Below are 87,980 nucleotides of genomic sequence, written 5' to 3' on the forward strand. Positions count from 1 at the left end.
GATAATTGCCGAATATCTGCAATCATTTATTCAGCAACTACACTTGCTCGGAGCTGCAAGATAACAACTTTGCCCAGGCATGCAACGCGGCGTAAACAATACTGTCAACATGCCCTAGCGGCGGTAGCAGCAGAAGCATAGTATGAGCCGCAATCTCATCAGCCAGGAGGTAAACCATGTCGGCCAAGAAGAAGCCAGTAAGTACGCCGTTACACCTGCTCCAGCAACTTTCGGGCAGCCTGCTCGAACACTTGGAAGATGCCTGCTCGCAAGCGCTGGCTGATGCGGAGAAACTGCTGGCCAAGTTGGAAAAGCAGCGTGTCAAAGCCCAGGAAAAACTGCACAGCGGTCGCCAGAAACTGCAAGACGCGGCCAAGGCAGGTAAAGCCAAGGCACAGACCAAGGCGCATAAAGCCATTGGTGAACTTGAAGAACTGCTCGATTCGCTGAAGGAACGTCAAACCCAAACCCGTTCTTATATCCAGCAACTCAAGCGCGATGCACAGGACAGCCTCAAGCTGGCTCAAGGTGTAGGCAAGGTTCGCGAGGCCGCAGCCAAGGCCCTCGACCAGCGCGCTGCTGCCAAGCCAGCGGCCAAGGCCACCGTCGCCAAACCCGCAGCCAAGCCAGCAGCCAAAACTGCTGCTGCCAAACCAGCGGCCAAGCCAGCAGCCAAGACCACTGCTGCTGCCAAACCAGCGGCCAAGCCAGCAGCCAAGACCACTGCTGCTGCCAAACCGGCAGCCAAGCCAGCTGCCAAAGCCGCTGCTGCGGCCAAACCGGCAGCCAAGCCCGCCGCCAAAGCCGCTGCTGCTGCCAAACCGGCAGCCAAGCCAGCCGCCAAAGCCGCAGCTGCGGTCAAACCGGCAGCCAAGGCAGCCGCCAAAGCCACTGCTGCGGCCAAACCGGCAGCCAAGCCAGCAGCCAAAACCACTGCTGCGGCCAAACCGGCAGCCAAGCCAGCCGCCAAAGCCACTGCTGCGGCCAAACCGGCAGCCAAGGCAGCCGCCAAAGCCACTGCTGCGGCCAAACCGGCAGCCAAGCCAGCGGCCAAAACCGCTGCTGCGGCCAAACCGGCAGCCAAGCCAGCGGCCAAAACCACTGCAGCCAAACCAGCGCCCAAGACCACCGCCGCTGCCAAGCCAGCACCAGCCAAAGCCACCACTACCAAGCCCGCCGCGAAACCCGCTGCTGCAAAAGCACCAGCCCGTGCCGCGGCCAAACCAGCAGCGGCCGAACCTGCCGCAAGCAAGCCAGCCGAAACCAAGCCGGCCACGCCTGCCGCCAGCAGCCCGGTCGGTGCGACCAACTCGGCTACTCCTGCCGCGTCGGTAGCAACTTCGGCACCCGCCAGTACCTCGGCTCAGGCGCCGTCTTCGGCATCCTGAAGCGCGGTCGCCGCGACGCGCAGCTGGTCCAGCGCGTCGTGGCGGCGGGCCAGGTCCGGTGCCAGCCGGGCCAGCCAGTCGTCCGCGGGCTTATCGGCGTCCGCGGGCCACTGTTGCGCACACGCTTGCAAGCGTTCCAGCAAGGCCTTCTCGGCCTGCAACTCCAGCTGCTTCACCTGAACCCGCAACGCCGCCAACTGGGCATCACCCTGCGCTGCTGCACGCCACTGTTGCCGCAGGTTGCGTAACGGCGCGACCACGTCGCGCTGCCAAGGCTCGGCAACCTCGCGCAGCCGCTGCGCGCGTTCGTCCAGCACAGCCACGCCATGCGCTTGCAGCCAGGCTGCGCAGAGCAGCAGGCAGACATCGCCACCCTGCGCCTGCAAGGCGAGACAGGCCGCTTCCACGCCAGGCCTGGCGTACAGCGCCAGGGCGTAATTCCACAGGTCGGTGTGCATGGTTCCACTCGCGCTATGGGCCGAGGAAGCTGGTAGACTCCGCGACCATCATGATCAGACTATCCAACCTCACTTTACAGCGTGGTCCGCAGCGCTTGCTAGAAGGCGCCGAGATGACCCTGCACGCCGGTCACAAGGCCGGCCTGATCGGCGCCAACGGCGCCGGAAAATCCAGCCTGTTCGCCTTGCTGCGCGGTGAGCTGTCGCCCGATGCCGGCGATTGCCAACTGCCCGGCGATTGGCGCATCGCCCACATGCGTCAGGAGGTCGACACGCTCGACCGCCTGGCTGTGGACTATGTGCTTGACGGTGATGCGCGCCTGCGCAAGGTGCAGGCCGAGCTGGCTGCGGCAGAGCAGGCCCATGATGGCACCGCCCTGGCACGCCTGCACAGTGAGCTGGAAAGCGCCGACGGCTATACCGCCGATGCACGTGCCCGCAAGTTGCTGGCCGGCCTGGGCTTCACCAACGAGCAGATGGACCGCCGCGTCGGCGACTTCTCCGGGGGCTGGCGGATGCGCCTGAACCTGGCCCAGGCACTGATGTGCCCGTCCGACCTGCTGCTGCTCGACGAGCCCACCAACCACCTCGACCTGGACGCGATCCTGTGGCTCGAGGACTGGCTCAAGGGCTACCCCGGCACGCTGTTGCTGATTTCTCACGACCGTGACTTCCTCGATGCCGTGGTCGACCATGTGCTGCACGTCGAGCAGCGCAAGCTGAACCTGTACAAGGGTGGCTACACCGCCTTCGAGCGCACTCGTGCCGAGCGTCTGGCGCAGCAGCAACAGGCCTACGAGAAGCAACAGGCGCAGCGCGCGCACATGGAAAAGTACATCGCCCGCTTCAAGGCCCAGGCCACCAAGGCCCGCCAGGCCCAGAGCCGGATCAAGGCCCTGGAGCGCATGGAAGAGCTGTCGGCGGCGCACGTCGATTCGCCGTTCGACTTTGTCTTCCGCGAGTCGCAAAAAATTTCCAGCCCGCTGCTGAGCCTGTCCGAAGGCCGCCTGGGCTACGGTGACAAGGCCATTCTCGACAAGGTCAAGCTGCAGCTCACTCCAGGGGCACGCATTGGCCTGCTCGGCCCCAACGGTGCCGGCAAGTCGACCTTGATCAAGAACCTCGCAGGCGAGCTCGAGCCGTTGTCCGGCCGCCTGGTACGGGGCGAAAACCTTGCTGTAGGTTACTTCGCCCAGCATCAGCTGGACTCGCTGGACGACAAGGCCAGCCCGCTGCTGCACCTGCAGCGCATCGCCCCTGCCGAACGCGAACAGACCCTGCGCGATTTCCTTGGCGGTTTCGACTTCCATGGCGACCGTGTCGACGAGCCGGTGGTGAATTTCTCCGGTGGCGAAAAGGCCCGCCTGGCGCTGGCGCTGATCGCCTGGGAGCGGCCAAACCTGCTGCTGCTTGACGAACCGACCAACCACCTCGACCTGGAAATGCGCCTGGCGCTGACCATGGCCCTGCAGGAGTTCGCCGGTGCTGTGGTGGTGGTGTCCCACGACCGTCACCTGCTCAAGAGCACCACCGACGACTTCCTGCTGGTGGCCGACGGCAAGGTTGAAACCTTCGACGGCGACCTCGACGACTACAGCCGCTGGCTGGTCGAATTCCGCCAGCGCAGCGCGCCGGCCAGCAATGCCCCGGCCAACCCGGACAAGACCGACAAGAAAGCCCAGCGTCAGGCCGCCGCCGCACTGCGTCAGCAACTGGCCCCGCACAAAAAGGCCGCCGACAAGCTCGAGACCGAGCTCAACCAGGTGCACGCGCAACTGGCCGAGATCGAAACCGCGCTGGGTGATGGTGGCCTCTACGACGCCGCGCGCAAGGATGAGCTGCGCGACCTGCTGGCGCGCCAGACCAGGCTCAAGCAGCGCGAAGGCGAACTGGAAGAGGCCTGGATGGAAGCGCTGGAAACCCTTGAAAGCATGCAGGCCGAGCTCGAGGCACTGTCCTGATGGAAGAACTGCGTTCGCTGCTGCCAGGGCAATGGATGGACACCTTCTGGCTGGGCCTGCAGATTCTGTTGATCCTGGTGGCGGCGTTCGTCCTGCAACGCATCATCGCTCGTGGGCTGAGCCGCCTGGGCCAGCGTTATCCATTGCCGCCGGAGTTGCTGGTGCCGGTGCGCGGCGGCCTGCGCTGGCTGATCATGGGCAGCGCGCTGCTGTTCGTGCTGGAGCGGTTGGGCGTATCGGCGACCGTGCTGTGGACGGCATTGTCCGGCTTCGTCGCGGTGGCGGCGGTGGCCTTCTTCGCCATCTGGAGCGTACTGTCCAACCTGCTGTGCGCGGTGCTGATCTTCACGGTCGGGCCGTTTCGCATCGGCGACGTGGTCGAACTGGTCGACACCCTGGACAAACCGGGGGTAAAGGGCCGGGTTATTGCCATCAACCTGCTGTTCACCACCCTGCTGGAAATGCCCGAGGCGGGTGGGGCGCTGGTGCAGGTACCGAACAGCCAGTTTTTCCAGAAGTCGGTGCGGCGCTGGCGCGGGACTGAGGTGCAGTCGACGCCTCAAGGGGCGTCGGCCGAGGCTGACTGAACCTGTACCGGCCGCTTTGCAGGTGAACCCGCGACGACGCCGGTACAGGCAAATCGTGCAAAATCTGCTGGTTATTTTTTCATCAACACCTTAGCTTAACGTTTTGCAACATATGTTCGTGCGAGGTGTGTGATGTCGATGGAAGTGTGGTTGGGCTTCTTTGCCGCCTGTTGGGTGATCAGCCTTTCGCCCGGCGCCGGGGCGATTGCCTCGATGTCCAGCGGCCTGCAGTACGGTTTCTGGCGTGGTTACTGGAACGCCCTGGGCCTGCAGCTGGGCCTGATTGTGCAAATCGCCATCATTGCCGCCGGCGTCGGTGCCATCCTGGCCGCTTCGGCCACGGCCTTCCACATCATCAAATGGTTCGGGGTCGGCTACCTGGTGTACCTGGCCTACAAGCAGTGGCGCGCCCTGCCGATGGACATGAGCGATGAGTCCGGCGTGCGCCCGATCGGCAAGCCACTGAGCCTGGTGTTCCGCGGTTTCCTGGTCAACGTCAGCAACCCCAAGGCGCTGGTGTTCATGCTGGCGGTGCTGCCACAGTTCATCAACCCGCATGCCCCGCTGCTGCCGCAGTATGTGGCAATCACTGTGACCATGGTCGCCGTCGACATGCTGGTAATGGCCGGCTACACCGGCCTGGCTGCGCGGGTGCTGCGCCTGCTGCGTACGCCCAGGCAGCAGAAGCGCCTGAACCGTACCTTTGCCGGGTTGTTCCTGGGTGCGGCAACCTTCCTGGCGACCCTGCGCCGCGCACCAGTCTGATCGAACCAGGGGGCTCCGGCAGGCGTTGAACGTGCCTTGCAGGAGCTGCCTTGCGTCGCGAAAGCGGCGCAACGCGCCCCCAGCTATTGCTGCTTGTCCACCAGCCCCTTGAGCAGATCCACCGGCAGCGGAAAGACGATGGTCGAGCTCTTGTCCCCGGCGATCGCCCCCAACGTCTGCATATAGCGCAACTGCATCGCGCCTGGCTCCTTGCTCAGCATCTGCGCCGCCTGCATCAGCTTCTCCGATGCCTGCAACTCGCCTTCTGCATGGATCACCTTGGCCCGCCGTTCGCGCTCGGCCTCGGCTTGACGGGCAATGGCGCGCACCATCGATTCGTTGAGGTCGACGTGCTTGATCTCGACGTTGGCCACCTTGATGCCCCAGGCGTCGGTCTGGGCGTCCAGCACCTGGCGGATGTCCGCGTTCAGCTGTTCACGTTCGGCCAGCAACTCGTCCAGTTCGTGCTTGCCCAGTACGGCGCGCAACGTGGTCTGGGCCAGCTGGCTGGTTGCCACGAGGAAATCCTCGACCTGGATGATCGCCTTCTGCGGGTCGAGCACGCGGAAGTAGACCACGGCGTTGACCTTGACCGAGACGTTGTCGCGGGTGATCACGTCCTGCGGCGGCACATCCAGCACCACCGTGCGCAGGTCGACCCGTACCATCTGCTGCACCACCGGAATCAACAGGATCAGCCCCGGCCCCTTCACCTGCCAGAAGCGGCCCAGCTGGAACACCACCGCGCGCTCGTATTCGCGCAGGATGCGGAACGCCGACAGTAACAGCATCAGCAGTACGACCAGTACCGCGCCGAAACCCAGTTGCATGAACATGGTCACTCTCCTTGCGCCGCAGGTGCGGCGGCGCTCACTTCCAGCATGACGCCTTGGCGGGCTGTCACCCGCACGCGCTGGCCTGGTTGCAATGGCGTTGCACATTGCACCTGCCATTGCTCGCCCTGGGCCAGGACGAAACCGCAGTGCGGGTTGCCGGCCATTACCCCGGTGACCGTGGCCAGGCTGCCGACCAGGCCGGCATCGCCGCTGACCAGCGCTCGTCGACGGGCCTTGAGGGCCATGCCCATCACACCGCCGATCAGCAATGCCGAGAGCATTGCCAGGGTGCCGATCAGGGCTAATGGAATGCCGAAGCCGGGGGCGTCGGTGTCGATCAGGATCAGCGCGCCGACCACGAAAGCGACGATGCCGCCAAAGCCGACCACGCCGAAACTGGGCAGGAAGGCCTCGCCGACCATGAAGGCGAGGCCGAGCAATATCAGGGCCACGCCGGCGAAGCTCACCGGTAGCAGCTGCAGCGCATACAGCGCCAGCAGCAAGCAGATGCCGCCAACCACGCCACCGACTGTCGAGCCAGGGTTCATGAACTCGAACAGCAGGCCGTACACCCCGACCATGATCAGGATCAGCGCCACGCTCGGGTTGGTGATTACCGCCAGGATCCGTGTACGCCAGTCCGGCAAGTGCTCGACCAGGCTGGCGCCGCTGGTCTGCAGCTGACGCGGCTGGCCCGCGACAGTGAGGGTTTGGCCATCGAGCTTGCGCAGCAGCCCGGGCAGGTCATCGGCCAGCTGGTCGATCACGTTCAGCCGCAAGGCCTCGCTGGCGGACAGGCTTACCGCCTGGCGCACGGCTTTCTCCGCCCAGTCGGCATTGCGCCCGCGCAGCTGCGCCAGGCCACGTATGTAGGCCGCGGCATCATTGACCTGCTTGCGGGTGAGGGTTTCGTCAGCGCTGCCTTTGGCCTTGTCCGCTTTGGCAGCACCGGGCGGGCCACCGATCTGTACCGGTGTGGCGGCACCGAGGTTGGTCCCGGGCGCCATGGCTGCGATGTGGCTGGCGTAGAGGATATAGGTGCCAGCGCTGGCGGCGCGAGCCCCGCTTGGGGCTACGAAGGTGGCGACCGGTACCGGGCTGGCGAGAATCGCCTTGATCATCTGGCGCATGGCGCTGTCCAGCCCACCCGGGGTATCCAGACGGATGACTACCAGTTGCGCGCCCTGCGCCTGGGCCTGGTCGAGGCTGCGCACCAGGTAGTCGGCGCTGGCCGGGCCGATGGCATCATCGATGCCCAGTACCCACACCGCACCGGGCGCGGCCTGGCCGCCCGGCGCGATGCCAAGCAGCAACAGCAGCAACAGCCAGCGCCAGCAGCGGGCAATCACCTGTCGTCACCTCGAGTGTTCTATTGCACAAGTTTAGCCCTGCCGCTCGGTAGCCGACCTAGAATTGGACAGTGGGGGACGAAACCGGAGGTGCATCATGCGTATGGCAAAGACCCTGCAGGATCGCCTGAACAAGGCCAACTGCGACTACGACATCATTCCCCATCCCCATTCGGCCACCAGCCTGGAATCGGCGCGCACGGCCGGCGTACCCGCCGAGCGGGTCGCCAAGTCGGTGGTCCTTGATGACCGTCATGGCAACTACATCATGGCCGTGTTGCCGGCCAATCGGCACCTGGACATGACCAAGGTGCGCATGTCCGGGGCCTGGCAACTGACCCGCGAGAGCGGCCTGCCGAGCCTGTTCGGCGACTGCGAGCGCGGTGCCGTGCCGGCGCTTGGCGATGCCTACCAGATAAAGATGCTGCTTGATTCGAGTCTTACCCGCCAGGGCGATGTCTATCTGGAGGCGGGTGACCACGATCACCTGATCCACATGAGCATGGAGCAATATCTCAAGCTGGTGCCACGTGCCGAAGTGCGCGAGCTCAGCTGATGCTCTCAACCCATGCCGGGCCGGCATCGTCGACGACCGGCCCGGCGCCGAGGAGGAACCATGGACAAGCCGATTCATCCGTTGTCTGAGATTTTCAAACAGCTGGGGCTGTCTGACGACCCGGTCGACATCGACCGTTTCATCACCACCCATTCGCCGCTGGATGACGATGTAAAGCTGGTTGACGCCCCTTTCTGGAGCGACTCACAGCGTGCTTTCCTGAAAGAGAAGTACATCGCCGATGACGACTGGATCCCGATGATCGACCAGTTGAACGAGGCGCTGCACCCGCGCAAGAAATAAAGCGCCGAGTGGTGCCTGACGAGTGATTGGCCGTTGCTATGCTCAGGAAAACAACAAGGGGATAGCGCGATGAAAGATCCCTACGCACCGGGTTTCTGGTGCTCCGTGACGATCCTGGGCACGCTGACGGCCAGTTACTTCTATGGCATCAGGCAGACGCAACAGATGAACCAGGCTGTGCATTTCCTGTATGCCGCTGCTGCGGTCACCGTGGCGGTGGCGCTGGTGGCGCTGACCTGGATCGCCTGGCAGCAACTGCACCTGAACAAGCGCGAAGTGGTGCAGGGGCGAACGTTGCTGACCATCTGGAACACCAAAGTCGCACTGCGCCGCGTCGAAACGGTGTTCGATCGCTATTTCTGGGGCAGCTACTGGCACTCCGGGCGCACCTTCGAAGAAGTCATGGGCGAGTTGAAAGGCACACCGCTGGAGCAGAGCCTGGATGCGCTGAAAAACCAATGTCGGGTGCTGGACCGCGAAGTTCATGACCATCATCACCACTGGCTGGCCAATGCCCGCGACCTGTCCAGCGTTGCCCAGGCGATGGCCCGTGAGCGCTACCAGCTGGACCTGGGCGAGCCTACCCACAGCGGCCATGGCAACACCGCCGTGCTCAATCGTGACCTGGAAGTGCTGGTGTACACCTGGTCGGCACGCCTGCGCAGCTTCGACCATCAACTGGACGAGCTGGAGCGTGCCTACCATTGAGGGCGTTCATTCGCCGCGGATGTACTGTTCCAGCTGCAGGATCAGGCGGGCCTGTTCGGCGATGGTTTCCTTGACCAGATCCCCGATCGACAGCAGGCCGAGCAGTTCGCCATTGCTGACCACCGGCAGGTGGCGCAGGTGGCGGTTGGTCATCAGGTTCATGCAGTACTCGAGGTTCTGCTTCGGCTCTACGGTCACCACCGGCGCGCTCATGATCTCGCGCACTGGCGTGGCGGCGGAAGAGCGGCCCTTGAGCACCAGTTTGCGCGCATAGTCGCGTTCACTGACGATACCCACCACCTGGTTGCCCTCGACCACGGGCAGCGCACCGACGTTTTTCTCCGCCAGCAGTTTCAGGGCGTCGAGTACCGAGTCATCCGGGCCGATGGTGTAAACGGTCTGGTGCTGGGACTTGGTCTTGAGGATTTGTTCGACGGTCTTCATACGAGCCTCTGCGGGTGGAAAAGCCATGTCTCGGAGTAAATAAAGCATCCGGTACGGCGCTCTGCACGGCAATGCAGGAAACGGCATGGAGTCGATTGAAAAACGTCATGAATGTGGCCGGCCAGTACCGGCCCTCTTCGCGGGCGTGCCTGCGAGGAGGGCCGCAACTGGTGATCAGAGCTTCGGCATCTGCCCGATCCGCGCAACCATCTCGCTCACCACCTGCAGGTCCAGCATGAACTGTTCCACGGTCTTGAACTCGTTGTCGTTGTGCCCGGTGTATTTCACGTCCGGCATGGCCAGGCCGAACTGCACGCCGTTGGGCAGGTCGTGCACCGAGGTCGCCCCTGCCGAGGTACCGAACTCGTGCTTCATGCCCAGGTTCTCGGTGGCGACATCAAGCAGGGCCTTGACCCATTCGCCCTCGGGGTTGCGGTACATCGGCTCGTCCAGGCTGTAGTCGAAGGCCACCGAGGTGTGGCTTTGCCGGGTCCACTTGCCCAGTTTGTCGGCCAGTTCGTCCTTGATCGTGGCGATCGGCTTGCCTTTGGGGATGCGCAGGTTCACGGCCAGTTTCAGGCCCTTGTCATCAACCCCGACAAAGGTCAGCGATGCCGTCAACGGGCCCATGAACGAGTCCTTGAAGGCCACGCCAAGCTTGTTGCCCAGGTAGTCCAGGCCCCAGTTGTCGGCGGCGTAGCGGGCGGCATCGGTGAAGTGGTTGTGCTTGATCGGCACCTGCGGACCGAGGCCATTGATGAAATCAAGCATGCGCGCCACCGGGTTCACCCCAGATTCCGGCTCAGAAGAGTGGGCGGAAACGCCGGTCACCGTCAGCAGCACGTTGTTGCCATCGGGCTTGGCGTCGATGCTGAAATCGCCGCCATGCTGCTTCACGTACTTGGCGCCGGCTTGCTGCAGATGCTTGGCAAGCTGTGCCGGGTTATCGGAGACCAGTGTCGCCACGGAGGTAGTCGGAATCTGGTTGGTGGCCAGGCCGCCGGTCAGGTTGACGATCTCCGCACCCTTGCCAGTGGCCGGGCGCTTGCTGAAGCTGGCCATGATCGTGCCGTAGCCTTTCTCGGCGATGACCACCGGGTAGCCGCCGTCGAGCGCCAGGTTGTAGTCCGGCGTGGGGTTGCGTTCGAAATAGTACGGGATGGCATCGCCGCTGGTTTCTTCGGTGGTATCGATCAGCAGCTTGAACTGCCGGGCCAGTGGCAGGTTCTCGTCCTTGGCCACTTTCAGTGCGTACATCGCCACGACGATGCCGTTCTTGTCGTCTTCGGTGCCGCGCCCATACATGCGGTCGCCAACCAAGGTCACCTTGAACGGGTCCAGGCGCGTGCCATCGGCCAGCTTCCAGTTGTCCGGGTTGACTGGCACCACGTCTGCGTGGGCGTGGATGCCGACCACTTCCTTGCCGCTGCCCAGGGAAATCTCGTACACCCGGTTGTCGATGTTGCGGAAGGCCAGGCCGAAGCTTTCGGCAAGGGCCTTGATCTTGTCGGCGATCTTGAGGAACTCGGGGTTTTCATGCTGCGGCGTGCCTTCGACGTTGAAGGTCGGGATCGCCACCAGTTCACGCAGGGTTTCGCTGGCGGCCTTGCCGTACTTGATGCGGGTGTACAGGCCGAGCAGGCGGTTGATCTCGTTCTGTTGCTCGGCTGCCAGTGGCTTGCCAGCCAGGTAGGCATCGAGCGTTGCCTCGAGGTTGTCAGCCTTGGCCAGGTCGTTGCCCTTGAGCTTGCCGAGGAACTGCTTGAAGTCGCTTGGGTCGCTGCCGTCGAAGGCTTTGACGATGGCAGCCGACTGCTGCTGGGTAAGGTTGGCCTGCGCCGGGAGGGTGAACAGACCGATGCTGGCCAGCAGCAGGGTGGTGGCGGTAAGTTTTTTCAGGTGCATGGTTGTGCGCATTCCTTCGCCAATCATTGTGTGGGTTACCCGTCGGGAACGGGAAGACGCCCACGCTAACACCAATCACCGGTGGCACGGGAGTGCCAGAAACGCGACATGTCGCACAAACGAAAAAGCCCGCGCTAAGGCGGGCTTTTCCAGGAGATGGCGCACTCGGCGGGATTCGAACCCACGACCCCTGCCTTCGGAGGGCAGTACTCTATCCAGCTGAGCTACGAGTGCAACGCGCACGCATGATACCCATCTGTGCCGATGGCGTCCATCGCCTTGATCTGTAGCTGTTTTTCCTTCTTGGGGCTGGAGGTGTCGAACAGGGTCGGCACAAGCCACAGCAAATCCGTCTAACCATATGCGATATCAGTATTTGGCTGTCGAGGCTTATACCCTCTAGGCTCTGGTCACAACTTGTTATAACAAGTCACTGACCAGCGAAGAGACCCATGGCCGAACTGCTTCCCCTGTCCCCGGTACCGCTCTATACCCAGCTAAAGGAACTGCTGCGCGAGCGCATCCTTGATGGCACCTATCCCTCGCACAGCCGCATGCCCTCCGAAAGCGAACTGGGCAAGGCCTTCAATGTCAGCCGCATAACCGTGCGCCAGGCGCTCGGCGACCTGCAGAAAGAAGGGCTGATCTTCAAGATCCACGGTAAAGGTACCTTCGTCGCCAAGCCCAAGGCGTTCCAGAACGTCAGCACCCTGCAGGGCCTGGGCGAGTCATTGACGCAGATGGGTTACGAAGTGATCAACCGCCTGCGCAGCTTCCGTCATGTGCCCGCCAGTGCCCTGGTGGCGGCGCGCCTGCAGGTCGAGGAGGGCAGCCTGGTCACCGAGATCCACCGCGTGCGGCTGATCAACCGCGAGCCGGTGTCCCTGGAACTGACCTGGTTGCCCAAGGCCATTGGCGAAAAACTGGAAAAGGCCGACCTGGTCACCCGTGACATCTTCCTGCTGCTGGAAAACGACTGCGGCATCGCGCTCGGCCACGCCGACCTGGCGATCGATGCGGTGCTGGCCGACAGCGACCTGACCCAGGCGCTGGAGGTGGAGGAGGGTTCGCCAATCATGCGTATCGAGCGTCTGACCCACGCCGCCGATGGCACACCCCTGGACTTCGAACACCTGTATTATCGTGGCGATGCCTTCCAGTACCGCCTGCGTATCGACCGTCAGAAGGGGAGCAAGGCATGAGTATCCAGACCCAGGACTACGACATCATCGTCATCGGCGGTGGCACTGCCGGGCCGATGGCGGCGATCAAGGCCAAGGAGCACGACAAGCACTTGCGCGTGCTGCTGCTGGACAAAGCCAACGTCAAGCGCAGCGGTGCCATCAGCATGGGGATGGATGGCCTGAACAACGCCATCATTCCCGGCCACGCCACCCCCGAGCAATACACCAAGGAAATCACCGTGGCCAATGACGGCATCGTCAACCAGGCCACGGTCCATGCCTACGCGACCCACAGTTTCCAGACCATCGAGCAGCTCGACCGCTGGGGCGTGAAGTTCGAGAAGGACGAAACCGGTGACTACGCGGTGAAGAAGGTTCACCACATGGGCGCCTACGTGCTGCCGATGCCCGAGGGGCACGATATCAAGAAGGTGCTGTACCGCCAGCTCAAGCGCGCCCGGGTGGAGATCAGCAACCGCATGGTCTGCACCCGTGTGTTGCTCGATGGGGAAGGGGCGGCGGCGGGTGTCCTCGGCTTCGACTGCCGCAGCGGCGAGTTCCGCGTGTTGCGGGCCAAGGCGGTGATTCTCGCCTGCGGCGCCGCCGGGCGCCTGGGGTTGCCGTCGTCCGGCTACCTGATGGGGACCTACGAGAACCCGACCAACGCGGGTGACGGTTACGCCATGGCCTACCATGCTGGCGCCGAGCTGGCCAACCTCGAGTGCTTCCAGATCAACCCGTTGATCAAGGACTACAACGGCCCGGCCTGTGCCTATGTCACCGGCCCGCTGGGTGGCTATACCGCCAACAGCAAGGGCGAGCGCTTCATCGAGTGCGATTACTGGAGCGGGCAGATGATGTGGGAGTTCCACCAGGAGCTCGAAGGTGGCAACGGCCCGGTGTTCCTCAAGCTCGACCACCTGGCCGAGGAGACCATCCAGACCATCGAAGACATCCTGCACAGCAACGAGCGCCCCAGCCGTGGACAGTTCCATGCCGGGCGTGGCACTGACTACCGCCAGCACATGGTCGAAATGCACATTTCCGAGATCGGTTTCTGTTCCGGGCATTCGGCTTCGGGCGTGTGGGTCAACGAAAAGGCCGAGACCAGCGTCAAGGGCCTGTATGCCGCCGGCGACATGGCCGCAGTGCCGCATAACTACATGCTCGGTGCTTTCACCTATGGCTGGTTTGCCGGGGTGAATGCCGCGCGATACGTGGCCGGTCGGGAGCTGGCCGAGGTCGATGCCGGGCAGGTCGAGCGCGAACGCGCGCGGGTGTTCGCCCCGCTGCAGCGTGAGCATGGTCTGCCGCCGGCGCAGGTGGAGTACAAGTTGCGACGCATGGTCAACGATTACCTGCAGCCGCCGAAGGTGACCAGGAAAATGGAAATTGGCCTGGCGCGCTTTGCCGAAATCGAGCGTGACCTTGAGCAGATGAAGGCCAGCAACCCGCATGAGCTGATGCGCGCCATGGAAGTCTCGGTAATCCGCGACTGTGCCGAGATGGCGGCGCGCGCTTCGTTGTTCCGCGAGGAAAGCCGCTGGGGCCTGTACCACCACCGGGTGGACTTCCCCGAACGCAACGATGCCGAGTGGTTCTGCCATTGCCACCTGAAAAAAGGCGAAAACGGTGAAATGACCAGTTTCAGGAAAGCAGTCGAGCCGTACCTGATCGCATTGGATGCCGAAGAGCAGACTGCCTATGACCGCTTGAGGGTCAGAACCGATGCCGCCTGAGCGACACCTCACCTTGCGGGAGCGGATTTATCGAGGCGTCGGCCCCGTCTCCACAGGTGAACCTGCAAGCCTCTAGATGAAACAGGTGCCCATGAAGGCCCCAAGGACCCCGTGAAATGGCCTACCAGCCCCAGGAAATCTTCTTTCGCAGCAGCGCCCCGGTGACCATCGACGAAGACAAATGCATCGCCGAAAAAGGCTGCACCGTCTGTGTCGAGGTCTGCCCAATGGACCTGCTGGCGATCAACCCGGCCACGCAAAAGGCTTACATGGCCTTCGACGAGTGCTGGTACTGCATGCCCTGCGAGAAAGACTGCCCCACTGGCGCGGTCAAGGTCGATATCCCGTACCTGTTGCGCTGATTCATTCCCGCCATCCGGCGAACCACCGGACGCGCCTCCTGTAATGCCCCCTCGTTTCCCACCACCCAAGCCCGGTGGCGGAGACGATTACACAACTCAAAACGATTCGAGGGGAAACACCATGCGCCTTGTAGCAACCGTGGCCGGCTTCGCGCTGGCGCTCGCCGGCCTGAATGCCAGCGCCGAAACCATCCGCATCGCCATCGGCACCCAGGACACCACCATCAACTGCGCTACCGGCGGCTTGCTGATTCGCGAACTGGGCCTGCTCGACAAGTACCTGCCGCACGATGGCAAGTACAAGGATGCCCAGTACCAGATCGAATGGAAGAACTTCACCAGCGGTGCGCCGCTGACCAACGAGATGGTCGCCGGCAAGCTCGACTTCGGCGCCATGGCCGATTTCCCCGGCTCGTTCAACGGCGTCGCGCACCTGGATGCCGGCAAGCGCAGCCTGTTCATCAGCGTGCTGTCGGGCAGTGTGCATGGCAGCGGCAACGGTATTGTCGTACCGGCAGCGTCGAAGGTGCAGTCGCTGGCTGAGCTCAAGGGCAAGACCATCTCCGTGCCGTTCGGCTCCACCGCCCACGGTATGCTGCTGCGCGCCGTCGCGGCCCAGGGCTGGGACCCGCAGAAAGACGTGCGAATCATCGCCCAGGCGCCGGAGATCGCCGGTTCCGCCCTGCGCAGCAACCGCATCGAAGCTCACGCCGATTTCGTGCCGTTCGCCGAGCTGTTCCCCAACCGCGGCTTTGCCCGCAAGGTCTACGACGGTGCCCAGGCCAACGCGCCGACATTCCATGGCGCGCTGGTGGACGCCGACTATGCGAAGAAATACCCGGAAGTGGTTACCGCCTACCTGCGCGCCAGCCTGGAAGCCGACCGCCTGATCGCTGCAGAACCGGAAAAATACAGCGAACTGATCGAGCAGGTCACCGGCATCGAGGCCGAGGTCAATTACCTGTTCCACGGCCCGCTCGGTCTGCAGACCCGCGACCTGACCTGGAAGCCTGAATACCGCCAGGCGGTAACGACCTCCATCGACACGCTCAAGCTGCTGAAGAAGACCGACCGCGGCCTCGACACCGGCCAGTTCATCGACGACCAGTACATCCGTGCGGCCTTCAAGCAGGCCGGCCTGGATTACGACGAGGCGCTGAAGCACTACGACCCGCTGCCGCTCAAGGCCAACGATGCGCTCACGGGCAAGCCGATCACCGACTTCAGCCGCCTGGCGCAGATCTGGGTGCGCGGTGAAGACAAGGTGCGCCACTATGCCTCGCCGGAAGCTGCCCTTGGCGCGCTGGCCCAGCTGGAACAGCAAGGCAAGGACATCCGCGCGATCTACGCCCAGGCTGCCGACAGCGGCATCAAGCTGCTGGCCAACCAGGCCTGGTTCGTGCGCAATGCCCACGGCGAGCTGACCGCCTTCCTGCTCAAGGACCAGGCCGAACAGTACGCCAAGGCGCATGGTGGCGAAGCGCTGGACTTCGTCAGTGCCAACCAGAAGCTGGTCGCCCAGCGCTGACCGGGAGGCACCGAGATGACCCGCGACCTCAAGCGATGGCCCGTGCGCCTGGCTTCGCTGCTGGCCTGCCTGTTGTTCTGGCAGGTGGCCGCCAGCGTCAAGCTGGACCTCGGCCTGCTGACCTTCACCTACGTCCCAACGCCGCAAGCGGTGCTGGAGGCGGCCTGGCAGTTGCTGACCTCCAGCGCGCTGCTGGCGCACCTTGGCAGCAGCCTGTCGCGGGTGTTTGCCGGATATGCCGCTGCGGCATTGCTGGGGGTGGCCATCGGCCTGCTGATCGGCCGCTCGAAATGGGCCGAGGACACCTTGCTGCCGCCACTTGAAGTTCTGCGGCCGATACCGGCTGTGGCGTGGATCCCGCTGGCGATCCTGATGTTCCCGTCGTCGGAGCTGTCGATGGTGTTCATTACCTTCACCGGTGCGCTGTTCCCGATCCTGCTCAACACCGTGCATGGCGCGGAAGCCGTCGACCCACGCCTGGTGGCCTCGGCGCGCAGCCTCGGCGCCGGGCGCTGGGCGATCCTGCGCGAAGTGGTACTGCCTGGCGCGTTGCCGAGCATCGTCACGGGCCTTGCCATCGGCATGGGCACCTCGTGGTTCTGCCTGGTCACTGCCGAGATGATCGCCGGGCAGTTCGGCATCGGTTACTACACTTGGGAGTCGTACACCTTGCAGAACTACCCAAACATCATCGTCGGCATGCTGTTGATTGGCGTGCTCGGCATGGGCAGCAGCGCCTTGGTCAAGCGCCTGGGGGCACTGGCTACGCCTTGGTACCGCACACCGAGGGCCGCCTGATGAACCGTTACCAACAGGCGCCCGGGCGCATCGATGGGCATGGCCTGACGATTCGACTGGGGCAGGGCCGTGAAGCCTTCGAGGCGGTGCAGCGCCTGGACTTTGCCGTGGAGCCAGGGGAGTTCGTCTGTATCCTCGGGCCGTCGGGCTGTGGCAAGTCGACCTTGCTCGGCGCCCTGGCCGGACACCTGGTGCCAAGCAGCGGCCAACTGAACGTGGATGGCCAGGCCATCGCCGGGCCGTCGCCGCAGCGCGGCATGGTGTTCCAGCACCACACCTTGCTGCCCTGGCGCAGCGTGCTCGACAACGTCGGCTTCGGCCTGAAGATGCAAGGCCTGGACAAGACCGAGCGCCGCCAGCAGGCACGCGAGATGCTGCAGCTGGTGGGCCTGGCCGACTTCGCCGAGCGCTGGCCCAGCCAGTTGTCCGGCGGCATGCAGCAGCGTGCCGAGATCGCCCGGGTGCTGATCAACCGCCCGCGTCTGCTGCTGATGGACGAGCCTTTCGGTGCCCTGGATGCGCAAACCCGCTCACGCATGCAGGAGCTGCTGCTGGATATCTGGGCGCGCATCCGCACCACCGTGGTGTTCGTCACCCACGATATCGACGAAGCCCTGTTCCTGGCCGACCGTATTCTGGTGATGAGCCCGCGCCCCGGTCGCTTCATTGAAGACCTGCGCCTGGACTTTGCCCGCCCGCGCCGTGCCAGCCTGTTGACCAGCCCTGAATTTACCCACCTCAAACGCCATTGCCTGGCCTTGCTGCGCCATGAAGAAGGCCGCGAACTGCCGCGCCTGACGCCGCTTGGCCTGCCCGCCACCGACCATCCGCCGCTCAGGATCGCGCTATGACTGTAAGAAGCACCGACAACCCCGACATTCTCGCTCTGCTGCTACGGCTCGAAGCCGACGACGCCGGCGTGCGGCGCATTGCCTTGATCGAATTGGCCGACCTGGAGGACCCCGAGGCCTTGCCGTGGCTCACCGATGCCTTGTTGGTCGATGGCGCTGACGACGTGCGCGCCGAGGCCGCGCGCCTGCTGGAAGCCTGGGAGGAGCCGGAAGTTGTCCAGGCTTTGTGCGCCGCGCTGGCGGATGGTGCCGAAGCCGTACGCCTGGCTGCCGCGCAGAGCCTCAGCGAGCTGAAGACCCCGGAAGCCGGCCTGTTGATTCTGCCGTGGACGACCCACGCCGATGGCTTTGTCCGCGCCAGTGCCTTGCGCGCCCTGCGCGAGTTGCGCCTGGACGACGCTGCCGGGCCTGCGCTGCGGGCGCTGGAGGACCAGGACGCGGCAGTGCGTCGCGAAGCCGTGGGTATTCTGGGCTGGCTCAAGCACACGCCAGCGCTGCCCGCCTTGGCGAAGCTGGCCGAGCATGAACCCGACACCGAAGTACGTCGCGCAGCGATTGGCGCATTGGGGCTTGCGCGTGATCCTGCGGTGTTGCCGACGCTGGTTGGCGCCCTGCGCGATGCCGCCTGGCAAGTGCGTGAAGAAGCCGCGACGACGCTGGGCAAGGTGGGCCATGCCCAGGCGGGGCCGGCACTGGTGGCGGCGCTGGACGATGGCTTCTGGCAAGTACGCCTGCGCGCTGCCCGCTCGTTGGGCCGCTTGCGTCATGGCGAGGCGCTGGATGCCTTGGCCGACTTGCTCGGCCATGGCATTGCCAACCTGCGCAAGGAAGCCGCGCTGGCGCTCGGTGAACTGGGGCAAGCCCGTGCCTTGCCGGCGTTGCAGGCGGCCGAAGCGGACGGCGATCCAGAAGTGCGCAAGGCCGTCCGCATCGCCCTGGCGCAGCTGCGCGGGGCTGCTCGATGAACAGCCCGAGTGCAATACGCAATCAACGCGAGGCAGGGCAACTGACCGTGCACTGGCAGGATGGCGAGCAGGTCATCAGCCATGCGCGCTTGCGCGGTGCCTGCCCGTGCTCGCAATGCCGTGCCGCCCGTTTGCGCGGTGCAATTGGCGTGGTGCAGGACGATGTACGGGTAGAGCACATCGAGCCACAGGGTTACGGCGTGCAACTGTTGTTCAGCGATGGCCACCAACGGGGTATCTACCCCTGGGATTACTTGCGCGGGCTGGGGGTGGCATAGCTGCACCCCCTTGGCCATGTGGCTGCTGTATTGCGCGATCAGGTTGTTATCGAATGCACGCAGTACCACGTCCGCAGTCGAGCGTTTTTTCCGGTATCGGAGCGGACCTAGAAGGCGATCAGTTCTGGCCGCAGCCCTTCTACCCGGCGTGTTGGCGGCGGCAGGTAGCCGCCGTCACTGGTGATCTGATGCAGGACCCTTTCGCGCAGCCCATGCAATGCCACGCCAGAGCGCAGGCGCGGGTGCGGCAGGTCGACTTCCACCACCGACTTGATGCGACCGGGGCGCGGCTCCAGCACCACGACCCGGTCGGCCAGGTAGGTGGCTTCTTCGGCGTCGTGGGTCACCAGCAAGGTGGTGATGCCGGCGCGTTCGCGGATAGCCAACAGTTCATCCTGCAGCTGCTGGCGGGTGAGTGCATCGAGTGCGCCGAACGGCTCGTCGAGCAACAGGATGCGTGGGCTGGCCACCAGGCCACGGGCAATCGCCACGCGCTGGGCCATGCCGCCGGACAGCTGGTGCGGGTAGGCCGATTCGAAACCGACCAGGCCCACCAGTTGCACGAACTCGTGCACACGCCGGGCCCGCTCGCCCTGGGTCAGGTTTTCGTTGACCAGGCCCAGGCCGATGTTCTGCTCCACCGTCAGCCAAGGGAAAAGGCGATGCTCCTGAAACACGATGCCACGCTCGCCGCCGATGCCGCTGACCGCCTGGCCATCGACGCGGATGCTGCCGCTGTAGTCGGTATCCAGCCCGACCAGCAGGCGCAGCAGGGTGGACTTGCCGCAGCCTGATGCGCCGACGATGGCGATGAACTCGCCTTCGTTGATGGCCAGGTTGAAATTGCGGATGGCCTCGAACGGCTGGCCATCGACGCTGAAGGTTTTGCCGACGCCTTCGAAGCTGACCAGTGGTGGCGTGGTGTCGGCCTGGTTGGCCGCGTGCAGGTGTGATGCATTGAAAGCGTTCATGCGGTTCTCCAGCGCGTGGCGCGCGATTCGAGGCGTTGACCGAGGGTGCCAAGCAGGGCGCCGACCAGGCCGATCAGGACCATCGCGGCCATGACCTGGTCCATGCGGAACAGTTGCTGGGCGCCGATCATCAGGCTGGCGATGCCGCCGTCCGAGGGCATGAAGTACTCGGCGCCGATGGTGCCGAGCCAGGCATAGATCAGTGACAGGCGCAGGCCGGCAAAGATCGCCGGTGCGGCACCCGGCAGCACCAGCAGGCGCAGGCGTTGCCACAGGTTCAGGCGCAGTGTGCGGGCCGCTTCGCCCAGTTGTGGTGACAGGCCGGCGATACCACGTTGGGTGGCGATCAGCAGCGGGAAGAATGCGGCCATGCCGACAAACACGTGCTTGGCCGCTTCGCCCAGGCCGAACCAGGCGGTGAGCAAGGGTACCCAGGCGAACAGTGCCACCTGGCGCAGTGCCGAAAGGCTTGGCCCGAACAGGCGTTCTGCGTGGTGCGACAACCCCAGCAACAGCCCGCCGAGCAAGCCGGCGCCGCCGCCCAGGAGCAGGCCGGTCAGGGTGCGCTGCAGGCTCAGCAGCATGGCCTCTGGCAGCGAACCATCGGCCAGGCCCCTGAACAGCGTGTGCAATACGTTCAGCGGGGAAGTGAGGATGTTCGGGTCAACCCAGCCGAAGCTGTTGCTGACCTGCCACAGCGCCAGCAACGCCGCCGGTAGCAAAAGGCTTTGCCAGCCCCGTGGAATGGGCCCGCGCTGTTGTTCGCCAGTGGCTGGTTGCGGCCAGTACAGCAGGCGCTGTTCCAGGGTCGAGAAGCCACGTTCCAGCAGCGCGCCAACCAGGCCGATCACCAGGATGCACAGCAGCACCAGGTCGAGCATGAATAGCTGTCGGCCCCAGACCATCAGGTAACCGATGCCTTCGCTGGAGGCGAGCAATTCAACGGCCAGCAACGAGGTCCAGCCGGTTGCCAGGGCCAGGCGCACGCCGGTGAGGAAGGCGGGCAGGGCGGTCGGCAGCAGCAGGCGCAGGAACAACAGGTGGCCTGGCAGGCGCAAGGCGGCGGCGGCTTCGCGCAGCTTGGGCTGTGCATCGCGCACGCCGACCAGGGTGTGCAGGGTCACCGGCACCACCACGGCCTTTACCAGCACCACCAGCTTGAGCAGCTCGCCGATACCGAAGAACAGCATGAACAGCGGGATCCAGGCCAGGGTGGGGATCTGCGCCAGGGCCACGAAGGTTGGCAGCACCAGGGTCTGTGCATGGCGTGAGGTGCCCAGCCAGGCGCCGAGCAGCAGGCCGCTGCTGATGCCCGCCAGCAGCCCCCAGAACAGCCGCTGCAGGCTTATCCACAAGTGCCCCCAGAGTTCGCCGGAGCCAAACTCCAGCGCGCTCTGCCACACCAGCGAAGGTGCCGGCAGGATCTGTTCGCTCATCCAGTGCTGCCGGACCGCCAGCACCCACAGCAGCGCAAGCAACGCCGGCAGCAACCAAGGCCGGGCCCGCGCCCCCGAGAGGATACGGTCCCTGCGGGAGCGGCCTTGCGCCGCGAGTGGGCCGCGCAGCGGCCCTCCCCGATTTCTGCTCAGAACTCCATTCATCGGCCATCTCTCGAAGCATTCCAATGTTATTCACTTATGGAATTAAAAATCCGTACAAGTGACTTTCAAGAGATAAGAACATGCAAACCATGCATGAGGAACCCCTTCGCCGTTGCGTTTTGCTCATATTTTCCATGCGTTTTCCGCAAGCTGCCCCGCGCCCCGCATGGATCCTCACTTATGGCATCCAGTTACTTAAAAATGAAGTTTTGGTCTTTGTAGGTTCTAACCAGACCTGCCTAGCTTCTGGCCAAAGCGCCGGCCATCGCCGGTGGCAGCCTGCCAAGGAGCCTCGCCATGAAAACCCCGTTACGCCACTTGGTCACCGCCCTCGGGCTGGCCTTTACCCTTGCCAGCCACGCGGCCGAGCCCGCCAAGCCCGAGAGCATTCGTATCGCCGTGCCCGACCTGAGCGCGGGTAGCAAGCCCAGCGCTGGCGGCGTGGTCGATGTGCTGCGTGACCAGCAGCTGCTGGAGAAGGAATTTGCCAAGGACGGCATCCGCATCGACTGGCACTTCTTCAAAGGGGCCGGCCCCGTGATCAACGAGGCTTTGGCCAACGGCCAGGCCGATTTCGCCTACCTGGGCGATCTGGCCGCGATCGTCGGCAAAGCCAATGGCCTGGACACCCATGTGCTTTCGGCGGGCGTGCGTGGCGTGAAGAGCTACCTGGGTGTGGTGCCCGGTTCCGGCATCAAGACCCTGCACGACCTCAAGGGTAAACGCGTGGCGGTGTTCCGCGGCACCGCCAACCAGCTGTCGTTCGCCAGCGCCCTGGCCAGCCAGGGCCTGACCGAGCGCGACCTGAAAGTGATCAACCTGGACTTCAACGCCGCCAACGCGGCATTGGCGGCCAGGCAGGTCGACGCCACCTGGGGCCTTTCCAGCCTGCTGTCGTTACGTGAGCGCGGGCTGGTCGAGCTGCCGATCAGCTCCCGCGACTTGCAAGGTGCCGGCAGTACCCAGGCAGTGCTGTTGGGCACGGGCGATTTCATCCGCAAATACCCGGAGCTGGTCCAGCGCCTGGTCAACGCCCAGCAGCAGGCCAGCAGCTGGCTGCGGGACGAGCACAACCGCGAGGCCTATGTCGACCTGGTGGCTGCCAACGCCAACTGGCCGCGCAGCATCCTGCGCGATGACCTTGCCCAGGAAGACCTCGCCCATTACTTCGACCCACGGCTGGACGCCGACTTCGTTGGCCAGTTGCAGCAAGGCGTTGACCTGGCCGCCAAGGAACGCCTGATCCGCCGTGGTTTCCAGGTAGCCGAATGGATCGAGCCACGCTTTCTCGATGCTGCCCTGAACCCGCAGCAGGCCGTGCAGGCCGCCCGCTGAATTCTCACCCCCCGACCATCACTGCAAGGACCAAGACCATGAGCAACGCTGCACTGGCCACCGCGCCACAAACCCTCGAACTCGACATCCACCCGGTTGCCGGCCGCATCGGCGCCGAAATCCGTGGCGTGCAATTGTCTGCCGACCTCGATGCCACCACCGTGGATGCCATCCAGGCTGCCTTGGTGAAGCACAAGGTGATCTTCTTCCGCGGCCAGACCCAGCTGGATGACCACAGCCAGGAAGCCTTTGCCAAGTTGCTCGGCGAGCCGGTTGCCCACCCCACCGTACCGGTGGTCGACGGTACCAGCTACCTGTTGCAGCTCGATGGTGCCGAAGGCCAGCGGGCCAACTCCTGGCACACCGACGTGACGTTCGTCGATGCCTACCCCAAGGCCTCGATCCTGCGCAGCGTGGTGGCGCCGGCCGCGGGCGGTGACACGGTGTGGGCCAACACTGCCGCTGCCTACCAGGAACTGCCGGAGCCGCTGCGCGAACTCGCCGACAAATTGTGGGCGGTGCACAGCAACGAATACGACTATGCCACGGTGAAGCCCGACGTGGACCCGGCCAAGCTCGAGCGTTATCGCAAGGTGTTCACTTCTACCGTGTACGAGACCGAGCACCCGGTGGTGCGTGTGCACCCGATCAGTGGCGAGCGAGCGTTGCAGCTGGGGCATTTCGTCAAGCGCATCAAAGGTTATTCGCTGGCCGATTCGCAGCACCTGTTTGCGTTGCTGCAGGGGCATGTAACACGCCTGGAGAACACCGTACGCTGGCGCTGGCAGGCAGGGGACGTGGCGATCTGGGACAACCGGGCGACGCAGCATTATGCAGTGGATGACTACGGGACCCAGCCGAGGGTGGTACGTCGGGTCACCCTCGCCGGCGAGGTGCCGGTGGGTGTCGATGGCCAATTGAGTCGGACCACGCGTAAAGGCTGATATTGCCGGGGCCGCTTTGCGGCCCTTTCGCGACGCAAGGCCGCTCCCACATTGAATCTGCGTACGCCGTACTTTTCGCGAAACCGGGCCAAGGCACCCGCCCTCTACACCTCGGTATCACAGGCGATCAACTGCCTGACCAGGCCCTGCGCCAGGGGCGACAAGCCATAGCCCACGCGGCTCACCACGCCATAACGGGTATAGAACGCTTCTTCCTGCTCCGGCTTGAGGCCGGCCAGCTGCAACGCCACCAACCCTCCCTCACGCTGGTACGGCCGCAGGTTGGCATTGCAGGCGATGCCGATGGTGTCCGAATGCAACACCACATTCAGCAGCGCATAACCATGCTCGCACTCCACCGACGGCAGGAAATCCTGTCGCCCGCTGAGGTCGCTGAGAATCTTGCGGATATTCGGCGGGCGGAAGGTGGTGGCCAGCGGGTAGTCGAACAGGTCCCGCGCCCGCACGCTATCGCGTTCGGTCAGCGGGTGGCCGGCGCGGCAGCAGAAATGCCAGCGCTGTGGCGTCAGCTTGTGGACCTGGTAGTCCGGGTCGGATTCGAACTGGCGGGTGTCGGCAACGAAGAATTCGATCTCCTCGGCTACCAGCTTGCGGTTGAGTGCCTGCCAGTTATCCACCTGGAAGCAGGTACGCGCCGCCGGGTACTCGGCGACGAAGCGCGCGACCGCGCGCGGCACCAGGCCACCGGCTGGCGCCGGGCCGGAACCGAAACGCACCACGCCAGTGGTGGCGCCGTTGAACTGGTGAATCTCGTTGACCAGGTTGTGCGCGCCGTGCACCAGTCGCCGTGAATGCTCCAGTACCAGCAGGCCCTGGCGGGTCGGCGCCAGTTCCTTGCTGGCCCGGTCGACCAGGCGGCAGCCGATGTTGTGTTCCAGGGTCTGGATACTTCGGCTGAACGCCGACTGCGAGAGGTTAACCGCAGCCGCCGCAGCGACGAAGCTGCGGTGCTCGACGAGGGCAATGTAGTGGCGCAACTGACGGAGATCGATATGCATTTTTTACATTGAAACTTTCGGTCGAATGCAATTGCTGACAAGGGTTAGCCCCCTTATAAAGGGTGTCACTTATTCCACAAAATATGAATTCAAAATATTTATATTTCTTAAAAGAATATAAGCCCGACTGACCGCGATTCGGTTCCGCCAACGGAAATGCTCGCCAGGGCCTCGCCTCAAGGAGCATTTGCATGTCCGGATTTTCCCGTTGGCCTGTGCGCGCGTCGCGTTTCACCTTGCAACCCCTGGCCGCCGGCGTGCTGCTGGCGGCGTCCAGCGGCAGCTTCGCCGCCGAGCCGGTCACTGCCACCCCCGCGCTAGAGCAGGAAGCCAAGCTCGGCACTGTCACGGTCAATGCTCGCCGTCGCGAAGAGACCGCGCAAAGCGTACCCGCGCCGATCAGTGTGCTCGACAGCGAAACCCTGGAAACCCAGCGCATCTACCGCGTGCAAGATCTGCAACAGCTGGTGCCCAGTACCAACGTCGCTTATGTGCATGCGCGCCAGTCGAGCATTTCGATCCGAGGCCTGGGCAACAACCCGGCCAGTGACGGCCTGGAGGGCAGCGTCGGCATCTACCTCGATAACGTCTACCTCGGCCGCCCGGGCATGGCCGTGTTCGACCTGCTCGATGTCGAGCAACTGGAGGTGCTGCGTGGCCCGCAGGGCACGCTGTTCGGCAAGAACACCACGGCCGGCGTGCTCAACATCACTACGCGCAAGCCGACCTTCCATCGCGAAGGCAGCATCCAGCAATCGATTGGCGAAGACGGCTACCTGCAGACCCAGGGCAGTTTCTCGGGGCCGATCAGCGAAACCCTGGCCGGGCGCATCAGCGCCTACCGGACCGAAGACGACGGCTACGTGAAGAACATCCATGATGGCGAAGACCTCAACGGCGGCAAGCGCCAGGGCTTTCGTACCCAGTTGCTGTTCCAGCCCAGCGACACCTTCAACCTGCGCTGGATCGGCGAGTACAACGAAGAGGACTCGGACAACGGCATCCTCAGCCTGTACAGCACCGGGCCGACCATCAATGGTGTCAACCGCTACGAAAGCCTGGCCGCGCAGGCGGGTGCGACACTGGTGTCGGGCAAGGATCGCAAGGTCAATTTCGACGCCGACCAGCAGGTGACGGTGTTCCAGGGCGGTACCTCGGTCGAGGCCAATTGGACCCTGCCCAACGACTTCACCCTGACCTCGATCACTGCCTACCGTTGGTGGGACTTTACGCCGCGCAACGACGACGGCCTCAATGTGCCGGTGTTCTACAGTGCCGGGGTGTCGGTGCGCGACAAGCAGTATTCCCAGGAAATCCGCCTGGCTTCGCCCACCGGTGGTGCCTTCGACTACGTACTGGGCGCCTACTACTTCAAGCAGGACCTGGACAACAAGTCCTTCACCTATTACGGGCCGCAGGCGGATATCTGGAACATCACGCCGGCCGGGGCCCTGGCCAACGTCGACACCATCGGCGACGGCCATATCGATACCGACAGCTACGCCTTGTTTGCCCAAGGCACCTGGCACATCACCGAGCGCCTGGACTTCACGGCCGGCGTCCGCGGTACCTATGAAGAAAAAAGCGCCTGGGTAACCCGTGACGCACCGACCGGCGGTACAGCCGTGACCGGTGCGGCCGCTGCCGCGCGCCAGGGCAGGGTCGGGGCCTATGACTCGGGCGACCTCAACCAGTACAGCTTCAGCCCCTCCGGCCTGCTTGGCCTGAGCTACCGCTTCAACGAGCAATTGCTGGGCTACGCGACCCTGACCCATGGCGAGAAGTCCGGGGGCATCAACCTGACCGTTGGTGCTGCGCCACGGCTGGGCACCGATTCGCTGCTGGTTGGCACCGAGCGGATCAACAACGCCGAAGTCGGCTTGAAAAGCACGCTGTTCGACGATCGCCTGCAACTCAATGCCAACCTGTTCTGGGCCGAAGTGCATGGCTACCAGGCCAACGTCTACGACCAGATCAACCGCGTGCAGTACCTGGCCAATGCCGGCAGCGTGCGCTCGCGTGGCCTGGAGTTCGAAGCCACGGCGTTGCCGATCCGTGGCCTCACGGTCAACTTCAACGGCTCGTGGAACGACGTGCGCTACACCGAGTATGAAGATGCGCCATGCCCACCCGAGGTCAGCCTGGCCAATGCCACCGCCACCTGCGACCTGTCAGGCCACCAGGTGGTGGGTGCCTCCAAGTACATCGCCAACCTCAACACCCAGTACAAGTGGCAGGCCACCGACCATGTCGAGCCTTACGTCACCGCCAGCTACGCCTTCCGCTCGAAGGCGGTTGGCACCATCGATGATTCCGATTTCGGCCAGATCCCCAGCTATGCACTGGTCAACCTGTCCGCCGGTGTGCGCCTGGACCAGGGCGACGGCGTGGTCGACCTGTCGCTGTGGGTGAAAAACGCCGGCGACAAGACCTACTTCACCAGCCTGTGGAACTCCGCCAACGGTGGCTACGCCGGCGTACTCGGCACCCCGCGCACGTTCGGCGCCACCGCCCGTTACGACTTCTGAGCACAAGGAGCTTTGCCATGAATGCCAAGACCGAAACCCCTGCATTGCCTGAAGGCGCCTGCCTGACTGCCAAGGTCCCCGAACCCGACGAAGCGCTGCTCGGCGACGTGGTGGTCAACCCGTACCGCCTGGCGCCGCTGACCGCGATCATCCGCGACGGCGGGCGTAGCCTGAGCGCCGCCCATGTGCGCGTGCTGGGGCGCGGTGAACGCGGTGTGGACATCGCCTACGAGGTATCCGACCGATCGTTGTGGACCTATGGCGGCATCCCGGTATTCGGCCTGTACCCGGATCACGTCAACCAGGTGGAAGTGACCTACAAGCTCGAGGGCGAACGTATTCGCGAGCAGTACCAGATCTACGCCCCGGCGGTACGCTTGCCGGTGGTGGCGAAGCAGACCGCAGCATTGCCGGAAGTGCAGCCGATCAAGGTGGCGCCAGGGTTCGAAAAGCGCCTGTACCTGTTCAACCACCTGCTCGGTGATATCCCGGGTGGCCGCGCCTTCAAGTGGAATGCCTTGGGTGGCGCGGCGGAATGGGACCAGGTGGGCAACAACTGGATCGCCGACAGTAACGGTGACGTGCGCTGGTACCTGGACATCGAGCAGATCCACGACGCCAACCGCCGCGATGGCCTGGGCGGCACCATGGGCTTCCAGCAAACCCGCGACGGCAAGCTGATCTGGGGCCAGGGCCAGACCTATTCCAAGTACGACCTGCTTGGCCGGCGTATCTGGCAGCGCAGCCTGCCCGACAAGTTCGCCGACTTCTCGCACGAAATCCGCGAGACAGCCAACGGCACCTACCTGCTGCGGGTGGGCACCAGCGACTATCGCCGGCCTGACGGCAAGCGCGTGCGTTCGATCCGCGACCACATCATCGAAGTCAACGAGGCCGGTGATGTGCTGGACTTCTGGGACCTCAACCAGATCCTCGACCCGTACCGTGGCGACCTCCTGGAAACCCTGGGCAAGGCGGCGATCCAGTTGCCGCAAGGCGTGCAGAAGCAGGACGAGCGGCTGGCCAACGAACTGGCCGAAGGCGACTTGCCGTTTGGCGACACCCCGGGGGTCGGGACCGGACGTAACTGGGCGCATGTCAATGCCATCGACTACGACGCCGATGACGACAGCATCATCGTTTCAGCACGGCATCAGGGCGTGGTCAAGATTGGTCGCGACAAACAGGTGAAGTGGATCCTCGCTTCGCCCCAGGGGTGGCCTGAGCGCCTGCGCGAGAAAGTACTTACCCCGGTCGCGGGCGAAGGCTTCGACTGGTCGTGGACCCAGCACACCGCCTGGCTGACCGGCAAAGGCACGCTGACCGTGTTCGACAATGGCTGGGGCCGGGACTTTGCGCCGACCAGGCTGACCGGTAACTACAGCCGGGCGGTGGAGTACCGCATCGACGAGGCCAAGGGCACCGTCGAGCAGGTATGGGAGTACGGCAAGGAGCGCGGTGACGAGTGGTACAGCCCGGTGACCTCGGTGGTGGCTTACCGGCCGGAGACCGACACCCAGTTCATCTATTCGGCATCGGTGAACTTCCTGACCCCGGAGAAACTGACCACCACCGTGCTCAACGAGGTGCGGCGCGGGACCCAGGAGGTGCTGGTGGAGCTGAAGGTGCACAGCCGGCAGCCGGGCAGCGTGGGTTACCGGGCCTTGGTGATCGACCTGGCCAAGGCGTTCTGATTCATCCCATTCGGGAGGGCCGTCGGTCCTCCCATCACAATCCCTTCAGCTCGTTCGTCTAACCTGTACTGGCCATTCGCGGGCACGCCCGCGAAGAGGCCGGCTGCCACAGCACAGAATCATGAAATTTCCGCCAGGGTGTTCAACCATTCGTTCTTTTTTTCGAACAGCCTATTGTCCAACACCCCAGCAGCCGCTTAGCATTCGTTTGAGATTTCAAACGCTCGATGCCTTGCCTTGGGCGCTTTTCAACAATCAACAATTCGGGAAGCCGACATGCAGCTCAAAGACGCTCAGTTGTTCCGCCAGCAAGCCTACATCAACGGTGAGTGGCTGGATGCGGACAACGGCCAGACCATCAAGGTGACCAACCCGGCCACCGGTGAAGTCATCGGTACCGTGCCGAAGATGGGCACTGCGGAAACCCGCCGCGCCATCGAAGCCGCCGACAAGGCGCTGCCTGCCTGGCGTGCCCTGACCGCCAAAGAGCGCTCGGCCAAGCTGCGTCGCTGGTTCGAACTGATGATCGAGAACCAGGACGACCTGGCGCGCCTGATGACCACCGAACAAGGCAAGCCGCTGGCCGAAGCCAAGGGCGAAATCGCCTACGCTGCCTCGTTCATCGAGTGGTTCGCCGAAGAAGCCAAGCGCGTCTACGGCGACACCATCCCTGGCCACCAGCCAGACAAGCGCCTGATCGTCATCAAGCAGCCAATCGGTGTTACCGCGGCCATCACTCCGTGGAACTTCCCGGCCGCGATGATCACCCGTAAAGCCGGCCCGGCCCTGGCCGCTGGCTGCACCATGGTGCTCAAGCCGGCCTCGCAGACCCCGTACTCCGCCCTGGCCCTGGTCGAACTGGCCCATCGTGCCGGTATCCCGGCTGGCGTGCTGAGCGTGGTTACCGGCAGCGCCGGCGAAGTGGGTGGCGAGCTGACCAGCAACTCCCTGGTGCGCAAGCTGTCGTTCACCGGCTCGACCGAAATCGGTCGCCAGCTGATGGAAGAATGCGCCAAGGACATCAAGAAGGTTTCCCTGGAGCTGGGTGGCAACGCCCCGTTCATCGTGTTCGACGACGCCGACCTGGACAAGGCGGTCGAGGGCGCGATCATCTCCAAGTACCGCAACAACGGCCAGACCTGCGTCTGCGCCAACCGTATCTATGTGCAGGACGGCGTTTACGACGCGTTCGCCCAGAAGCTGGCTGCCGCTGTTGCCAAGCTGAAGATCGGTAACGGCCTGGAAGAAGGCACCACCACTGGCCCGCTGATCGACGGCAAGGCTGTGGCCAAGGTCCAGGAACACATCGAAGACGCCGTTGGCAAAGGTGCCAAGGTGCTGGCCGGTGGCAAGATCATCGAAGGCAACTTCTTCGAGCCGACCATCCTCGTCGACGTACCGAAGACCGCTGCCGTCGCCAAGGAAGAAACCTTCGGCCCGCTGGCGCCGCTGTTCCGCTTCAAGGACGAGGCCGAAGTCATCGCCATGTCCAACGACACCGAGTTCGGCCTGGCCTCGTACTTCTACGCCCGCGACATGAGCCGTGTGTTCCGTGTTGCCGAAGCCCTGGAATACGGCATGGTAGGTATCAACACCGGCCTGATCTCCAACGAAGTGGCACCGTTCGGTGGCATCAAGGCTTCGGGCCTGGGCCGCGAAGGTTCCAAGTACGGTATCGAGGACTACCTCGAAATCAAATACCTGTGCATCAGCATCTGATAGCACGGTAACGGCTTTACCTCTGCCAGCGGGGCGCGAGAGCGACGTCTCGCTGGCCTTTTTTACATCGCAGTACCTGGTGGCCAGGGCGTTCACGGCAGTCGATCAACGAATACTGTTCGCGAGCACTCCCAGCCACCCCCGAATAAAAGCGCCACTCCAGACCGGCGCAATGAGGGCATTATGAGCAAGACCAACGAATCCTTGATGCAACGTCGTGTCGCCGCCGTCCCACGTGGCGTTGGCCAGATCCACCCGATCTTCGTCGATACCGCGAAGAACTCGACCGTGATCGACGTTGAAGGCCGCGAACTGATCGACTTCGCCGGCGGCATCGCAGTACTCAACACCGGCCACCTGCACCCAAAAGTGGTTGCAGCCGTGCAAGAGCAGCTGACCAAGGTCAGCCACACCTGCTTCCAGGTGCTGGCCTACGAACCTTACGTAGCACTGTGCGAGAAGATCAACAAGCTGGTCCCGGGCAACTTCGACAAGAAGACCCTGCTGGTCACCACCGGCTCCGAAGCGGTGGAAAACGCCGTCAAGATCGCCCGTGCCGCTACCGGCCGCGCTGGCGTCATCGCCTTCACCGGCGGCTACCACGGCCGTACCATGATGACCCTGGGCCTGACCGGCAAGGTCGTGCCGTACTCCGCTGGCATGGGCCTGATGCCGGGCGGCATCTTCCGCGCCCTGTTCCCGAGCGAACTGCACGGCATCAGCGTTGACGACGCCATCGCCTCGGTCGAGCGCATCTTCAAGAACGACGCCGAGCCGCGTGACATCGCCGCGATCATCCTCGAGCCGGTACAGGGCGAAGGCGGCTTCCTGCCAGCGCCGAAAGAGCTGATGCAGCGCCTTCGCGCCCTGTGCGACCAGCACGGCATCCTGCTGATCGCCGACGAAGTTCAGACCGGTGCTGGCCGTACTGGCACCTTCTTCGCCATGGAACAGATGGGCGTTGCGCCTGACCTGACCACCTTCGCCAAATCCATCGCTGGCGGCTTCCCGCTGGCCGGTGTGTGCGGCAAGGCCGAGTACATGGACGCCATCGCCCCGGGCGGCCTGGGCGGTACCTATGCCGGTTCGCCGATCGCTTGCGCTGCGGCCCTGGCCGTGATCGAAGTGTTCGAAGAAGAGAAACTGCTGGACCGCAGCAAGGCTGTCGGTGAGCGCCTGACCACTGGCCTGCGCGAAATCCAGAAGAAGTACCCGATCATCGGCGACGTACGTGGTCTGGGCTCGATGATCGCTGTGGAAGTCTTTGAGAAAGGCACCCACACCCCGAACGCTGCCGCTGTTGGCCAGGTTGTGGCCAAGGCTCGCGAGAAGGGCCTGATCCTGCTGTCCTGCGGCACCTACGGCAACGTCCTGCGGATCCTGGTTCCGCTGACCGCCGAAGACGCGCTGCTGGACAAGGGCCTGGCGATCATCGAAGAGTGCTTCGCTGAAATCGCCTGATGTGACACGCGGCATAAAAAAACCCGCTTCGGCGGGTTTTTTTATGCCCGGAACATGCTCGGTGGCGCTATCGTTGTGGCAGGACTCGCTTGGCAAGCTGCAACGGACTGTATGTCAGGGATTTTCAGGAGTTTTGGCGATGAGCGCTGCGCACCCCTCCCCACCGAGTGTACTGATCGTCGAAGGTGACCCTTGGGTACGCGACATGCTCAGCGAAATGCTGCTCAGCGTGCGCTGCGATGCCCGCCTGCACGTCTGCGCCGACGGCGAGCAGGCGCTGAGCGCGCTGTCGAGCAAGCCCGACCTGATCATCGCCGCGCGTGAACTGGCCGGTGTCGATGGCCTCGACCTGCTGCGCAAGGTCCGCGCCAAAAGGGCGGAGTTGCCGTTCATCCTGATGAGCAACCGCAGTGACAGCGCCAGCGTGCGCGAGGCACTGCCCCTGCATCCCACCGCCTACCTGAGCAAACCGTTGAATCTGGACAACCTGCGCAAGCGCCTGGAAGAGCTGCTGCTGGCCGTTGGCGAAGAGATCGCTTGCCCGACGCCAGCGTTGCAGGCAGGTGCCAGCCTGCCGGCTTATCTCGAGCAGCGCCGTGCGAGTGCCGATGGCGGGCCGCTGATGGCTGATGTGCAGGCGGCGCTCAAGCGCGCCCTCAACCCCCAGGGCCTGAACCTCAAGGTGCTCGAAGAGGAAGTGCGTGACGACCCGCAGATCACCGCTGTGCTGATTGCTGCAGCCAACAGCGCTGCGTTGCACCGCGAAGCACCGGTGCAGACCTTGCTACAGGCGCTGAACAAGCTTGGCAGCACCCAGAGCATGAACCTGATCCTGGGCATGACCCTGAAACGCAGCGCGCGCCTCAGTGACCCGCTGCTGGCGAAGCATGCGGCCCATTATTGGGGCCTTTCGCTGCACGCTGCCGAATATGGCCGCACCTTGGCGCGCATGCTGGAACTGGACGAAGGGCGTTGCTACTGCGCAGGGTTGTTGCATTGCCTGGGTGACCTGGCAGTGCTGCGCTGCCTGCAGGAGTGGCGGCTGGCGGGTGGCGAGCTGGACGAGGGCCAGGTGCAGCGCTCGCTCGACGAGTTCGGTGCAGCGTTCGGCTCGGCGCTGCGCACGCGCTGGCGGTTGCCGTTGGCATTGCGCGAGCTGATTGCAGCGATCTACCAATTGGGCGGCGGGGTGTATTCGCGGGAGATCCTGGCCATGAACCTGGCCGGGCAGTTGGCGCGGCTGCCGGCTGGGCTGGGGCTGGACAAGGTGGCCAGCAGCAAGACGGCGCGTTTGCTGAAGGTTGGCCTGCCGGAGCTGAGCCGGTTGCGCAAGGTGGAGAACCCGGAGGTGAAGCCCGAGGAAGAGCCGCCGGTTGCTGATACTGAGGTTTCCAGCTGAGATTCAGGGGCCGCTTAGCGGCCCACGGCTCAGCCGCGCACGATCTGGTTCTTGCCCTGGCGCTTGGCCTGGTACATTGCCGCGTCGGCCCGCGCATACAAGCTGTCCAGCGCCACATCTTCATCGGTCAATGCGGTCACCCCCTGGCTCACCGTCACGCCGAAGGTGTGCTCGCCATGGCTGAAACTCAAACGCTGGATGTGCCGCTGCAAGCGTTCGGCAATCTGCTCGGCTACCAGCACGTTGCAGCCAGGGAACACCGCGGCGAATTCCTCGCCACCAATGCGCCCGAACAGGTCGCCGCGGCGTAGCACGGCCTTGCCGCTGTCGGCGATGCGTTGCAGTACCTGGTCGCCTTCCTGATGGCCGTAGCTGTCGTTGATGCGCTTGAAGTCGTCGATGTCCAACAGCAGGAACGCCAGCGGCGTGCCTTCTTCACGCGCGCTGTCGAAGGCTTGCTGCGCGCATTCGAAGAAATGCCGGCGGTTGCTGCTCTGGGTCAGCACGTCGGTAGTGGCCAACCGCTGCAGCTCGCCTTCGAGCTGCTTCTTTTCGGTGATGTCCTCGGCAATGCCGACGATGATCACCCGCTCGCCATCGCCTTGCTGGTTGATGTAGCACTTGTCACTCAGCCAGCGCACTTGGCCGTCGGCGTTCAGGATGCGGTACTCGCGGTCTTCTACCGAGCCCTTGGCCAGCACCTGGGCCATGCTGCGTTCAGCGAACTCCAGGTCGTCGGGATAGATGCTGTCGCGCCACTCGTTGTAGTCGGCCAGTACCAGGCTGGCGGGGCGGCCGAAGATGCGCTCATAGGCGGGGCTGACGTACAGCACCTGACGGGTTTCCCAGTCGAAGGCCCACAGCACGGCATTGACGCTGTCGAGCAGCGCACTGAACAACTGCTCGCGCTCGCTCAGGCGGGCAACTTCGCCCTGGGCATGCAGCAGCGCAAGCAAGGTTTGGGCGGCCTCGGGAGGTTGGGTGGCGGGCAGTGTCGTAATGTTCTTGGCCATGTGCACGAAGCAGGTCTCGACGTGAAAGCGTGCGGCCAGCATCCGGCCCGCCACGCGGGGCGATGTGCCAGGTTCGAGTGGAAGCGACGGGGGGAAGTTCCGGGCGGCACGCCCTGCCAGGCGGGCGTGCCGATCAACGGTGGTCAGGCGCCGGTCGGGCGCAGCGAGTAGGTCTTGAGTTGCGCCGCGAAGTCGCGCAGGGCATGGATACCGCTGGTTTCGGCCTCGTGGACCCAGTCTTTCATCGCGGCGAGCATGTCGTGGCCGTTGGCGCTGGTGCGCGCCCAGATCTGCTGCAAAGCCAGGCGTTTTTCGTAGATGGTCTTCAGCGCCTGGCTGTGTGCGAGCATCGACTCGATGCGCACATGGTGGCGGTCCTGCAGCAGGCTGGTCTCGCGCGACAGCAGGCGCTTGGCGCGGCGGAAATGGTGGCGCACCGAGGCATCGACGCGGGCCAGCTCCTGCTTGACCAGTGGGCCGATCACCAGCTTGCGGTACTGGGCCATGATCTGGAAGCGGTTGTTGAGGATGGCCATGGCCGTGTCCATGTCCAGGCTCGCCTTGCCCGCCACCCGGTGGGCGATGGGGGCCACGCGCTGCACCTTGGCCAGGCGCAGGAGGCAGAACAGGCGGATCCACGCCCAGCCCATGTCGAACTCCCAGCGCCTGACCGACAGCTTGGCCGAGTTGGGGTAGGTGTGGTGATTGTTGTGCAGCTCCTCACCACCGATGACGATGCCCCATGGCACCAGGTTGGTGGCGGCATCGCGGCATTCGAAATTGCGGTAGCCAAGCGCATGGCCCAGGCCGTTGACCACCCCGGCGGCCCAGAACGGGATCCACATCATCTGCACCGCCCAGATGGTAATGCCGATGGTGCCGAACAGCAGCAGGTCGATCACCGCCATCAGCGCGATGCCGCCCAGCTTGTAGCGTGAGTAGAGGTTGCGCTCGATCCAGTCGTCCGGGCAGTTCTTGCCGTAGATGCGCAGGGTTTCCGGGTTGCGCGCCTCTTCCCGGTACAGCTCGGCGCCCTTGCGCAACACCGTGCCCAGGCCCTTGTACACCGGGCTGTGCGGGTCTTCGGGGGTTTCGCACTTGGCGTGGTGCTTGCGGTGCACGGCGGTCCATTCGCGGGTGTTCTGGGCCGTGGTCAGCCACAGCCAGAAACGGAAGAAGTGCTTGAGCACGCCGTTGAGCTCCAGGGCGCGGTGCGCGGAGTAGCGGTGCAGGTAGACCGTGACGCTGACGATGGTCACATGGGTCATCAACAAGGTGATGCCGACCAGTTGCCAGGCCGACAAGTCGAGCAGGCCGTTGTACCACATAAGTGCAGATACCCTCGGAATGCAGGGGGAAGGGGTGATTATCCCTTGGTGGGGAAATAAAACCAGTCAGCCGTTCAGATAGGAAGTCACGACATGTTTCAGCCTTTATAATGCCCCTTCCTTTCTGATGGGCTATCGCACCCGACATGTCTGTTTCCGTTCGCGACGCCTTGCGCATGGCTGCGCTGTATGTGGTGCTATCGGTCCTCTGGCTGACGCTGGCCGAGCTGGTGCTGCAGAGCATGACCGACAATCCCCTGGCACAGACCGTGGGGCGGCAGATCAACGTGGTGGTCTGGGTACTGTTCAGTGCCTTGTTGATTTATGTGTCGCGGGTGCGCCTGCTCAATTTCATCGGCCGTGGCGCGCGTCTGCGTTACGAAGACCGCGAGCGGCTGCGCATGGCTGCCGCGGTGTTCGACAGCACCTTGGAAGGCGTGCTGGTGACCGACCGTCAGGGCCAGATCGTGCACGTCAACCGGGCCTTCATGCGCATTACCGGCTACCAGCAGGACGAGGTCATCGGCCAGCGCCCGAACAAGTTCAAGTCAGGCCGCCATGGCGTGGCGTTCTATCAGCAGATCTTCGCCACCCTGGCGGAGAAGGGCGAGTGGAGCGGCGAAATCTGGAACCGGCGCAAGAGCGGCGAAATTTACCCGCAATGGCAGACCATCTGCGCCATTCACGACGACGAAGGTGAACTCAGCCATTACGTGGCGGTGTTCAGCGACATCAGCGCGATCAAGCATTCGGAGCAGGAGCTGGCCTACCTGGCGCACCACGACCCGCTGACCGGCCTGCCCAACCGCCTGCTGTTCACCGACCGGGTCGAGCAGGCCCTGACCGCAGCCCAGGCCAACAAGCGCGGCTGTGCCCTGCTGTTGCTGGACCTCGACCATTTCCAGAGCATCAACGACGGCCTTGGCCACACCATCGGCGACCAGTTGCTCAAGCTGGTGGGCGAGCGCCTCGGCGAGGTGCTGGGCAGCGGCGTGACCCTGGCGCGCCTGGGCGGCGACGAGTTCGGGGTGCTGGCCGAGAACTGCCAGCAGGTTGGCCAGGCCGGCAAGCTGGCGCAGGGCATCATCGAGCGCATGCGCGAGCCTTTCCTGTTCGATGGTCATCGCCTTTTCATCAGTGTCAGCGCGGGCATCAGCCTGTTCCCCAGCGACGCCCTGAGTGCCGAGCAATTGCTGCGTAACGCCGACTCGGCTTTGTACAAGGCCAAGAGCAACGGGCGGGCCTGTTATGCCCTTTATACCGAAGAGCTGACCGCTCACGCCCAGCACCGGGTCGAAACCGCAGGTGAATTGCGCCGGGCGCTGGAGCAGGATGAGTTGCGGGTGTTCTACCAGCCGGTACACGACCTGGCGAGCGGCCTTCAGGTCGGGGTCGAAGCGCTGGTGCGCTGGCAGCACCCGCAGCGCGGCCTGGTGCCGCCGGGTGAGTTCATCCCGATAGCCGAGCGCACCGGGCTGATTGCCGAGATCGATGCCTGGGTGCTGCGCCAGGCATGTCGGCAGATGGTGCAATGGCAAGCTCTGGGTCGGCAGCTAGCCTTCGTGGCGGTGAACATTTCCAGCCGCCTGTTTGGCCAGCATGAGCTGTACCAGCAGGTGGCCGAAGTGCTGCACGAAACCGGCCTGGCTCCGGCCTTGCTGGAGCTGGAAGTGACCGAGAGCGCGGTGATGGAAGACCCGGAAGTGGCGCTGGAGCAATTGCATCGCCTGCGTGAGCTGGGCGTGACCTTGGCCATCGACGACTTCGGCACCGGGTATTCGTCATTACTGCGGCTGAAGCGCCTGCCGGTGCAGAAGCTGAAGATCGACCAGGGCTTCGTCGCCGGGTTGCCGCAGGACGAGGACGATATCGCGATTGTCCGGGTGATCATCGCCCTGGCCCGCAGCATGGGCATGCAGGTGCATGCCGAGGGCATCGAGCAGGCCGAGCAAGCCAGCTTTTTGCTGCAGGAGCTGTGTCAGCTGGGGCAGGGGTACTGGTTCGGGCGGCCGGTACCCGCTGCGGATTTGTACTGGGGTTGAGGGCCTCTTCGCGGGCACGCCCGCTCCCACAGGGACTGCACAGGGCCTGAGAGATGTGGGGACCTGTGGGAGCGGCATGCCCGCGAAGAACTCAACGCTTGTTCAAGCCTTTCGCCAACCGGTCGCCACCCAGCTGGATCAACGCCACCAACGCCACCAGCATGGCAATCACGGTCAGCATGATCTGGCTGTCGAAGCGCTGGTAACCATAGCGGTAGGCGATATCCCCCAGGCCCCCGGCGCCGATCGCCCCGGCCATGGCCGAAGAATTGATCAGCGTTACCAGGGTAATGGTGAACCCCCCCACGATCCCCGGCAGCGCCTCGGGCAACAGCACGTGCCAGACGATGTGCCAGCGCCGGCAACCCATGGCTTGCGCCGCTTCCACCAGGCCGTGGTCGACCTCGCGCAGGCTGACCTCGGCAATCCGTGCGAAGAACGGCGTGGCGGCGATGGTCAGCGGTACCACTGCCGCCCACACGCCGTAGGTGGTGCCCACCACCAGGCGGGTGAAGGGGATCAGCGCGACCATCAGGATCAGGAACGGGATCGAGCGGAACAGGTTGACGAAAGCGCCCAGCACCCGGTTCAGTACCGGGGCCTGGAAGATCCCGCCCTTGTCACTGGTAACCAGCAATACCGCCATCGGCACCCCCACCAGCAGGGCGATCAGCGACGACACGCCGACCATCAACAATGTATCGAGCAAGCCTTCGAGCAGGCGATCAAACCACATGGCCTAGTACCTCCACGTCCTCGGCCCAGCGGCGGGCGCGTTCCAGCAATTGATGGGGCGCGTGCGGCGAGTGTTGCACCGACAGGATCAGCTGCCCCAGGGCATGCTCGCCAATGGTCTCCACGCCACCCTGCAGCAGGCGCACGCGGCCGCCCAGGTCATTGAACAAGGCCGACAGCTCCGGCTCGCCGAGCACGGTCAGCTTCAGCACCACGGCACTGTCAGGGCTCGCCGGGGTCGCCTGCAGGCTGGCCTGCAGCGCGGCGGGCAACCTGGCTTGCAAGGGCGCGAGCAGGGTCCGGGTGACCTCGTGGCGTGGTGCGCCGAATACCCGCCACACTTCGCCCTGCTCAACCACTTCACCGCGTTCGAGCACAACCACCCGATGGCAGATATCGCGGATCACCGCCATTTCGTGCGTGATCAGCACGATGGTCAGGCCCAGGCGCCGGTTGATGTCGCGCAGCAGCTCGAGGATCGACGTGGTGGTTTCCGGGTCCAGCGCCGAGGTGGCCTCGTCGCACAGCAGGATCTCGGGGTCATGCACCAGTGCCCGGGCAATGCCGACCCGCTGCTTCTGCCCGCCGGACAGCTGCGCCGGGTACACGTGGTGTTTTTCCTGCAGGCCGACCAGTTCCAGCAGTTCACGCACTTTGCGCTGGCGCTCGGCCTTGGCGACGCCGGCCACCTTCAGTGGCAGCTCGACGTTCTGCCACACGGTCTTGGCCGACATCAGGTTGAAATGCTGGAAGATCATGCCGATGCGCCGGCGCAGGGCTACCAACTGGTCTTCGTGAAAGGCTGCGATGTCCACCTGGTCGATCAGCACCCGGCCCAGGCTGGGCTGCTCCAGGCGGTTGATGGTACGCAGCAGCGATGACTTGCCGGCGCCACTGCGGCCGATGATGCCGAAGATCTCGCCATGGCGGATGTTCAGGTCGATGCCTTGCAAGGCCGGTTGCGCCTGGCCCGGGTAGGTCTTGCCCAGGCCGATGAAGCGCACGTGGGCCTGGTTGACCTCCGGACGCAGGGCCTGCTCCCTGGCCGTCGCTGGCAGTGATTGTGCGGTAGGCGCCCGGAGCGCGCTGGCCTGGCTCATGTCAGCCCTCCCAGCCGACCTGGTAGAGCTTGCCGTGGGCCTTGTCGAGGGCCGCGCGCACGGCTGGCGAATGCTGGTAGATGTCGACGAACCTGGCCAGGCGCGGGTCGTCCTTGCTTTGCGGGCGAATGACGAACTGGATGACGTATTCCTTGTTCTCCAGGCCGTCGAACAGCAGCGCCGAGCCAGCGTCGAAGCTGTTCGCCAGGCGGATGTACGCCGGGTAGCCCTGCACCAGGTCGGCGTCGTCATAGGCACGTACCAGTTGTACCGCCTCGACCTGGAGGATCTTGAGCTTTTTCGGGTTGGCGACAATGTCGGCCTCGGTGGCCTTGTAGCCGACCCCTGGCTTGAGGCTGATCAAGCCAGCCTTGGCCAGCAGCTGCAGGCCACGGCCGCTGTTGATCGGGTCGTTGGCGATGGCCACGCTGGCGCCTTCGGGCAGGTCGGCGAAGCTTTTGTATTTTTTCGAATACAGGCCGACATTGTTGATGATGCCGGGGGCGTAGGGCACCAGGTTGAAACCTGCGGCCGCCTTGGCGTTCTCCAGGAACGGGATGTGCTGGAAGTAGTTCACGTCGATGTCGCCGCTATTGAGGCTGACATTCGGCGCGATCCAGTCGCTGAACTCGATCAGCTTCACTTCCAGGCCTTGCTTGTGTGCTTCTTCCACAGCCGCTTCCAGCGGGATGGCGAAGGCCGCGGTGGTACCGATCTTCAGCGGTTCGGCAGCCAGGGCGCTGGCGCTCAGGCCAAGGGTGAGGGCAACGGCCGCGACGGGCCGGAACAGTTTTTCAAGCATGGTGCAGGGCTCCAGTCGGGGTAGGGGCAGAGGCAAAGCGGTAAGCCGAGCCAGGGTGGTCGGCGGGCAGGTAGGGGTGGTCGGCCTGGAACAGCTTTTCGCGCAATGTGCCTTCGGCGTAGGCGGTCTTGTAGCGGCCGCGCTGCTGCAGTTGCGGGATGACCAGCTCGATGAAGTCCTCGAAGCTTTCCGGGGTTACGGTGCGGGTCAGGTTGAAGCCGTCCAGGCCGGTTTCATCGATCCAGGCGATCAGTTGCTCGGCCACCTGCTCCGGCGCGCCGACCAGGGTCACGTAGCGGCCGCCCAGGGCGTGCTGCTGCAACAGGCGCCGCCGCGTCCAGGCGTTGTCCTGCAACTGGCGCGTGGCGGACTGGATGGCGTTGCCCTGGCGGAAGGCGATCGGTTCGTCCAGCTCGAAGGCGGCAAAGTCGATACCGGTGGAGGCCGCGAAATGCGCGACCCCGGCCTCGGCACTGGCATGTTGCAGGTACTCGGCGTGCCTGGCCTGGGCCTGCTGCTCGGTGGCCGCGACGATCACCGTGATGCCCATGAACACCTTGACCGCCTGCGCGTCGCGCCCAGCGGCCTGAGCGGCGGCACGTACCTTGTCGACCTGGGCGCGGGTGGCGGCCTTGTCCTGGCCACTGATGAACACGCATTCGGCATGGTTGCCGGCGAAGGCCAGGCCACGCGGTGAGCTGCCGGCCTGGAACAGCACCGGCGTGCGCTGCGGCGACGGTTCGCTCAGGTGGTAGCCTTCGACCTGGTAGAACTCACCTTGGTGGCGGACCTTGCGTACCCGCTCGGGCCGCGCGTAGACGCGCTGCTGGCGGTCGGCGACCACCGCATCGTCGGCCCAGCTGCCTTCCAGCAGCTTGTACAGCACCTGCAGGTATTCGTCGGCCTGGTCGTAGCGGCGGTCATGTTCAGGTTGCTGCGCCAGGCCCATGGCCCGGGCGGCACTGTCGAGGTAGCCGGTGACGATGTTCCAGCCCACCCGGCCATTGCTCAGGTGGTCCAGGGTGGAAAGGCGCCGGGCGAACAGGTACGGCGCCTCGTAGGTAAGGTTGGCGGTAAGGCCGAAGCCCAGGTGGCGGGTGACGGCGGCCATGGCCGAAACCAGCAGCAGCGGGTCGTTGACCGGCAGCTGGATCGACTCCTTGAGGGTGACATCCAGCGACTGGCCATAGATGTCGTAGGTGCCGACGATATCGGCAAGGAACAACCCGTCGAACAGGCCGCGTTCCAGCAGCCGCGCCAGGTTGGTCCAGTAGTCGAGGGTCTTGTACTGGGTCGAGGTATCCCGCGGGTGGGTCCACAGGCCGTGGTTGATGTGCCCGATGCAGTTCATGTTGAAGGCATTGAGCAGGATCTGCTTGGCCATCAGATGGTCCCCCGGCGTGGCGGGTTGGCATCGTTGAGGTAGTAATTGCCGATGGCGTGGTACTTCCAGCGCACCGGGTCATGCAGGGTGTGCACGCGGGCGTTGCGCCAGTGGCGATCGAGGTTGTGTTCGGCCAGGGTGGCCTGGCTGCCGCTCAGTTCGAACAGCGTCGTGCTGGCTGCAAGGGATATCTCGGTGCTGATGGCGCGGGCTTCGGCGACGGCGATGGAAGCTGCGGCAACCTTGGCGGCGGTGCTGTCGTCGCGGGCGCGGTCCAGGTATTCGCCGGCACGCTCCAGCAGGGCTTCGGCGGCGTGCAGACGGATCGCCAGCTGGCCGAAGCTTTTCAGCGTCAACGGGTCATCGGTGGCCTTGTCCAGGCCGGAGTCGACCCACGGCCGGCTACGGCTGCGCACGAAGTGCAAGGCGTCTTCATAGGCGGCGCGGGCGATGCCGGTGTCGATCGCGGCATGAAGAATCTGCGCCAGCGGGCCGACCGGGGTGGGGCGCTCGAAGGCGCTCTGGAACGGCACCACGTCGGCGGCGCTGACATGGACGTTGTCGAACACCACCGAGCCGCTGCCGGTGGTGCGCTGGCCGAAACCGCTCCAGTCGTCGATCACCTGCAGGCCCTGGCTGTCGGCCGGGACGAACGCCAGGTGCTGCACGCCGTGCTCGTCAACCACCGAGGTGGGAATGCGCTGGGCGTAGATGGCCCCGGTGGCGTAGAACTTGCGACCATTGATGCGGAAACCGTCGCCATCACGGCTCAGGCGGGTAGTGCGGTCGTTGGCAGTCCTGGTGCCCAGTTCGGCCAGGGCGTTGCCGAAGCGACGGCCAGCCAGTACTTCGCCATACAGGCGCTGTTGCTGTTCGGGCGAGCCATTCACCCGCAGCACTTCCAAGGCGTAGAAGTGGTTCTGCGGGATCTGCCCGAGCGAGCCGTCGGCCTGGGCGATGCGGGCGATGACCTTGGCCAGGGTGACATTGGACACGCCGGCGCCGCCGAAGGCCTTGGGCACGCTGATCGCCCACAGGCCGGAGCGGGTGAACAGCTCCAGCTCGGCGTGCGGCAGGCGGCGTTCGCGGTCGCGCAGGGCGCTGTCGCGGCGCAGTTGCTGGGCGATGTCTTCGGCGACGGCCAGGGCCTGGGCATCGTTGATAATGATGGTGGTGGTCATGGTGTGCTCCGGGCTATAGGAGCCGCTTTGCGGCCCATCGCGACACAAGGCCGCTCCCACAGGGATGCCGACACGGGGCTCGTGTAGGAGCGGCCTTGTGCCGCGATGGGCTGCACAGCAGCCCCAAAGCCAAAAAAATCAGATCCAGGAATGCCGCGCAGGCAGCGTGCCGTTGAGGTGGTAAGCGCCCACCGCGTGGTACTTCCAGCGCACCGGGTCATGCAGGGTGTGCACCCGGGCGTTGCGCCAGTGACGGTCGAGGTTGAATTCGGCAAGCGTGGCGCGGCTGCCGGCCAGCTCGAACAGCTTCTCGCTGGCCTGCAGAGCGATCTCGGTGGTCAGCACCTTGGCCTCGGCCACTGCGATCGAGGCCCGCGCCGCGCTTGCGGCGTCGATCGGCGCGGCATTGACTTCGTCGAGGACCCGCGCAGCCTTGCGCAGCAACGCTTCGGCGGCGTGCAGTTCGAGCTTCAGGCGGCCGACGTCGGCAATCACATACGGATCGTCACTGGCGCGCTCGACATTGGCATCGACCCATGGGCGCGACTTCTCGCGGACGAATGTGATTGCATCCTCGATCGCCGCTTCGGCAATACCGGCATCGATGGCCGCTTGAATCAGCTGCGAAGCTGCACCCTGGGTATTGGGAATGTCGCGCTGGCGCCAGTTGTCGATCACCAGCTCGGCCTCCACCGGCACCTGGTCGAGCAGCACGGTGCCGCTGGCGGTGGTGCGCTGGCCGAACCCGGACCAGTCATCGACGATGCGCAGCCCTGGGCTGCCACGGCGGACGAATGCCAGGCGCTGACGGCCTTCGTCGTCCAGCGCCTTGACCGCCACCCAATGGGCGAACAGCGCACCCGTGGAATAGAACTTTTCTCCGCTGATGCGATAGCCGTCGCCGGCCCGGGTAAGCCTGGCCTTGAGTGTGAGGGTATCTTTGGTGCCGCGCTCGGGCCCGGCATTGCCGATGCGCCAGCCGTCGAGCACGCTGCGGTAGATCGCCGCCTGCTGCGCTTCGGTACCGGTCAGGCGCAGCAGCTGCAGGATGCCGAACTGGTTCTGCGGGATCTGCCCCAGGGCCGGGTCGGCGGCGCTGATCAGGCGGAACACTTCGGCGATGGTCGCGAATGACACTTCGGGGCCGCCAAAGGCCTTGGGGACGCTGATGCTGCCCAGGCCGCTGCGGGTGAACAGCTCGATCTCGGCCCATGGCAGTTTGCGTTGCTGGTCGCGGCGGGCGGCCTGCTCGCGGGCGATCTCGGCCAGTTCGCGGGCCGCTTGCAAGGCTTCGGCATCGTTGCGCAGCACCTTGGCTGGCAGCAGCACCGGCGAGCTGTCGAGATCGCTGTGGAATCGGGTATTGGCTTGGCTGGACATCAGTGCCGCTCCTTGGCTGCACTCAATGCCCTGGCGTTGCGCACTGGGGTGATTGTGATCCTGACCATTCCTGACCTCACAAATTGGTTATGTCGCTGTAGCTGATCGCGACGGATGTGTGCTGGTCCGGTGGTCCGGTGGATATACCCTAATGCTTTATAAAAACTTTATGAACTAACTCTTTGGAATATGTATAGAAGGAGGGATTTGTTGCGGATGTGCCGGCTTCTTCGCAGACGCGCCCGCGAAGAGGCCGGCACAGGCTTACTCGGAAGCCGCAGTCCCGAGGAACTTGCGCAGGAATTGCCGGGTACGTTCTTCCTTCGGCGCCGCGAACAGTGCCTTGGCCTCGCCCTGCTCCACGATCACGCCCTTGTCGAAGAAAATCACCCGGTTCGCCACGTCCCGGGCAAAGCTCATCTCGTGGGTGACGATGATCATGGTGCGTCGCTCCTCGGCCAGGCCGCGAATGGTCGCCAGCACTTCACCCACCAGCTCCGGGTCGAGCGCCGAGGTCGGTTCGTCGAACAGGATCACCTCCGGTTCCATGGCCAGGGCGCGGGCGATGGCCACCCGTTGCTGCTGGCCACCGGACAGGCGTCGCGGGTAGGCGTCTTCCTTGCCTGCCAGGCCGACCTTGGCCAACAGGCGCCGGCCCAGTTCGATGGCCTGTTTGCGAGGTGTCTTCTTGACGATCACCGGGCCTTCGATGACGTTTTCCAGGGCAGTGCGGTGCGGGAACAGGTTGAAGTTCTGGAACACGAACCCGGCCTGCTGGCGCAGGCGGCGGATCGCACCTTGCTGGCCACCCAGCGGGCGGTTGGCGTCGATGCTGATGTCGCCGATCTGGATCTGCCCGGCATCGGGTGTTTCCAGCAGGTTCAGGCAACGCAGGAAGGTAGTCTTGCCAGAGCCACTAGGCCCGATGATCGCCACCACTTCGCCCGGCTGCACGGTCAGGTCGATACCGTTGAGCACGGTCTGGCCCTTGAACCGCTTGGTCAGGCCTTTGACTTCAATCATGCTCAATGCTCCTGGTCATGCTGGTTGACGCGCGCTTCCATGCGGTTCTGGAAGTGCGCGAGAATGCTGCACAGCACCCAGTAGATGACCGCGACCGCCACGTACATGGTGAACACCTCGAAGGTGCGCGCGGTAATCAGCTGGGCCTGGCGGAACAGCTCGGGCACCTGGATGGTCGCCGCCAGGGCGGTGTCCTTGACCAGCGAGATGAAGCTGTTGCCCAACGGTGGCAGGGCAGTGCGCAAGGCTTGTGGCAGGATGGCCCGGCGCATGGCCTGGACACGGGTCATGCCGATACTGGCAGCGGCTTCCCACTGGCCGCGGTCGATCGAGGAGATCGCTGCGCGGAGGATTTCGCAGATGTAGGCGGCCATGTTCAGCGACAGGCCGATCAGCGAGGCCGGGATCGGGTCCAGTTCGATGCCGATCTGCGGCATGCCGAAATAGATCACGAACAGCTGCACCAGTAGCGGTGTGCCGCGGAAGAACGACACATAGACCCGGGCCAGCCAGTTCAGCGGCAGGATCTTCGACAGCCGCATCAGCGCCAGGGCAAACCCCAGCAGCAGGCCGAAGAACATGCCGCCAACACTGAGCAGCACGGTATAGCCCGCGCCCTTCAGCAGGAAGGGCGCGGAATCGACAACGAGTTGCAGGCTTTCAGCGATCATTTGGTGACATCGGCACCGAAGTATTTCTCGGACAGCTTGGCCAGCGTGCCGTCAGCCTTGAGCTTGTCCAGTGCCTTGTTGATTGCGGCCAGCAGTTCCGGCTCGCCCTTGCGCAGGGCCACGCCGCTTTCCAGGCGCGAGAAGGCCTCGCCGGCCAGCTGGGTGTCCTTGGCTTTCTGCGCATATTCCAGCGCGGCCAGGCGGTCGATCAGGATGGCGTCGATACGGCCGTTGCGCAGGTCGGCGAACTTGCTCGGGTCGTCTTCATAGGTGCGCACATCGGCTTGCGGCACGTCCTGTTTCACCCACTGCTCGTAGTTGGTGCCCAGGCCCACGCCAACCTTCTTGCCGGCCAGGTCGGCGGCCTTGTGGATGTTCAGCTGCTCGGCCTTCTTCTTCAGGATCAGCGCCTGGATGCCGGAGATGGTGTAGGGCTCGGAGAAGTCGTACTTCTTCTTGCGCTCTTCGGAAATGGTCACCTGGTTGATCACCACGTCCAGGCGCTTGGACTCCAGGGCGGCGAGGATGCCGTCCCACTTGGTCGGCTGCACCTTGGCCTTGACCCCGAGCTCCTTGGCCAGCAGTTCGGACAGCTCGACTTCGAAGCCGGTCAGCTTGCCGTTCTCGTCCTGGAAGCTGAACGGTGGGTAGGTGCCTTCCAGACCGACGTTGATCACGCCTTTTTCCTGGATGGTCTTGAGCTGTTCGCCGGCAAAGGCCTGGCTGAGCAGGCCGGCACCCAGCAGGAGAGCCAGGCTGGCGTTGAGTAGCGGTTTGGCGAATTTCGACATGTGGAAGCCCCGCGCTTGTTGTCAGTGGTGGGTGGCGACTATAGGGTTGGCCATTTAGGCCAGGAAATAATAAAAAATTATTTTATTATTCCTTTTCGTATTTCTATCAGTGCTGGCTGCAATGAGGGTAGGCGAGTATCTGTTTCCCGTCATCGCTGCTTATGCCCGACTTAGTGCAGGATGGAATAAAGCGTTGTTTTTTCCAAGGGATGGATTTGCCGTAGAGTGGATTGCAAGTACGCAGGCCAGGCCCTTTCGCGGGGTAAACCCGCTCCTACAGGTACTGTCGGTGGCTGGGGGAGCGGGTTTACCCCGCGAAAGGGGCGGACCTGCCAATAACAACGAGTCTGGCCTACTCAGGCAGGAGAAAACCGTGAGCGAACAACCTTCATCCGGGCACTGGCAGTTGCAGAGCATTGTCGCCGGCCTGCGCGGCGCACGTGAACAATGGCGTACGCGCAATGGCCGCATCAGTGGCGAGCAAGGCGGGCGTGAGTTGCCTTCGCGCGAGGCGATGCGGCAGATTCTCGAGCAACTGTGCGGCGCGCTGTTCCCCATGCGCCTTGGCCCGGTCGACCTGCGCGAAGAAAGTGAAGACTTCTACGTCGGCCATACCCTGGATGCCGCGCTGACCGCCTTGCTGGCCCAGGCGCGCCTGGAGCTGCGCTACGCCGCGCGGCAAAACAAGGCTGAGCTGGCCGGTGTCGATGCCCACGCGCTGAGCCTGGTCCAGGGCTTTGCCGCCGCCCTGCCGGGCTTGCGTGTGCTGCTCGACACCGACGTGCTGGCCGCCTACCACGGTGATCCGGCGGCGCGCAGCGTCGACGAGGTGCTGCTGTGCTACCCCGGCATCCTGGCGATCATCCACCATCGCCTGGCGCACCACCTGTACCAGGCCGGCTTGCCACTGCTGGCGCGGATCAGCTCGGAACTGGCGCATTCGTCCACCGGCATCGACATTCACCCCGGGGCGCAGATCGGCCCGAGCTTCTTCATCGACCACGGGACGGGTGTGGTGATTGGCGAAACCGCGATCATCGGCGAGCGCGTGCGCATCTACCAGGCTGTGACCCTGGGAGCCAAGCGTTTCCCCAGCGACGAATCGGGAACCCTGCACAAAGGCCTGCCACGCCACCCGATCGTCGAAGACGATGTAGTCATCTATGCCGGTGCCACGGTCCTGGGGCGGATCACCATTGGCAAAGGTTCGACCATCGGCGGCAATGTCTGGCTGACCCGTAGCGTGCCGGCCGACAGCAACATTACCCAGGCCAACCTGCAGCTGGATTGCCAGGACAAGAACTGAACCGATGTTGCCTGCAACCCCACAGCTACCGCACAAGGCTCAACAATTGTGCGGTAGCGGTGGGAGTGGGTTTAGCCGCGATGAGGCCGACCCAGAAGGGCGCCAACCAGCGCCCTGATTCGCATTGAAATTCGATCCATGTTTAACTTGAACGCTTGTTCAATGAAAAACGCTGGTCCGCTGCCGGTGTTCAACAGGAGGATTCCTTTGCTGAACCCGTTCATTCCGAACCTTACGTCATTCGACGAGGTGCGCCGCCCATGAGTGCACCGATACCTTCCCTTGCCAATGGCAAGATCCGCATGAACCCCCCGGTGTTCTATTTCGCGGCGAGCTTCATCCTGCTCTTCGGCCTTGTGGTCATTGCCAACCCGCGCAGTGCTGGCGACTGGTTGCTGGCGGCGCAGAACTGGGCGGCCAACACGGTCGGCTGGTATTACATGCTGGCGATGACGCTGTACCTGGTCTTCGTGGTGGTCACCGCCTTGTCCGGCTACGGCAAGATCAAGCTCGGTGCCGACCACGACGAACCCGAGTTCAGCTACCTGTCGTGGGCCGGCATGCTGTTCGCTGCCGGTATCAGCATCACGCTGTTCTTCTTCTGTGTTTCCGAGCCGCTGACCCACATGCTGCAGCCGCCCCAGGGCGAGGCGGGCACGGCCGAGGCCGGGCGCCAGGCCATGCAGATCCTGTTCCTGCATTGGGGCCTGCACGGCTGGGGCGTGTTCGCCTTCGTCGGCATGGCCCTGGCCTACTTCGCCTACCGGCACAACCTGCCGCTGGCCTTGCGTTCGGCGCTGTACCCGCTGATCGGCAAGCGCATCAACGGACCGATCGGCTACGCGGTGGACGGTTTCGGCATCATTGCCACGGTGTTCGGCCTGGGTGCCGACATGGGCTTTGGCGTGCTGCACCTGAATGCCGGCCTCGATTACCTGTTCGGCATCAGCCACAGCCAGTGGGTGCAGGTGCTGTTGATCGTCCTGATGATGGGCGCGGCGGTCGCCGTGGCTGTCGCCGGGGTGGAGAAGGGCGTGCGGGTGATGAGCGACATCAACCTGTTCCTGGCCTGCGCGCTGTTGCTGTTCGTGCTGTTCGCCGGCCCTACCCAACACCTGTTCAATACGCTGATCCAGAACCTTGGCGATTATCTCGGGGCCTTGCCGCGCAAGAGCTTCGATGTGTATGCCTACGGCGAGAACAGCGGCTGGCTGGGCGGCTGGACAGTGTTCTACTGGGCCTGGTGGATTGCCTGGGCACCGTTCGTGGGGTTGTTCATCGCCCGCATCTCTCGCGGCCGCACCATTCGCGAATTCGTCTTCGGCGTGCTGCTGATTCCGCTGGGCTTCACCCTGGCGTGGATGTCGATCTTCGGCAACAGCGCCCTGGACCAGGTGATCAACCACGGCATGACCGCGCTGGGCCAGTCGGCGCTGGATAACCCGGCGATGAGCTTGTACCTGCTGCTGGAAACCTACCCCTGGAGCAAGACGGTGATCGCCGTGACGGTGTTCATCAGCTTCGTGTTCTTCGTCACTTCTGCCGACTCGGGCACCGTGGTGCTGTCGACCTTGTCGGCGACAGGGGGCGATGCCGACGAAGACGGGCCGAACTGGCTGCGTATCTTCTGGGGCGCAATGACAGCGCTGATCACCAGCGCGCTGCTGTTCGCCGGCAGCATCGATTCGCTTAAGTCGGCGGTGGTGCTGACCTCGCTGCCGTTCTCGCTGATCTTGCTGTGCATGATGTGGGGGCTGCACAAGGCGTTCTACCTGGAGTCGCAACGGCAGATCGCGCAGATGCACTCACTGGCTCCGTTCGCGCAGTCACGCCGCGGGCGCGGCGGCTGGCGTCAGCGCCTGAGCCAGGCGGTGCATTTCCCGTCGCGCGACGAGGTGTACCGCTTCATGGACGACGTGGTACGCCCGGCGATTGCCGATGTGCGCGAGGTATTCGAGCAGAAGGGCCTGGCGCTGATTACCCAGGACGACCCGAGCCATGACAACGTCAGCCTGAAGATTGGCCATGGCGATGAACAGCCGTTCATTTACCAGGTGCAGATGCGTGGCTATTTCACGCCGTCGTTCGCCCTCGGTGGGCTGGGCACGCAGGAGTTGAAGAACCGTCGCTATTACCGGGCAGAGGTGCACCTGAGCGAAGGTAGCCAGAACTATGACCTGGTGGGCTACAGCAAGGAGCAGATCATCAACGACATTCTCGACCAGTACGAACGGCACATGCAGTTCCTGCATCTGGTTCGCTGACCCGTCTTTCCTGCCCAGGCCTGTTCGCGGGGTCGCCCGCGAACAGGCCTGGGCAGGCATCAACTAAAAGGGCGCATCGCCAAGGATAGTCGCCCGATGCATCACCCGCCGGTTCGGCCGGTAGTCATCCACCGCGAAATGCTGGGTCACGCGGTTGTCCCAGAACGCCACGTCATTCTCCTGCCAGCGCCAGCGGATACTGAACTCCGGCCGCGTGGCATGGGCGAACAGCAGCCGCAACAGTGCTTCGCTTTCCAGCTCGCTCAGTTCATTGATGCGTGTGGTAAACCCTTCGTTGACGAACAATGCCTTGCGCCCGCTTACTGGATGCGTACGCACTACCGGATGTGACAACGGTGGGTTGTTACGCCGCGTGGCTTCCCAGCGCGCCAGGTCTTCTGGCGTGGTACCGAAGCGTTCCAGCGGGAACGACTTGGTGAAATCATGGGTGGCGGTCAGGCCATCGAGCATCTCGCGCAGCGGCGCCGACAAAGCCTGGAAGGCAGCGATCCCGCTGGCCCACAGAGTGTCGCCACCGTAGGCCGGCAATTGCTTGGCGCTGAGTACCGCGCCCAGTGCCGGGGTCGGCAGGAAGGTCACGTCGGTGTGCCACACGGCATTGTCACGCACATCGGTGACCGCCGTATCGAGGATCAGCACCTGCGGGGTTTCCGGCACATTGGGGTAGATCGGGTGGATGTGCAGGTCGCCGAAGCGGGCAGCAAAACGTGCCTGCTGCTGCGGGGTGATCGGTTGGTCGCGGAAGAACAGCACCTGGTGCTGCAGCAACGCCTGTTCAATGGCGTCGCGCTGCGTGGCACTGATGTCGTGGCTGAGGTCCACGCCGCTGATCTGGGCGCCGAGCGCCGGGCTGAGTGGGGTGATGGTCAGGCTCATGTCGGTCTCTTCAATCAGGCGCCAGGCTGCTGGCGTGGTCAACAAGGTTCAATGGCTTTGCCCGTGCCAAGGCACCAGCTTGCGTTGCAGGGCGCGCAGGCCCATCTCCAGGGCGAAGGCGATCAGGGCGATCAGCAGGATGCCCAGCACCACCACATCGGTTACCAGGAACTGCGCCGCCGACTGGACCATGAAGCCCAGGCCACTGGTGGCCGCGATCAGCTCGGCGGCCACCAGGGTCGACCAGCCGACTCCGAGGCCGATACGCAGGCCGGTGAGGATATCCGGCAAGGCGCTGGGCAGGATCACATGACGGATCAGCTGGGCCCTGCTCGCCCCAAGCGACTGTGCCGCCCGCAGCTTGGCCGGATCGACCGTGCGCACGCCGGTGGCTGTGGCAATGGCGATGGGCGCGAAGATCGCCAGGTAGATCAGCAGCACCTTCGACAGCTCGCCGATGCCGCACCAGATGACGATCAGCGGCAGGTAGGCCAGCGGTGGGATCGGCCGGTAGAACTCGATCAACGGGTCAAGGATGCCGCGCGCTACGCGGTTGTAGCCGATGGCGATACCCACCGGAATGGCCGTGAGGGTGGCGGCCAGCAGGGCTACGCCGATGCGTCCCAGGCTGGCACCCAGGTGCTGCCACAAGCTGGCATCCATGTAACCCTGGGTCAGCAAGGTCCAGGCCCTGGCCCCGATATCGGCGGGCGCGGGGAGGAACAGCGGCTCGATCCAGCCGGCTGCGGTCACCAACCACCAGGCCAGCAGCAGGCTGGCCAGGGTCAGCGTGCTGATCCAGCGGGTAGCCAGCGGGGCGCGCGGCCTCGTGACTGGCCGGGGTTGGGCGTTGTGTTTGCCGGTGACCGGCAGGTCCAGGCTGCTCATGCACGCTCCTGCAGGCTTTGCCGTTGCGAGAACACCCGCGCCAGCACATGCTCGCGGGTTTCGATGAAGGCCGGGTCGGACTTGATCGCCCGGGCCGGTTCGCCGGCCGCATGGCGCTGGCCGAAATCCAGTTGCAGGCGTTCCACCACGCGACCTGGGTTAGGTGCCAGCAGCACCAGCTCGCTGGCCAGGAACACCGCTTCTTCGATGTCATGGGTAATCAGGAACACCGGTTTGGCCGTGCGTTGCCACACCTGCAGCAGCAGCTCCTGCATCTGCTCGCGGGTGAAGGCATCGAGCGCGCCGAACGGCTCGTCCATGAGCAGTACCCGAGGGTCGGCTGCCAGCGCCCGGGCCAGGCCCACGCGCTGTTTCTGGCCGCCGGACAATTGCCAGATGCGTCGCTCGGCAAAACCGTCGAGGTCGACCAGGGCCAGCATTTCGCGGGCCTTGGCTTCGCGCTCGGCGCGGGGCATGCCGGCCAGTTGCAGGCCGAAGGCGACATTGGCCAGCACGTTCTGCCAGGGCAGCAGGGCATCGTCCTGGAACACCACGCCACGCTCGGCCCCGGGGCCCTGAACGGGTATGCCGTCCAGCGTGATGCGCCCGCCGCTGGGGGCGACGAAGCCGGCGATCAGGTTGAGCAGCGAGGTCTTGCCGCTGCCGGAAGGCCCCAGGGCCACCAGCAGTTGGCGCGGCCCCAGGCTCAGGTTGATGTCGGCCAGCACCGGGGTAGCGGCGCCGGGGTACTGTGCGCTGATGCGCTCCAGCTCGAGCAAGGCCATGGCAGGCTCCGGTCGGTTTCTACAGGCTTAGTTGGGCAGGTATTGGGCACTGACGTACGGCGAGTAGTCCGGCAGTACCGCGTCGACCTTGCCTTGCTGCTTGAGGAAGGTGGCCGTGTCGGTCAGCGCCTGGGTGGTCGGCGTGCCCAGGGCACTGGCCTGGTCGGCTGCCAGCGGGTAGACGTTACCCTGCAGCAGTACCGGGATATCGGTAGGCTTGGCGCCGGACAGCTTGGCCAGCTTGGCGACATTGTCGGGGTTGGCCAGCCAGGCTTTGGGGTCCTTGCGGTAGTCGGCGTAGGCGTCGAGGGTGACCTTGGCGAAGGCCTTGACCACGTCCGGGTGCTTGGCGGCGAAGTCCTTGCGCACGATCCAGGCGTCAAAGGTCGGCGCGCCTTTTGCGGCCAGCTCGCCCGAAGTAATCAGTACCTTGCCGTTTTCCTTGGCCACGCCCAGGGCCGGGTCCCATACATAGGTAGCGTCGATGTCGCCACGCTTCCAGGCAGCAATGATGGCTGGTGGTGCGAGGTTGAGTATCTGCACTTTGGACGGGTCGATGTTCCAGTTTTTCAGCGCTGCCAGCAGGCTGTAGTGGCCGGTGGAGACGAACGGCACGGCGACTTTCTTGCCGACCAGGTCTTGCGGTGTGTTGATACCGTCGCGGGCGACCAGCGCTTCACCGGCGCCAATCTGCGTAGCGATAAGGAAGGTCTCGACCGGCAGCTTGCGCGTGGCAGCGGCGGCCAGCGGGCTGGAGCCCAGGTAGCCGATCTGTACATCGCCACTGGCCACGGCGGTGATCACGTCGGCGCCGTTGTCGAATTTGCGCCAGTCGATGCTGGCCTTGCTGACTTTTTCATAATCGCCATCGACCTGCGCGACTTTGGCGGGGTCGACGGTGGTCTGGTAGGCCACGGTCAGGTCGGCGGCCTGGGCCAACCAGCTGGCGCTGGCGAGGGTCAGGGCGGCAAACAGACGCAGCGGAGCGTGCGGAATCATGGTGAACCTCTCGTCAGCCATTGGTGTGTTGGATGGCGAGAAGGCTAAATGATCTAAGAACAGTAAAATAAATAACTTTTTTGCATTAGCTTAGGAGCCAATTGCTTGGCTTTCACTCAATGGCGAAAAGCGAGAGCGCTGCTAGGCTTTCCCGTCCTGATAGAACGATCTGGAATTAGGTTATGAGCAAACGTTTGCAAATAACCATTGGTTATGAATTGGCAGGCCTTTACAACAAAATTCAGTAACAGTTCCTAACATATTCCAGAAAAATCTTACCAATTCATAAAACGGTCATTTTGGATTTATAGGATTGTCATTATCCTGTAGCGCAGGTGGCGTCTTAGACCAAAGTCGCGAAACGTTTAGAAACGATTGACTTAATGGTCACGCTTTGGGACTAAATCGCCAATCCACGGTGAGCGGGGCAGCAGATCCCGCCGCCAGAGATACACAAGAATTAGAACGTAGAGGAGCAAAATATGTACAAGTCCAGCCTGGCCCTGGCCGTGGCATTGGGGGTTCTCGCCCAACAAGCAGGCGCTGCCGGTTTCGTTGAAGACAGCAAACTGTCGCTCAGCTCGCGCACCATGTACTTCAACGATGACAACCGCGAAAGCGGCATCGACCAGAAGGAAAGCGGTCAGGGCTTCAAGCTTGACTACCTGTCTGGCTTCACCGAAGGCACCGTAGGCTTTGGTGTTGACGTTCAAGCACTGTGGGGCATTCACCTGGACGGTGGCCGTGGTAGCCGCCCAGATGCCAACAACACCTTCTTCCCAAGCGACTCGGATGGCTCGGCAGTCCACGACTGGGCACGCATTGGTGGTAACGCCAAGGCTCGCTTCTCCAAGACGGAAGTTCACTACGGTAGCGCCCTGGCGCCTAACCTGCCGATCCTGGTCTCCAACGATGGCCGTCTGCTGCCGCAAACCTTCGAGGGCGGCACCCTGCAGTCGAAGGAAATCGACAACCTGACCGTCAACGCCGGTCAGCTGACCCACGCGATGGGCCGTGCTTCGAGCAACCGGACCGGTCTTTCCGTTTCTGGCGCCTTCCGTGACAGCAACAAGTTCCAGTTCGCCGGTGGTGACTACAAGCTCACTCCTGACCTGACCCTGCAGTACTACTACTCGAACCTGGAAGACTTCTACAAGCAGCACTTCCTGGGTGCTACCCACGTCTTCAAGATTGCCGACAACCAGTCGTTCAAGACTGACCTGCGCTACTTCGATAGCAGCAGCGATGGCAAGAATGGTCAGACCGGTTACGCCTTCGACAACAACGGTGGCTTCGCGAAGAATACCGGTGAGGTCGACAACAAGACCTGGAGCGCCATGTTCACCTACACCCTGGGTGGCCACGCGCTGATGCTCGGCCACCAGCAGGTGGGTGATGACGGTGGTTTCGTCTGGCTGAACCAAGGTAGCGTCCGCAAGGACGGCGCCACCTCTTCGCTGGAAGGCAACGGCGGCGCGAGCTTCTACCTGTTCACCGACAGCATGATCAACCAGTTCGCCCGCGCTGGCGAAAACACCACCTTCGGTCAGTACTCCTATGACTTCGCGGCTTTGGGTGTTCCAGGCCTCAAGGCTTCGGTGGCCTATCTGCGTGGTGACGACGTACGCAACAAGTCGGGTGATGGCAGCTATAACGAATGGGAACGTGACGCACGCGTCGACTACACCCTGCAGCAAGGCACCCTCAAAGGCTTGGGCTTCAGCCTGCGTCAGGGTGTTTACCGTGGTAGCGGCGAAAGCGCTGCGGACAAAGACCAGACCCGCTTCATCGTGAACTACACTTACAATTTCCTGTAAGCCGTAGCCAAACAAGAAGCCTCGCCTAGTGCGAGGCTTTTTTGTGTCTGCTTGTTAATGTGAAGTTTAGTTATAAATAAATCGTTATTTATTCTTTTTATTTTTATTCGAGCGCAGGCACATTGAACCCACACGCTACAGAACCCAGCACAGGAGCCGCAGCCCATGAGCCTCAAACTCGGCGATATCGCCCCCGATTTCGAACAGGATTCCAGCGAAGGCAAGATCCGCTTCCACGAGTGGCTGGGCAATAGCTGGGGCGTGTTGTTCTCGCACCCGGCCGATTTCACCCCGGTGTGCACCACCGAGCTGGGCCTGACTGCCAAGCTCAAGGACGAGTTCGCCAAGCGCGGGGTCAAGGCCATCGCCCTGTCGGTCGACCCGGTCGACTCGCACCATCGCTGGATCGAGGACATCAACGAGACCCAGAATACCGTGGTCAATTTCCCGATCATCGCCGACGCCGACCGCAAGGTGTCCGACCTGTACGACCTGATCCATCCGAATGCCAGCGACACCCTGACCGTGCGCTCGCTGTTCGTTATCGACCCGAACAAGAAGGTGCGCCTGACCATCACCTACCCAGCCAGTACCGGGCGCAACTTCAACGAAATCCTGCGGGTGATCGACTCGCTGCAGCTGACCGACAACCACAAGGTGGCCACGCCAGGCAACTGGCAGGACGGTGACGACGTGGTGATCGTGCCTTCGCTGAAGGACGAAGAGGAGATCAGGCAGCGCTTCCCCAAAGGTTACCGGGCGGTCAAGCCGTACCTGCGCCTGACCCCTCAACCCAATCGCTGAAGAATTCCTCGTTGCATTGCTCTTAGCCATAGCAGGGATATTCGGGCCGTTTCGACGGCCCTTTTTTATGCCAGGGGGAATTGCAATGGCCTTTTCGTGGGCCGTCTGGATGAAAAGTCGAAATGGAATAAACAAATGAAAAAATATGATTTCTAGATATATGCCGGCGCTGGTAATGTCACGCTCAACCCAGACAAGGAAACGCTGCAATGTTGGTCGTCTCAATCGGTGGTAGCCCCAGTACCCGTTCACGCTCCGGCGTGCTGCTGGAGCGTTCGCGCCAGTGGCTGCAGGACCGTGGTGTCGAGGTGGTGACGTTCCAGGTACGTGACTTCCCCGCCGAAGACCTGCTGCATGCTCGTTTCGACAGCCCGCAGGTGCAGCATTTCCAGCAACTGGTAGCCCAGGCCGATGGCCTGATCGTTGCCACCCCGGTGTACAAGGCCTCCTTCGCAGGCGCCTTGAAAACCTTGCTCGACCTGCTGCCCGAACGGGCCCTGGCCCACAAGATCGTGTTGCCGATCGCCACCGGCGGCAGTATCGCCCACATGCTGGCGGTGGATTACGCACTGAAACCTGTGCTGTCGGCACTCAAGGCGCAGGAGACCCTGCAAGGGATCTTCGCCGACGACAGCCAGATTGCCTACGCAGACGGCAGCAAGCCCGCGCAGCTGGTACCAGCGCTGGAACAACGCCTGCAGGACTCGCTGGAGACCTTCCACGTCGCCCTGGCCCGCCGGCCGCGCCCCGTGGCCCCCGGCGTGCTGAAGGAACGCCTGATCAGCGCTCGCTGGAGTATCTGACCGGCCTTAATTGCTTCACCACCTTACTCGCCCGACAACGAGGCAAGCAGGTGCAACCCGAACCCCATCGCACAGGAGAGCGCCATGCGCACAGTCTTCTTGCGTCGCGGTCTGGTCGCCCTGTTTGCGGCGGCTGTGTCCTTCGGCGCCATTACCCAAGCCCAGGCCGAGAGCCTGCGTATCGGTTATCAGAAATACGGCACCCTGGTGCTGCTCAAGGCCAAAGGCACGCTGGAGAAGCGCCTGGCCGAGCAGGGCGTGCAGGTGCAGTGGACCGAATTCCCTGGCGGTCCGCAGCTGCTTGAAGGGTTGAATGTCGGCTCCATCGATTTCGGTGTCACCGGCGAAACACCGCCGGTGTTTGCCCAGGCCGCCGGTGCCGACCTGCTCTATGTCGCCTATGAGCCGCCAGCGCCGCACAGCGAGGCGATCCTGGTGCCGAAGGGCTCGCCGGTACAGTCGGTCAAGGACCTCAAGGGCAAGAAGGTCGCCCTCAACAAGGGTTCCAACGTGCACTACCTGCTGGTCCGCGCGCTGGAAGAGGCCGGCCTCAAGTACAGCGACATCCAGCCCGTCTACCTGCCGCCGGCCGACGCCCGCGCAGCCTTCGAGCGCGGCAGCGTCGATGCCTGGGTGATCTGGGACCCCTACCAGGCGGCTGCCGAACAACAGCTGCAAGCGCGCACCCTGCGCGACGGCAAAGGCCTGGTCGACAACCACCAGTTCTACCTCGCTACCCGCAACTATGCGACCCAGCACCCCGCGGTGATCAACACCCTGATCGAAGAAGTCCGTGCGGTGGGCCAGTGGTCCCAGGCCAACCCGCAGCAGGTGACCGAGCAGGTTGCACCGCTGCTGGGCCTGCCCGCCGACATCACCCTGACTTCGGTCAAGCGCCAGGGCTATGGCGCCGCAGCGCTCACCCCGGAAGTGGTGGCCGCGCAACAGAAGATCGCCGACACGTTCCAGGCGCTGAAGCTGATTCCCAAGCCACTGAGCATCAAGGACGTGATCTGGACACCCCCGGCCAAGGTCGCCAGTGCACCTTGATTGACTTGCCGCGCCGGGGCCCTGCCCTGGCTGAGCCACCCTTGAGGAGACAACTCCAATGAGCCTGAACATTTTCTGGTTTTTGCCCACCCATGGTGATGGTAAGTACCTGGGCACCGCCGATGGCGCCCGCGCTGTCGACCACGGCTACCTGCAGCAGATCGCCCAGGCGGCCGACCGCCTCGGTTTCGGTGGCGTACTGATTCCTACCGGGCGTTCCTGCGAGGACTCCTGGCTGGTTGCCGCGTCGCTGATACCGGTGACCCAGCGTCTGAAATTCCTGGTCGCCCTGCGCCCCGGCATCATTTCGCCGACCGTGGCGGCACGCCAGGCGGCAACCCTTGACCGGCTGTCCAATGGCCGCGCGCTATTCAACCTGGTGACCGGCGGTGACCCGGACGAACTGGCCGGAGACGGCCTGCACCTGAACCACCAGGAACGCTATGAAGCGTCCGTGGAATTCACCCGTATCTGGCGCAAGGTGCTGGAAGGCGAGGTGGTCGACTACGACGGCAAGCATATCCAGGTGAAGGGCGCCAAGCTGTTGTACCCGCCGATCCAGCAACCACGCCCGCCCCTGTATTTCGGCGGCTCCTCCGAAGCCGCCCAGGACCTGGCTGCCGAGCAGGTAGAGCTGTACCTCACCTGGGGCGAGCCGCCCAGCGCAGTCGCGGAAAAAATCGCCCAGGTACGTGAGAAAGCCGCTGCCCAAGGCCGCGAAGTGCGCTTTGGTATCCGCCTGCACGTGATCGTGCGGGAAACCAACGAAGAAGCCTGGGCCGCCGCCGACAAGTTGATTTCGCACCTGGACGACGACACCATCGCCCGCGCCCAGGCCTCGCTGGCGCGCTTCGACTCGGTCGGCCAGCAGCGCATGGCAGCGCTGCACAACGGCAACCGCGACAAGCTGGAGGTCAGCCCCAACCTGTGGGCCGGCGTCGGCCTGGTGCGTGGCGGTGCCGGTACCGCGCTGGTGGGGGACGGCCCGACCGTTGCGGCGCGGGTCAAGGAATACGCCGCGCTGGGCATCGACACCTTCATCTTCTCCGGTTACCCGCACCTGGAAGAGTCGTACCGGGTGGCAGAGCTGCTGTTCCCGCACCTGGATGTGCAGCGTCCGGAGCAACCCAGGGCTGGCGGCTACGTGAGCCCGTTTGGCGAGATGGTGGCCAACGACATCCTGCCCAAGTCCGTTGCGCAAAGCTGAGGGCCTGGCCATGAGTCGTGCAACTTCCAATAGCCTTGGCCAGCGCCTGGCGCCGTGGGCGCTGCCGGTACTGCTGCTGGCCGCCTGGCAGCTGGCAGTCAGCGCCGGCTGGCTGTCGACCCGCATCCTGCCGGCGCCCAGCGCCGTGGTCAGCGCCGGCGTCGAGCTGGTGCGCAGTGGCGAGATCTGGTCGCACCTGGCCATCAGTGGCTGGCGTGCCGGGCTGGGCTTCGTCATCGGCGGCAGCATCGGCCTGGTACTGGGCTTCATCACCGGCTTGTCGAACTGGGGCGAACGCCTGCTCGACAGCTCGGTGCAGATGATCCGCAACGTGCCGCACCTGGCGCTGATTCCGCTGGTGATCCTGTGGTTCGGCATCGACGAGTCGGCGAAGGTCTTCCTGGTCGCGCTGGGCACGCTGTTTCCGATCTACCTGAACACCTACCACGGCATCCGCAACGTCGACCCGGCGTTGGTGGAGATGGCGCGCAGCTATGGCCTGTCCGGCTTCAGCCTGTTCCGCCAGGTGATCCTGCCAGGCGCCTTGCCGTCGATCCTGGTCGGCGTGCGTTTCGCTCTCGGCTTCATGTGGCTGACCCTGATCGTTGCCGAAACCATCTCTGCCAATGCCGGTATCGGTTACCTGGCGATGAACGCCCGCGAATTCCTGCAGACCGACGTGGTGGTCCTGGCCATCGTCCTGTACGCCGTGCTCGGCAAGCTTGCCGACCTCGCCGCGCGGGGCCTGGAGCGTGTGTGGTTGCGCTGGCACCCGGCCTATCAAGTGGCGAAGAAGGAGGGCGCATGACTGTGCTCAAGGAACAGCCGCCACGCCTGTTGCGTGGCATCCCGCTGGCTTCCAGCGGGCTGCGCAAGACCTTCGGCCAGCGTGAAGTGCTCAAGGGCATCGAGCTGCATATCCCGGCTGGCCAGTTCGTCGCCATTGTCGGCCGCAGCGGTTGCGGCAAGAGCACCTTGCTGCGCTTGCTGGCCGGCCTCGACCAGCCCACGGCAGGGCAGCTGCTGGCTGGCGCCGCACCCCTGGAAGAGGCCCGCGAAGAGACCCGCCTGATGTTCCAGGACGCGCGCCTGTTGCCGTGGAAGAAGGTGATCGACAACGTCGGCCTGGGCCTGTCCGGCGATTGGCGCCCGCGGGCGCTGGAAGCCCTGGAAGCCGTGGGCCTGGCCGACCGCGCCAACGAATGGCCGGCAGCGCTCTCCGGTGGCCAGAAGCAACGCGTGGCCCTGGCCCGGGCGCTGATCCACCAGCCGCGCCTGCTGCTGCTGGACGAGCCGCTCGGTGCACTGGATGCACTGACCCGTATCGAGATGCAGCAATTGATCGAGCGCCTGTGGCGGCAGCACGGCTTCACCGTGCTGCTGGTCACCCACGACGTCAGCGAGGCGGTAGCTGTGGCTGACCGGGTGATCCTGATCGAGGACGGCGAGGTCGGGCTCGACCTCACTGTCGACCTGGCACGGCCCCGGGCGCGTGGTTCGCACCGCCTGGCCGCGCTGGAAAGCGAAGTGCTCAACCGTGTTCTGTCGGCTCCGGGCGCAGCGCCCGAGCCGGATCCTGTCGCTCCTTTGCCCACGCAGCTGCGTTGGGCGCACTGAATGACCCACTTACCAGAATGAAGCCCTAGAGAAGGAAGCAAATCATGACTATCAAAGCCATCAACGTCCGCAACCAGTTCAAAGGTACCGTGAAGGAAATTCTCGAAGGCCCGGTACTGTCGGAAATCGACGTGCAGACTGCCTCGGGCATCGTCACTTCAGTTATCACCACCCGTTCCGTGCGCGAGTTGGAGCTGCAGGTTGGCAGCGAAGTGATTGCCTTCGTGAAGTCGACCGAAGTTTCCATTGCCAAGTTGTAAGCGACCACCACCTGGGCTGCTAGCCAGCCCAGGTGGTGACGCTGCGTTAACTGGCCGGTCGCAGCTGGCCGAACAGCCGGCTGGCTTGCGTCTCGTTCATGCTTCCCCGCCAGGCGCCTGCACCCAGGTCGCGCTCGCTGGCAAGCTTCAGGTGACCCGCCTCTAGCCGGGTGAAACCCTGCACGGGTTTTTGCCGGAAATGAAAGTGCGCATACCACAACGGTTGCCCGGTATTCCGATCATTGATCCGGTATTCCTCCAGATACTCGACCGGGTTGCCCTTGCGGTCCAGTTTCGGCTTCAGCGTGCGTGACCAGGCCACCTCCACCTCTTGCTGCTCGACCAGGTATTCCAGGTAGGCGACGGTCGGCTTTCTGGTCGCCTTGGTCTGAGCGACCCGCAGCTCGCGGCCAAGGTCCTGCATCTGCTCGGCGGCCGCTTTCAGCCGTTGCGAAATGGCGGATTGCTCGGGGGTGATCGATGCTCCGGCTTTCTGGCGAAGCCTGTCGGCAATGAAGCGCAGCTGTTGGGCGTGCGACTGAGCAATGTCCTCCAGGTCGAGGGGAAGCGCATCGGTAGTCTGATAGCGGCGCAGTCTCGCCTGCAGCCGGGCAAGGTCATCCAGTCGCGATCTGGCGGCACCCACGAGTATCGACAAAGGCTGCGTCGGTGCGGAACGTTGCGCTGTGGATAACTGCCACTGGCCGGCTTCGGTCATGGTATAGGCCGTGTGCAGGCGGTCAGAGTTGGGCTGGTCGATGCGCATGTGGGTCTGGCCACCCTGGCTGACGGCTTCGCCAATAAGCGGCCCGTCCACGGTATCGAACAAGCGTGGGCGGCTAGCGCCGCGATTGGGACGGCGGTCGGGGCGTTGCTGGCCGACTTTGGCCCTGCTGAGTTGGGCGTCAATGTCATCCATGAGTTTGCGCATCAGCTGGCGGAAGGCCCCGGTATCGTCAGGCGACAGCAACTCGACGAAATTGTCTTCCCAAGCCTTGAGATGGTTCAGATAACGGGCGTAACGGTTTTGCGCGCTTTCCAGGAAGGCACGCTCCTGGGCACGTGAAAGGCCGGCGCGGGGTAGTTGCAGTTGGCTGGAAAGGGTACTGCGCAAGGCAATGCCCTGCTCGTGGAAGTGATCCATGAATGCAGCTATCTGCGGGTGCTCAACGGCGTTTTCATTGAACAGGCTGGTCGAAAGGATCGTTGCCTGGACCAGCCGCGCATTGTCCACATCCAGGGTGAGCCCTGTTTCTTCCACTCGCATCAGGTAATCGGTCAACGCTCTGCCCTGCAGCTGATTGCGCCTGGTTTGGTGACGTATTGCCAGGCGCTCGATCACTTGCAGTGTTTCAATCATTTCCTGATTGGCCCTCAGCGAAGCCTGGGCCAAGCGTTTCACCACGGTGGTCGGGGCTGAAGGGCCGGGCAGGGCCTGGATGGCCGCGACGGCGAGATCTACCTGAGCCTTGGCCAGGAGAAGGCGGTCAGCGGCCAGGTGCATGTCGAGCACGGTCATCTCGTTGATGTTCGCCTCGCACAGCGCCGTGAACCTGCTGTAATCCGCCCTGCTCAGCGTTGCACGCTGCTCCCTGAGGCGCGTTATGCTGCGCGCGTTGTAGTCGATGTTGCGGTTGAGCTCAGCGCTCAGCTTGTTGCGTGCATCAGCGATCGCAGCACGTTGCGAGTCGCTTGGTTGAGCCCCTTCGGCGATGGCATGCATGGCGCTGCGGTATTCCGCTTGCCTTGTGCTCATGCGCGTCCTGATGCGTATCAACTCGCCGTTTATGTCATGGGCAAGGCTCATACCGGTCAGTTGCGGTGGCTGGCGACGAATTGCCTGACGCCAGTAGGCCACCCCTTGGTTGTAGAGTGTGGTAAGCGCGCCACCACCGCCCTGCAGGCCATCGTTGACCAGAAGCCCGTTCAGCCTGCCAGGCGTTTCCCAGCTACCTTGCTCACTCAGCCGCACAGGTTGGCGATAGGACCGAATGCCTTGGGGTTTGAGCCTCCAGGTAAGGTACGACGGGTCCCACTCGACGCTGTACCAGGTGCCGTGCCTTGCGATATAGCGCTGGCGCGTTACCCCGTGCTCGAACACGCCAGCCCCTTGCGGGAGCGTCGAGGGCAACATCGGGCCAGGGGGCAATTCTGTCTCATAGCCGGCGAATGGGCTGGGGCGCGTCTTGCGAATCGCAGGCACGGCCCGCAGTGGGTCAAGGCGCTGTCGTTGGAGGGTCCGCAGGCGTGCCGCAGCTGCCGGGTTAGCGGGTGTGGTTGCTGCCAGCGGCGCAAGCGAGAGCATGGCGTCGGTGAAGGATTGCAGCAGGCTGACCAGGTATTGGAGGCCTTCTTCCAGGTTGCCACGCTCAAAGGCTCTGACTGTGGCATTTGCCGCATGCCAGCCATCATAAACTGCCATGAGCGTGCCAACACCCGGCACGATACCGAACGCTAACCTCAGCCCCAGGAGCAGATGACGTGTAGCGATTTCTGGCTCGCTGAGCGTCAGGTCGGCCTGGCTGCGTGACGTGGCGCGGTGGCTGCGTATGTGCATGCCCATATCCAGGCGGCATTCATGGGTAGGCAAGGACTCGGAACGGGAGGGCCCAGGTACGAGAAAGCTCTGGAAATTTCGTTGCAGGGCGGTGCTGATGTAGCTTTCATGCTGTTCGGGGTCGCCTGACAGGCTCTGGTTGGCGAGGTATCGCGCCATTTCGCTGTCCAGTGCCATGTCCTGCAGCGCCTGGCAGGCTGCCGTACTGCTTGTGTACTGCCTGACGATCGTGCCGTTGGGAGCATCGGGTATATACAGCAAAGTGAGGTCGCCAGGACCTTCGATCAGGTAGATGCCCGCAAGCCCCACGCTGTCGTTGGAGCCATCTGCCGCGGTGCCTGGTTTGAGCGTGACCGAACGATACGTGATCGTTCTGGCGTTCACATCGTCGAGCTGTTCGTGGCAAAACGTTTCCAGCAGTCGCTGGCCATCGGTCTCAAGGCTGGTCGGTCTGCTCGTCACCAGCATTTGCAGGCGAATGGCGTAAGGGGTGCGAAGGGTCTCCTGGCGCCATTGCACTTGCCATTCCGACTCGTGTTCGAAGCCCAGGTAAGTTTGGGTGATGCGTCTTTCGTAGTCACCGGCGATGTCCAGCTGCTGGATCAGGTCGGCCAGGTAGGCAGGCGTCAGTGCGCTCTGCAAGGAAGTGTCAGCGGCTGGCTCGAACCTGATGTTGGCATTGTTCAGGCGGTGGCGCCGCTCATCATCCAGCGCCCATAACATGAAAGATGCCAGCGAGACTTCGCTGCGCGATTCACTGAATACAGGCACTTCCCGGGAGCCGGCCCCGAGCATTCCCGATTGACCGGTCACTTCACGTTTCAAAGTGACGCTGTCGGCGATGTCGAGGGTAATGTGCGGTACTGTCTGCAGGCCGAATGCCCGGCACAGGTGAGCATTCAGCTTGAGCTGCGCGAACTGCATGCGCGCTGGCAAGCTCAGCTGGAGCAGCTCGGCCGAGTCCCGCAGCGCATTCTTGAGTGTCTTGGTCTGGGTGCTCAGCGCGGCGAGCTGGTTTGCGTCCAGGTGCCGCAGCGTACCCAATTGCTCGGAGAAGTAGCTGCTGCGATTCTTTTCCGCAAAACGTCCCAGCGCTACCGCCCTGGCTTTGTTTTCGCTTATGCACAGTTGCTGTCGGGCTTGCTCCCGGCTGCTGACGCCAGGCAAGGCGGCAACAATGGACGCCACGCAGTGCCGCATGAAATGCGACAAGATCGGCGTCTGGGTGATGGTCACCGACGTTGAGCCAGAGAGGGCGTCGAGGATGTCCGATGCAACGGCTGGCTGCGCTGACTCCAGCAGGGCATCGGGCCATGCGCCATGAAGTGTGGCAAGAAGGCGCCTGGCAAGTGCCGGCTCATCGGCAAAGGCCATCAACCCGCCACGCATGCCTGGCCTGTACAGCAGCACCGTCTGGTCTTGCACTTCCTCGTCATCCGTGGGGATGGCCCGCAAGGTCATGTAGCCACGCAGCGGCCACTTGCGATCTGCGCAGACCAGCTCCAATGTGCTGGCTAGCACGGGACGTTGTAGGCTCGGCTCAGGCCTGTCGATGAGGCTTTCGACCCAACCCAGATGGGTGGCCGACAGTTCACCCAAGGTGTTCTGCAGGCGAGCTTCTTCCAGCAAGGCTTGGCATAAGCCATCGGCGATGTGTTCTTCATGTGTTTCTTCAGCGACCTGTGCCTGCAAGTTGGCACGGCTCACGGGTTCAGGCAACGCCAGCAAGTATGCGTCATGTGCGTCCTGAAGCTGGTCGAGCGACGCCTGGCGCTCGCGTAACAGCGACACCTTTTCCGACGTGAGTTCCAAGGTATCGCCCAGGTAGTGTTCCAGAAGATTCTCCTGGCGCTCGACACACTGTTGGCGCCACCCCGCAGGCAGGTGTTGCTCCAGGCAGGCAAAATGCACCTCCTCATCAGGTAACGCAGTGTCTTTTGCAATCACTTCCTCGATGGCTGCTTCCACCTCTGGATGCAGATATTGCGCAACCATTGCACTGCGCTGGTTTTCCCAGGCTCGCAATGCAGTCCAGTCCAAGGGGGAGGTTTCACTTTGCCTGCAGGCCTCGAGCAGGTAGTGGTCGGTAATTTCCTGGTGTTGGCGCAGGGTTTCTTCCATGAACAGGCTGATGCCATCGCCTTGAGTATCGGTAAACACAACGTCGTCGCGGTTGCCTTGGGTCACCGGCGACCTTGGGTCCGCCCAGAACCTGAAGCGGTTCTGGTAGACCCAGTCGCGCAGGCTCTCAAGGTTGGCGAATTGCTGCACGCTGTCCGGTATACCCGGTAGATAGATCAGCCAGTGGGTTTGGCCGGATACCGGAGCGATCAACAGCGCGACGGTGCTGGTCAGGTACCTGTTGGTCGGCAATCGCCATTGCAGTTGCGCATAGCGTGGTGAAGGCTGCCGGCCTTGCAGCCAGCTTTCGAGGCTAAGCGTGCCTTGGCCATAGGCAATGTCCAGGCTGCTGATCAGATGCTGACGCAGCAGGTTTTCGGCGTGAGATTGGCGGGAAATGCCAGTCCCCGGCATGCGTCCTTCCCAGTAGTTAAGAGGGGCGCGCAGCTTCGCAGCGTTGACGATCGGGGTAAGGTGGCTGGCCCATTGTGCGGCGGTCAATTGCGCATGTGCTGTCTGTTCGTCGAAACCCCAGGTAGACCAATCGGCAAAGGGGGTGGCGAACGCCGGGTTGGCCAGCAGGCGTGCAGCGAAGGTCAGCAAGGTTATCTGGCTGTCGCCATGGCGCAAGCCACAGGTGTCAGGCGAGACGTGCAGCTCCGCCTGCAATGCGCCACGCACTATCTGTTGCAAATCGGGCGCCTGGCTCAACAGGCTTCGCAGCTGCATGGCGCCATTGCCCAGGGTTTTTCGAGCGGCTACCAACAGGTTGCCCATACCCGACAGTTGGCGGTCGAAACCGACACGGTCGGCCAGGTCGAGTGTTTCCAGGGTAGCAGCAGGAGGGACTTTTGAGGTGTGCATCAAACAAGGTCTCTTTGAGGTCGCGCGTACGCAGAAACCTCATTGAAACCACTTTGATGTGCTATCCGGCCGTAGATATGTCTGCTCAGGCGCCGATGCGCCTTGGCAGAAACGGCGGCAGGTAGAGCGCCAGATAAGCCTCGAACACGCGCATACCTTCTTCTGCCATGCGCGGGGTGATTTGTTCGAACAGCTGTATCGAGCGCGCGTAGACGCGGTCGCTCAGTTCCATGGCCAAGGCGAAGACATCCACATCGCTCGGCATCGCTGGCAGCTGGAAGTGACGGCTGAACAAGCTTTGCAGAAGCTCGCCCAGCTCCATGTCGTGCAGCCTGTCGGCTTGGACCACTTCGCTCAGACCATGCTGCGCCAGGATCAACTGCCGCGCTGCGGCATCTTCGTTATAGACGTCGAGCATGCGCCGTTCGATCAGCCGCGAGAGCTGGTGCCAGGTCTCGAAGGCGCTGCTGTCGATCGGTGCGCTCAAGGCCTCGCGAAAGGCTCGGTGTACATCGGCGGTCAAGGCTTCCAGCAATGCGGGAACACTGGCGAAGAAATGGTAGACCGAGGAAGGCGGGATCTGCGCCCGCTCTGCCACGCTATAGATCGAAAGCGCCGCCACCCCTTGCTTGGCCAGCAGCTCGCGGGCGGCCGCCAGGATCGCCTCGATCCTCGCCTGGCTGCTGGCGCGTGGCTTGCGCGGGGTAGCGGTGCGGGTCATCAGTTACTGATCGCCAGGATGCTGGCCTGGTAAGCGCCGACGAACAGGTCGAAGTCGCCGACTTCCTGCTGTTCCAGGCGCGATTGCTCGACCAGCGAGTCGCGAGCGAGGGTTTCGAAGGCCTGCTGGCGCGCGACCGGCAGTGGCTGCTCACGGAAGGTTTCGGCATGGATGCGGCTCTGGCGCAGGGCGAACTTGACGAAACTTTCGTCATGCTCGGTCATGCGCGCCAGGACTTGCGCCGATGGGGTCAGCGAGGCGTCGTCGACTTTGGCCTGCTGGGCGTCCAGGGCCTTGGCGTGTTCTTCACCGCCTTGCGCCTGGTCGAGCAGGTCGGCCAATTGGCGGATGCGCCCGATCAGTTCGCTGGCCCAGTCCTTCAGGCTGATCGCCTGGCCATTGCGCTGCAGTTCCAGGCCCGGGCGACGGCCTTCCTTGACCACGGTCAGGAAGTTGCTGGTGCACTGGCCGCACTCGCCGTTATCCAGTTGCGGGCTGTCCTCCAATGCGCAGAACAGCAGGAATGCATCCAGGAAGCGCGCTTCGGTAAGGTCGATGCCCACCGGCAGGAACGGGTTGATGTCGAGGCAGCGTACTTCCACATACTGCACGCCGCGCGAGGTCAGGGCCTGGATTGGCCGCTCGCCGGTGTAGGTGACGCGCTTGGGGCGGATGTTCGAGTAGTACTCGTTTTCAATCTGCAGGATGTTGGTGTTCAGCTGTACCCACTCGCCGTCCACGTGTGTGCCGATTTCAACGTACGGCGGGTAGGGCGTGCCCACCGCCTTGCGCAGGCTGTCGGTGTAGCTGGCCAGGTTGTTGTAGCACGGTGTGAGGCCCGCCTGGGCGTTGCTCTGGTAGCCCAGGTCGCTCATGCGCAGGCTGGTGGCATAGGGCAGGTACAGGGTTTCGGCGTCGAGCTCTTCGAGTTGGTGCGGGCGGCCACGCAGGAAGCCCTTGTCCAGGGCTGGCGAGGCGCCGAACAGGTACATCAACAGCCAGCTGTAACGGCGGAAATTGCGAATCAGCGCGATGTAGGCCGACGACTGGTAGTCGCGGTCGCTTTCGCTGCTGCCTTCGGCACTGCGCAGCAGAGGCCACAGCGCCTCCGGCAGCGAGAAATTGTAATGGATACCGGCGATGCACTGCATGGTGCGGCCGTAGCGCAGGGCCAGGCCCTTGCGGTAGACGTGCTTGAGCTTGCCGATGTTGGAGCTGCCGTATTCGGCGATCGGGATGTCTTCCTCGGCCGGTAGCGTGCACGGCATCGATGGGCTCCACAGGTATTCGTCGCCCAGCTTGCTGTAGACGAAGCGGTGGGTTTCTTCGAGGCTCTCGAGCACCTTGGCCGGGTCGGACAGCGCCGGAGTGATGAACTCCAGCAGCGACTCGGAATAATCGGTTGTGATCTGTTCGTTTGTCAGCGCCGACCCCAGGGCTGGCGGATGTGGGGTCTGGGCCAGGCGACCTTCGTCGGTCACGCGCAGGCATTCACGCTCAATACCGTGCAGGCACTGCTTGAGCAGGGGAAGATTGGCGCCGAGCAGGCTCAGGCGGCGGTTGAGGAGGTCGCTCAAGATGTATTCCTTCACGCGTCAGTCGCCCCAATATGGGGGTAGAGATAACGGTCTACAAGGGTAGGAAGAAAGGAACTGGCGTTGTCGCCTGGTTTACGCGGTTCCAGCAGTGCCAGCGCACTGCTGAAAATACCGCACATTCCGCTTGGTGGGCTAGAGAACCGCGAAGGTTCCTTGCGCTTTCGCCACCAGTTTGTCGCCCTGGGCTACGTCGGCGTCGACCACCAGGGTGCGCCGGCCGGCATGCAAGACGCGGGCGGTGCACAGCACTTCGCCATCGCTGACGGCGCGCATGTAGTTGATCTTGCACTCGATGGTCACGCTTTGCTGGTCAAAACCATGGCTGGCCGAGCAGGCCAGGCCCATGGCAATGTCCACCAAGCTGAAGATGGCCCCGCCGTGCAGCTTCTGGCCCCGGTTGCGCAAGTGCGGCCCGAGGGCCAGGGCTACCTCGGCAACACCTGGCTCCAGGTGTTGCAGGCGGCAGCCGAGCAGCTGGCTGAAGGCGCTTTCGACGTATTCGCCTGGAACGTCCATCACTTCTTCTTCAACTGCTTGGCGTTGGCGAACAGCGCGGCCATGGCATTGTTGGCTGGGGCGGCAGTGGCGGTTTCGCGCTGGCGCGGTGCCTGCTGCTGGCGGTTGGCGCCGCTGCCACGGTTGCCGCCGCGATTGCCTTCGACCTTCTCGCCCGGGGTGTCACTCATGCGCATGGACAGGCCGACGCGCTTGCGCGGGATGTCCACTTCCATCACCTTGACCTTGACCACGTCGCCGGCCTTGACCGCCTCACGCGGGTCCTTGACGAACTTTTCCGACAGCGCCGAAATGTGCACCAGGCCGTCCTGGTGCACCCCGATGTCGACGAAGGCGCCGAAGTTGGTGACGTTGGTCACCACGCCTTCGAGGATCATGCCTGGTTCCAGGTCCTTGAGGTCTTCGACGCCGTCCTGGAAGGTGGCGGTCTTGAATTCCGGACGCGGGTCACGGCCAGGCTTGTCCAGTTCCTGCAGGATGTCGGTGACGGTTGGCAGGCCGAAGGTTTCATCGGTGAATTGCTTCGGGTCCAGGCGCTTGAGGAAGCTGCTGTCACCGATCAGCGAACGGATGTCGCGGCCGGTGTCGGCGGCAATACGCTGCACCAGTGGGTAGGCTTCAGGGTGCACTGCGGAGGCGTCCAGCGGGTTGTCGCCGTTCATCACCCGGAGGAAGCCGGCGGCCTGTTCGAAGGTTTTCTCACCCAGGCGGCTGACTTTTTTCAGCGCCGCGCGGGTCGCGAACGGGCCGTTGGCGTCGCGGTGGGCGACGATGTTCTGCGCCAGGGTGGCGTTGAGGCCGGAAATACGGGTCAGCAGTGCCACCGAGGCGGTGTTGACGTCGACACCCACGGCGTTCACGCAGTCCTCAACCACCGCGTCCAGGCCACGTGCCAGCTTTACCTGGGAGACGTCGTGCTGGTACTGGCCGACGCCGATGGATTTCGGGTCGATCTTCACCAGCTCGGCCAGCGGGTCCTGCAGGCGGCGGGCGATGGAAACAGCGCCACGGATCGACACGTCGAGGTCCGGGAACTCGCGGGCAGCCAGTTCCGATGCGGAGTACACCGAAGCGCCAGCTTCGGAGACCATGACCTTGGTAATCTTCAGTGCTGGATACTTCTTGACCAGTTCGGCCACCAGCTTGTCGCTTTCGCGGCTGGCGGTGCCGTTGCCGATGGCGATCAGCTCCACCGAATGCTTGGCGCACAGCGCGGCCATGATGGAGATGGTGCGGTCCCAGTCGTTCTTCGGCGCGTGCGGGTAGACCGTGGTGTGGTCCAGCAGCTTGCCGGTGGCATCGACCACGGCGATCTTGCAGCCGGTGCGCAGGCCCGGGTCGAAGCCCAGGGTCGCGCGCGGGCCGGCCGGGGCGGCCAGCAGCAGGTCGTGCAGGTTGTGGGCGAAGACATTGATCGCCTCGCCTTCGGCGTTGTCGCGCAGTTCGCCGAACAGGTCGGTTTCCAGGTGGGTGTACAGCTTGACTTTCCAGGTCCAGCGCACCACTTCGCCGAGCCACTTGTCGGCCGGGCGGTTGCGGTTCTCGATGCCGACGTGGTTAGCGATCATCAGCTCGCAGGGGTGCAGGGTGCCAGGCAGTTCTTCGCCAACCTTGAGCGAGGCGCTCAGCACGCCCTCGTTGCGCCCACGGAAAATCGCCAGGGCACGGTGCGACGGCGCGTTGCGCAGCAGTTCGTCATGGGCGAAGTAATCGCGGAACTTGGCACCTTCCTCTTCCTTGCCGGGCACCACGCGGGCGCTGAGCACGGCTTCCTGCTTGAGGAACCTGCGCAGCTTGTCGAGCAGGGCGGCATCCTCGGCGAAGCGCTCCATGAGGATGTACTTGGCGCCTTCCAGCGCCGCCTTGACGTCGGCCACGCCTTTGTCGGCGCTGACGAAGCGTGCGGCTTCGCTTTCCGGGGCCAGGTCGGGGTTGTTGAACAGGCCATCGGCCAGCTCGCCGAGGCCGGCTTCCAGGGCGATCTGGCCCTTGGTGCGGCGCTTCTGCTTGTATGGCAGGTAAAGGTCTTCGAGGCGGGTCTTGGTGTCGGCCAGCTTGATCTCGCGGGCCAGTTCCGGGGTCAGCTTGCCCTGCTCCTCGATGCTGGCCAGGATGCTGGCGCGGCGCTCGTCGAGTTCGCGCAGGTAGCGCAGGCGCTCTTCCAGATGGCGCAGCTGGGTATCGTCCAGGCTACCGGTCACTTCCTTGCGGTAACGGGCGATGAAGGGCACGGTCGAGCCTTCGTCCAACAGGCCCACGGCCGCCTCGACCTGCTGGGGGCGTACGCCCAGTTCCTCGGCGATACGGCTGTTGATGCTGTCCATGTAAACCACCTGACATTGATGAATACGGGGGCGCCTGTGGGTCTTTCGCCCGGCGGCGCTGGATGAAAGCCGCGCATTATACCCATCGCAACCGCCTTGCGGTGATGGCGCCCGGCCAGCCGGAACTGGCGCCGGGGGAAAAATCTGCTAACAATGCTCACGCAACGTGCAGCAATGGCTACGCCATAATGCGCGGCGATACCAGAGGAGTAATTCATGACCGGCACGCCAAACACCGCTGAAGGTGAAAAGATTCTCATCGTCGACGACGACCCGGGGCTGAGCAGCCTCCTGGAACGTTTCTTCGCCAGCAAGGGCTACCGTGCCCGCGCGGTGCCCAATACCGAGCAGATGGACCGCCTGCTGCAGCGCGAGGTGTTCAACCTGGTCGTGCTCGACCTGATGCTGCCCGGTGAAGATGGCCTGTCGGCATGCAAGCGCCTGCGCCAGCAGAACAACCAGATCCCGATCATCATGCTTACCGCCAAGGGCGACGAGCTCAGCCGCATCAAGGGCCTGGAACTGGGCGCCGACGACTACCTCGGCAAGCCGTTCAACCCGGACGAACTGATGGCCCGGGTCAAGGCCGTGCTGCGCCGCCAGGCCCCGAGCGTGCCGGGGGCGCCGGGCAGTGAAGACGAGTCGGTCACCTTCGGCGATTACGAGCTGTCGCTGGCCACCCGCGAACTCAAGCGTGGCGACGAGGTGCACATGCTGACCACCGGTGAGTTCGCCGTGCTCAAGGCGCTGGTCATGCACGCACGCGAGCCGCTGACCCGCGACAAGCTGATGAACCTGGCCCGTGGCCGCGAATGGGATGCGCTGGAGCGCTCCATCGACGTGCAGATTTCGCGCCTGCGCCGCATGATCGAGCCGGACCCGTCCAAGCCGCGGTATATCCAGACTGTCTGGGGCGTGGGCTACGTGTTCGTGCCGGACGGGAACGCCGGCAAATGATCCCTCGCCATTGATGAAGACACCGCTGTGGTTTCCGCAAAGCTTCTTCGCCCGCACGTTGTGGCTGGTGCTGATCGTCGTCCTGTTCTCAAAGGCCCTGACCCTGGTCTACCTGTTGATGAACGAGGACGTGCTGGTCGACCGCCAGTACAGCCACGGTGTCGCGCTGACCTTGCGTGCCTATTGGGCTGCCGACGAAGAAAACCGCGACAGGATTGCCGAAGCGGCGGGCCTTATCCGGGTTACCGGCTCGGGGGTGCCCGAGGGCGAGCAGCACTGGCCCTACAGTGAAATCTATCAACGGCAGATGCAGGCCGAGCTGGGCGATGACACCGAGGTGCGCCTGCGTATCCACGCGCCCCCTGCGTTGTGGGTCAACGCGCCCAGCCTGGGGCCCGGTTGGCTGAAAGTGCCGCTGTATCCGCACCCGCTGCGGGGGCAGAAGATCTGGAACGTGCTGGGCTGGTTCCTGGCCATTGGCCTGCTGTCCACCGCCTCGGCGTGGATCTTCGTGCGCCAGTTGAACCAGCCGCTCAAGCGCCTGGTATTCGCCGCTCGCCTGCTCGGCCAGGGGCGCAGCGTGCGCCTGCCGATCAGCGATACGCCCAGCGAGATGACCGAGGTGTACAAGGCCTTCAACCAGATGGCCGAGGATGTCGAGCAGGCCGGGCGCGAGCGCGAGCTGATGCTGGCCGGGGTGTCCCACGACTTGCGCACACCGCTGACGCGCTTGCGCCTGTCGCTGTCGTTGTTGAACAGTGACAGCGAGCTGAGTGAAGACATGGTCCGTGATATCGAGGACATGGATGCGATCCTCGATCAGTTCCTGGCCTTCATTCGCGATGGCCGTGACGAACCGCTCGAAGAGGTCGACCTGGCCGACCTGGTGCGCGAGGTGGTGGCGCCTTACAACCAGCCGGAAGAACGCGTACGCCTGTGCCTGGAGCCGATTCCGCCGTTCCCGCTGCGCCGGGTTTCGCTCAAGCGCATGCTCGGCAACCTGATTGGCAACGCCTTGCACCATGCCGGCAAGGGGGTGGAGGTGGCCGCTTATGTATCGGGCGACGAAAGTGCGCCGTACGTGGTGCTGAGCGTGCTGGATCGCGGTACGGGCATCGACGAGTCGGAGCTGGAAACCATCTTCAACCCGTTCATCCGCGGCGACCGGGCGCGCGGTGGCAAAGGCACCGGGCTGGGGCTGGCGATCGTCAAGCGGATCGCGGCGCAGCATGGCGGCAACGTGGAGCTGCGCAACCGCTCTGGTGGTGGGATCGAGGCGCGGGTGCGCTTGCCGTTGGGGTTGCTACTGCCGCGCAATGCTGTGTGAGTCTGGTTGGCGGTTCCGGCCCTATCGCCGGCAAGCCAGCTCCACAGCTATTCCGATGGCCGAAGGTTGTGATGCCCCTGTGTGCTTGCCGGCGATAGGGCCGGTACAGGTCTCAATCAGCCTTTACCCTTGGTCCGGGTCTGGTTAGGCCCGCCATTTTTCTCCAGATGCTCGATGATCATCGCCGCCACGTTCTTGCCGGTGGTCACCTCGATGCCCTCCAACCCCGGCGACGAGTTCACCTCCATCACCAGTGGCCCATGGTTGGAACGCAGGATATCCACACCCGCCACGCTCAGCCCCATCACCTTAGCCGCGCGGATGGCGGTCATGCGTTCTTCCGGCGTGATCTTGATCAGGCTGGCCACCCCGCCACGGTGCAGGTTGGAACGGAACTCGCCGGGTTTGGCCTGGCGCTTCATCGAGGCGATGACCTTGTCGCCGACCACGAAGCAGCGGATGTCCGCACCGCCAGCTTCCTTGATGTATTCCTGCACCATGATGTTCTGCTTCAGGCCCATGAACGCCTCGATCACCGACTCGGCCGCCTTGGTGGTTTCGCACAGCACCACGCCGATGCCCTGGGTGCCTTCCAGCACCTTGATCACCAGCGGAGCGCCGTTGACCATCTGAATCAGGTCGGGGATATCGTCCGGCGAGTGGGCGAAGCCGGTAATCGGCAGGCCGATGCCACGCCGCGACAGCAGCTGCAGTGAGCGCAGCTTGTCCCGCGAGCGGGCAATCGCCACCGACTCGTTGAGCGGATATACGCCCATCATCTCGAACTGGCGCAGCACTGCGCAGCCATAGAAGGTCACCGAGGCGCCGATGCGCGGGATCACCGCATCGAAACCTTCCAGCGGCTTGCCGCGGTAGTGGATCTGCGGCTTGTGGCTGGCAATGTTCATGTAGGCCCGCAAGGTATCGATCACCACCATTTCGTGGCCCCGCTGGGTTCCGGCTTCGACCAGGCGGCGGGTGGAATACAGACGCGGATTGCGCGACAGCACAGCGATCTTCATGCAGCACCTGTGACAGGGGAAAGGGTGGCCGGGAAGGCCGGTTTGTCTTGTACGTATTTCAGCCCGGGGTTGACCACCAACTGGCCGTGGATCAGTGCCTTGGAACCCAGCAACAGGCGGTAACGCATGTTCTTGCGGCAGGCCAGGGTGAACTCCACCTCCCACACACCATCGCCCAAGGCCAGTGACGTGCGGATGACATAGCGGGTCTGGGCCTGGCCGTTGGAGCTCTTGATGGTCTTCATGGTCACCAGCGGTGCCTCGCAGCGACGGTGGCGCAGTTGCACCACCGAACCCAGGTGGGCAGTGAAGCGGACCCAGGGCTGGCCGTCGCGCTCGAACGGTTCGATTTCGGTGGCATGCAGGCTGGAGGTGCTGGCACCGGTGTCGATCTTGGCACGCAACCCGGCCACGCCAAGGTCGGGCAGGGCTACCCACTCGCGCAGGCCAATCACTGTCAAATGGTCAAATGTCTTCACGAAACGCACCCTGCTGATGAGGTGTTGAACTGTAAGCACGGCGGGGATTTTTTGCATCCGCTCGTTACGGTAGTACAGTTCGATGAAACACAGCGTTCGAGGTAACGGGATGGCACAAAAAGCCGAAGACGATGACAAGGTCCGCCTGGACAAATGGCTGTGGGCGGCTCGCTTCTACAAGACTCGCGCCCTGGCCAAGGCAGCGATCGAGAGTGGCAAGGTGCATTGCCGGGGCGAGCGCTGCAAGCCGGGCAAGGAGCCGCGGGTTGGCGACGAGTTCGTGCTGCGCACCGGGTTCGACGAGCGCACGGTGGTGGTGAAGGCGCTGTCGGTGGTACGGCGTGGGGCGCCGGAGGCGCAGACCTTGTACGAGGAGACCGAAGAGAGTGTGCGTCGGCGTGAGCAGGCGGCGGAGATGCGCAAGGCAGGGGCCATGGGGGTGACGACCGATGGCCGGCCGACCAAGAAGCAGCGGCGGCAGATTCACCAGCTGCATGGCAGTTTCGATTGAAAGGGGCTGCGCAGCAGCCCCATGGCCTTAACGGGTGACGGCCATCCGTCCGATCAACGGTAATTTGCTCAACAGGTTGAACAACGGCGCTGTCCAGCGCATCAGCGCCGCACTGCCCTTGGCCGCCAGCGGCGTGTAGTAGCTCCAGCCCAACGCCAGCACGGCCATCAGCAACCCGCCAATGTAGTCATCCTGCCCCCAGTGCGCACCGGCCACCAGGCGCGGCAGCATGAACAGCAGCGCCAGCCCCCAGATAACCAGATACTGCACCAGGCGCCGGCTGAACACGTTCATGAACAGTGCCCAGATCAACAGCACCGAGGCGTGGTCGCCGGGGAAACTGTTGCTGGAGCGGTCCTTCAGCTCCCAGGCCTTTTCCAGGTTCGGATAGTAATCGCTCAGGTGCACGACGTTGTCGAATACCATCGAGGGGCTATCGTGTTGCCAGCCCATTGCGTTTACCCACTTGGAAAACAGCGCGCGAATCACCACTAAGAGGATCAGCGTGACCAGAAAGCCGAAGAAGGCTTGGCGAACCTGCGCTGCCTTGAATACCCAGTCGCCACGAATCAGCACTGCCAGCAGGATCAGGCCAACGACGATGTCGAACGGACGCAGGCTGCCGACCGTCCAGATGTAGCGCCAGCTGGCATTGTCGGCCAGCGGTGCATTCAGGCTGCGGAACAGCCATTCGTCGAAAGTCAGACACAGGATCTGGCCAACGGGCCATAACCAGAAACACAGTAGAACGATGGGAAGCAGCGTACAGGCTGCCAATGGCCCGAAGGACCACCTTGCTTGGAACAGTGGTGGATTATCCATAAAATACCTCTATTGCAAACAGGACGCGGAGCGCGTCGTAAGCGCTCTATAACGGGGTTCTCGCTTGTTTTTCGACAACCCTTGTAACCATTTTGTCATTATTCTCAGATAGCCAAAACCTATGAGCGACTTGCCTGATACCGATTTCACCCAACGTTTCATCTTCGACGAGCGCGATGTGCGCGGCGAGTGGGTGTCTCTCGATGACAGCTACGCCGCGGTGCTGGCACGTCATGAATACCCGCAGCCAGTGCAGGCTCTGCTCGGTGAGCTGATGGCCGCCACTGCCTTGTTGGTGGGGGCGCTGAAGTTCGATGGCCTGCTGGTTCTGCAGGCGCGTTCGGCGGGGCCGATCCCGCTGCTGATGGTCGAATGCTCCGGTGACCGCGATATCCGCGGCATGGCCCGCTACGAAGCGGACCAGATCCCGGCCGCTGCGACCTTGTCGCAGCTGATGCCCGACGGTCACCTGACCCTGACCATCGACCCGGTCAAGGGCCAGCGCTACCAAGGCACTGTCGACCTCGATGGCAGCAGCCTGTCGGAGTGCTTCACCAATTACTTCGTGCAGTCGCAACAGCTCAATACCCGTTTCTGGCTGCATGCCGAAGGCGGCAAGGCCCGTGGTCTGCTGCTGCAGCAACTGCCGCGCGATCGCCAGCCCGACGACGAAGAGCGCGAAGAAAGCTGGCAGCACGTGGTGGCCCTGGCCACGACGCTAAAGGCCGAGGAATGGGCGCTGGACAACGAAACCCTGTTGCACCGCCTGTACCACGAAGATGCCGTGCGCCTGTTCGACATCCAGCCGCTGCGCTTCAATTGCAGCTGCTCTCGTGAACGTTCCGGCAATGCGCTGGTCAGTCTGGGCGAGCAAGACGCCAAGGCGTTGGTGGAGGAGTGCGGCGGGCAGGTCGAGATCGATTGCCAGTTCTGCAACGAGCGCTATTTCTTCGACGCCAGTGACGTGGCGCAATTGTTTGCCGGTGGCGGCACGGACGTAGCCTCAGAAACTCGTCACTGAAACGTTTAACTACAGGATAATCTCCTGTCGAATTGCGCAAAAGCGCAGTTCTGACAGGAGGGGCCTACTTTTTTTGGGCGTTTCTGGCATAATCCGGCCACTTTTTTCGCTGTAGTAGTTTTTTCGAGACAACTACAAAACGTTTGGAGCACTCGGCCTCGGGCCGGATGGGGTATCTCATGACGCAAGCCAACAACACCGTGTACACCGACCTGAGCGTCGATGAGCTGGTAAAAGAAGCGCTGCAACGCGGTGAAGGCGTACTAGCCGATACTGGCGCACTGGTCGTGGAGACTGGTCACCGTACTGGCCGTTCGCCGGCGGACCGTTTCATCGTCGAAGAACCTTCCACCCAGGACGCCATTGCCTGGGGCCCGATCAACCGCAAGTTCCCGGCCGACAAGTTCGATGCCCTGTGGGACCGCGTCGAGGCGTTCAACAACGCCCAGGATCACTTCGTTTCCTACGTTCACGTAGGGGCGGCTGCCGAGCACTACCTGCCGGTGAAGATGACCACCCAGACTGCCTGGCAGAACCTGTTCGGTCGTTGCCTGTTCATCAACCCGGAGCAGTACAACCCGGCTGGCCGCAGTGAGTGGCAGATCCTCAACGTGGCCAACTTCGTCTGCGAGCCTGAGCGTGACGGTACCAACTCCGACGGTTGCGTGATCATCAACTTCGCCCAGAAGAAGGTGCTGATCGCTGGCATGCGCTACGCCGGCGAAATGAAGAAAGCCATGTTCTCGGTGCAGAACTTCCTGCTGCCGGCTGCCGACGTACTGCCGATGCACTGCGCTGCCAACATCGGCGAAGCCGGCGACGTGACCCTGTTCTTCGGCCTGTCCGGCACCGGCAAGACCACCCTGTCGGCCGACGAAAGCCGTTACCTGATCGGTGACGACGAGCACGGCTGGGGCGAGGGCGTGGTGTTCAACATGGAAGGCGGCTGCTACGCCAAGTGCATCGACCTGTCCGAGAAGAACGAGCCGGTCATCTGGAAAGCCATCAAGCACGGTGCAGTGCTGGAAAACGTCGTGCTCGACGCCAACAAGCATGCCGACTACACCGACGTCAGCCTGACCCAGAACAGCCGTGCGGCCTACCCGCTGGAGCACGTGGCCAAGCGTTCCGAAGCGAACCTGGGCGGCGAGCCGAACGCAGTCATCTTCCTGACACCTGACCGGTGTTTTGCCGCCGGTGTCGATCCTGAACAACGAGCAGGCGGCCTACCACTTCCTGTCCGGCTACACCGCGCTGGTCGGTTCCACTGAAATGGGTTCGGGTGGCGGCATCAAGTCGACCTTCTCCACCTGCTTCGGCGCACCGTTCTTCCCGCGTCCGGCTGGCGAGTACGCTGAGCTTCTGATCAAGCGTATCAATGGCTTCAACTCCAAGGTCTACCTGGTCAACACCGGCTGGACCGGTGGTGGCTACGGCGTTGGCAAGCGCTTCAGCATTCCGACCACCCGTGCGGTGATCGCTGCGATCCAGAGCGGCGCGCTGGTCGGTGCCGAAACCGAGCACCTGGACATCATCAACCTGGACGTGCCGAAGGCTGTTCCGGGCGTTGAAACCGAACTGCTCAACCCGCGCACCAACTGGGCTGACAAGGCGGCCTACGACGAGGCTGCCAAGGGCCTGGCCAAGCTGTTCATCGAGAACTTCAAGAAGTTCGACGTATCCGACGCCATCAAGGCTGCTGGTCCGCAGCTGTAAGCTGCAGCCGGTTGCAACGAAAAGCCGCCCCTCGGGGCGGCTTTTTTGTTACTCCCGGCTGGCAAGCGCCTCTACAAAGGGCCAGCACCAGCAGCGGAAATCGGGTTTTTCTGTTTCACTGTCAGCATCCATCGCGAAGACAAGAGCCAGCCAGATGACCGAAGCCCCCCAGCGCACTGCCTTCTCCCATTTCCACCCCATCCTCACCCGTCCTCAGGACAACGACGTCAACGGCCACATCGCCGGTGCCACCGTGCACGGCTTCTTCGAAACCGCAATCCAGGGGTTCCTCGTCGAACAGGTCGAACTGGACCTGCGCGACGGCGAGCTGGCAGCCTTCGTGGTCAGTTCCGCAGCGGATTTCTATGCGTTGCCGGGCTTTCCGGATGTACTGGAAGTCGGGTTGGGAGTGGCGCGCCTGGCGGGCAGTACGGTGCAGTACCGCCTGGCGCTGTTCCGTCCGGGCGAGCCGGAGGCCTGTGCGGCAGGGACGGTGGTGCAGGTGTTCATCGAACGCGCCAGTGGACGGCCTGTAACGCTGCCAGAGACGTTGCAGGTGATCCTGTCCGGCGTCACGCTGGAACTGCAGGCATGAAAAAGCCCCGCTGGCAGGGGCGGGGCTTTTGTCGCCGGGGCAGGGGCCCCAGGCATTAGTCGCGCCAGTGGCGCTTGTGCTTGCGGTGACCGTAGTGGTGGCCACGGTCCCAGTGACGGCGGTCGTCATCATAGCCACGACGGTAGCGGCGGCCATCGTGGTAATCATCTTCGTCGGCTTCCTTGCCCAGGTAGTTACCCAGTGCGCCACCGGCGCCACCGCCGGCTGCTGCGCCAATGTAGCTACCGGTAGTGCCGCCTACCGAGCGACCGACTACGTTACCACCTGCCGCGCCCAGCGCGCCGCCGATTGCGGCCTCGCCACGCTGGCGTTTGTCGGCACCCAGGGCGCCACCCGCTGCGCCGCCCAGACCCGCACCAATGGCGCCGCCTGTGCTACCGCCGATGGAGTTGCCCACGACAGAGCCCAGTACCCCACCCAATGCGCCGCCAATGCCGGCTTCGGTGGTGCCGCCTGCCATGGCAACGCCGCTGAGCAAGCTGAAAGACAACAACAATATCGAGGAGTACTTCTTCATCAAGAGAGCCTCATAGGGATGACGAGGCGAATTTGAGGCTAACAAGCCCGCCTTGCAATGGAAATCCGACGAGTAACACGAGTTGTACACAATTCTCTAAGTTGCTGTATTTACAGTGAAACTTTATCGATTTTTCGCTGTCTGAGACTTTTATGACGAAGCCCTGAACCGCACTGGAACAGGGCTTTTTCGTTTTTGGCGGTGGGGCTCCTGGCCTCTTTGCGGTTATAGCCGATTCCACGGAAACACCACTTCTCAGGTTTGTAATTTTCCCTGTAGGGGTATCAGCCGCGATCATTGGTGCCCATCCATCGCGCCGCCTGTTTTGCGGATAAATCCGCTCCTACACACTCGGCTTCGACTTGACGCTGCACCTGTACAGGCGGCTTTGGCCGTGAACAGGCCGACGCAGTCTAGAGGATTCGCCCGTCGCCCTGCGCCCGCTCCAGCTTGATGGCAATGAACTTCGAGGTCGGTGTGTAGCTGCCATCACCAACGCTCTCCAGCGGCACCAGCGGGTTCACCTCTGGGTAATAAGCCGCCGCCTGCCCGGCCGGGATGTCGAAGGCCAGCAGGGTGAAGCCCTGCACCCGGCGTACATGCCCATCACCCCACAACGACACGATGTCGACCTTCTGCCCTGGCTGGAAGCCCAGGCGGAGGATATCGGCTTCGTTGGCGAACAATACTTCGCGCTGGCCGCGCACACCGCGGTAGCGGTCGTCCAGGCCGTAGATGGTGGTGTTGTACTGATCGTGCGAGCGCATCGATTGCAGGATCAGGTCGGGCAGTTGGCCGCTGGCGGCCACACGCGCGTCGAGCAGGGTGTCGGGCAGCAGGTTGGCCTTGAAGTTGGCCCGGCGGGTACTGGTTTTCCACTCGCGGCTGGCGGCGCTGTTGCCCAGGTAGAAACCGCCCGGCTGGCGCAGGCGCTGGTTAAAGCCGCTGAAGCCGGCAATGGTATCGCCAATCAGGTCGCGGATGCGGTCGTAATCGGCCACCAGCCAATGCCAGTCCACCGGGGTCTTGCCCAGGGTCGCGGCGGCGATGCCGGCGACAACCGCCGGCTCCGAGCGCATCTGCGGTGACAGCGGTTTCAGCTGGCCATTGGATGCGTGGACCATGCTGAACGAGTCCTCCACGGTCACCGCCTGTGGCCCATCGGCCTGCAGGTCAATGTCGGTCCGCCCCAGGCACGGCAGGATCAGCGCCTGCTTGCCATGCACGAGGTGGCTGCGGTTGAGCTTGGTGCTGATGTGCACGGTCAGTTCGCAGTTGCGCAGCGCCTGGGCAGTGCGCTCGGTGTCTGGCGTCGCCTGGGCGAAGTTGCCGCCCAGGCCGATGAATACCTTGGCCCGGCCGTCGAGCATGGCGTGGATCGCCTCGACGGTGTTGTGGCCATGGTGCCGTGGTACGGGGAAGCCAAAGCGCTTTTCCAGGGCATCGAGCAGCGCCGCTGGGGGGCGCTCGTTGATGCCCATGGTACGGTCACCCTGCACGTTGCTATGGCCGCGCACCGGGCACAGGCCCGCGCCCGGCACGCCGATATTGCCGCGCAACAGCTGCAGGTTGACGATTTCCTGGATGGTCGGCACCGAATGGCGGTGCTGGGTGATGCCCATCGCCCAGCACATGATTACCCGTTTGCCACGGCAATACATGCGTGCAGCCAGTTCGATATCGGCCAGGGACAGGCCGGACTGCGTCTGGATCTGTTGCCACGGGGTAGCGTCCACCACCGCCAGGTAGTCGTCGACACCCTGGCCATGCTCGGCGATGAAGGCGTGGTCGAACACCGCCGGTTCGCCCTTGGCCTGGGCTTCGCGCTCCCACTGCAGCATGAACTTGGCCATGCCGCGCAGCATCGCCATGTCGCCGCCCAGGGCTGGGCGGAAGTACGCGGTGTTGGTCGGGCGGTCGCTGTTGGTCAGCATTTCCAGCGGGTGCTGGGGATGCTGGAAGCGCTCCAGGCCACGTTCCTTGAGCGGGTTGACGCACACCACCTGGGCACCGCGCTTCACCGCGTCGCGCAGCGGGTCGAGCATGCGCGGGTGGTTGGTGCCCGGGTTCTGGCCCCAGACGAAGATCGCATCGGCGTGTTCGAAGTCGTCGAAGGTGACGGTGCCCTTGCCCACCCCGACGCTTTGCGCCAGGGCCACACCACTGGCTTCGTGGCACATGTTCGAACAGTCCGGGAAGTTGTTGGTGCCGTAGGCGCGCACGAACAGCTGGTACAGGTACGCCGCTTCGTTGCTGGCGCGGCCCGAAGTGTAGAACTCGGCCTGGTCAGGGCTGGCCAGCTTGTTCAGTTCGCGCCCGATCATGGCGAAGGCGGCATCCCAGCTGATCGGCAGGTAGCGGTCGCTGGGGGCGTCGTAGACCATGGGTTCGGTCAGGCGCCCCTGATATTCGAGCCAATAGTCGCTCTGGCCCAGCAGCGAAGTGACGCTGTAGCGGGCAAAGAAGGCTGCATCGACGCGGCGCTTGGTCGCTTCCCAGTTCACCGCCTTGGCGCCGTTCTCGCAGAACTTGACCATACCGCTTTCCGGCGAGTCGCCCCAGGCGCAGCCTGGGCAGTCGAAACCGCCGTTCTGGTTGGTCTTGAGCAGCGCGCGAATGTTCTTCAGCGCGTTGTCGCTGCCGACCCAGGCCTTGGCCACGCTGCGCAACGCACCCCAGCCACCGGCGGGGCCGTGGTAGGGCTTGTAGCGAGGGGGGGAGGCTGGGGCGTTTTCCGGGAATTGCTGGTACGAGGTCACGACTGTTACGACTCCGCCGCAGGGCTGTAGACCCGCGGTGCGCTGTGCTTGGGCAGATGGATGAGGTTGAGGTTGTGTTTGCGTGCCCATTGCAGGGCAAGGCCGGTCGGCGCCGACAGGCTGACCAGGGTCTGGATACCGGCACGCAGCACCTTCTGGATCAGCTCCAGGCTGCAGCGGCTGGTGACGATGGCCAGGCCGCCCTGGCTGTCGATGCCCTGGCGCAGCAGTGCACCGATCAGCTTGTCGAGGGCGTTGTGCCGGCCGATGTCTTCGCGGCCGAGCAACAGTTCGCCGTTGCGGTCCATGAACAGCGCCGCATGCACCGCGCCGCAATGCTGGCCAAGAGGTTGGAAGGCATCGATGCGTTCCCGCAGCCCGGCCAGCCATTGCGCTGGCGGCAAGGGGGCGCCAGGCAGCTCGGCCAGGTCCGGCAATGCCTGCTCCAGCGCTTCGACTCCGCACAGGCCACAACCACTGGTACCGGCCAGCTGGCGGCGCTGGTTCTTCAGGTTCCAGAATGCACGGCTGGAAATCTCCAGGTCGGCATACAGCGCCGAGCCACTGCCAGAGAGTTTCAGGTCGTAGATTTCCGCAGTACCTTCGACAATACCGCTGCCGACGCTGAAGCCGACCGCGAAGTCCTCCAGGTCGGTGGGGCTGACCAACATCACCGCCTGGTTCAGGCCGTTGTAGGCAATGGCCAGGGCCACTTCTTCGGCCAAGGGGGTGCTGTCGCGTCGGGCGTCGTTGAGCTGGACGTAATCGTAGGTGTTGCTGGCTGCGGGCATGGACAAGGGCGAGGCCGCGCAGAGCGGAGGCTTGCTTTTCATCGGGGCTGGTTGTTCACCGGAGCTATCGGCAGCTATCAGATAGCACAAGCCTAGGCGGGCGGGCTGGCGGCGTCTAATCGCTAGGGTCTATGCCTTGATAGAGCGCGTCGATGGCAGATGCAGGTGGGGGCGGCGGAGTCTTCGCCTAGACTTCACTGTCCAACGGTTTCACGTCAACAAGGAGAGTGTCATGAGTCTGTTCAGTTTTGTGAAAGAAGCGGGCGAAAAGTTGATCGATCTACTGACCCCGGGTAATGCCAACGCCGAGCAACAGCTGAAAAAGCACGTGGAAAGTGTCGGCCTGGGTAACCCGAACATCAAGGTCACGGTCGAGGGTGACAAGATCATCCTCCAAGGCGAAGTGGCCAGCCAGGAGGAAAAGGAGAAAATCATTCTGGCGGCGGGCAACATCAGCGGTGTCGCCAGTGTCGATGACCAGATCACCGTAACCGGCCCGGTGGCGCAGGCGGCGCGGTTCGTGACCGTGGAGAAGGGCGACACGCTGAGTGCCATCTCGAAGAAGGTGTACGGCGACCCCAACAAGTACCAGAAGATCTTCGAGGCCAACAAACCGATGCTAAAGCACCCGGACAAGATCTACCCGGGGCAGGTGCTGCGTATTCCTGACTGATCTCTACAGCCGGTAGCGGCCTCTTCGCGGGCATACCTGCGAAGAGGCCCTCACAGGCCTGCCAGCAGCTCCCGGTAATCCTCGACTGCGGCAAACTCTTCGGTATCCCGTGGCCCCGCCTGGCTATCGGGCTGGCGCACCGCCAGCAGATGCTCCACGCCAAAGCGCCGCGCACTACGCAGGATAGCCAGGGTGTCATCAATGAACAGGCTGCGTTCCGGTGCAAAGCCGATATCCGCCTGCAAGGCATCCCAGAACTGCGGGCTCTCCTTCGGGTAGCCATAATCATGCGAGCTGATCAGCCGCTCGAAATACGGCGCCAGCTCCACCCGCTCCAGCTTCAGCGACAGTGAGTCCCGGTGCGCATTGGTGATCATCACCACGCGCTTGCCGGCCTTGCGAATGGCCGCCAGGAACGTGTCGGCATCCGGGCGCAGGGCAATCAGGTCGGCGATTTCCCGTTTCAGCTCGCGAATCGGCAAGCGCAGCTCGCGGCTCCAGAAGTCCAGGCAATACCAGTTGAGCGTACCGGCATTACGTTCGAACAGCGGCTGCAGTTCCATTTCCGCCATGGCCCGGCTTACCCCGTGCAGCTCGGCATAGCGCTGGGGCAGATGGTCCAGCCAGAAGCGGTTGTCGTAATGCAGGTCGAGCAGGGTGCCGTCCATGTCCAGCAGGACAGTATCGATGGCAGACCAGGGAAGAACAGGCATGGGAAATTCTCGTTCAGTCGGCAAGCCACGGTATAGTAACCCGTTCACGCCAAGGAGCCGCCCCATGCGCCAGAAACCCACTGTCCTCAGCCGCGAAATCGTCGCCAGCAGCCGCCTGTTTCGCGTCGAAGCCGTGCAATTGCGCTTCAGCAATGGCACCGAGCGCACCTACGAGCGCCTGGTGGGGCGTGGCAATGGCTACGGCGCGGTAATGATCGTGGCCATGCTCGACGCCGAGCATGCCGTGCTGGTGGAAGAATACTGTGGCGGCACCGATGAATATGAGCTGTCGTTGCCCAAGGGCCTGATCGAGCCGGGCGAGGACGTGCTGGCGGCAGCCGACCGGGAGCTCAAGGAAGAGGCCGGTTTCGGTGCGCGCCAACTGGAGCACCTGACCGAGCTGTCGCTGTCGCCCGGCTACATGAGCCAGAAGATCCAGGTGGTGCTGGCCAGCGACCTGTACGAGGAGCGCCTGGAGGGCGACGAGCCGGAGCCGATGCGGGTCGACAAGGTCAACCTGCGCGAGCTTTCGGCCTTGGCCATGCACCCGCAGTTCACCGAGGGCCGTGCCCTGGCGGCGCTGTACCTGGCCCGAGACCTGCTGATCCAGCGGGGGCTGCTGGAAGCATGAACGACCTGCAACTGATGCACCAAGTGGTCAAGCTGGCGCTGAAGGCCGGCGAGGCGATCCTGCCGTTCTGGCGCGCCGATGTGGCCGTGACCAGCAAGGCTGACGATTCGCCGGTGACGGCCGCCGACCTGGCGGCGCACCGGGTGCTCGCTGATGGCCTGCTGGCGCTGGCGCCGCAGATTCCGCTGCTGTCCGAAGAAGACTGCAATATCCCCTTGGCCGAGCGCCAGCGCTGGCAGCGCTGGTGGCTGGTCGACCCGCTGGATGGCACCAAGGAGTTCATTGCCGGTAGCGAGGAATTCACCGTCAACATCGCCCTGGTGGAAAACGGCGAGGTGGTGTTTGGTGTGGTGTCGATGCCAACCAATCGGCGCTGCTACTTCGGTGGCCGTGGGCTGGGCGCCTGGCGTGCGCAAGCCGGTGAAGCCGCTGAGCCAATCCAGGTACGCAATGCACCGCCACTGGGTGAGCGCTTTACCGTGGTCGCCAGCCGTCGGCATTCCAGCCCCGAACAGGAAGCGCTGTTGGCCGGGCTGGGTGCTGCGCTGGGTGAGCTGGAGCTGGCCAACATTGGCAGTTCGTTGAAATTCTGCCTGTTGGCGGAAGGTAGCGCTGATTGTTATCCGCGCCTGGCGCCGACCTCGCAGTGGGACACGGCGGCGGCCCAGGGGGTGGTGGAAGGCGCCGGGGGCGAGGTGATCGGGCTGGATGGCTTGCCGTTCCGCTACCCGCCGCGGGAGTCGTTGCTCAACCCGCATTTCCTGGCGTTACCGGCCAATGCGCAATGGCGCCAGGCCTTCCTGAGCCTGATCTGACCCCATTACACGATCGTGTAGGAGCGGCCTTGTGCCGCGAAAGGGCCGCAAAGCGGCCCCAGCAATTCAGGCGGCGGAGCTGAAACCTTGGCGCCGCGTTGCGGCCCGATCGCGGCACAAGGCCGC

At 63.5% G+C, this 87,980-nt stretch carries 75 protein-coding genes, 1 tRNA gene and 2 pseudogenes; 42 read left to right on the forward strand and 36 right to left on the reverse strand.

Going from position 1 to position 87,980, the window contains the following annotated elements; translation table 11 throughout:
• Nucleotides 1–176 precede the first annotated feature (176 nt).
• Nucleotides 177–1,388, forward strand: coding sequence for an AlgP family protein (locus QSV36_RS10945; protein WP_289131606.1), 1,212 nt, complete (start codon nt 177–179; stop codon nt 1,386–1,388).
• Here the strand turns inward: QSV36_RS10945 and QSV36_RS10950 are convergent.
• Complete coding sequence (locus tag QSV36_RS10950) at nt 1,364–1,846, reverse strand: TIGR02444 family protein (protein ID WP_289131607.1); 483 nt, start codon at nt 1,844–1,846, stop codon at nt 1,364–1,366. The two genes, QSV36_RS10945 and QSV36_RS10950, sit on opposite strands and share 25 nt — an antisense overlap.
• A 50-nt stretch (nt 1,847–1,896) precedes the next feature.
• Between QSV36_RS10950 and QSV36_RS10955 the strand changes: the two genes are divergently transcribed.
• From QSV36_RS10955 to QSV36_RS10965, 3 genes are all read left to right on the forward strand, one after another.
• Nucleotides 1,897–3,807, forward strand: coding sequence for an ATP-binding cassette domain-containing protein (locus QSV36_RS10955; protein ID WP_289131608.1), 1,911 nt, complete (start codon nt 1,897–1,899; stop codon nt 3,805–3,807).
• Nucleotides 3,807–4,394: a mechanosensitive ion channel family protein gene (locus tag QSV36_RS10960; RefSeq protein WP_289131609.1), complete on the forward strand. Its 588-nt coding sequence runs from the start codon at nt 3,807–3,809 to the stop codon at nt 4,392–4,394. Before QSV36_RS10955 ends, QSV36_RS10960 begins: the two co-directional genes overlap by 1 nt.
• A 132-nt stretch (nt 4,395–4,526) precedes the next feature.
• Nucleotides 4,527–5,159: a LysE family transporter gene (locus tag QSV36_RS10965; RefSeq protein ID WP_289131610.1), complete on the forward strand. Its 633-nt coding sequence runs from the start codon at nt 4,527–4,529 to the stop codon at nt 5,157–5,159.
• An 83-nt stretch (nt 5,160–5,242) separates the two neighbouring features.
• On the opposite strand, the gene QSV36_RS10970 is transcribed toward QSV36_RS10965, so the two are convergent.
• Together QSV36_RS10970 and QSV36_RS10975 are read right to left on the reverse strand one after the other, a co-directional pair.
• A complete protein-coding gene (locus tag QSV36_RS10970) occupies nt 5,243–5,995 on the reverse strand; it encodes a slipin family protein (RefSeq protein ID WP_289131611.1) in 753 nt (250 codons plus the stop codon).
• A 2-nt stretch (nt 5,996–5,997) separates the two neighbouring features.
• A complete protein-coding gene (locus QSV36_RS10975) occupies nt 5,998–7,344 on the reverse strand; it encodes an NfeD family protein (protein ID WP_289131612.1) in 1,347 nt (448 codons plus the stop codon).
• 97 nt (nt 7,345–7,441) lie between these two features.
• Between QSV36_RS10975 and QSV36_RS10980 the strand changes: the two genes are divergently transcribed.
• The 3 genes from QSV36_RS10980 (at nt 7,442) to QSV36_RS10990 (ending at nt 8,911) form a co-directional block, all read left to right on the forward strand.
• A complete protein-coding gene (locus tag QSV36_RS10980; protein WP_289131613.1) occupies nt 7,442–7,900 on the forward strand; it encodes an aminoacyl-tRNA deacylase in 459 nt (152 codons plus the stop codon).
• A 60-nt stretch (nt 7,901–7,960) separates the two neighbouring features.
• Nucleotides 7,961–8,203, forward strand: coding sequence for a DUF2789 domain-containing protein (locus tag QSV36_RS10985; protein ID WP_289131614.1), 243 nt, complete (start codon nt 7,961–7,963; stop codon nt 8,201–8,203).
• 69 nt (nt 8,204–8,272) lie between these two features.
• A complete protein-coding gene (locus QSV36_RS10990) occupies nt 8,273–8,911 on the forward strand; it encodes an NADH:ubiquinone oxidoreductase subunit N (RefSeq protein ID WP_289131615.1) in 639 nt (212 codons plus the stop codon).
• A gap of 6 nt (nt 8,912–8,917) precedes the next feature.
• Here QSV36_RS10990 and QSV36_RS10995 read toward each other — a convergent pair whose 3' ends face one another.
• The 3 genes from QSV36_RS10995 to QSV36_RS11005 form a co-directional block, all read right to left on the reverse strand.
• A complete protein-coding gene (locus QSV36_RS10995; protein ID WP_186674891.1) occupies nt 8,918–9,355 on the reverse strand; it encodes a CBS domain-containing protein in 438 nt (145 codons plus the stop codon).
• 174 nt (nt 9,356–9,529) lie between these two features.
• A complete protein-coding gene (locus tag QSV36_RS11000) occupies nt 9,530–11,260 on the reverse strand; it encodes a dipeptidase (RefSeq protein ID WP_289131617.1) in 1,731 nt (576 codons plus the stop codon).
• A gap of 157 nt (nt 11,261–11,417) precedes the next feature.
• A tRNA-Arg gene (locus tag QSV36_RS11005) sits at nt 11,418–11,494 on the reverse strand.
• Between the two features lie 218 nt (nt 11,495–11,712).
• On the opposite strand from QSV36_RS11005, the gene QSV36_RS11010 reads away from it, so the two are divergent.
• From QSV36_RS11010 to QSV36_RS11045, 8 genes are all read left to right on the forward strand, one after another.
• Nucleotides 11,713–12,462, forward strand: a complete 750-nt coding sequence (locus tag QSV36_RS11010) for a GntR family transcriptional regulator (RefSeq protein WP_289131618.1) — start codon at nt 11,713–11,715, stop codon at nt 12,460–12,462.
• The gene (locus QSV36_RS11015; RefSeq protein WP_289131620.1) at nt 12,459–14,183 is read left to right on the forward strand and encodes a fumarate reductase/succinate dehydrogenase flavoprotein subunit; all 1,725 of its coding nucleotides are present in this window, start codon (nt 12,459–12,461) and stop codon (nt 14,181–14,183) included. The genes QSV36_RS11010 and QSV36_RS11015 overlap by 4 nt, the downstream gene beginning before the upstream one ends.
• 116 nt (nt 14,184–14,299) lie before the next feature.
• Entirely contained in the window at nt 14,300–14,545 is a 246-nt protein-coding gene (locus QSV36_RS11020) for a 4Fe-4S dicluster domain-containing protein (protein WP_008096634.1), read from the forward strand.
• Between the two features lie 121 nt (nt 14,546–14,666).
• Entirely contained in the window at nt 14,667–16,073 is a 1,407-nt protein-coding gene (locus QSV36_RS11025) for an ABC transporter substrate-binding protein (protein WP_289131621.1), read from the forward strand.
• A 15-nt stretch (nt 16,074–16,088) separates the two neighbouring features.
• Nucleotides 16,089–16,871 (forward strand): ABC transporter permease, encoded by a 783-nt coding sequence (locus tag QSV36_RS11030; protein ID WP_289131622.1) that lies wholly within the window; start codon nt 16,089–16,091, stop codon nt 16,869–16,871.
• Complete coding sequence (locus QSV36_RS11035) at nt 16,871–17,722, forward strand: ABC transporter ATP-binding protein (RefSeq protein WP_289131623.1); 852 nt, start codon at nt 16,871–16,873, stop codon at nt 17,720–17,722. Before QSV36_RS11030 ends, QSV36_RS11035 begins: the two co-directional genes overlap by 1 nt.
• Nucleotides 17,719–18,687, forward strand: coding sequence for a HEAT repeat domain-containing protein (locus tag QSV36_RS11040; protein ID WP_289131624.1), 969 nt, complete (start codon nt 17,719–17,721; stop codon nt 18,685–18,687). The genes QSV36_RS11035 and QSV36_RS11040 overlap by 4 nt, the downstream gene beginning before the upstream one ends.
• Complete coding sequence (locus QSV36_RS11045; protein ID WP_289131625.1) at nt 18,684–18,965, forward strand: DUF971 domain-containing protein; 282 nt, start codon at nt 18,684–18,686, stop codon at nt 18,963–18,965. Before QSV36_RS11040 ends, QSV36_RS11045 begins: the two co-directional genes overlap by 4 nt.
• Nucleotides 18,966–19,072: 107 nt before the next feature.
• Here the strand turns inward: QSV36_RS11045 and QSV36_RS11050 are convergent, their stop codons facing one another.
• A complete protein-coding gene (locus tag QSV36_RS11050; protein WP_289131626.1) occupies nt 19,073–19,936 on the reverse strand; it encodes an ABC transporter ATP-binding protein in 864 nt (287 codons plus the stop codon).
• Nucleotides 19,933–21,537, reverse strand: coding sequence for an ABC transporter permease (locus tag QSV36_RS11055; protein ID WP_289131627.1), 1,605 nt, complete (start codon nt 21,535–21,537; stop codon nt 19,933–19,935). The genes QSV36_RS11050 and QSV36_RS11055 overlap by 4 nt, the downstream gene beginning before the upstream one ends.
• 297 nt (nt 21,538–21,834) lie before the next feature.
• Between QSV36_RS11055 and QSV36_RS11060 the strand changes: the two genes are divergently transcribed.
• Nucleotides 21,835–22,872, forward strand: coding sequence for an ABC transporter substrate-binding protein (locus QSV36_RS11060; RefSeq protein WP_289131628.1), 1,038 nt, complete (start codon nt 21,835–21,837; stop codon nt 22,870–22,872).
• Nucleotides 22,873–22,910: 38 nt separating this feature from the next.
• Nucleotides 22,911–23,816 (forward strand): TauD/TfdA dioxygenase family protein, encoded by a 906-nt coding sequence (locus QSV36_RS11065; protein WP_289131629.1) that lies wholly within the window; start codon nt 22,911–22,913, stop codon nt 23,814–23,816.
• Between the two features lie 104 nt (nt 23,817–23,920).
• Here the strand turns inward: QSV36_RS11065 and QSV36_RS11070 are convergent, their stop codons facing one another.
• Complete coding sequence (locus tag QSV36_RS11070; protein ID WP_225779981.1) at nt 23,921–24,835, reverse strand: LysR family transcriptional regulator; 915 nt, start codon at nt 24,833–24,835, stop codon at nt 23,921–23,923.
• Between the two features lie 191 nt (nt 24,836–25,026).
• Here QSV36_RS11070 and QSV36_RS11075 point away from each other — a divergent pair, with 191 nt between their 5' ends.
• The 5 genes from QSV36_RS11075 (at nt 25,027) to QSV36_RS11095 (ending at nt 33,636) form a co-directional block, all read left to right on the forward strand.
• Nucleotides 25,027–27,363, forward strand: a complete 2,337-nt coding sequence (locus QSV36_RS11075) for a TonB-dependent receptor (protein WP_289131630.1) — start codon at nt 25,027–25,029, stop codon at nt 27,361–27,363.
• A 17-nt stretch (nt 27,364–27,380) separates the two neighbouring features.
• Complete coding sequence (locus tag QSV36_RS11080; protein ID WP_289131631.1) at nt 27,381–29,057, forward strand: aryl-sulfate sulfotransferase; 1,677 nt, start codon at nt 27,381–27,383, stop codon at nt 29,055–29,057.
• A 276-nt stretch (nt 29,058–29,333) separates the two neighbouring features.
• A complete protein-coding gene (gene gabD / locus QSV36_RS11085) occupies nt 29,334–30,776 on the forward strand; it encodes an NADP-dependent succinate-semialdehyde dehydrogenase (protein ID WP_170027787.1) in 1,443 nt (480 codons plus the stop codon).
• 183 nt (nt 30,777–30,959) lie between these two features.
• Nucleotides 30,960–32,237: a 4-aminobutyrate--2-oxoglutarate transaminase gene (gene gabT, locus QSV36_RS11090; protein ID WP_289131632.1), complete on the forward strand. Its 1,278-nt coding sequence runs from the start codon at nt 30,960–30,962 to the stop codon at nt 32,235–32,237.
• A 139-nt stretch (nt 32,238–32,376) separates the two neighbouring features.
• A complete protein-coding gene (locus QSV36_RS11095) occupies nt 32,377–33,636 on the forward strand; it encodes an HDOD domain-containing protein (protein WP_289131633.1) in 1,260 nt (419 codons plus the stop codon).
• A 29-nt stretch (nt 33,637–33,665) separates the two neighbouring features.
• Here the strand turns inward: QSV36_RS11095 and QSV36_RS11100 are convergent, their stop codons facing one another.
• Together QSV36_RS11100 and desA are read right to left on the reverse strand one after the other, a co-directional pair.
• On the reverse strand, nt 33,666–34,691 hold the full coding sequence (locus tag QSV36_RS11100; RefSeq protein WP_289131634.1) for a GGDEF domain-containing protein: 1,026 nt from the start codon (nt 34,689–34,691) through the stop codon (nt 33,666–33,668).
• A gap of 101 nt (nt 34,692–34,792) precedes the next feature.
• Nucleotides 34,793–35,977, reverse strand: a complete 1,185-nt coding sequence (gene desA / locus QSV36_RS11105; protein WP_289131635.1) for a delta-9 fatty acid desaturase DesA — start codon at nt 35,975–35,977, stop codon at nt 34,793–34,795.
• A gap of 146 nt (nt 35,978–36,123) precedes the next feature.
• Between desA and dibA the strand changes: the two genes are divergently transcribed.
• Complete coding sequence (dibA, locus tag QSV36_RS11110) at nt 36,124–38,019, forward strand: phosphodiesterase DibA (protein ID WP_289131636.1); 1,896 nt, start codon at nt 36,124–36,126, stop codon at nt 38,017–38,019.
• Between the two features lie 91 nt (nt 38,020–38,110).
• Here dibA and QSV36_RS11115 read toward each other — a convergent pair whose 3' ends face one another.
• The 9 genes from QSV36_RS11115 to tcyJ form a co-directional block, all read right to left on the reverse strand.
• Nucleotides 38,111–38,755: a methionine ABC transporter permease gene (locus QSV36_RS11115; RefSeq protein WP_289131637.1), complete on the reverse strand. Its 645-nt coding sequence runs from the start codon at nt 38,753–38,755 to the stop codon at nt 38,111–38,113.
• Nucleotides 38,745–39,854, reverse strand: a complete 1,110-nt coding sequence (locus QSV36_RS11120; RefSeq protein ID WP_289131638.1) for a methionine ABC transporter ATP-binding protein — start codon at nt 39,852–39,854, stop codon at nt 38,745–38,747. Before QSV36_RS11120 ends, QSV36_RS11115 begins: the two co-directional genes overlap by 11 nt.
• A 1-nt stretch (nt 39,855) precedes the next feature.
• Entirely contained in the window at nt 39,856–40,656 is an 801-nt protein-coding gene (locus QSV36_RS11125; protein WP_289131639.1) for a MetQ/NlpA family ABC transporter substrate-binding protein, read from the reverse strand.
• A complete protein-coding gene (locus tag QSV36_RS11130) occupies nt 40,649–42,040 on the reverse strand; it encodes an LLM class flavin-dependent oxidoreductase (RefSeq protein ID WP_289131640.1) in 1,392 nt (463 codons plus the stop codon). The genes QSV36_RS11125 and QSV36_RS11130 overlap by 8 nt, the downstream gene beginning before the upstream one ends.
• Nucleotides 42,040–43,221 carry an SfnB family sulfur acquisition oxidoreductase gene (locus tag QSV36_RS11135; RefSeq protein ID WP_289131641.1) on the reverse strand — a complete coding sequence of 394 codons (1,182 nt, stop codon included), beginning with the start codon at nt 43,219–43,221 and terminating at the stop codon, nt 42,040–42,042. The genes QSV36_RS11130 and QSV36_RS11135 overlap by 1 nt, the downstream gene beginning before the upstream one ends.
• A 138-nt stretch (nt 43,222–43,359) precedes the next feature.
• Nucleotides 43,360–44,601, reverse strand: coding sequence for an SfnB family sulfur acquisition oxidoreductase (locus QSV36_RS11140; protein ID WP_289131642.1), 1,242 nt, complete (start codon nt 44,599–44,601; stop codon nt 43,360–43,362).
• A 264-nt stretch (nt 44,602–44,865) separates the two neighbouring features.
• Nucleotides 44,866–45,624: an L-cystine ABC transporter ATP-binding protein TcyN gene (gene tcyN, locus QSV36_RS11145; RefSeq protein WP_289131643.1), complete on the reverse strand. Its 759-nt coding sequence runs from the start codon at nt 45,622–45,624 to the stop codon at nt 44,866–44,868.
• A gap of 2 nt (nt 45,625–45,626) precedes the next feature.
• Nucleotides 45,627–46,295, reverse strand: coding sequence for a cystine ABC transporter permease (gene tcyL, locus QSV36_RS11150; protein ID WP_025337317.1), 669 nt, complete (start codon nt 46,293–46,295; stop codon nt 45,627–45,629).
• Complete coding sequence (gene tcyJ, locus QSV36_RS11155) at nt 46,292–47,086, reverse strand: cystine ABC transporter substrate-binding protein (RefSeq protein WP_289131644.1); 795 nt, start codon at nt 47,084–47,086, stop codon at nt 46,292–46,294. The genes tcyL and tcyJ overlap by 4 nt, the downstream gene beginning before the upstream one ends.
• Nucleotides 47,087–47,459: 373 nt before the next feature.
• Between tcyJ and epsC the strand changes: the two genes are divergently transcribed.
• Together epsC and betT are read left to right on the forward strand one after the other, a co-directional pair.
• Nucleotides 47,460–48,392: a serine O-acetyltransferase EpsC gene (gene epsC / locus QSV36_RS11160; RefSeq protein WP_289131645.1), complete on the forward strand. Its 933-nt coding sequence runs from the start codon at nt 47,460–47,462 to the stop codon at nt 48,390–48,392.
• A gap of 302 nt (nt 48,393–48,694) precedes the next feature.
• The gene (betT, locus tag QSV36_RS11165; protein WP_289131852.1) at nt 48,695–50,656 is read left to right on the forward strand and encodes a choline transporter BetT; all 1,962 of its coding nucleotides are present in this window, start codon (nt 48,695–48,697) and stop codon (nt 50,654–50,656) included.
• A gap of 63 nt (nt 50,657–50,719) precedes the next feature.
• On the opposite strand, the gene tauD is transcribed toward betT, so the two are convergent.
• Genes tauD through tauA form a run of 4 tightly spaced genes read right to left on the reverse strand, consistent with a single transcriptional unit; the run spans nt 50,720 to nt 54,225 of the window.
• Nucleotides 50,720–51,553, reverse strand: coding sequence for a taurine dioxygenase (tauD, locus tag QSV36_RS11170; RefSeq protein ID WP_289131646.1), 834 nt, complete (start codon nt 51,551–51,553; stop codon nt 50,720–50,722).
• Between the two features lie 48 nt (nt 51,554–51,601).
• The gene (tauC, locus tag QSV36_RS11175; RefSeq protein ID WP_289131647.1) at nt 51,602–52,441 is read right to left on the reverse strand and encodes a taurine ABC transporter permease TauC; all 840 of its coding nucleotides are present in this window, start codon (nt 52,439–52,441) and stop codon (nt 51,602–51,604) included.
• Nucleotides 52,438–53,226 carry a taurine ABC transporter ATP-binding subunit gene (gene tauB / locus QSV36_RS11180; RefSeq protein ID WP_289131648.1) on the reverse strand — a complete coding sequence of 263 codons (789 nt, stop codon included), beginning with the start codon at nt 53,224–53,226 and terminating at the stop codon, nt 52,438–52,440. Before tauB ends, tauC begins: the two co-directional genes overlap by 4 nt.
• Before the next feature lie 27 nt (nt 53,227–53,253).
• A complete protein-coding gene (gene tauA, locus QSV36_RS11185; RefSeq protein ID WP_289131649.1) occupies nt 53,254–54,225 on the reverse strand; it encodes a taurine ABC transporter substrate-binding protein in 972 nt (323 codons plus the stop codon).
• A gap of 482 nt (nt 54,226–54,707) precedes the next feature.
• On the opposite strand from tauA, the gene QSV36_RS11190 reads away from it, so the two are divergent.
• The 8 genes and pseudogenes from QSV36_RS11190 (at nt 54,708) to QSV36_RS11225 (ending at nt 61,783) form a co-directional block, all read left to right on the forward strand.
• Entirely contained in the window at nt 54,708–56,042 is a 1,335-nt protein-coding gene (locus tag QSV36_RS11190) for an OprD family porin (RefSeq protein WP_289131650.1), read from the forward strand.
• A 165-nt stretch (nt 56,043–56,207) separates the two neighbouring features.
• The gene (locus QSV36_RS11195) at nt 56,208–56,846 is read left to right on the forward strand and encodes a peroxiredoxin (RefSeq protein WP_225780003.1); all 639 of its coding nucleotides are present in this window, start codon (nt 56,208–56,210) and stop codon (nt 56,844–56,846) included.
• A 209-nt stretch (nt 56,847–57,055) separates the two neighbouring features.
• Nucleotides 57,056–57,649: an NADPH-dependent FMN reductase gene (gene ssuE / locus QSV36_RS11200; protein WP_289131651.1), complete on the forward strand. Its 594-nt coding sequence runs from the start codon at nt 57,056–57,058 to the stop codon at nt 57,647–57,649.
• 84 nt (nt 57,650–57,733) lie between these two features.
• Nucleotides 57,734–58,699, forward strand: coding sequence for a sulfonate ABC transporter substrate-binding protein (locus tag QSV36_RS11205; protein WP_289131652.1), 966 nt, complete (start codon nt 57,734–57,736; stop codon nt 58,697–58,699).
• Nucleotides 58,700–58,757: 58 nt separating this feature from the next.
• Complete coding sequence (gene ssuD, locus QSV36_RS11210) at nt 58,758–59,906, forward strand: FMNH2-dependent alkanesulfonate monooxygenase (RefSeq protein ID WP_289131653.1); 1,149 nt, start codon at nt 58,758–58,760, stop codon at nt 59,904–59,906.
• A gap of 10 nt (nt 59,907–59,916) precedes the next feature.
• Complete coding sequence (ssuC, locus tag QSV36_RS11215) at nt 59,917–60,714, forward strand: aliphatic sulfonate ABC transporter permease SsuC (RefSeq protein ID WP_225780007.1); 798 nt, start codon at nt 59,917–59,919, stop codon at nt 60,712–60,714.
• Nucleotides 60,686–61,523, forward strand: a pseudogene (gene ssuB / locus QSV36_RS11220) (aliphatic sulfonates ABC transporter ATP-binding protein). The gene ssuC and the pseudogene ssuB overlap by 29 nt, the downstream one beginning before the upstream one ends.
• Before the next feature lie 44 nt (nt 61,524–61,567).
• A complete protein-coding gene (locus QSV36_RS11225) occupies nt 61,568–61,783 on the forward strand; it encodes a TOBE domain-containing protein (protein WP_003255829.1) in 216 nt (71 codons plus the stop codon).
• 46 nt (nt 61,784–61,829) lie between these two features.
• On the opposite strand, the gene QSV36_RS11230 is transcribed toward QSV36_RS11225, so the two are convergent.
• The 5 genes from QSV36_RS11230 to QSV36_RS11250 form a co-directional block, all read right to left on the reverse strand.
• Entirely contained in the window at nt 61,830–67,130 is a 5,301-nt protein-coding gene (locus QSV36_RS11230; protein ID WP_289131654.1) for a dermonecrotic toxin domain-containing protein, read from the reverse strand.
• Nucleotides 67,131–67,410: 280 nt separating this feature from the next.
• Nucleotides 67,411–68,046: a TetR/AcrR family transcriptional regulator gene (locus QSV36_RS11235; protein WP_289131655.1), complete on the reverse strand. Its 636-nt coding sequence runs from the start codon at nt 68,044–68,046 to the stop codon at nt 67,411–67,413.
• Nucleotides 68,046–69,623 carry a glutamate--cysteine ligase gene (gene gshA, locus QSV36_RS11240; RefSeq protein WP_289131656.1) on the reverse strand — a complete coding sequence of 526 codons (1,578 nt, stop codon included), beginning with the start codon at nt 69,621–69,623 and terminating at the stop codon, nt 68,046–68,048. The genes QSV36_RS11235 and gshA overlap by 1 nt, the downstream gene beginning before the upstream one ends.
• A 153-nt stretch (nt 69,624–69,776) precedes the next feature.
• The gene (locus QSV36_RS11245; protein WP_289131657.1) at nt 69,777–70,160 is read right to left on the reverse strand and encodes a PaaI family thioesterase; all 384 of its coding nucleotides are present in this window, start codon (nt 70,158–70,160) and stop codon (nt 69,777–69,779) included.
• Nucleotides 70,160–72,484: a Tex family protein gene (locus tag QSV36_RS11250; protein ID WP_289131658.1), complete on the reverse strand. Its 2,325-nt coding sequence runs from the start codon at nt 72,482–72,484 to the stop codon at nt 70,160–70,162. Before QSV36_RS11250 ends, QSV36_RS11245 begins: the two co-directional genes overlap by 1 nt.
• A gap of 216 nt (nt 72,485–72,700) precedes the next feature.
• On the opposite strand from QSV36_RS11250, the gene ompR reads away from it, so the two are divergent.
• A complete protein-coding gene (ompR, locus tag QSV36_RS11255) occupies nt 72,701–73,441 on the forward strand; it encodes an osmolarity response regulator transcription factor OmpR (RefSeq protein WP_170027818.1) in 741 nt (246 codons plus the stop codon).
• 13 nt (nt 73,442–73,454) lie between these two features.
• Complete coding sequence (locus QSV36_RS11260; protein WP_289131659.1) at nt 73,455–74,768, forward strand: ATP-binding protein; 1,314 nt, start codon at nt 73,455–73,457, stop codon at nt 74,766–74,768.
• 116 nt (nt 74,769–74,884) lie between these two features.
• On the opposite strand, the gene rimK is transcribed toward QSV36_RS11260, so the two are convergent.
• Both rimK and rimB read right to left on the reverse strand, forming a co-directional pair.
• Nucleotides 74,885–75,790, reverse strand: coding sequence for a 30S ribosomal protein S6--L-glutamate ligase (gene rimK / locus QSV36_RS11265; RefSeq protein ID WP_013970455.1), 906 nt, complete (start codon nt 75,788–75,790; stop codon nt 74,885–74,887).
• Nucleotides 75,787–76,269, reverse strand: a complete 483-nt coding sequence (gene rimB / locus QSV36_RS11270) for a retropepsin-like aspartic endopeptidase RimB (RefSeq protein ID WP_420831029.1) — start codon at nt 76,267–76,269, stop codon at nt 75,787–75,789. Before rimB ends, rimK begins: the two co-directional genes overlap by 4 nt.
• Nucleotides 76,270–76,378: 109 nt before the next feature.
• Between rimB and QSV36_RS11275 the strand changes: the two genes are divergently transcribed.
• Complete coding sequence (locus QSV36_RS11275; protein ID WP_016714465.1) at nt 76,379–76,780, forward strand: RNA-binding S4 domain-containing protein; 402 nt, start codon at nt 76,379–76,381, stop codon at nt 76,778–76,780.
• A gap of 27 nt (nt 76,781–76,807) precedes the next feature.
• On the opposite strand, the gene QSV36_RS11280 is transcribed toward QSV36_RS11275, so the two are convergent.
• Nucleotides 76,808–77,602, reverse strand: a complete 795-nt coding sequence (locus QSV36_RS11280; protein WP_289131660.1) for a phosphatase PAP2 family protein — start codon at nt 77,600–77,602, stop codon at nt 76,808–76,810.
• A 121-nt stretch (nt 77,603–77,723) separates the two neighbouring features.
• On the opposite strand from QSV36_RS11280, the gene hslO reads away from it, so the two are divergent.
• The 3 genes and pseudogenes from hslO (at nt 77,724) to QSV36_RS11295 (ending at nt 80,934) form a co-directional block, all read left to right on the forward strand.
• Nucleotides 77,724–78,623: an Hsp33 family molecular chaperone HslO gene (gene hslO / locus QSV36_RS11285; RefSeq protein ID WP_289131661.1), complete on the forward strand. Its 900-nt coding sequence runs from the start codon at nt 77,724–77,726 to the stop codon at nt 78,621–78,623.
• Nucleotides 78,624–78,802: 179 nt separating this feature from the next.
• Nucleotides 78,803–80,339, forward strand: a pseudogene (locus QSV36_RS11290) (phosphoenolpyruvate carboxykinase).
• 154 nt (nt 80,340–80,493) lie between these two features.
• Complete coding sequence (locus QSV36_RS11295; RefSeq protein ID WP_289131662.1) at nt 80,494–80,934, forward strand: acyl-CoA thioesterase; 441 nt, start codon at nt 80,494–80,496, stop codon at nt 80,932–80,934.
• Between the two features lie 55 nt (nt 80,935–80,989).
• Here the strand turns inward: QSV36_RS11295 and QSV36_RS11300 are convergent, their stop codons facing one another.
• The 3 genes from QSV36_RS11300 to fdhD all read right to left on the reverse strand — a co-directional run bounded on the left by QSV36_RS11300 (nt 80,990) and on the right by fdhD (nt 85,064).
• Nucleotides 80,990–81,472 (reverse strand): YMGG-like glycine zipper-containing protein, encoded by a 483-nt coding sequence (locus QSV36_RS11300; RefSeq protein ID WP_225780021.1) that lies wholly within the window; start codon nt 81,470–81,472, stop codon nt 80,990–80,992.
• A gap of 413 nt (nt 81,473–81,885) precedes the next feature.
• Nucleotides 81,886–84,231 carry an FdhF/YdeP family oxidoreductase gene (locus QSV36_RS11305; RefSeq protein ID WP_289131663.1) on the reverse strand — a complete coding sequence of 782 codons (2,346 nt, stop codon included), beginning with the start codon at nt 84,229–84,231 and terminating at the stop codon, nt 81,886–81,888.
• A 5-nt stretch (nt 84,232–84,236) separates the two neighbouring features.
• Nucleotides 84,237–85,064: a formate dehydrogenase accessory sulfurtransferase FdhD gene (gene fdhD / locus QSV36_RS11310; protein ID WP_289131664.1), complete on the reverse strand. Its 828-nt coding sequence runs from the start codon at nt 85,062–85,064 to the stop codon at nt 84,237–84,239.
• 190 nt (nt 85,065–85,254) lie between these two features.
• On the opposite strand from fdhD, the gene lysM reads away from it, so the two are divergent.
• Entirely contained in the window at nt 85,255–85,695 is a 441-nt protein-coding gene (lysM, locus tag QSV36_RS11315) for a peptidoglycan-binding protein LysM (RefSeq protein ID WP_289131665.1), read from the forward strand.
• 50 nt (nt 85,696–85,745) lie between these two features.
• On the opposite strand, the gene yrfG is transcribed toward lysM, so the two are convergent.
• Complete coding sequence (gene yrfG, locus QSV36_RS11320) at nt 85,746–86,408, reverse strand: GMP/IMP nucleotidase (protein WP_289131666.1); 663 nt, start codon at nt 86,406–86,408, stop codon at nt 85,746–85,748.
• A gap of 64 nt (nt 86,409–86,472) precedes the next feature.
• Here yrfG and nudE point away from each other — a divergent pair, with 64 nt between their 5' ends.
• Together nudE and cysQ are read left to right on the forward strand one after the other, a co-directional pair.
• Complete coding sequence (gene nudE, locus QSV36_RS11325; protein ID WP_110637846.1) at nt 86,473–87,039, forward strand: ADP compounds hydrolase NudE; 567 nt, start codon at nt 86,473–86,475, stop codon at nt 87,037–87,039.
• Entirely contained in the window at nt 87,036–87,854 is an 819-nt protein-coding gene (gene cysQ, locus QSV36_RS11330; protein ID WP_289131667.1) for a 3'(2'),5'-bisphosphate nucleotidase CysQ, read from the forward strand. The genes nudE and cysQ overlap by 4 nt, the downstream gene beginning before the upstream one ends.
• Nucleotides 87,855–87,980: the final 126 nt, after the last annotated feature.

This window comes from Pseudomonas sp. BCRC 81390, from assembly GCF_030341915.1.
GTDB lineage: Bacteria > Pseudomonadota > Gammaproteobacteria > Pseudomonadales > Pseudomonadaceae > Aquipseudomonas.

Bases quoted from the DNA above. Each gene is read 5' to 3' on its own strand.
- QSV36_RS10945 (WP_289131606.1), top strand. From the start codon at position 177: ATGTCGGCCAAGAAGAAGCCAGTAAGTACGCCGTTACACCTGCTCCAG.
- QSV36_RS10950 (WP_289131607.1), bottom strand. From the start codon at position 1,846: ATGCACACCGACCTGTGGAATTACGCCCTGGCGCTGTACGCCAGGCCT.
- QSV36_RS10955 (WP_289131608.1), top strand. From the start codon at position 1,897: ATGATCAGACTATCCAACCTCACTTTACAGCGTGGTCCGCAGCGCTTG.
- QSV36_RS10960 (WP_289131609.1), top strand. From the start codon at position 3,807: ATGGAAGAACTGCGTTCGCTGCTGCCAGGGCAATGGATGGACACCTTC.
- QSV36_RS10965 (WP_289131610.1), top strand. From the start codon at position 4,527: ATGTCGATGGAAGTGTGGTTGGGCTTCTTTGCCGCCTGTTGGGTGATC.
- QSV36_RS10970 (WP_289131611.1), bottom strand. From the start codon at position 5,995: ATGTTCATGCAACTGGGTTTCGGCGCGGTACTGGTCGTACTGCTGATG.
- QSV36_RS10980 (WP_289131613.1), top strand. From the start codon at position 7,442: ATGCGTATGGCAAAGACCCTGCAGGATCGCCTGAACAAGGCCAACTGC.
- QSV36_RS10985 (WP_289131614.1), top strand. From the start codon at position 7,961: ATGGACAAGCCGATTCATCCGTTGTCTGAGATTTTCAAACAGCTGGGG.
- QSV36_RS10990 (WP_289131615.1), top strand. From the start codon at position 8,273: ATGAAAGATCCCTACGCACCGGGTTTCTGGTGCTCCGTGACGATCCTG.
- QSV36_RS10995 (WP_186674891.1), bottom strand. From the start codon at position 9,355: ATGAAGACCGTCGAACAAATCCTCAAGACCAAGTCCCAGCACCAGACC.
- QSV36_RS11000 (WP_289131617.1), bottom strand. From the start codon at position 11,260: ATGCACCTGAAAAAACTTACCGCCACCACCCTGCTGCTGGCCAGCATC.
- QSV36_RS11010 (WP_289131618.1), top strand. From the start codon at position 11,713: ATGGCCGAACTGCTTCCCCTGTCCCCGGTACCGCTCTATACCCAGCTA.
- QSV36_RS11015 (WP_289131620.1), top strand. From the start codon at position 12,459: ATGAGTATCCAGACCCAGGACTACGACATCATCGTCATCGGCGGTGGC.
- QSV36_RS11020 (WP_008096634.1), top strand. From the start codon at position 14,300: ATGGCCTACCAGCCCCAGGAAATCTTCTTTCGCAGCAGCGCCCCGGTG.
- QSV36_RS11025 (WP_289131621.1), top strand. From the start codon at position 14,667: ATGCGCCTTGTAGCAACCGTGGCCGGCTTCGCGCTGGCGCTCGCCGGC.
- QSV36_RS11030 (WP_289131622.1), top strand. From the start codon at position 16,089: ATGACCCGCGACCTCAAGCGATGGCCCGTGCGCCTGGCTTCGCTGCTG.
- QSV36_RS11035 (WP_289131623.1), top strand. From the start codon at position 16,871: ATGAACCGTTACCAACAGGCGCCCGGGCGCATCGATGGGCATGGCCTG.
- QSV36_RS11040 (WP_289131624.1), top strand. From the start codon at position 17,719: ATGACTGTAAGAAGCACCGACAACCCCGACATTCTCGCTCTGCTGCTA.
- QSV36_RS11045 (WP_289131625.1), top strand. From the start codon at position 18,684: ATGAACAGCCCGAGTGCAATACGCAATCAACGCGAGGCAGGGCAACTG.
- QSV36_RS11050 (WP_289131626.1), bottom strand. From the start codon at position 19,936: ATGAACGCTTTCAATGCATCACACCTGCACGCGGCCAACCAGGCCGAC.
- QSV36_RS11055 (WP_289131627.1), bottom strand. From the start codon at position 21,537: ATGAATGGAGTTCTGAGCAGAAATCGGGGAGGGCCGCTGCGCGGCCCA.
- QSV36_RS11060 (WP_289131628.1), top strand. From the start codon at position 21,835: ATGAAAACCCCGTTACGCCACTTGGTCACCGCCCTCGGGCTGGCCTTT.
- QSV36_RS11065 (WP_289131629.1), top strand. From the start codon at position 22,911: ATGAGCAACGCTGCACTGGCCACCGCGCCACAAACCCTCGAACTCGAC.
- QSV36_RS11070 (WP_225779981.1), bottom strand. From the start codon at position 24,835: ATGCATATCGATCTCCGTCAGTTGCGCCACTACATTGCCCTCGTCGAG.
- QSV36_RS11075 (WP_289131630.1), top strand. From the start codon at position 25,027: ATGTCCGGATTTTCCCGTTGGCCTGTGCGCGCGTCGCGTTTCACCTTG.
- QSV36_RS11080 (WP_289131631.1), top strand. From the start codon at position 27,381: ATGAATGCCAAGACCGAAACCCCTGCATTGCCTGAAGGCGCCTGCCTG.
- gabD (WP_170027787.1), top strand. From the start codon at position 29,334: ATGCAGCTCAAAGACGCTCAGTTGTTCCGCCAGCAAGCCTACATCAAC.
- gabT (WP_289131632.1), top strand. From the start codon at position 30,960: ATGAGCAAGACCAACGAATCCTTGATGCAACGTCGTGTCGCCGCCGTC.
- QSV36_RS11095 (WP_289131633.1), top strand. From the start codon at position 32,377: ATGAGCGCTGCGCACCCCTCCCCACCGAGTGTACTGATCGTCGAAGGT.
- QSV36_RS11100 (WP_289131634.1), bottom strand. From the start codon at position 34,691: ATGCTGGCCGCACGCTTTCACGTCGAGACCTGCTTCGTGCACATGGCC.
- desA (WP_289131635.1), bottom strand. From the start codon at position 35,977: ATGTGGTACAACGGCCTGCTCGACTTGTCGGCCTGGCAACTGGTCGGC.
- dibA (WP_289131636.1), top strand. From the start codon at position 36,124: ATGTCTGTTTCCGTTCGCGACGCCTTGCGCATGGCTGCGCTGTATGTG.
- QSV36_RS11115 (WP_289131637.1), bottom strand. From the start codon at position 38,755: ATGTGGTTTGATCGCCTGCTCGAAGGCTTGCTCGATACATTGTTGATG.
- QSV36_RS11120 (WP_289131638.1), bottom strand. From the start codon at position 39,854: ATGAGCCAGGCCAGCGCGCTCCGGGCGCCTACCGCACAATCACTGCCA.
- QSV36_RS11125 (WP_289131639.1), bottom strand. From the start codon at position 40,656: ATGCTTGAAAAACTGTTCCGGCCCGTCGCGGCCGTTGCCCTCACCCTT.
- QSV36_RS11130 (WP_289131640.1), bottom strand. From the start codon at position 42,040: ATGGCCAAGCAGATCCTGCTCAATGCCTTCAACATGAACTGCATCGGG.
- QSV36_RS11135 (WP_289131641.1), bottom strand. From the start codon at position 43,221: ATGACCACCACCATCATTATCAACGATGCCCAGGCCCTGGCCGTCGCC.
- QSV36_RS11140 (WP_289131642.1), bottom strand. From the start codon at position 44,601: ATGTCCAGCCAAGCCAATACCCGATTCCACAGCGATCTCGACAGCTCG.
- tcyN (WP_289131643.1), bottom strand. From the start codon at position 45,624: ATGATTGAAGTCAAAGGCCTGACCAAGCGGTTCAAGGGCCAGACCGTG.
- tcyL (WP_025337317.1), bottom strand. From the start codon at position 46,295: ATGATCGCTGAAAGCCTGCAACTCGTTGTCGATTCCGCGCCCTTCCTG.
- tcyJ (WP_289131644.1), bottom strand. From the start codon at position 47,086: ATGTCGAAATTCGCCAAACCGCTACTCAACGCCAGCCTGGCTCTCCTG.
- betT (WP_289131852.1), top strand. From the start codon at position 48,695: ATGAACCCCCCGGTGTTCTATTTCGCGGCGAGCTTCATCCTGCTCTTC.
- tauD (WP_289131646.1), bottom strand. From the start codon at position 51,553: ATGAGCCTGACCATCACCCCACTCAGCCCGGCGCTCGGCGCCCAGATC.
- tauC (WP_289131647.1), bottom strand. From the start codon at position 52,441: ATGAGCAGCCTGGACCTGCCGGTCACCGGCAAACACAACGCCCAACCC.
- tauB (WP_289131648.1), bottom strand. From the start codon at position 53,226: ATGGCCTTGCTCGAGCTGGAGCGCATCAGCGCACAGTACCCCGGCGCC.
- tauA (WP_289131649.1), bottom strand. From the start codon at position 54,225: ATGATTCCGCACGCTCCGCTGCGTCTGTTTGCCGCCCTGACCCTCGCC.
- QSV36_RS11190 (WP_289131650.1), top strand. From the start codon at position 54,708: ATGTACAAGTCCAGCCTGGCCCTGGCCGTGGCATTGGGGGTTCTCGCC.
- QSV36_RS11195 (WP_225780003.1), top strand. From the start codon at position 56,208: ATGAGCCTCAAACTCGGCGATATCGCCCCCGATTTCGAACAGGATTCC.
- ssuE (WP_289131651.1), top strand. From the start codon at position 57,056: ATGTTGGTCGTCTCAATCGGTGGTAGCCCCAGTACCCGTTCACGCTCC.
- QSV36_RS11205 (WP_289131652.1), top strand. From the start codon at position 57,734: ATGCGCACAGTCTTCTTGCGTCGCGGTCTGGTCGCCCTGTTTGCGGCG.
- ssuD (WP_289131653.1), top strand. From the start codon at position 58,758: ATGAGCCTGAACATTTTCTGGTTTTTGCCCACCCATGGTGATGGTAAG.
- ssuC (WP_225780007.1), top strand. From the start codon at position 59,917: ATGAGTCGTGCAACTTCCAATAGCCTTGGCCAGCGCCTGGCGCCGTGG.
- QSV36_RS11225 (WP_003255829.1), top strand. From the start codon at position 61,568: ATGACTATCAAAGCCATCAACGTCCGCAACCAGTTCAAAGGTACCGTG.
- QSV36_RS11235 (WP_289131655.1), bottom strand. From the start codon at position 68,046: ATGACCCGCACCGCTACCCCGCGCAAGCCACGCGCCAGCAGCCAGGCG.
- QSV36_RS11245 (WP_289131657.1), bottom strand. From the start codon at position 70,160: ATGGACGTTCCAGGCGAATACGTCGAAAGCGCCTTCAGCCAGCTGCTC.
- QSV36_RS11250 (WP_289131658.1), bottom strand. From the start codon at position 72,484: ATGGACAGCATCAACAGCCGTATCGCCGAGGAACTGGGCGTACGCCCC.
- ompR (WP_170027818.1), top strand. From the start codon at position 72,701: ATGACCGGCACGCCAAACACCGCTGAAGGTGAAAAGATTCTCATCGTC.
- QSV36_RS11260 (WP_289131659.1), top strand. From the start codon at position 73,455: ATGAAGACACCGCTGTGGTTTCCGCAAAGCTTCTTCGCCCGCACGTTG.
- rimK (WP_013970455.1), bottom strand. From the start codon at position 75,790: ATGAAGATCGCTGTGCTGTCGCGCAATCCGCGTCTGTATTCCACCCGC.
- QSV36_RS11275 (WP_016714465.1), top strand. From the start codon at position 76,379: ATGGCACAAAAAGCCGAAGACGATGACAAGGTCCGCCTGGACAAATGG.
- QSV36_RS11280 (WP_289131660.1), bottom strand. From the start codon at position 77,602: ATGGATAATCCACCACTGTTCCAAGCAAGGTGGTCCTTCGGGCCATTG.
- hslO (WP_289131661.1), top strand. From the start codon at position 77,724: ATGAGCGACTTGCCTGATACCGATTTCACCCAACGTTTCATCTTCGAC.
- QSV36_RS11295 (WP_289131662.1), top strand. From the start codon at position 80,494: ATGACCGAAGCCCCCCAGCGCACTGCCTTCTCCCATTTCCACCCCATC.
- QSV36_RS11300 (WP_225780021.1), bottom strand. From the start codon at position 81,472: ATGAAGAAGTACTCCTCGATATTGTTGTTGTCTTTCAGCTTGCTCAGC.
- fdhD (WP_289131664.1), bottom strand. From the start codon at position 85,064: ATGAAAAGCAAGCCTCCGCTCTGCGCGGCCTCGCCCTTGTCCATGCCC.
- lysM (WP_289131665.1), top strand. From the start codon at position 85,255: ATGAGTCTGTTCAGTTTTGTGAAAGAAGCGGGCGAAAAGTTGATCGAT.
- yrfG (WP_289131666.1), bottom strand. From the start codon at position 86,408: ATGCCTGTTCTTCCCTGGTCTGCCATCGATACTGTCCTGCTGGACATG.
- nudE (WP_110637846.1), top strand. From the start codon at position 86,473: ATGCGCCAGAAACCCACTGTCCTCAGCCGCGAAATCGTCGCCAGCAGC.
- cysQ (WP_289131667.1), top strand. From the start codon at position 87,036: ATGAACGACCTGCAACTGATGCACCAAGTGGTCAAGCTGGCGCTGAAG.